The sequence below is a fragment of the Streptomyces sp. NPDC017993 genome (assembly GCF_044328065.1).
Taxonomy (GTDB): Bacteria; Actinomycetota; Actinomycetes; order Streptomycetales; family Streptomycetaceae; genus Streptomyces.
Genome location: NZ_JBIRGO010000011.1, coordinates 56176 through 168993 on the forward strand (window position 1 = coordinate 56176; position 112818 = coordinate 168993).

Genomic DNA, 112818 nt, shown 5'->3' on the forward strand with positions numbered 1-112818 from the left:
GTCGGCGCGGGCGGTGCCGGAGCCGACGATGACGGCGTCCGCGGCGGCCCGGAGGCGGTGCACATCGGCGCGTGAGGCGGGCGAGGAGATCCAGCGGCTGGTGCCGTCGGCGGCGGCGATGCGTCCGTCCAGAGTGGCGGCGTACTTCCACAGCACGAAGGGGCGGCCGCGCAGGACCGACGTCAGCCATGCCTCGTTGCCGGCGGCGGCTTCGTCGGCGAGCAGCCCGCCCTCGACGTCGATCCCCGCCTCGGCCACGGTGACGGCGCCGCCGGTGGCGGCCGGGTAGGGGTCGGAGACGGCGTAGACGACGCGGGCGACACCGGCTTCGATGAGCGCCTGGGCGCAGGGGCCGGTGCGGCCGGTGTGGTTGCAGGGTTCCAGGGTGACCACCGCGGTGCCGCCCCTGGCCCGTTCGCCCGCCGCGCGCAGCGCGTGGATCTCGGCATGCGGCCCGCCGGCGCGCCGGTGCCAGCCCTCGCCCGCCGTCCGGCCTTCGGAGTCCAGCACCACACAGCCGACCACGGGATTGGGGCTGGTGTGCCCGAGTCCGCGGGCGGCGAGCTCGATGGCCCGGCGCATCGCCGCGGTCTCGACGGGGGCTGGGGTGGCCACCGGGTCCTCCTGCCTCTCAGGGCATGGACTCCGGGGCTGTCTGGAACGACAGAAGCGGAAACAAGGCTACGGAAACACCGCGAGCCGGAAGTGCCGGCAGTCCGGGAGATGAAACCGGACGCGCCGCCGACGGCGGTGTACCGAAAGCTTGCCCGCCGCGCACTGCCTCCCATCCGGACTTTCACCGTCGGTGCAGGAATTTCACCTGCTCAACCGGCCGCTGGCTGCGGACGGGTCGCGGACTGTTACCGCCGGTTCGGAATTACACCGACCCCGGAGTGCGCTTGCTGCTTTCATGTCAGTACGGCTTCAGTCTGCCACGTCGGGCCGTCGCCCATGCGGGCGAGGCTTTGTGGGGTGCCTCACAGGGCCGCGTGGGGGCCGGGTGTCACAGCCGGTGGGCGTGTTTCGTCGCAGTCGGGGGAAACACTCGCCCCGACTCCCACTTCAAGGACGGATGCGCGATGGCGACAATTCTGGTGACCGGTGGCACGGGGACGCTCGGACGGGTCCTGGTCGGCCGACTGCTCGACGACGGCCACGACGTCCGGTCGCTGAGCCGGCGGCCGCACACCTTCACGGAGCGGCCCCGGCTGCGGGCGTGCGCGGTCGACCTGCGGGACGGCACCGGGCTGGACGACGCGGTGGCGGGCGTGGACGCGATCGTGCACTGCGCGACCTCCCCTGCCGGTGGCGACACCGAGGCGGCCGGCCGGCTCGTGGCCGCGGCGAAGGCGGCCGGCGTCCCCCATCTGGTCTACATCTCCATCGTCGGCGTGGACCGCATCCCGTTGGGCTACTACCGCGCCAAGCTCGCGGTGGAGCGGACCATCGAGGACTCCGGCCTGGGCTGGACGGTGCTGCGCACGACGCAGTTCCACAATCTGGTGCTCGGGCTGGTGAAGTCCGGCGCCCGCTCCCCGGTACTGCCGGTCCTCGCCGGGGTGCGGCTGCAGCCCGTCGACGTGCGGGAGGTCGCGGACCGGCTGGCGGAGCTGGCGGCCGGCGAGCCGGCCGGGCGGGTGCCCGACATGGGCGGGCCGGAGGTGCTGGACTTCAAGGAGCTCGCACAGGCCACCTTGGAGGCGGGCGGACGGCGCCGGCTGCTGATGCCGGTGTGGCTGCCGGGTTCGACGTTCGCGGCGGTGCGCCGGGGCGAGAACCTCACGCCGGAGCACGCCGACGGGCGCCGCACCTACGCCGAGTTCCTGGCCGAGCGGGCGGGTACCGGGTCGGCACGGTGACGTGCGGCCGAGCGGCGCCGCCGCGGCTCGACGGCCGCCCCGGCGCGGCACGGCGGCCGGCTCAGCCCGCGGGCGCGAACAGCTCCGCCTGAGCGGCGTCCCGCGCGGCGAGCACCGCGCCGCGGAGCACCGCCCGCCCGCCGACCGTCCCCGCGCGTACGTCGGTGCGCAGTGGGGACAGCCGGGCCAGATGCCCGTCGACGCGCCCGGCGAGCGCATCGCCGCCGCCGCGGCCGATCTCGCCGCCGAGGACGACGCACCCGGGATCGAGCACGGCGCACACGGCGGCCACTCCGAGGGCGATCCGTGCGGCCAGCGCGTCGAGGAACGCGGCGCCCGCGTCACTCTCGGCGGCGGCCCGTACGAGGTGCTCGGCGGGCGGGGCGTCGTCGGCGCCGGGGCGGTCGGGCGCGGCGCCGGCCGCGCCCGGGAAGCCGTGTTCCGCCGCCAGCGCGCAGATCGCGGCGGAGCCGGCAAGGGAGTGGAAGCCTCCGTCGCAGCCGTCGGCGGAGGGCAGGGCCGCGGTGCCGGGGACCGGCAGGAAGCCGATCTCGCCGGTGCCGCCGGAGGCGCCGCGCCGCAGCTTTCCTTCCAGAACGACCGCGGCGCCGGTGCCGTGCCCGAGCCAGAGCAGCACAAAGGTGTCGCGGTCCCGCGCGGCGCCGTCCCGCTGTTCGGCGATGGCGGCGAGGTTGACCTCGTTCTCCAGCAGCACCGGCACAGCCGTGCGCTCACGCAGGGCGGTGACCAGCGTGGCGTGCCAGGACGGGATCCAGCCGGTGTCCCCGAACCGTCCGGTGGCGGGGTCGACGAGGCCGGGAGCGCCGACGGCGACGGTGTGCGGGGTACCGGCGCCGGCCGCGTCCAGCGCCGTGTGCACAGCGGCCAGGGACCTCTCGACGGCCTCCTCGGGGGCGTCGTCCGGGCGGATCGGGACAGTGCGTTCGGCGCGCACCCGGCCGAGGAGATCGGCGACCGCGACGGTGGCGCTGTGGGTGCGCAGGTCCAGGCCGACGAGGTGGGCCCGGTCGGCGACGATGCCGTAGAGCCGGGCGTTGGGTCCGCGCCGCCGGGCGCCGCTCTCGCCGACGACGCTGACCAGGCCGGCTTCCTGGAGGCGGTCGACGAGGTCCGCGACCGTCGGGCGGGACAGGCCGGTCATCGTCTTGAGCTGATTCGCCGTCAAAGGCCCTTCGGACTGAAGGAGTTGAAGCGCGAGCCGGTCGTTGATCAGCCGGGCGGTGCTCGGTGAGGCGGTGCGGCCTGCGGTCGCCGCGCGGGGTGCGTGCATGGCGGGATCCTTGCATCCCCTGCGGCAATAGTCGTATTAACAGGCAGGGTTCCTGATAATTTAGCGCCCATGGTCGGTACCGATAGCTCCGCCAGCCCCTCCCCACAGCCCTCCCGCTTCTCCCGGGACGAGCTGCGCCGCGCGCGCTGGGCCGTCGCCGCGGTGTTCTGCATCCATGGCGCGGTGACCGGCAATTTCGCCACCCGCATCCCCTGGATCCAGGAGCACACCGGCATCAGCCCCGGGCAGCTGGGCCTGGCCCTCGCCTTTCCCGCGATCGGCGCCTCGCTGGCGATGCCGCTGGCCGGGCGGATCAGCCACCGCTTCGGCGCCCGCACCGCGCTGCGCGGTCTGCTCGCCCTCTGGACCCTCGCCCTGATCCTGCCGGCCCTCTCCCCCGGTCTGTACGTGCTCTGCCCGATACTGCTGCTCTACGGCGCGACCGCGGGCATGTCGGACGTCGCGATGAACGCGCTGGGGGTGGAGACCGAGAACCGGCTCGAACGGCCCATCATGTCGGGCCTGCACGGCATGTGGAGCGTGGGCGCGCTCCTCGGCTCGGCGGCGGGCACGGTCGCCGCGCACGCCGGTACCGACGCAAGACTCCATCTGGCCGGCGCCGCCCTGGTGTTGACCGCCCTGGGCGCCCTCGCCTGCCAGGGGGTGCTGGATCTGCGCAGCACCCCCGAGGAGCATCCGCCGCCGCGCTTCGCACTGCCACCGCGGTCGGCGCTCATCATCGGGGCGGTCGGGTTCTGCGCGGTCTTCGCGGAGGGCGCCAGCCTCGACTGGTCGGCGGTCTATCTGCGCGACGCGCTGGGCACCGACGCGGGCCTCGCGGCGGCGTCGACCACGGCCTTCGCCTGCACCATGGCGGCTGCCCGGCTCGTCGGCGACAGGGTGGTGGCCCGCTTCGGGGCGGTGCGCACCGTCCGGGCCGGCGGAGTGCTCGCGACGGCCGGCGGACTGCTGATCGTGGCGGCGCGGCATCCCGCGATGGCGATGGGCGGTTTCGCCCTGGTGGGCCTCGGCATCGCGGTGGTCGTCCCGCTCGCGTTCGCGGCCGCCGGTCGCAGCGGGCCCGCGCCCAGCCAGGCCATCGCGGGCGTCGCCACGATCACCTACGCCTCCGGGCTGATCGCGCCATCGGCGATCGGCGGGATCGCCCAGGCGACATCGTTGACCGCGTCGTTCGCGCTGGTCACCCTGCTCGCCTTCGGGCTGGTCGTGGGCGCGGGGGTGCTGCGGGTGCCGGGACGCGAGACACGCCGGCATCTGGCGGCGCCGGCGAGCGACGCGAAGCGGCCCTGACCGGCACGGCCCGGCAACCCACCGCCGCACGAGACCGCCTACGGGGACGCCGTACCGTTCCGGCCGGCGTCCCGTGCGCGGCGCCTCAGGCCGCGTCGGCCTCGGCGATCGCCGCCGCGTCGGCCTCCGGACGCAGCAGGTCGGCGGCGATGGCGCGGGCGCGGTCGGACCACGGCGTGGGACGCAGGGCCTGCGGGTCGACGCGGACCAGCACCCGGTGGCCGCGGGCGTAGGTCTCGCCGCCGTCGACGGAGCAGAGCCGGAAGCCGTACGTCAGGCCGGTGCGGCCGAGGCGCTCGACCCACAGGTGCGCGGCGTAGCGGCCGGGCCTGGTGACCGGCCGCTCGTAGGAGACGTGCATCTCCTTGATGACGTTGCACATGTCACCGGCGGCCTCCCAGTCGCCGTCGAAGCCGAAGCCCTGAGCGTGCCAGTACTCGGCCCAGGCGCGCTCGACCATCAGCGGGTAGCGGGAGTTGTGGAGCATGCCGAGCGCGTCGAGGTCGTCGAAGTGAACGGTGACGGGGACCAGCTGCCCGAACGGGACGGGCGTGGTGGCCTGCAGGGATTCGACGCTCACGGGTGGTGCTCCTGAAGTGCTTGGTGCAGTTGCTGCTGCTGGTACGGAGAAATACTGGGGTTACGGATGCTGCCATCGTAAGCGGACGCTTAGAATGCTTTGCCCGTCGGGCGGAGTGACCTAGGACATGCCGGAGGGTCGATCACCCCGCACGACGAGCCCCTCGCGCCGCGCGGGGAACCGCCCGTTTGCGGTTCCCCGCGCGTGACCGCGACCGGCGCGGCAGCTGCGTACAGCTGGACACCTGCGTGCGGGCCGGGACGACCAATTGCCCCAACTGCCCCTCCTGGCATCAGCCTTGCCTCGCGAACCAGCCGTGGCGCGTCGAGCCGTGGTGCGCCGATCCCGTCCGTCACGCCGCGGCGGCGTCCTTGACAGCGTGCGAGACCCGCGCCCGCAGCTCGGCGAACTCACCGGAGTTCCGCAGCTCCTCGGCGTCGACGTCACCGCGCGGCAGGGTGATCGGCAGGTCGAGGGCAACGGTCCCGGGGCGCTTGGTCAGCACCACGATGCGGGAACCGAGGAAGACCGCCTCGTCGGCCGAGTGGGTCACGAACACCGTGGTCCGCCCGCTCTGCGCGGTCACCCGGCGCACGTCCTCCTGGAGCCGTTCGCGGGTCAGGGCGTCCAGCGCCGCGAACGGCTCGTCCAGCAGGAACAGCGGGTTCTCGGCGGCGAGGGCGCGGGCGATGGCGACGCGCTGCTGCTGTCCGCCGGAGATCTCCCAGGTACGTCGCTTCCCGGCGTCTTCCAGACCGACCCGCCGCAGCAGCTCGGCACGGCGCTGCGGCCGCCGGTCGCGGTCGACCCCCGCATAGCGCAGGGCCAGATCGACGTTGCCCTGGACGGTGCGCCACGGGAACAGCCGTGGCTGCTGGAACACCACGCCCGCCGCCTCGCCCGGCCGCGGCTCGGTGCCGGAGACCTGCACCGAGCCGTGAGTGGGCTGCTCGAATCCGGCGATCAGCCGCAGCAGCGTGCTCTTGCCGCAGCCGGAGGCGCCCACGAGCACCAGGAACTCGCCCGGGGAGACGTTCAGGTCGATCGGTCCCACCGCGGTGACCTCTTCGCTGCCCCGCCCGTACCGGTGGGTGACGTGGTCGAGCCGGACGGAACCGGGACGCGCGAGGTCGGCTCCGGTAGGAACCGCCTGACCGGGGCTCTTACTTGAGGGCATCGGGCAGTCCCTTCAGGTACAGCGCCTTGCGGACGGTCGCCTCGGACGGCGCGGCGCCGATCTGCTTCTGGTCGGCGAGGAACTGCCCGGTATCGGTGAGGTAGGAAGCCAGTTCGCCCGGCTTGCCGGCGCTGCCCAGCCAGTCCGGGGAGGTGACCTGCTCGGGCGTGAGGAACACCCCTTGCGAGAGCTGCGCCTTGGCGTCCTTGGCGCTGATACCGAGTTCGGCCGCGATGGTCCTGGCCGAGCCCTCGGGGTCGGACTTGAGTGTGCGCAGCGCCTGCGCCTCCACCTTGCGCCAGGTGTCGATCGCCCCGGGGTCCCTGGCGATCAGCTCGTCCGACACCACGGCCAGGTCCAGGGTCGGGTGCCCGGCGGCGCCGATCTCCTTGCTGCTGGTCAGCTGGGAGCCCGACTCCCGCAGCTCGTCCAGGGTCGGCAGCCAGACGTAGGCGGCGTCTATGTCCTTGCGCTGCCAGGCGGCCAGGATCGCCTGCGGCTGCAGGTCGATGAGCTTGACGTCGGACGCCTTCAAGCCGGCCTTCTCCAGCGCGGTCAGAAGGCTGTAGTGCGAAGTGGAGGCGAAGGGGGTCGCGACGGTCTTGCCCTTGAGGCCGGCGACATCGGCGACGCCGATGCCCTTGCGGACCACGAGGGCCTCGTTCTCGCCGGCGACGTCGAGCACGAACGCGACCTTGTACGGGATCGGCGAGGACCCGGCCAGCCCGCGGGCGAACGGGCTGGAGCCGAGGGCGGCGATGTCGAGGGACTTGCCGAGGAACGCTTGGTTGACACTGGCACCCGAGTCGAACTTGGTCCAGGTGATCGTGTAGTCCGGCAGTGCCTTCTCCAGAAGCTTCCGGTTCTTCACGAGCAGGTCGCCGCTGGGAAAGGCGAAGTAGCCGATACGCAGCTGCTTCGCACCGCCGGACGACTCAACTCCGCTTGCCGAGCAGGCGGTGAGGGCCGCCGAGGCCGCCGCTGCCAGGGCGCCTGTGAGCACCGCGCGGCGAGTCGGCCGGTGCGCTGTGGGGCCGGAGGAAACTCTGGTCACCGAACGAGTCATGTGTGGTCATTTCTGTGCGAGAGGCTGTACGGGGACGGGAGGCGAGGGTGTGCTTCAGGGGCGCGGCGTGGGGCCTAGGCGCGGCCGCGCCAGGGCACGACAGCGCGTTCCAGCCGCAGGAGGAGGCCGTCGATGATGAGGCCGGAGACTCCGATGGCGATGATGCCGACGAGCACCACCGGGGTGTTGTTGTAGTTGGCGGCGTCCTTGACCATGCCGCCGATACCGGGCAGCCCGTTGACCAACTCGGCGGCCACGAGGGAGGAGTAGGCCACCCCCACGGCCAGACGGATGCCGGTGAACGTCTCCGGCAGTGCCGACGGGACGACGACATCCTTGAGGACGTCCCACCGTGACCCGCCGAGGGCGCGGGCCGCCTCCAGGAGGCTCTGCGGTACGGCCGTGACGGCCGTGGTGATCGATACCGCGACCGGTGGGAAGGCGGCCACGGCCAGCAGCGTGACCTTCGGCTCCTCGTTGATGCCCAACCAGACGATGAGGAGCGAGAAATACGCCAGCGGCGGCAGGGTCCGCAGGAAAGTGATCCAGGGCTCGAACAGCGAGCGCACCCAGCCGACGGTGCCCATGATCAGGCCGAAGAGCACCCCGAGGGCGACGCCGACGCCGGCCCCGAGCGCGATGCGCTGAAGGCTGATGCCCAGGTGTTCGATGAGGTAGGTGCCGTTGTAGCCGCGCACGCCGTCGTGTGTCGTGGAGACGTCGATGAACGCGTCCCACACCTTGGCCGGCGGCGGAACCAGTGTCTCGCTCCATGTCCCGCCGGCCGCGAGCAGTTGCCAGAGAACGAGGAACAGCAGAAGCGAGCCGAACGGCAACAGGAACCGCCGGACCGACGCCCGGCTGCCGCGCGTGCGTGGGGGACGCCGAGCCGGCGGTTCGGTGGGTGAGGTGTCGGGGACGGCTTCCGACACGGTTGATGCGGTGGACAAGGGGTCGCCTCCGTAGGGCGCCGGGACATGGGCAGCTGACGTGCTCAGCCGACGTGATCAGCCCGCGTGGGCAGGAAACAGGGGCCGAGAACGGCGGGAGCTGGGAGAGAGCAGCGAAGGCGAGAGCTGCGAACGCAATCCGCGACGGGGTGCGGGGAGCCTCGCCGGGTGGTGCCACCGACGAGAGCGGGGCACCTCAAGGACGCGAGGTCAGCGACAACACGCAGCCGGGCGACGGCACAGGTCGATGACCAGGCGTCGTACCAGGGGCTCGTGGGTCATGAGGCCCATTTCTACAACAGCCGCAGTGCTTCGCCCAACCGCTGTCCATTGTCTGGAACAGGAGAGGCGGGCTGTCCGGACCAGGAGAGGCGGCCTCTCCTGATCCGGGCAGCCCGCCGTGGGCCTGACGCACGCCGGTAGGCGCGACCGGCCTGACAGAGCGGCCTCAGACGCAAGGCGCCCGCGGCTGGACAGCGAAATCCCCGTGCCAGTCGGACTGACACGGGGATGATCTCGGGGGCGGGGTTATCGAATACGCCCCATTTCGGGCTGTGCCGGCCTCAGTCGGGCTTCCCCGCAGCGTCGTCGTAGCCGGCGGTTCCGCCGTCCAGGAGCGGGCCCTGTGGTTGGCCGGACGCCCGTGAGAGCCAGCGCAGGCCGTGGTAGCCCGTGAGCACGATGAGCGTGCCGAGAGCGATGCCGTTCAACTCGAAATTGTCCGTGAACTCCAACGAGACCCCGCCGATGGCGACGATGATGCCCGCTGCCGCGGGGATGAGGTTCAGCGGCACGGTGAAGTCCACCTTGTTCCGCACCCAGATCTGCGCGCCGAGCAGACCGATCATGCCGTACAGGATGACGGTGATGCCGCCCAGCACACCGCCGGGGATGGCGGCGACGACCGCGCCGAACTTCGGACACAGTCCGAAGAGCAACGCGAAGCCGGCGGCCGCCCAGTAGGCCGCGGTGGAGTAGACGCGGGTCGCGGCCATCACGCCGATGTTCTCGGCGTAGGTCGTGGTGGCCGGGCCGCCGACCGCGGTGGAGAGCACCGTGGCCGTGCCGTCGGCGAGGACGGCCGTTCCCATCGTGTCGTCCAGGGAGTCACCGGTCATCTCCCCCACTGCCTTGACGTGTCCGGCGTTCTCCGCGACCAGCGCGACCAGGACGGGCAGGGCGACCAGCACCGCTGAGGCCGAGAAGTTCGGAGCGTGGAATTCAGGCGCGCCGATCCAGTCGGCTTTCGCGACTCCGGAGAAGTCGATGCGCCAGTGGTCCGTGAGCTTGCCCGAGCCGTCGACCGAATGGATCTGCCCCGCGGTCCGGTCGAGGACCCAGGACAGCACGTAGCCGAAGACCAGACCCAGGAAGATCGCGATACGTGACCAGAATCCCCGCAGGACGACGAGCGCGAGGCCGGTGAAGAACATCGTGGCGAGGGCCGTCCACTGGTCCTGCGGCCAGTACGTGTGAGCCGTCACCGGCGCCAGGTTGAAGCCGATGAGCATGACGACCGCGCCGGTCACCATGGGCGGAAGCACCGCGTGGATGATCCGGGGCCCGAGGACTTGGATGGCGATACCGCAGCCGACCAGGCAGGCGCCCACCACGAGCATCGAGCCCGTCAGGGTGCCAGCGTCTCCCCCTTGCCCGGCGATCACCGCGGACACACCGACGAAGGAGAGTGAGGAGCCCAGGTAGCTGGGGACCCGCCCACGCGTCATCACCAGGAAGAGCACGGTCGCCACGCCGGACGCCATCAAGGCGAGGTTGGGGTCCAGGCCCATGAGCACCGGCGCCACGAAACACGCGCCGATCATCGAGACCACGTGCTGAGCGCCGAGCCCGATCGTCCGGCCCCACGTGAGGCGCTCGCCCGGTCTGACCACCTCGCCCGGCTCCAGGTGTTTGCCGTCCCCGTGCAGCTTCCACCCGAAGCTCGCCATGATCACGCTCCATCTCTGCGACGCCCTGCACGTCACAGAGCCGAGTGAGTACTAGTCGAACGCTTCCACCCGGGCAAACCGAAGCCACTCCCATGGCTGCGTCACGACGGGCGGACCAGTGGCCGCCCGCACGAAGGTTCCCATATGTGTCCAAGATCGCCGACACCCGGGATCGGGGGCTCCCCGGCCCGGCCATCACGGAGCCGGGACCGGCATCGGGCACGGGCCCGTACGAGGGCTCAGCGCCGGACGAGAGCTGATCGCCCGACGAGGGCTGAGCCCTCGTACGGCGGAGGAGCGAGCGGCGTACGACGCCCACGCCCCTCCCCCGCCCGGCCGGCGTCTTCAGCCCAGCTTCTTGACCGCCTGGTAATACGTCCAGGCCAGCCCCGTGCAGGAGGCTTTCTTCGCGCCTGAATAGCGCGAGCAGACCCGCTTCAAATCCTCGTACAGAGCGCTGTCCAGACGCGGTTTATTAGCGTCGAAGGTCCCGGCGTCCTTGTAGTTGCGGTAGCCGAAGTCATGTCGCGCGCAGGAGATCTGGAAGGGGAAGCCGAGTGGATTGTCCGGCGACTTCGAGCAGTAGTCGGTGGTCCAGTCGAAGCGGTACGCGGCCCACCCGGCCTGGTTTCCGCGGGCTGCCACCCACTTGGTGTAGCTGCTCGCGCTCGTCTGCGTCCAGCCCGACAGCACCTGGGGCTTGTCGGCGGGGGCGGCCTGCGACGGGGCGGCTGCCACCAGCACGGCGGTGGCACTCAGAAGGGGAACGGAGAGGGCGGCGGCGAGTCTTCTGGCCATGCGTCAACCTCCGGAATGCGGCACCGCGTTGTTCGCGGCGGATCCAGGAATGCCGAATTGATGCGCTTTTCAAAGGCCGTTGCCGCTTGTGGCGGCTCGTGCGAAAGTCACAAGAGGTGCGCCGTTATTACCCCGTTCCGGTCATCGCCACACAGCTCGCCCCGATATTCGCCCGCCGAGTGTCACGCTGAGCGGATGACGACGACTCAGCGGAGCGGCGGACCCGGCCGGCAGGAGACGCCCCCGGTGCCCGACGGTGCGGGGCCCGCGACGACCGCGGGCGTGGGGCAGGTGCTCGCGCGGATGCGTGCCCTGGACGCGGCGCTGCCCGCGCAGGACGGACTGGCCGTCTTCAACCGGATCTATCTGGCCGTCACCGAGGAAGTCGCGCATCGCATCGACCAGGGCGAATTCCAGGACCCGGTGGCCGCGGGTGAGCTGGACCTCCGGTTTGCGCGGCGCTACTTCGGCGCGGTGGACGCCGACACCGCCGGGCTGCGGCCACCGGCCTGCTGGCGGCCGCTCTTCCAGCTGCGACACCACCCGGGTGTGCGCCCCCTGCAGTTCGCGCTGGCCGGCATCAACGCGCACATCGGGCACGATCTGGCGCTCGCGGTGGTCGACACCTGCCGGACCCTGGACTGCGAACCGGGCTTCCTGGAAGGGGACTTCGACCGCATCGGGGCCGTACTGACGGGCCTGGAGGAACGGATCAGGGAGAGCCTGATGCCCGGCCCCGACGTGCTGGACATCGCCGATCCGCTGACCCATCTCGCCGGCTCCTGGAGCCTGGAGATGGCAAGGGACGGGGCCTGGGCCGCGGCCCGGATGCTGTGGGGCGCCCGCCGGCTGCCCGAGGTGGCCGAGGAGTTCACCGACCGGCTGGACGCGAGTGTCGGCCTGGTCGGCCGGTGCCTGCTGACCCCGCTGAGCTGACCGCTGAACCGACCGCGTTGTACCGGCCATGAGACGACCGGCGCCGCGGGGCGCCGCCAGGTCCGGTACGCCACGGAACGGCCCCACCGCCGCGCACGGCAAAGGCGGCGGACCGTTCCTCGGCCCGCCGCCTGCTCACCCGTACCGGAGTCCGGTCCGTTCTTCTGAACCGGAGTCCGGTCAGTCCTCCGGGAGTTCGACCGGCGCGATCTCGTCGTAGAGGTCTCCGGGACCCGGGTTGGTGGCGTCGGTGCCACCGCCGAAGTGGTGCATCACGCCCCACACCGCGTTGAGCGCGGTCTGCACGGCGCCCTCGGCCCAGCCGGCCGTCCAGGAGATGTCGTCGCCGGCGAGGAAGATCCCGCGCTTGTCCGCGGGCAGCAGGTCCTGCATGAAGTGGGTGAAGAGCCGCCGCTGGTAGCGGTAGTGGCCCGGCAGGTTGGCCTTGAACGCGCCCATGAAGTAGGGCTCGTTCTCCCAGGACACGGTGACCGGGTTGCCGATGATGTGCGAGCGGATGTCGACCTTCGGGTAGATCTCCGACAGCGACTTGAGCATGACCTCCATCCGCTCGTTGGCGTCCAGCGGCAGCCACTTCAGGCTGTCGTCGCACCACGTGTAGGACAGGCAGATGACGGCGGGCCGGTCCGGCCCGTCATCGAGGAGGTACGTGCCGCGGGTCATCCGGTCGGTGAGCGTCATGCTCATCACGTCCCGGCCGGTCTCCTCGTCGGTGTCCAGCCAGAACGGCCGGTCGACGGGCACGAACAGCTTGGAGGACTCCATGTAATGGGTGCGCTCCATCGCCGTCCAGTGGTCGATGGGGAAGAGCGCGTCATCGCAGGCGATCTTCGACAGCAGCATCCACGACTGCGCGGTGAAGACGGCCGCCTCGTACGTGCGGATGTCCCCGTCGGCGTCCGTCACGGTGACGCGGTTGCCCGCGGTCCGGTTCAGCCGGGTCACCGCGGGGCGCGGCGCGCCGTCGTGCAGCGAGGAGAGCGACGTGCCCTGCGCCCAGTGCACGATCTTCTCCGGCTCCCGCTCCCACAGGCGCAGCGGCAGCTGCTGGCTGCCACCGACGATGCCCCGGTGGTGGTCGTCGGCCTCGGTGTAGACGACCCGCAGGATCTCCAGGATGGAGTTGGGGAAGTCGGTGTCCCAGCCGCCGGTGCCGAAGCCGACCTGGCCGAAGATCTCCCGGTGCCGGAAGGACTTGAAGGCGGTCGATTCGCAGAGGTAGCCGTAGAAGGTCTGGTTGTCGAGCTTCTCGACCAGCCGGGACCAGATCTCGCGGATGCGCGGGACATCACGCTCGCGCAGCGCCTGGTTCATGTCGGAGAAGTCCGCGCCCTCCTCCAGGCAGGCGTTCCATGCCTCCATGACCTGGTGGTAGACCTCGGGGAGGTCGTCCACGGTCCGTGCATAGTGCGACTCGCCCTTGAGGTCGACGACGGTGGAGGGGGTCTCCGGCGCCAGCGGGTTGGGGAACGGCTTGGTGTGCAGGCCCACCAGGTCGATGTAGTGCTGGAGCGCGGTGGACGACGGCGGGAAGCGCATCGCGCCCATCTCGGCCGTCAGGGACGGGTCGCAGCCGTCGAAGCCGACGGTGCGCAGCCGGCCGCCTATCCGGTCCGCCTCGTAGACGACGGGCTTGAGGCCCATCTTCATCAGCTCGTAGGCGGTGATGATGCCGGAGAGACCGCCGCCGATGACCGCGACCTCCTTGCCGTGCTCGACCGCGGGGACCTGGCCGAGGCCCGCCGGGTGCGCGAGGAAGTCGTCGTAGGCGTACGGGAAGTCCGGGCCGAACATGGTGATCGGCGGCTGGGCATCCGCGTGGGGGGTGGCGGCGGTGGGCACCGTGGACGTCATCGGGTACGGACTCCTTGCGAACGGGCGGTCGGCGGGCAGCAGTCGTCGGACTGCGCCGGGGTGGGCGGGCGCGCCGGGGGCGGGCGCGGCGGAGCGGGGGCGAGCAGGCTCGATGGGGGCGGCCGGTTCACTCCGGGACGGGTGCGGCGGGTCGGGTCACGTCAGCGGGCCGTACAGCTCCGGACGCCGGTCGTGCAGATACGGGTTGGTCTCCCGCGATTCCTTCAGGAAAGCGGCGTCGACATCGGCCTGCACCAGCTGCTCGGTGCGGCCGGCGCGGGTGCGCACGATCCCGTCGGGACCCGCCAGGCAGCTGAGCCCCACGAACTCGAACTCGCCTTCCGCGCCGACCCGGTTGACGTACGCGACGTACATCTGGTTCTCGAAGGCGCGCACCGGGATGACGGACTCGGCGACGAACTGGAAGGGGTGCATCTGGGCCGTGGGCACCAGCAGCAGATCGGTGCCGGCCAGCGCGTGCGCCCGGACGTTCTCCGGGAACTCCACGTCGTAGCAGATCATGACGCCCACCCGGACGCCGTCCAGCTCGGCCTGGACCACGGGATGGTCGCCGGGAGTGAACCACTCGCGCTCGAAGCAGCCGAACAGGTGCGTCTTGCGGTAGTTCGCGAGCCGGGCGCCGTCCGGGCCGATGAGCTGCGCGGAGTTGTAGACCGGCGCGCCCTCGTCCGGGACGGCACGCTCCGGGTAGCCGTAGAGCACCGCGATGCCGTGCTCGGCGGCGATCTCGCCGATGGCCCGGGCGCCGGCGCCGTCGGCCGGCTCGGCGAGGCGCCGGACGCCGTCGCCGATGGCGTATCCGGTGAGGAACAGCTCGGGGCAGGCGAGCAGCCCGGCGCCGGCGGCCGCGGCCTCACGCGCCGCGTCGCGCAGCACGCCCAGGTTGTACGCGATGTCGCCGGGCCGTCCCGAACTCTGGAGCAGGGCGGTACGGAGCGACGACATGGGACCCCTCGGCTGGACGGTTCGGGTGGGAACGCATTGACGGTACGGGCCCACGGTGACCCGGGACAAGGCGCCACCGTTGCGCGCCGGTGGAGCATTCGTTGCGCGTTGAAGCGGCTCGGCGGCGATTCGTTGCGCGCGGCGTTGTCGCAGGTCGGGCGGGGGTGCCGGCCTCGGACCGGCGGACGGGAGGGCGCATGCTCAGGGTGGTCCCGGGTGGTGAGCGGTGGTTCCGCGCGGGCGGCTGACGGATCCGCCACGGGGCGGGGCGCAAGTCCCAGGGACACCCCCCGCCGGAGCGCCTCCGGCAGCGGGTGACAGCGGCGACAGCGGACCGTTGGCACTTGACGGCCTTGACCTGAAGTTCACTTGAGGTAGCAGGATCGCCGCCATGGACACTTCCACCGCAGCGATGCGGCACCAGCTCCAGTACCTCACCGACCGCGCCGAGATCGACGACCTGTTGGGCCGCTACGTCCGGTCCTTCGACGAGGGGACCTTCGACGAGCAGTGGGCCCGCGCCTTCCACACCGAGGACGTCACCGCCGACCTGCCCATCGGCACCGTCCACGGCCGCGACGAGCTGCTGGCACATGTCAGTGGTGCGATGGACCTCTTCGACCGGACCGTGCACCTGGGCACCAACGCCACCATCGAGATCGACGGCGACCGCGCCACCGCACGTGGCGCCCAACTGAGCACTCATATCCTGGCGGACGGCTCCGAGGGCCTGTTCATCTCCGCCGGCCTCGCCGACACCGAACTGCTGAGAACCGCCGAGGGCTGGCGGATCCATGCCTCGGCGCTGCGCGTCGTATGGACCCAGGGCACCCCGCCCCGGCTTCCGCAGGACCGGATCGCGCGGCCGGACGACCTCGACGCTCCCGGGCCGGAATGAGCAGCGCGGGCCAGGCGGGCCTTTGCGGACACGCCCTAGCGCGGTGCCCCGGACCCGAACCGCCGCAGCAGCGGCGAGAGCACCAGCACGGACTTCGTCCGCTCCACGAACGGCTCGCCCGCGATCCGCTCCAGGACCCGCTCGAAGTGCCGCATGTCGGCGGCGAAGACCTGGACGATGGCGTCCGCCTCACCGGTGACGGTGGAGGCGGACGCCACTTCCGGGTAGCGCGACAGGCCGCGGTGGATCGCCTCGGGCGAGGTGTTGCGACTGCAGTAGAGCTCGATGAAGCCCTCGGTCTCCCAGCCGAGCGCGGCCGGATCGACCCGCACCGTGAAGCCGGTGATGGCCCCGTCCGCCCGCAGCCGGTCCACCCGGCGTTTGACGGCCGGCGCGGACAGGCCGACCTCTTGGCCGATGTCGGCGTAGCTGCGCCGGGCGTCCTCGGCGAGGGCGTGGACGATGCGTTCGTCGAGATCGTTCAGTCGCACTGCGGGTGGATCACTTCTCTGCCGTGGCCAATCGGGACCGGCGCATGCCGTATCCGAAGTAGACCACAAGGCCCACGGCCATCCAGACGCCGAAGACCACCCAGGTCACGGTGTCCAGGCTGCCCATCATGTAGACGCACAGCACGAAGCCGATCACCGGGAACAGCGGGGAGAGCGGCGTACGGAAGGACCGCGGCATGTCCGGCCGGGTGCGGCGCAGCACGATCACCGCGACGTTGACCAGGCCGAAGGCGAAGAGGGTGCCGATGCTGGTGGCGTCGGCCAGCTGGCCCAACGGCACCGCCGCGGCGAGCACACCGCAGAACAGCGAGACGATCACGGTGTTGGCGCGCGGCGCGCCGCTCTTGGGGTGCACCTTGGAGAACACCTTCGGCACCAGGCCGTCCCGGGACATCGCGAAGAGGATCCGGGTCTGGCCGTACAGCACGGTCAGCACGACACTCGCGATGGCGACGACCGCGCCCACGGCCAGCAGCACCGCCCAGATGTTCTGCCCGGTGACCTCCTTCATGATCCCGGCGAGCGCCGCCTCCGAGCCCTCGAACTGCTTCCAGGGCAGCGCGCCCACGGCGATGGCCGCGACCAGGCAGTACAGCGCGGTGACGATCACCAGCGAGAGCATGATCGCGCGCGGCAGATCGCGCTGCGGGTTCTTGGCCTCCTCGCCGGCCGTGGAGGCCGCGTCGAAACCGATGTAGGAGAAGAAGAGGGTGGCACCGGCGGCGCTGACGCCCGCCATGCCCATCGGCATGAAGTCGGCGTAGTTGCCGGACTTCACTCCCTGCACCGCGACGCCGCAGAACAGCAGCAGCGCGAGGATCTTGACGGCGACCATGATGGTGTTGGCGCGGGCGCTCTCCTTGGCACCGCCCAGCAGGAAGACCATCGCGAGCACCACGACGAGCAGGGCCGGCAGATTGAAGATGCCGCCGTCGCCCGGAGGGGCGGAGAGCGCGTCGGGAATGGTGAATCCCAGGGTCCCGTCGAGCAGTTCGTTGAGGTACTGGCCCCAGCCGACGGCGACCGCCGCGACCGAGACGCCGTACTCCAGGATCAGACACCAGCCGCAGACCCAGGCGACCAGCTCACCGAGCGTGGCGTAGGCGTAGGAATAGGACGATCCCGAGACCGGGATGCTGCCGGCCAGCTCCGCGTAGGACAGGGCGGAGAACAGGGCGGTGATGCCGGCGATGACGAACGAGATGATGACGGCGGGCCCGGCGTCCGGGACCGCCTCGCCGAGGACCACGAAAATGCCGGTGCCGAGGGTGGCACCGATGCTGATCATGGTCAGCTGCCACATGCCCATCGAGCGGCGGAGCGTTCCGCCCTCGCCTTGACCCCCTTCGGCGACCAGCCGCTCGACCGGCTTGCGTCGCATCAGCCGGGTACCGAGACCTCCGGAGGAGGGCGGCCGCGAGTTGCGGTCCCCTCCGGGTGGGGCTGCGCCGTGCTCCAACACTGGGGTGGCTCCTTCATCGCTGCCGGTCAGATGACGGCGACCGACGGCGGGTGCATGCGCGGGCAGGGCAGAACAGCCCGCTGCAGGAGACCGCCGAGCAGGCGGTCACCGCCACTCCACGTACAGCGCTTGACCTTACGGGCCGCCCCTGACCTGCCGTAATGCAGGTTCCTTGCGCAACCGCGGCCGATCGTTGCGCACCAGCGCGGGCGACGGTGGTTCATTGCGCCCGCCGGCCGCTCACCAAGGGTACGAACTCCCGGACACCGTCGGGAACCGGCCACGGCTGCGACGACCGTGGCGCCCCTGAACGGCGGCCGGCCCCGCACCATGATCGGTGCGGGGCCGGCGAACGCGCGCGGGGGACGGTCCGTCCACGGGGCCGACAGCGGCCCCGGGCGGGTCAGCTCCAGCTGTCGTGCAGCGGCTTGCCCTCGGCGTAACCGGCGGCGCTCTGCACACCGATCACGGCCTTCTCGGCGAACTCCTCCAGGGAGCCCGCTCCGGCGTAGGTGCAGGAGCTGCGGACTCCCGCGATGATCGTGTCGATCAGGTCCTCGACACCGGGCCGGGACTGGTCGACGAACATCCGCGAGGTGGAGATGCCCTCCTCGAAGAGCCCCTTACGCGCCCGGTCGTAGGCCGACTCCTCGCTCGTACGGTTGCGCACCGCACGCGCGGAGGCCATGCCGAAGCTCTCCTTGTACGGACGGCCTTCGGCGGTGTGCTGGAGGTCGCCGGGCGATTCGAGCGTGCCGGCGAACCACGAGCCGATCATCACGTTGGACGCGCCGGCGGCCAGCGCCATCGCGACATCGCGCGGGTGGCGTACGCCGCCGTCCGCCCAGACGTGCTTGCCCAACTTCTTGGCCTCGGCCGCGCACTCCCGCACCGCGGAGAACTGCGGGCGGCCGACGCCGGTCATCATGCGGGTGGTGCACATCGCGCCGGGGCCCACCCCGACCTTGATGATGTCCGCGCCGGCCTCGATGAGGTCGCGCACGCCCTCGGCTGCGACGATGTTGCCCGCCACGATCGGGACCTGCGGGTCCAGCGACCGGACGGCCTTCACCGCGCTGATCATGGACTCCTGGTGGCCGTGCGCGGTGTCCACGACGAGCGTGTCCACGCCCGCGTCCAGCAGCGCCTTGGCCTTGCCCGCCACATCGCCGTTGATGCCCACGGCGGCCGCGATGCGCAGCTTGCCGTCGGCGTCGGTGGCCGGGGTGTAGAGGGTGGCGCGGAGGGCGCCCTTGCGGGTCAGGATGCCGACGAGCATGCCGTCCTTGTCGACCGCGGGGGCGAGCTTGCGGTTCGCGGCGTCCAGACGGTTGAAGGCGTCCCGCGGGTCGATGTCCGCGTCCAGCACCAGCAGGTCCTTGGACATGACCTCGGAGACCTGGGTGAAGCGGTCCACGCCGGCCAGGTCGTGCTCGGTGACGACGCCGACGGGCCGGCCGCCCTCGACGACGATGCCCGCGCCGTGCGCCCGCTTGTGGAGCAGCGACAGGGCGTCGGCGACGGTCGCGATCGGCGACAGCACGATCGGCGTGTCCAGGACGAGGTGACGGCGCTTGACCCACGTCACGACCTCGGTGACGACGTCGATCGGGATGTCCTGCGGGATGACGACGAGGCCACCACGGCGGGCGACGGTCTCGGCCATCCGGCGGCCGGCGATCGCGGTCATGTTGGCGACCACCAGCGGAATGGTCGTGCCGGACCCATCGGGGGAGGAGAGATCCACGCCCTGGCGGGATCCCACCGCGGAGCGGTTGGGCACCATGAACACGTCGTCGTACGTCAGGTCGTAGGGCACCGAAGAACTCTCTTCGAGGGCGCCGTTCTTCGGATTCAGGAATCGCATACCGCCAGGATACGGGCCCTGACCAGCACTCATGCGATTGTCCGATGACTCGGTGAGCCGTGTGTGTGATCTGCCAAACAGCCGTCACCCTGCGGCACGAAGGCCCGTACGCCCCTCACCCAGGGGCATCGCCGCGCCCCGCTCCCGGCCTACCGGGAGGCCACCACGACCCGCCTCCCCCTCCGCCGAAGGCCTCGCTACGCGCCCTGCCGCGCCCGCCCCCGGGCCATGATCACGGCCAGTGCGGTGTCCGTGCCGCGCCAGAACCCGACCGCGTCCGCCAGCACGCCCTCCACCACGCTCCAGTCCTCCGGGGCCGCGGCCGCGTATCCCTGCCAGCCCGTCATCACCAGGAGCCTGCCTCGGTCCGCGGGGCACCACGACAGGTCGGTGAGGCAGTCCGCGAGCGCGTCCCAGTTGCGCCCGAACCAGTCCGGGAGCCGCAGCGACCGGGCGCAGCACTCCATGAAGCCGTCCTTGTCCAGGACCCCTTCGAGATCGAGCCTCGCGCCGCTCCAGCCTGCCTCCCGCGCCGCGCACAGCGCGTCCGAGACTGCGCGGTCCGGGGGCCAGGGCAGCACCCCCGCGGGCGTACTGCCGTCAAGCACCGCCGCGAGCGGCCGGGGCACAGAACCCGTCATCGGAGCACCGCCTTGAAGGTCCGGTAGTGGTCATCGGTGTAGTAGGTCTCGTGGCTCTCCCCCGTGATGAGGCGGCGGGCACCACGGTCCCGCGAACCCGGGGTGGGAACGGTGTACTCGTGGTAATGACCGCGCGGCTGACGGGGCAGCAGCCGCTCGTGGTTGCCGAAGACGGCGCCGTCCTTCGCGTACGGGTAGGGCCCGCCGGCATCGATGCGCCGCAGCGTGTCCCGCGCCTGGGCCGGGAGCCGGTCCGCCGGCTCGACGGGCATGCCCTTCGCCCAGGCCGGTACATCGGGCGTACGGGAACCGCCATACGAACCCGTACCGACGGCACCGGTGGCGGACGGCGACGATCCGAGTGAACTCCCGTTGCTGCCATCGCTCGTGGTGCAGCCGGTGAGCGCCAGGAGCAGCCCGGCGAGCAGCGCGCCGAGAACGGCGACGGCACGGCGCGGGGTGGAACGGATCACCATGGCGCCGATGCTGTCACAGCGGCGCCCGAGCCGCCCGCCGGTGCGCACGCCGCGCAACCGAGGTCCCGGACCCGAGGGGCATCGCTGCCGGGCGGCAGGAAACGGATCGGCCGGCGGCGGGCCGCACGCCCGCTGCCGGCCGATCCCCATCGAGCCGACGGGCCTTCACGCCCCGTCAGGGTCCGTCCGGTCGAGGGCGGGACGCGGGCCCGGCCCGGTCTCCAGGAGCAGGTGGTCGGCGGCGGCCGTGTCCGTCACCAGGCTCGTGACCAGCCCGGAGCGCAGCACCGCGCCGATCGCCGCGGCCTTGCGGGCTCCGCCGGCGATCGCGACGACCTCGGGGATGCGGCGCAGCCGGTCCGCCTCGACGGTGATGCAGCGCTCGCCGAGGTCCCGGCCGATACGCCGGCCGTCGGCGTCGAAGAGATGCGCGGACATCTCGGCGGCGGCGCCGAGCGAGGCGTAGTGCTCCCGCTCCTGCTCCGACAGCATGTCGTAGACGGTCGAGACGCCCGGCTCCCAGGAGCCGATGGAGACGCAGGCGACGGTGACCTTGTCGAAGTACTCGAACGCGCGGGCGATCCCGGTCTGGCCGCGCAGCGCGGCGGCGGTCGCCGAGTCGGGCAGCAGCATGGGCGCGTAGATCGGGTGCGCCTCGCCGCCGGAGACGTCGGCGGCCCGGCGGACCGCTTCGACCGACCCGCGGTCGGCGGTGCCCGCGTCATAGACGCCGGTCAGCTGCACGACGGTGCAGGGCGGAAGCCGGTGCAGCGCGGCCGCCATGTGAATGGTCGACCGGCCCCAGGCCAGGCCCAGCACATCCCCCTCGGCGACCAGCTCGCCCAGGAGGTCGGCCGCCACCTCGCCGAGGTTCTCCGGGTCGGCGGCGTCCTCGGACGCGTCCGCGGGAGACTCGACGACGACCGCGTGCCGCAGGCCGTAGCGGGCTCGCAGGGCATCGGAGCGTTCGGCGTCCAGTTCGGAGGGCACGCGGATCTCGATGCGTACGAGATCCCGCTCCAGGGCCGTCTCCAGCACGCGGGCGACCTTGAACCGGCTGACGCCGAACTCCTCCGCGATCTGGATCTTGGACTTGCCCTCAAGATAGAAACGGCGGGCCATGGCCGCGGCCTGCACCAGCTCGGCAGGGCCCATTCCGGACTGTGGGCGGCTGGCTACCACGAAATTCTCCCCTTTGGCGCATCTGATCGAGTCTTTGCTCATCCTTTCAGAAACCCGTGGTCGGCGGGGACCAAGGACGCCCCGGCAGGTGTGAACGCTCGGTGGCGTGCCGAGGACGACCAAGGGCACGGCCACCGAAACCGGCCGGACACCCGCCCGCCGATGCCGTCACGGGGCCGGACGGACCGGGTCCGTCCGAAAAGGAGAGCCGCCCGTTCCACAACGGGCGAAGTACGGAAATCGGGCGCCCGTCATCGGCCAGGGCCGGCGACGGGCGGCACGACTTCCCGGCGGGACGAGCGTCAGTGCGCGCAGCCCCAGCCGGCCGCCGTGGCCTTGTCCGCCTTGTCCCGCAGCTCCCGGACCGCCTTCGCGGGGTCCTCCGCGCCGTACACGGCGGAGCCCGCGACGAAGACGTCCGCGCCGGCCTCCGCGCACCGCTCGATGGTGGCGGCCGAGACCCCGCCGTCCACCTGCAGCCACAGCTCCAGGCCGTGCCGGGAGATCAGTTCACGGGTGCGACGGATCTTCGGCAGCATGATGTCCAGGAACGCCTGGCCGCCGAACCCGGGCTCCACCGTCATGATCAGCAGCATGTCGAGTTCGGGGAGCAGATCCTCGTACGGCTCGATCGGCGTGGCCGGCTTGAGCGCCATGGAGGCCCGCGCACCCTGCGCCCGGATCTCCCGCGCGAGACGCACCGGCGCCGCCGCCGCCTCGACGTGGAAGGTGACCGACCCGGCGCCCGCCTCGATGTACTGAGGCGCCCAGCGGTCCGGGTCCTCGATCATCAGGTGCAGGTCGAGAGGCGTGTCCGTCGCCTTGCTCAGGGACTCGACGACCGGAACACCGAGCGTGAGGTTCGGGACGAAGTGGTTGTCCATCACGTCGACATGGAGCCAGTCGGCGCCCTCGACGGCCTTCGCCTCCTCGGCGAGGCGGGAGAAGTCCGCGGACAGGATGCTGGGGTTGATCAAGGCCATGTCCCCAGTATGGCGTGACCCCCATCGCCCGAGGGACCCGGGCGGCGTGACCCTCGGACGTCCTTGGCCAATCGTGCGGCCGGACCCGGTTTGTCGCACTCCTCGCCCGATCCCGACCCGCCCGACACTCGGAGGGCAGTCCTAACGGACATATCACCATATTTCGTATTAGCCTCTCATCACTGCATGCAGTGGATCTCTTGCAGATCGCATCCGCTCAATTGATGGAGGACTAATGCGCAACCTTCGCAAGGCTGCCGTCGTGGCCGCCGCCCTTGCCAGCGTCAGTTTTCTCGGCGCCGGCACCGCCTCCGCCCAGCCCGCGCACGGCGGCTGGTGCAAGTCGCACGACCTGAATGTCGATGTCCTCGGCGAGATCGGGATTGCCAACGGCCTTGCGGGCAACCTGCTCAACGGCGAGGGTGACCCCGGGGGCCAGGACACCCACCAGGGCTCGATCATGGGCTGCGGCGGCGGCCACGGTCACTGAGTGCCGGCAGTCGCGTAGGTGACGAAATGGGCCCCGGCGTCCGCCCCACAGGGCGGGCGCCGGGGCCCATTTGTCGACTCATCAACTTCGTCGGCTCATCGGCCGCACCACATGTGCAGTCGGAGGAAGACCCGGCCGTCCGGGCACTTCCCCGAACGCCCGCGACGGACCTGCCTCAGGCCATCCGCCGCAACAGCGCCAGATACATCGCGTCCGTGCCGTGCAGATGCGGCCAGAGCTGCACGTCCGGTCCGTCACCGAGGGCCGGCACATCCGCCATCAGCGGCCGCGCGTCGACCCACTCGACCTCCACGGCCGGACCGCCGCGCCCCTTGATGACGTCCTCCACCACGGCCCGCGTCTCGGCCGGGTGCGGCGAGCACGTCGCGTAGCCGACGACGCCGCCGACCCGCACCGCCGCCAGCGCCTGCCGCAGCAGCTCACGCTGGAGCGGCGCGAAGCCGTCCAGGTCCTCGGGGCGGCGGCGCCAACGCGCCTCCGGCCTGCGGCGTAGCGCGCCAAGGCCGGTGCACGGCACATCCACCAGCACCCGGTCGAAGGCACCGGGCTGCCAGGACGGACGGGTGCCGTCGGCGGCGATGACCTGATACGGACCGGGGTTGCCTTCGAGGGCCTTGGCCACCAGGCGGGCACGGTGCGGCTGCTTCTCGGAGGCCAGCAGCACGGCACCGCGCTGCGCGGCGAGCGCGGCCAGCAGCGCGGCCTTGCCACCGGGGCCCGCGCAGCCGTCCAGCCACGCCCGGTCGCGGCCCTCGACGGGCGCGTTCGCCAGGGCGATCGCGACGAGCTGACTGCCCTCGTCCTGCACGCCGGCACGCCCCTCGCGGACCGCGTCCAGCGCTCCCGGCTCGCCGCCCTCGGCGAGCCGCACCGCGTACGGGGACCACCGCCCGGGCAGCGCGCTGTCCTCGCCGACGGTGTCCAGCAGCTCCTCGGCGGTCGCACGGCCCGGTCGCGCCACCAGGGTCACCTCGGGGCGTTCGTTGTCCGCCTCCAGCAGGTCCTCGATGCCGGCACGCCCCCCGCCCAGGGCATCCCACAGGGCGGAGACGATCCAGCGGGGGTGCGCGTGCACGATGCCGAGGTGGTCCTCGGGGTCCGCGTCGTAATCGGGGGCGACCCGCTCCAGCCAGCCGTCCAGGTCGTGCGCCGCGATCTTGCGCAGTACGGCGTTGACGAACTTCGCCCGCCCGTCACCGAGCACCACCCGCGCCAGCTCGACGCTCGCGCTGACGGCGGCATGCGTCGGGATGCGGGTGCCGAGAAGCTGGTGCGCACCGAGCGTCAGCACGTCCAGCACCGGCGGGTCGACCTCGCGCAGCGGCCGGTCCACGCACTGCGCGATGATCGCGTCGTACGTCCCCTGCCGGCGCAGCGTTCCGTAGACCAGCTCCGTGGCCAGCGCCGCGTCCCGATTGTCGAAGTCGCTGTTCTCCCGCGCCTTGCGCAGCAGGGGCGGGAGCACGAGGTTCGCGTACGCGTCCCGCTCGTCGACGGCCCGCAGCGCCTCGAACGCGAGGATCCTGACCGGGTCCTTCTGCGGGCGGCGATAGGGCTTGCTGGGGCGACGACGCGGCTGCTCAGTCACAGAAAAGGTGCTCCGGATACGAGAGAAGAGGTCCGTCCCAGCCTACGCGGGGGCCCGCGAGGGCACGCGCGGGGACGGCGGCACGAAACGGTGGACGCAGGGGGACGAAGGAGGTCGAGGGGCGTGAGGGGGTGGCCTACGGCTCCACCGCGAGCCGTGGGCGGCAGGCGCGTACCACCCCGGCGCGCTCCGCGACCGACCCGGACGCCGTGGTGTCCGGCCGAGCACGCATGCACGGAGCGGCGACGGCGTCGGGAGCGGTAGCGGGTGCGCGCCACCGCCGTGCCCGGACCCGGTCCCCCTGCGGCTCGCCCCGCCACCCCGCCTTGTCAGCCGCCCAGGCGCTCCCCGGTTTCGATCCGGACCCCGCGCGCCCAATCGGCGCCCTTCATCGGCTTCTTGCCCTGCGGCTGGACCCAGAGGAGTTCGACGGCGTGGCTCCCCGTACCGACGTACACCGCCCTCTTCGTCACGGCGAGTTCACCGGGCGCCAGGGCCAACTCCGAGTGCTGCGCGGCCGATGTGGCCGTCATCAGCTTCAGGCGCTCGCCCCGGAAGACCGTCCACGCGCCGGGCGCGGGAGCGCACCCACGGATCACCCGGTCGACGCGCAGGGCCGGCGCCGTCCAGTCCACCTTGGCGTCCTCCACCTCGATCTTCGGTGCGAGCGAGATGCCCTCGGCCGGCTGCGGCACGGAGCGCAGGGTGCCGTCCTCGATGCCGTCCATCGTCGCTGCCAGCAGCCCGGAGCCGGCGAACGCCAGACGGGTCAGGAGGTCTCCGCTGGTGTCCGTGGGCCGGACGTCCTCGGTCAACACACCATAAACGGGGCCCGAGTCCAGCCCCTCCTCGATCTGGAACGTCGAGGCGCCGGTCACCTCGTCACCGGCCAGCACCGCGTGCTGGACGGGCGCCGCGCCGCGCCACGCGGGGAGCAGCGAGAAGTGCAGGTTGACCCACCCCTTCGCGGGAATGTCGAGCGCGGCCTTCGGCAGCAGCGCTCCGTAGGCGACCACCGGACAGCAGTCCGGCGCGATCTCCCGCAGCCTGGCAAGGAAGTCCTCGTCCCGCGGCTTGGTGGGCTTGAGCACCTCGATGCCCGCCTCCTCCGCGCGCTCGGCGACGGGGCTGGCGACGAGCCGCCGCCCACGGCCCGCGGGCGCGTCCGGCCTGGTCACAACGGCCACGACGTCGTGCCTGTCCGAAGCGAGCAGGGCATCGAGGGCGGGTACGGCGACCTCGGGGGTGCCGGCGAAGACGAGCCTCATGGGTGGCGCACTACCTCTCACACGCAACGGAACGACACAACAGTCTAGGCGGCGCGGCCCCGGCCGCGAGTCGGTGACTCCCACCCTCACTCAAGGGGGCGTGCGGTCCTGCCCGCGCCCCGCGCGGAAGCTCGTACGCCCCCATACCGTGACCAGAGCCGCTGCTGTCGCGTTGGTCAAACAGCATTGACCTAGATCGGGGCGCTTGTACGGCCCGATCGCTATCACCCTTCCTTTCCACGCCGGTTCGAGAGGCTTGCTCATGGCCGACCACGCAACCCACGACGCCCAGGCGCGCGCCAGCCTGCATCTCCTGGTGCGGGACATCGAGCGGGTCCGCCGGCAGGTGGACGCGCTGCGCACGCTGACCGCTCAGCTCGGCAACGTCTACCGGCCACGGCGGACAGGTCCCTCCGCGGGATTCGTCGTGTACGGACGCGCGCCCGCACCGACGGTGCGCCTGGCCCAGGAGCTGCGGGACAGCGTCGAGACACTCGTCACCGCGGCGGTCGACTTCGACCGTTCGCTGGGCTTCTCGTGGGACGCGGTGGGTTCTGCGCTCGGCGTCACCAAGCAGGCGGTGCACCGCCGCTACGGCGCCCGCCGCGCCGCCGCCCAACCCGCCGTCGACGGCGGCGAGTCGGCCGTCCGTTCGCCCGAGGCACCCGCGCCCCGCGCCGTGACCGTGGCCGCGAGCCTGCCCGGTGCGCCGTCCGTCCCCACCGCCCGTTCCCTGCCCGCCCAGGCATCCGCATCCACCAGGGAAGATGCCCGTTCGGGTGCCTTTCCCGGCCCCCGTAACGGCTGACGCCGACACCGACGCCGGGAGCAAAGCTCCCCGACGCTCGCCAACGCCCCGGGACCGCCCGCCGACACCGGTCCCGGGGCGGCGCCATATCCGCAAGGGGTTCGGGGTTCTGACGCGCCGGCTCCCTCTACGGGTGACGTCGACGCCTTCCCCCGTACGGGACATGGAAGGTGACGTCTTCCAACTCCCGGGCGACGGTGGTCAGTCCGTCCCCGTAGGGGCCGTCGCCCGAGTCCCGACCCCACCCCGCGCGGCACCACCGCCCTCGTGCCGCGGGGCGCCCGACCTGCGCGGGTTCCCCGTTTCGCCTACCGTCTCCCGCTCCCCGGCCATCCCGCCCGGCCCCTCAGCCCAGCCACGACGCAGCGGCCCGAAGCCCGGCCCTTAGCTGGAGCGCGGCCCGGAGCTGGAGTCGGCAGTGGGGAACTCGGCAGCTCGGTCGGCGTCCGGCCGCGCGGCCGACGCCGGCCTCAGCCGAGGTCCGGCGGGTCGATCCGTACCCGTACCGGCTCGCCCTCGCGTTTCACCAGCCGCGCCGCGCGGGCGGCCTTGAGTGCCGCGGCGAGCGCGGCGCCCTGGCCCGGCCGGACGCGTACGAGAGCGCGCTCCCACTCCTCCCCCGGCGGCGGGTCGCCCGGCCGACGGGGACGGCCCGGGTCGGGAACCGGCAGCGGTACCGGACCCAACACCTCGGCCCCCTGCGGGAGTTCCGTCGCCTTCAGCAGCTCGACGACATCGTCGCTGCGGCCCGCCACCGAGGCCATCCTCGACACCGGCGGAAAACCCAGCTCGGCCCGCTCCGCCAGCTCACGCACCGCGTGCCCGACCGGATCCCAGCGCACCAGGGCCTGGACGGGGCGCAGCGTCGCCTCCGCGATGACGGCGACCGTGCCACCGTCGGCGTGGCCGCGGACCAGCGCCGCGGCGCCCAGCCAGCGGCGCAGCGCCTCCTCCCCCGCCCGGAGGTCCGGCCGCCCGAGCAGTGCCCAGCCGTCCAGCAGCAGTGCCGCGGCATACCCGCCGCCCTCAGCCACCGGCTCCGCACCCGGGGTGCTCACCACCAGCGCGGGGACACCGGGTACGGACGTCAGCACGTGATCGCGGCCGGAGGTACGCACCGGGACGGCAGGGAAGGCCCGGCCCAGCTCCTCCGCCGTCCGCCGCGCGCCCACGATCTGGGCCCGCAGCCGGGCGCCACCGCACTCCGAGCAATGCCAGTCCGGCTCCGGGCGCCCGCACCAGGCGCAGGCCAGCTCGCCGGCGCTCTGCGACTCCAGGGGCCCGGCGCAGGCCCGACAGCGGGCCGGGGCGCGGCACCGTTCGCACGCCAACCGCGGGGCGTACCCGCGGCGCGGGACCTGAACGAGCACCGGTCCGCGCTTCAGTCCCTCCCGCACCACCTGCCAGGCCATCGTCGGCAGCCGGGCGGCCCGGGCTGCGGCGTCCCGCGCCTCGTCGGCATCGCCGACCGTACGCACCATCGGGGCCGCGGCCCGCACCTGCTCCCGGTCGGCGGTCAAGGGACGCGCCCAACTCGTCTCGACCAGCTGGGCCGCCTCGACCGTACAGCTCAGCCCACCGAGCAGGAATCCGGCGCGTTCGGTGACCGACCGCTGAATCAGCACCTCGCGGGCGTGCGGCTGCGGGGCGTGCGGGTCGCTGTGGCTGGCGTCGCCGTCGTCCCACAGGGCGACCAGGCCCAGGTCGGCCACCGGCGCGAACATCGCGGCGCGAGTCCCGATCACGGCGCGCACGGAGCCACGGCTGACCGCCAGCCACCGGCGGTAGCGCTCCTCGGGGCCGGAATCCGCGGTGAGCAGCACATGCCTGCCCTCCCCGATCAGCTCGCCGAGCGCCGCGTCGACCCGCGCCGCGGCCCGCCCGTCGGGCACCACGACCAGCGCGCCGCGCCCCGAGGCCAAGGCCGCGGCCACCGCCCGCGCCAGCTCCTGCGGCCAGGTCGGGCCGGGCAGCGCCGTCCACACCGCGCGCGGCGCGTCCCCGCGCGCCAGCGCCGTCAGAAAGCCGGGACCCGCCGCATACCGATCCCAACTGCCGGGATCCGGTGGCGCGTTGGGAGGAGGCGGGGCGGGTGACGGCTTGGCTTCCGCGCGCGCCCGACGAGGCGGCACCGCCAGCTGGACCACATCGGCGAGGGTGCCGGCATACCGGTCGGCCACGGCGCGGCACAGCGCCAGCAGCTCGGGCGAGAGCACCCGCTCGGTCGACAGCACCTGCGCGAGGGGGGCGAGCACCCCGCGGTAGTCGCTCTCCGCGGCCCGCTCCACGATGAACCCGCTGACCAGCTTGCCGCCCTCGCGGCGGCCGCCCTTCTCCCCCGCCCCGAACCGCACCCGCACCCGCACCCCGGGCTGGGCCTCGGCGTCCATGGCTGCGGGCACCGCGTAGTCGAAATAACGGTCGAGGTGCACCAGCCCCTTGTCCACCAGCACCCGCGCCACCGGCAGCCCGGCGGCCAGCTCCGCGCCTCGCCAGGTCCGCGGCTTCGCCCGCTCCGCCTTGGTCTCACGCACGGTCTCCCGGATGAGGGCCAGTTGCTCGCCCCCACCCGACTCCGCCCCCGCCTCCGGTCGCCCGTTCTCCCTGCTCACAGCATCAGTCCTACCAGACGCCTATGACAACGCCCGATAACGTTCCACGGCCCCGACGACCGCCACACATCACCGCGCGGACCCCGGCGACGCGAGGACCCTCGTCTTCCACGACACGGGCAGCCTCACCGCGATGCGGTTGTGGCTCCGTCAAGAGCCCGCCGGACGGCCCTCAGACCTCTGGCGGGGGGAGGGCTCGCCCTGCATGGCCCACAGCATCGCCCCCCGGGCGGTCGCAACTCCTCGCGCGCGGTGAAGCCGAAGTGCTCGTAGTAGGGGAGGTTGGATGGTTTGGGGGACTCCAGATGGACGGACAGGCCCGCCGTGTCTGCCGTGCCGGCGCCGAGCGGATCAGGGCGGCTCCCTGCCCCTGGCCGTGGGCCGCCGGACCGGCGCCGATCAACGCCAGGTGCCAGTGAGGTTCCCGCGGTGCGTGCTGGGCCGCTGCCTCGATGGGATCGCAGAACGGCAGGGCCCGGTCCCCGAGGATGGGGGGCGCAGGCGCCAGGCCAGGGCGCGGCTGACCGGACGAGCGTCGTCGACCGTTGCCTTCTTCGGGGTGCCCGTTATCGACATACGGACATTCTGCCCCTGATGATCTCCGGCCAGCGGCGGGCAGTCCGCTCGCCGGGGGCAAAGGAGTGGCCCGACAAGGGAGTCACCTGAATCGTCGGACAGCCCCTGGCCCGCAGCACGCAGGGAGCGGCGCCGTACGCCCCCGCACACCGGGAGTGCGGAGGCTCGTGCCCGCCGCCGACCGGCCACACCGCAAGCCGGGCACCCCCGGCGGCAAAAAACCCACGGCCCCGGACCGACTGGTCCGGGGCCGTGGGGTGTGCCGTGCGGCAGGGCGTGGGCCTAGAGGCCGGCGGCCTTCTGCAGCGCTTCGACGCGGTCGGTGCGCTCCCAGGTGAAGTCCTCCAGCTCACGGCCGAAGTGGCCGTAGGCGGCGGTCTGGGAGTAGATCGGGCGGAGCAGGTCGAGGTCACGGATGATCGCGGCCGGGCGAAGGTCGAAGACCTCGCCGATGGCCTGCTCGATCTTGTCCGTGTCGACCGTGGCGGTGCCGAAGGTCTCGACGAACAGGCCGACGGGCTCCGCCTTGCCGATCGCGTATGCCACCTGGACCTCGCAACGGGAGGCCAGGCCGGCCGCGACGACGTTCTTGGCGACCCAGCGCATGGCGTAGGCGGCCGAGCGGTCGACCTTGGACGGGTCCTTGCCGGAGAAAGCGCCGCCACCGTGACGGGCCATGCCGCCGTAGGTGTCGATGATGATCTTGCGGCCGGTCAGACCGGCGTCGCCCATCGGGCCACCGATCTCGAAGCGGCCGGTCGGGTTCACCAGCAGACGGTAGCCGTCGGTGTCCAGCTTGATGCCGTCCTCGACGAGCTGGTTGAGCACGTGCTCGACGACGAACTCGCGGATGTCCGGAGCGAGCAGCGAGTCCAGGTCGATGTCCGAGGCGTGCTGCGAGGAGACCACGACGGTGTCCAGCCGCACGGCCTTGTGACCGTCGTACTCGATGGTGACCTGGGTCTTGCCGTCGGGGCGCAGGTAGGGGATGGTCCCGTTCTTGCGCACCTCGGACAGGCGCGTGGACAGGCGGTGCGCGAGGTTGATCGGGAGCGGCATCAGCTCCGGGGTCTCGTCGCAGGCGTACCCGAACATCAGGCCCTGGTCGCCGGCGCCCTGCTTGTCCAGCTCGTCCTCGTCACCCTCGACCCGCTTCTCGTACGCGGTGTCGACGCCCTGGGCGATGTCCGGGGACTGCGAGCCGATGGAGACCGAGACACCACAGGAAGCGCCGTCGAAGCCCTTCTTGGACGAGTCGTAGCCGATGTCGAGGATCTTGTTGCGGACAAGATTCGGGATATCGGCGTACGCCTTCGTCGTCACCTCGCCGGCCACATGCACCAGGCCGGTGGTGATCAACGTCTCCACGGCGACCCGGGATGCCGGGTCCTCCTTCAGGAGTGCGTCGAGAATCGTGTCGCTGATCTGGTCAGCGATCTTGTCGGGGTGGCCCTCGGTGACGGACTCCGAGGTGAACAGGCGGCGGGACACATCGCTCCCTGGGGTTGCAGCGGCTGCTGGCTGATCATTGGCGGAGGGGCCGAGAGCTGCGCTCGGCCCGATCCACGTTCAGTTTATCGGTCGTAGGTGACGTTGGGGCACGCAGTCTCGATTTATGGACGCCCGTGACCTGGGACACCATGCCTCACCGTAGGACGATCACCTTGAGGGAAGGCCGGGTCAAGGGGGCGCACCGGTAGTCGTTCGGTGAACACGGCGTAACGGGGGACTCAGGGACAGGGCTCGGCGAGTCGCGCCGTCACCAGGTCCCATACGGTTTCGGCCAGCGCTTCCTTGGGCCCGTACGGCACCGGGGTCTCGCTCCCGTCGGCGGCCAGGACGACCGCCTCGTTCTCCGCCGAGCCGAAAGCCTTGTGCTCGCCGACCTCGTTGACGACCAGCAGGTCACAGCCCTTGCGGGCGAGCTTGGCACGTCCGTTGTCAAGAACATTGTCGGTCTCGGCCGCGAATCCGACCACGAGCTGGCCCGGTCGGGCGCGATCGGCGGAGATCTCGGCGAGGATGTCCGGATTACGGACCAGGGTGACCGGATCCGGCTCCTGCCCGTCCCTCTTCTTGATCTTGCCGGTGGCATAGACGGCCGGCCGGAAATCGGCGACCGCGGCCGCCATGACCACCGCGTCGGCGTCCGCCGCAGCCTTCAGCACGGCCTCCCGGAGCTGGACGGCCGTACCGATGCGTACGACGTCGACCCCGGCGGGATCCGGCAGCTCGGTGTTGCCCGCGACGAGCGTGACCCGGGCGCCGCGGGCCGCCGCGATCCCGGCGAGGGCGTAGCCCTGCTTGCCCGAGGAGCGGTTGCCCAGGTAGCGCACCGGGTCCAGCGGCTCGCGGGTGCCGCCGGCGCTGATCACGACATGGCGGCCGGCCAGGTCCTGCGTCAGCGCCCGCGCGCCCCGGGCCAGCACCCGGCGGCAGAGCTCGAAGATCTCGACCGGGTCGGGGAAGCGGCCCTTGCCGGTGTCCACGCCGGTCAGCCGGCCGACCGCGGGCTCGATCACGACGGCACCGCGACGGCGCAGGGTGGCGACGTTCTCCTGGGTGGCGGGGTGCTCCCACATCTCGGTGTGCATCGCCGGGGCGAAGACCACCGGACAGCGCGCGGTGAGCAACGTGTTCGTCAGCAGGTCGTCGGCGAGTCCGTGGGCGGCCTTGGCCAGCAGGTCCGCGGTGGCGGGGGCCACGACGACGAGGTCGGCCGCCTGGCCGATACGGACGTGCGGGACCTCGTGGACGGATTCCCAGACCTCGGTGGAGGCCGGATGGCCGGACAGCGCCGACCAGGTGGCCTCACCGACGAAATGCAGCGACGCGGCGGTCGGCACCACCCGCACGTCGTGGCCGGACTCGGTGAGCCGCCTCAGCAGCTCGCACGCCTTGTACGCGGCGATCCCGCCGCTGACCCCCAGGACGACCTTGGGCTTGTCCCGCTCCCGCATGTCCATCGCTTCGCTGCTCCCCGAGCTAGGTCCGTCCGTACGGGCCGGGTCCGTCCGTACGGTGACATACCAAGGGCCCGGCAGATGCTCCCCCAGCTGGACGCTGGCAGGTGCCCCCACCGGGCCCTTGGTGTGCACATGGTGCTGCTTACTGAGCCGGGCCCTCGATGGCCTCGGAGGTCAGCAGACCCGCGTTGATCTCGCGAAGCGCGATCGACAGGGGCTTCTCGTGGACGTGCGTGTCGACGAGGGGGCCGACGTACTCGAGCAGGCCCTCGCCGAGCTGCGAGTAGTACGCGTTGATCTGACGCGCGCGCTTGGCGGCGTAGATCACGAGGCTGTACTTCGAGTCGGTGGCCTCGAGAAGCTCATCAATTGGCGGGTTGATGATGCCCTCGGGTGCGGTCATGGAAGAGGACACTCTCTACCTTCCGAAGGGGGATGAAGCGGGTGTAACGCAAAAATCTTGGGCGGTCTGGAGGTCCGCGGGGTCAGCCGCTGTTCTTCTGGTCCCCAGGTCGACGCAGCATCAAGGCTAGCAGCTCACGGCTGACGTCCTCGACGGAGGTGTTGACAAGGGTCACATCGAACTCCTTCTCCGCGGCCAGCTCGATCCTCGCGGCCGCCAGGCGGCGCTCGATGACCTCGGGGGCCTCGGTGCCCCGCCCGGTGAGCCGGCGGACCAGCTCCTCCCAGCTCGGCGGGGCCAGGAAGACCAGCTCCGCCTCCGGCATGGACTCGCGGACCTGGCGGGCGCCCTGCAAATCGATCTCCAGCAGGACCGGCTCCCCGGACTCCAGGTGGTCCAGGACCGCCTTTCGCGGGGTGCCGTAGCGGTTGCCCGCGAACTCCGCCCACTCCAGCAGCTCGCCGTTGGCGACGAGCTTGTCGAATTCTTCGTCGTCGACGAAGAAATAGTGGATGCCGTGCCGTTCCCCGGGGCGCGGCTTACGGGTGGTGGCCGAAACCGAGAGCCAGACCTCGGGGTGGACTTTGCGCAGATGAGCGACGACCGTGCTCTTGCCGACCCCCGAGGGGCCGGAGAGCACGGTCAGTCGCGGACGAGCGTCCGGGGGCGCGGGGGTCGTCCCCCGGGATGTTGCAGCCATGGGGCGATTATTCCAGCTTCCCGGTGGTACCGGGAAACTCAGGAAGCAGGGCTGCCGAACTCGCGCTCCAGCGACGCGATCTGGTTGGAGCCAAGACCCCGTACGCGGCGGCTCTCGGAGATCCCGAGCCGCTCCATGATCTGCTTGGCGCGGACCTTGCCGACGCCGGGCAGGGACTCCAGCAGGGCGGAGACCTTCATCTTGCCGATGACGTCGTTCTCCTGCCCCTGCTTGATGACCTCATGGAGGGATGCACCGGAGTGCTTGAGCCGATTCTTGACCTCGGCGCGCTCCCGGCGAGCCGCGGCGGCCTTCTCGAGCGCGGCTGCGCGCTGTTCAGGGGTAAGGGGCGGAAGAGCCACGCCTACGTCACCTCGGATGTCGAACTGTCGGATACGGACCGGTGTGGAACCTAGTCGCCCCGCACCTGCGGAGCAACGAGCAACGCGCTTACGTGCGGTGCTCTCGACGGAGACTAGCGGCCGACGGCGCCAGAGTCAGCGAGAACAGACGAAAAGTCCTGGTCAGACTCTGCTGACCAGGACAATTCGGGATCAAACTCACGCCTGGAGGGCCGCCGACTGCACTTCATCGGCGAACTGCGCCGCGGCCGCGCGCAGTGCGGCGATGTCCGGACCGTGCCGCAGCACCCCTCGGCTGACGCTCGGCACGACGTTGCGTACCGCACTTCCGAAGACCCCGGGGAGGTCGGCGGGGGTGGCGCCCTGCGCACCGATACCGGGCGCGAGGAGCGGTCCGTTGATCGCCAGGTCGAACGACGAGAGATCGCCGAGCGTGGCACCGACCACCGCGCCGAAGGAGCCCAGCGGCTCGGCACCGGCGTTCTCGGCCGCGAGGTGGCCGAGCATCGTGGCGGCGACGGAGGTGCCGTCGGCCCGTACGGCCCGCTGGACCTCCTGGCCCTCCTCGTTGGAGGTGAGGGCGAGCGTGAACAGACCGCAGCCGTGCTCGCGGGCGAGATCCACGGCGGGGCGCAGCGACCCGTAGCCGAGGTAGGGGCTGACCGTGACGGCGTCCGAGAACAGCGGGGAGGCCGGGTCGAGGTAGGTGGCGGCGTAGGCGGCCATCGTGGAGCCGATGTCGCCGCGCTTGGCGTCCATGACGACCAGCGCGCCGCGCTCCCGCGCCTCCTCGACCGCGGTCTCCAGGACGGCGACACCGCGGGAGCCGAAGCGTTCGAAGAAGGCGGACTGCGGCTTGAGGACGGCGACGCGGTCGGCCAGCGCCTCGACGACGGTACGGGCGAACCGCGCCAGGCCCGCCACGTCGTCGTTCAGGCCCCAGTCGGCCAGCAGCGAGGCATGCGGGTCGATGCCGACGCAGAGCGGGCCACGCTCGTCCATGGCACGGCGCAGACGGGCCCCGAAGGCCGGCGGGGACTGCCGCTGCCCTGAGGGCGCCGTCGAGGGGCTGTGGTCGGGCGAGGGGCCGGCCGTCATGCGGTCACCTTCTTGTGCTCGGCGCCGACGGCGTCGGCGAGGGTGGCGTACGGGCTGTTGCGCAGCCGGGCGGCCAGGCCCTTGTGCAGGGCGCGGCACCAGAAGGGGCCCTCGTAGATGAAGGCGCTGTAGCCCTGGACCAGGGTGGCACCGGCCAGGATGCGCTGCCAGGCGTCCTCGGCGGTTTCGATGCCGCCGACCCCGATGAGGGTGATCCGGTCGCCCACACGGGCGTACAGGCGGCGCAGCACCTCCAGGGAGCGCTCCTTGACGGGTGCGCCGGACAGGCCGCCGGTCTCGGCCACCAGGGCCGGGTCGGAGGTCAGGCCGAGACCGTCGCGGGCGATGGTGGTGTTGGTGGCGATGATGCCGTCCAGGCCGAGTTCGACGGCGAGGTCGGCGACGGCGTCGACGTCCGCGTCGGCGAGGTCCGGGGCGATCTTGACCAGCAGCGGGACCCGGCGGTCGGTGACCGTACGGTCGGCGGCCTCGCGGACGGCGGTCAGCAGCGGGCGCAGGTGGTCGACGGCCTGGAGGTTGCGCAGGCCCGGGGTGTTCGGGGAGGAGACGTTGACGACCAGATAGTCGGCGTGGGCGGCGAGCCGCTCGGTGGAGGTGACGTAGTCGCCGACCGCCTCCTCCTCCGGAACGATCTTGGTCTTGCCGATGTTGACCCCGACGGCGGCCTTGAAGACCGGGTTGCGGGCGGCCAGGCGGGCCGCCACGGCCGCGGAGCCCTCGTTGTTGAAGCCCATGCGGTTGATGAGCGCGCGGTCCGGCACCAGCCGGAACAGGCGCTTCTTGGGGTTGCCCGGCTGGGGCTGCGCGGTGACGGTGCCGATCTCGACGTGGTCGAAGCCGAGCATCGTCATGCCGTCGATGGCGACCGCGTTCTTGTCGAAGCCGGCGGCCAGGCCGAACGGGCCGTGCATCCGCAGGCCCAGCGCCTCGGTGCGCAGCTCCTTGTACCGGGGCGCGAGGGCGGCCGCGACGAAGGTGCGCAGGACCGGGATCCGGGCGGCGCGGCGGATCCAGGCGAAGGCCTGGTGGTGGGCCTGCTCGGCGTCCATCCGCTGGAAGAAGAGCTTGAAGAACAGGTGATACATGGCGTGCCTTCCACGCGAGTGAGCGGGCGCGAGTGAGCGCGGGACGGGTCGGTCCCGGAACGGGCCCCGGAAACCGGCCAAGGGGGGCGGGGGCCCATGAAGAGGGGGACACCGTTTCGGTGTCCCCCTCGTGCGCCTTACTCCTCGCGGGCGGCGGTGAGATGTTGCGCGTGTTCCTGGAGGGAACGCACGCCCACATCGCCGCGGGACACGGCCTCGATGCCCTGTACGGCGGCGGCGAGCGCCTGGACCGTGGTCAGGCAGGGGATGCCGCGGGCCACCGAGGCGGTACGGATGTCGTAGCCGTCGAGCCGGCCGCCGGTGCCGTAGGGGGTGTTGACGATCAGGTCGACCTGGCCGTCGTGGATCAGCTGGACGATGGTCTTCTCGCCGTTCGGGCCCTCGCCCTCGGACTGCTTGCGCACCACGGTGGTGTTGATGCCGTTGCGGCGCAGCACCTCGGCGGTGCCGGAGGTGGCGAGCAGCTCGAAGCCGTGCGCGACCAGCTCACGGGCCGGGAAGATCATCGAACGCTTGTCGCGGTTGGCGACGGAGACGAAGGCGCGGCCCTTGGTGGGCAGCGCTCCGTAGGCGCCGGCCTGGGACTTGGCGTAGGCGGTGCCGAAGACCGAGTCGATGCCCATGACCTCGCCGGTGGAGCGCATCTCCGGGCCGAGGATGGTGTCCACGCCGCGTCCGGACGCGTCGCGGAACCGCGACCAGGGCATGACGGCTTCCTTGACGGAGATCGGCGCGTCCAGCGGCAGGGTGCCGCCGTCGCCGGTCGCCGGGAGCATGCCCTCGGCGCGCAGTTCGGCCACGGTGGCGCCCAGCGAGATCCGCGCGGCGGCCTTGGCCAGCGGCACCGCGGTGGCCTTCGAGGTGAAGGGGACGGTGCGCGAGGCCCGCGGGTTGGCTTCGAGGACGTAGAGGATGTCCCCGGCCATCGCGAACTGGATGTTGATCAGGCCGCGGACGCCGACGCCCTTGGCGATGGCCTCCGTGGAGGCGCGCAGCCGCTTGATGTCGAAGCCGCCGAGGGTGATGGGGGGCAGCGCGCAGGCGGAGTCGCCGGAGTGGATGCCGGCTTCCTCGATGTGCTCCATGACGCCGCCGAGGTAGAGCTCGGTGCCGTCGTAGAGGGCGTCGACGTCGATCTCGATGGCGTCGTCGAGGAACCGGTCGATGAGGACCGGGTGCTGGTCGATCAGGCCGGCGTGGCGGGTGAGGTACTCGCCCAGCGACGGCTCGTCGTAGACGATCTCCATGCCGCGGCCGCCCAGCACGTAGGAGGGCCGGACCATGACCGGGAACCCGATCTCGGCGGCGATCTTCTTGGCCTGCTCGAAGGAGAAGGCGGTGCCGTACTTGGGAGCGGGCAGACCGGCGTCGGTCAGCACCCGGCCGAACGCGCCGCGCTCCTCGGCGAGGTCGATGGCCTCGGGCGAGGTGCCGACGATCGGCACGCCGTTGTCCTTGAGCGCCTGCGCCAGGCCCAGCGGGGTCTGGCCGCCGAGCTGGACGATGACACCGGCGACCGGGCCCGCCTGGGTCTCGGCGTGCACGATCTCCAGGACGTCCTCCAGGGTGAGCGGCTCGAAGTAGAGCCGGTCGGAGGTGTCGTAGTCGGTGGAGACGGTCTCGGGGTTGCAGTTGACCATCACGGTCTCGTAGCCGGCGTCGCTCAGCGCGAACGAGGCGTGGACGCAGGAGTAGTCGAACTCGATGCCCTGGCCGATCCGGTTCGGGCCGGAGCCGAGGATGATCACGGCCGGCTTCTCGCGCGGCGCGACCTCGCTCTCCTCGTCGTAGGAGGAGTAGAAGTACGGCGTCCTGGCCGCGAACTCGGCGGCGCAGGTGTCGACGGTCTTGTAGACCGGTCGGACGCCGAGCGCGTGCCGGACCTCGCGGACGACGTCCTCACGCAGGCCGCGGATGGCACCGATCTGGGCGTCGGAGAAGCCATGCCGCTTTGCTTCCGCAAGGATCTCCGGGTGGAGCTTCTCGGCGTCCGCGATCTCGTCCGCGATCTCCTTGACCAGGAAGAGCTGGTCGACGAACCACGGGTCGATCTTCGTGTTGTCGAAGATCTCCTGCGGGGTGGCGCCGGCCCGGATCGCCTGCATCACCGTGTTGATCCGGCCATCGGTCGGAACCTGGGCGGTGCGCAGCAGTTCGGCCTTGTCGCCGGGGTCGCCCACGAAGGCGAACTGGCTGCCCTTCTTCTCCAGGGAGCGCAGCGCCTTGTTGAGCGCCTCGGTGAAGTTACGGCCGATGGCCATGGCCTCGCCGACCGACTTCATGGTCGTGGTGAGGGTGGCGTCGGCGGCCGGGAACTTCTCGAACGCGAACCGGGGAACCTTGACGACGACGTAGTCGAGGGTCGGCTCGAAGGACGCCGGGGTCTTCTCGGTGATGTCGTTCGGGATCTCGTCGAGCGTGTAGCCCACCGCGAGCCGGGCCGCGATCTTGGCGATCGGGAAGCCGGTCGCCTTGGAGGCGAGCGCGGAGGACCGGGAGACGCGCGGGTTCATCTCGATGACGATGATCCGGCCGTCGTCGGGGTTGACGGCGAACTGGATGTTGCAGCCGCCGGTGTCGACGCCGACCTCGCGGATGATCGCGATGCCGACGTCCCGCAGCGTCTGGTACTCACGGTCGGTCAGCGTCATCGCCGGGGCGACGGTGATCGAGTCACCGGTGTGCACGCCCATCGGGTCGAAGTTCTCGATGGAGCAGACGACCACGACGTTGTCGTGCTTGTCGCGCATCAGCTCCAGCTCGTACTCCTTCCAGCCGAGAATGGACTCCTCCAGGAGCACCTCGGTGGTCGGGGAGAGCGTCAGGCCCTGGCCGGCGATGCGGCGCAGCTCCTCCTCGTCGTGCGCGAAGCCGGAGCCCGCGCCGCCCATCGTGAAGGAGGGGCGGACGACGACGGGGTAGCCGCCGAGCGTGTCGACGCCGGCGAGGACGTCGTCCATCGAGTGGCAGATGACCGAGCGGGCGGACTCGCCGTGGCCGATCTTGGCGTTGACGGCCTCGACGACGCCCTTGAAGAGGTCGCGGTCCTCGCCCTTGTTGATCGCCTCGACGTTGGCGCCGATGAGCTCGACACCGTACTTCTCCAGCACACCCTGCTCGTGCATGGAGATCGCGGTGTTCAGCGCGGTCTGGCCGCCCAGGGTCGGCAGCAGCGCGTCGGGGCGCTCCTTGGCGATGATCTTCTCGACGAACTCGGGGGTGATCGGCTCGACGTAGGTGGCGTCGGCGATCTCCGGGTCGGTCATGATCGTGGCGGGGTTGGAGTTGACCAGAATGACCCGCAGGCCCTCGGACTTCAGAACCCGGCAGGCCTGGGTCCCGGAGTAGTCGAACTCCGCGGCCTGGCCGATGACGATCGGGCCGGAGCCGATGACCAGGACGGACTGGATATCGGTGCGCTTAGGCACGCTGGCCCTCCATGAGAGAGACGAAGCGGTCGAACAGGTAGGCCGCGTCGTGCGGCCCGGCTGCGGCTTCGGGGTGGTACTGGACGCTGAAAGCCGGCTGGTCGAGGAGGTGCAGACCCTCCACCACGTCGTCGTTGAGGCAGACGTGGGAGACCTCGGCGCGGCCGAAGGGGGTTTCGGAGACCGTGTCGAGCGGGGCGTCGACGGCGAACCCGTGGTTGTGCGCGGTGACCTCGACCTTGCCGGTCGTACGGTCCTGCACCGGCTGGTTGATGCCGCGGTGGCCGTACTTGAGCTTGAAGGTGCCGAAGCCCAGGGCGCGGCCCAGGATCTGGTTGCCGAAGCAGATGCCGAACAACGGCGTCTTACGCTCCAGCACGCCCTGCATCACGGACACCGGGTGGTCGGCGGTGGCGGGGTCGCCGGGGCCGTTGGAGAAGAACACGCCGTCTGGCTCGACCGCGTAGACGTCCTCGACGGTGGCGGTGGCGGGCAGGACGTGCACCTCGATGCCGCGCTCCGCCATGCGGTGCGGGGTCATGCCCTTGATGCCGAGGTCGATCGCCGCGACCGTGAACTTCTTCGTGCCGATGGCCGGCACGACGTAGGACTCCTTGGTGGCGACCTGGGCGGAGAGGTCCGCGCCCTGCATCTCGGGGGCCTGGCGCACCTTGGCCAGCATGGTGCCCGCGTCGGGCAGCGCGTCGCCGGAGAAGATGCCGACCCGCATCGCGCCGCTCTCGCGCAGGTGGCGGGTCAGCGCCCGGGTGTCGACTCCGCTGATGCCGACGACGCCCTGGGCGACCAGCTCGTCGTCCAGGGTGCGGACCGAGCGCCAGTTGGAGGGGATACGGGCGGGGTCGCGCACGACGTAGCCCGAGACCCAGATCTTGCCGGACTCGTTGTCCTCGTCGTTCACGCCGGTGTTGCCGATGTGCGGGGCGGTCATGACGACGACCTGGCGGTGGTACGACGGGTCGGTCAGGGTCTCCTGGTATCCGGTCATGCCGGTGGAGAACACCGCCTCGCCGAAGGTCTCCCCCACGGCCCCGTAGGCACGGCCGCGGAAGCTGCGGCCGTCCTCCAGGACGAGTACGGCGGGAACCTTCGCAGTTCCCCTGGTGGAGGTCGTCATCGTGCGCCTTCCGTTTCGGTGTGCTCGGTGGTGCTCGGTGTGGTGAGGGCCGCGACCCACGCCGGGTGCTCGGCGGCCCGGTCGGAGCGGAAACCGGAGTCGATCTCCTTGTTCCCGTGCTCCCAGGTGACGATCAGCAGGCCGCCCTCGGGCAGGACCTTGCCGGCGATGCCCTTGTCGAGCCGGGCGCCGCGCAGGGCGGCGGCCGGCACGAAGAAGTCCTGCGCACCCGGTCGTACGACGTGCAGGCCCTGGTCGGTCAGGGTCAGTTCGACGCGGCTACGGGTGCCCAGGCCGTGCGCGACGATGCGGTCGAGCCACTGGCCTGCGGTGGTGGAGCCGTGGTAGCGGCCGTGCAGCGTCAGCTGCGGCTCGCCGGCCTCGGCGGGTGCGGCAGGCAGCTCGGGCACATCGCCCTGGAGCGTGCCGCGCCACTTCCAGCCCTCCCGCATCAGCCAGTAGACCAGTGCGATGAAGAGCAGCAGGCCGACGACCCAGCCGATCCGCGCGGCCCAGTCGGTGACCTCCGCGGACTTCTGCGCGGCGGCCAGGGGGATCAATGGAGGAGTCACGCCAGCTTCCCGTCGACGACCGTTGCCCGGCCCCGCAGGAAGGTGTGGGTGACGCGTCCCGGCAGCTCACGGCCCTCGTAGGGGGTGTTGCGGCTGCGGGAGGCGAAGCCTGCGGGGTCCACCACTCCACGGTAAGCGGAATCGTGCAGCGTGAGGTTGGCGGGCTCACCAGCCGAGACGGGACGGCCGTGGCCCTCGAGGCGGCCGATGTGGGCGGGCCGGAAGGACATCCGGTCCGCGACGCCGGCCCAGTCCAGCAGCCCGCTGTCGACCATCGTGTGCTGGACGACGGACAGCGCGGTCTCCAGGCCGACCATGCCCATGGCCGCGGCGCCCCACTCGCAGTCCTTGTCCTCGTGCGGGTGCGGGGCGTGGTCGGTGGCGACGCAGTCGATCGTGCCGTCGGCGAGCGCCTCGCGCAGCGCGAGGACATCAGCCTCGGTGCGCAGCGGCGGGTTCACCTTGTAGACGGGGTTGTAGGAGCGGACCAGCTCGTCGGTGAGGAGGAGGTGGTGCGGGGTGACCTCGGCGGTGACGTTCCAGCCCTTGGACTTGGCCCAGCGGACCAGCTCGACGGAACCGGCGGTGGAGAGGTGGCAGATGTGCACCCGGGAGCCGACGTGCGCGGCGAGCAGCACATCGCGGGCGATGATCGACTCCTCGGCGACCGCCGGCCAGCCGCCCAGGCCCAGCTCCGCGGAGACGATGCCCTCATTCATCTGCGCGCCTTCGGTGAGCCGCGGCTCCTGGGCGTGCTGGGCGACGACCCCGTCGAAGGCCTTCACGTACTCCAGGGCGCGGCGCATGATCACCGCGTCGTCCACGCACTTGCCGTCGTCGGAGAAGACCCGGACACCGGCCGCGGAGTCGTGCATCGCGCCCAGTTCGGCGAGCTTCTTGCCCTCCAGACCGACGGTCACCGCGCCGATCGGCTGGACGTCGCAGTAGCCGGACTCCTTGCCCAGCCGCCAAACCTGCTCGACGACGCCGGCGGTGTCGGCGACGGGGAAGGTGTTGGCCATGGCGTGTACGGCGGTGAAGCCGCCGACGGCCGCGGCCTTGGTGCCCGTCAGCACCGTCTCGGAGTCCTCACGGCCCGGCTCGCGCAGGTGGGTGTGCAGGTCGACGAGGCCCGGCAGCAGGATCTGGCCGGCGGCCTCGATCACCCGGGCGCCCTCGGCGCTCAGCCCCGTGCCCACCTCGGCGATGGTCTCGCCGTCGATCAGCACGTCCTGCGGCTCGCCACCGAGGACCTTGGCCCCGCGAATAAGGATCTTGCTCATGGTTACTTGCTCTCCTCGGTGCGCGTGCTGGTGCCGGTGCCGGCGGTGATGGCGGGCTCGTTGCCGCCCAGGAGCAGATAGAGGACCGCCATACGGATGCTGACACCGTTGGTGACCTGTTCGACGGCGGTGCAGCGCGGCGAGTCGGCGACCTCGGCGGTGATCTCCATGCCGCGGTTCATCGGGCCGGGGTGCATCACGATCGCGCCCTGCGGCATCCGCGCCATCCGGTCGCCGTCGAGGCCGTAGCGCCGTGCGTACTCACGCTCGGTGGGGAAGAAGGCGGCGTTCATCCGCTCGCGCTGGACGCGCAGCATCATCACCGCGTCCGACTCGGCGACCACGGAGTCCAGGTCGTACGAGACGTGGCACGGCCACTTCTCCACGCCGATGGGCACCAGGGTCGGCGGCGCGACGAGGGTGACCTCGGCGCCGAGCGTGGTCAGCAGGTGGACGTTGGAGCGCGCGACCCGGCTGTGCAGGATGTCGCCGACGATGGTGATGCGGCGCCCGGCGAGGTCCTTGCCCAGTCCCGCGTCGGCGCCGACCAGGCGGCGGCGCATCGTGAACGCGTCCAGCAGCGCCTGGGTGGGGTGTTCATGGGTGCCGTCACCGGCGTTGACCACCGATCCGCCGATCCAGCCGGAGGTGGCCAGGCGGTGCGGGGCGCCGGAGTCGTGGTGCCGGATGACGACGGCGTCCGCGCCCATCGCCTCCAGCGTCAGGGCGGTGTCCTTGAGCGACTCGCCCTTGGAGACCGAGGAACCCTTCGCGGAGAAGTTGATGACGTCCGCCGAGAGCCGCTTGGCGGCGGCCTCGAAGGAGATGCGGGTGCGGGTCGAGTCCTCGAAGAAGAGGTTGACGACGGTGCGGCCGCGGAGGGTGGGGAGCTTCTTGATCGGCCGGTCCGCGACGCGAGCCATCTCCTCGGCGGTGTCGAGGATCAAAACGGCGTCGTCGCGGGTGAGGTCGGCGGCCGAGATGAGGTGACGCTTCATCCGGGTACTCCGTGAGTGAGGGAGGTGTGCGGGAATGTCCGTCGAGCAGGCGTGAGCGCGGCCCCGGGATCACCGGGTCCGCACGCGGTGCGCTATCGCTCGCCGGCCGGGGTGGTCCGCTCGGCTTCCGCGGACCCGTCCGAGGAGCCGGGGCGGGGCGAGCGCACGCCGAGCAGCACGGCGTCCCGGCCGTCCTCCTCGGTGAGCTGGACCTTGACCGTCTCCCGCAGCGACGTGGGGAGGTTCTTGCCTACGTAGTCGGCGCGGATGGGCAGTTCGCGGTGTCCGCGGTCGACGAGGACCGCGAGCTGCACGGCGCGCGGCCGTCCGATGTCGCCCAGGGCGTCCAGCGCGGCGCGGATCGTGCGGCCGGAGAAGAGGACGTCGTCGACGAGCAGCACGAGGCGGCCTTCGATGCCGTCGGCGGGGATTTCCGTGCGGCCGATCGTGCGGGCCGGGCCCAGGCGCAGGTCGTCGCGGTACATCGTGATGTCGAGCGAGCCGACCGGGATGGTGCGCCCGGTGATCTCCTGGAGCTTGGCGGCCAGCCGCCGGGCGAGGAAGACCCCGCGGGTGGGAATGCCCAGCAGCACCACATCGTCCGCGCCCTTGGCGCGCTCGACGATTTCGTGGGCGATGCGGGTGAGCATCCGCGCGATGTCCGGGCCTTCGAGCACCGGGCGCGCGGGGAGCTGATCTCCTGCGTCAGAACTGCTTGCGTCCATACGAAACGGACCCCCTTCTCCGCCTCACGGGACGGACCTTAAAGGACGTCAAAATTACGCAGCCCAGGTTACCAGGGGTCGCTCCGGCACCCGGGGGCACCCCCTACGGTCGAAGGTCTGGCCCATTCGGCTTGACGAAGCCAAATTACGCTGCGTAACCTCACAGTGAGTTACCGGCCACGCGGCGGAGCCGCATATCGATACAGCCGTCTGGGGAGCTTTATGTCCAGCGAATACGCCAAACAGCTCGGGGCAAAGCTCCGCGCCATCCGCACCCAGCAGGGCCTCTCTCTCCACGGTGTCGAGGAGAAGTCCCAGGGTCGCTGGAAGGCCGTGGTGGTGGGCTCCTACGAGCGCGGCGACCGTGCAGTGACCGTGCAGCGCCTCGCCGAGCTGGCGGACTTCTACGGCGTACCGGTGCAGGAGCTCCTGCCGGGTACGACGCCCGGTGGGGCGGCCGAGCCGCCGCCGAAGCTGGTGCTCGATCTGGAGCGCCTCGCCCATGTCCCGCAGGAGAAGGCCGGGCCGCTGCAGCGCTACGCCGCGACGATCCAGAGCCAGCGCGGTGACTACAACGGCAAGGTTCTCTCGATCCGCCAGGACGACCTGCGCACCCTCGCCGTCATCTACGACCAGTCGCCCTCGGTGCTGACCGAGCAGCTGATCAGCTGGGGCGTGCTGGACGCCGATGCGCGCCGCGCCGTGGCGCACGACGACATCTGACGCCTGACCGTCACCTGCAGAAACGTACCGCCGCCCCGGGCCACCGGGGTGGCGGTTGTTTTTTGTCCGGTACGCCCGTGACGTGTGAGGCGCGTGGGGCGGAGAACGTGCCCAGGAGGCTCTCTGCGGGCATGCGACGGGCCCGGAGCATCCTGCGTCGCTCCGGGCCCGTTCACGCTCTCTGCCGTCCGCCTACTGCGTTTCGCGCCGCAGGCCCGGCTTCAGCTCCTTGATACGGCCCAGCAGGCCGTTGACGAAGGCCGGGGAGTCGTCCGTGGAGAACTCCTTGGCGAGCTGCACCGCTTCGTCGATCGCCACCGCGTCCGGGGTGTCGTCCACCCAGATCAGCTCATAGGCGCCGAGCCGCAGGATGCTGCGGTCCACGACCGGCATCCGGTCCAGCGCCCAGTCGACGGAGTAGGTGGAGATCAGGTCGTCAATGCGATCGGTGTGGTCCGCGTACCCCTCGATCAACTGCAGGGTGTACTCGTTCACCGGCGGCTGCCGGGGGTCGGTCCGGGCGTGCCGCATCCAGTCCGCGAGCACGGACTGCACGTCGGCGCCGCGCTGATCGGCCTCGAAGAGGATCTGGAAGGCGCGCTTACGGGCCTTGTTGCGGGCAGCCACGGTTAGCTGTTCACCCGGCCGAGGTAGTCGCCCGTACGGGTGTCGACCTTGATCTTTTCACCGGTGGTGATGAAGAGCGGCACCTGGATGTCGTAGTCCGTCTCCAGGGTGGCGGGCTTGGAGCCGCCGGTGGAGCGGTCACCCTGGACGCCCGGGTCGGTGTGCTTGATGACCAGCTCGACCGCGGCGGGCAGCTCGACGTAGAGGACCTCGCCCTCGTGCTGCGCCACGACGGCCTCGAAGCCTTCGAGGAGGAAGTTCGCGGCGTCGCCGACAGCCTTGCGGTCGACGTGCAGCTGGTCGTACGTGTCCATGTCCATGAAGACGAAGTAGTCGCCGTCCATGTACGAGAACTGCATCCCGCGCTTGTCGACAGTGGCCGTCTCGACCTTCACACCGGCGTTGAAGGTCTTGTCCACCACCTTGCCGGAGAGCACGTTCTTCAGCTTGGTGCGGACGAAGGCCGGGCCCTTGCCGGGCTTGACGTGCTGGAACTCGACGACGGACCAGAGCTGGCCCCCTTCGAGCTTGAGCACCAGGCCGTTCTTGAGGTCGTTCGTGGAAGCCACGGTTGCGGAATCTCCTGGACTGCAGGTGGTGGGTACCTAGAAGCCGCCGCGGTGAACCCTGTGGCTCACAGTGCGAGCAGCTCCTTGGTCGTGATCGTGAGTAGCTCGGGCCCGCCGTCCGCCTCGGGACGGACGACGAGTGTGTCGTCGATCCGGACACCTCCGCGGCCGGGGAGGTGAACCCCCGGTTCGACGGTGACCGGCACGCAAGCGTCCAGTTTACCCATGGCGGCAGGCGACAACTGAGGGTCCTCGTCGATTTCGAGCCCCACGCCGTGGCCGGTCCACGGCCCGATGCCCTCACCGTACCCCGCCGCGTCCAGCACATGACGCGTCACGCGGTCCACCTCGCGGCACTCCACACCGGGCGCGAGAGCCTCTCGGCCGGCCCGCTGGGCTGCGAAAACGAGATCGTAGAGCTCGATCTGCCAGTCCGCCGGGGTGGTGCCGATGACGAAGGTCCGGCCGATCTCGCAGCGATAGCCACGGTAGTTGGCGCCCAGGTCGACGGTCAGGAAGTCCCCCTCCTCCACCCTGCGGTCGGTGGGCAGGTGCCCGGGACGTCCCGAATTCTGGCCGGTGGCGACCGACGTGGGGAAGGCCGGGCCGTCCGCCCCGTGGTCCACCAGCCGGCGCTCCAACTCCAGGGCGAGATGCCGCTCGGTCCGCCCGACGAGAATCGATTCGAGGAGTTCGCCGAGGGCCTGGTCGGTGATCTCGGCGGCGATCCGCAGACAGGCGATCTCCTCGTCGTCCTTCACCAGCCGCTGCGCCTCGACCGCACAGGCCAGGTCCGCGAGCCGCATCCGCGGGGCGACCTGGGAGAGCGCCCGGTGACGGGTGACGGTGAGATGGTGCTCCTCCACCGCCAGGGTGTCCGCACCGGCTTTGGCGGCCAGATCGGCGCAGGCCACGACGGGATCACCACCGCGGGTGGGCAGCACGGTCACCCGTACGTCCTCGGCGGGCCGGCCCTCGGAAGAGTCACCGCTCAGCGGCGTTCCGCAGAGCAGGAGGTCCTCTTGGGGGCCCAGGAGCAGCGCCGCGCCGGGCGGCGCGCAGCCGGTGAGGTAGCGGACGTTGGCGGGGCGCGAGATCAGGGCGGCGGTACTTCCGGTTGCGGCGCAGCGGTCGCGCAGCCGCGTGCGTCGGACCGCGTACAACTCGGACATATCACGAGCCTACGACCGGTCTCCGCGGACGGCCGGTCGAGCGCAGCCGCCCGGGGGACGCGGGTTCCGGCTACCAGTTGGGCGGGCTGGCGATGCTCCGGGCGACGACGTCGTCGAGCACCCGCACGGTCGTCTGGACGTCGTGCGCGGAGTTGTCGATGATCGGCAGCCCGGAGCCGTACCAACCGGCCATCCGGCCGTGGATCCGCGCCACCTCTTCGTCGGAGAGCCTGCGGTTGCCGCTGCGCCGGGCGTTGCGCTCCAGGACGATCTCCAGTCCGGGCAGCAGCACGACCGGCAGCAGGCCGGGGCCCACATGGCGCTTCCAGCCACCGAGTCCGACGACGGGCCGGTCGGGGAAGACGGCGTCGTCGAGGATGCAGGAGATTCCGTTGGCGAGGAAGTTACGGGCGGCGAAGCCGCAGGTGCGGCGGGCGAGGCGGTACTGCGCCTCGGAGTGGTCGTTCCAGCCGGTCTGCGGGTCGGCGAAGCCGGAGCGGACCCATTCGCGCACGTCGTCGAGGCTGATGTGCGCCGTCGGCACCCGCCGGGTGTCGGCCCAGTGGCGGGCGACGCTGGTCTTGCCCGCGCCCGCCGGCCCGATGAGCAGCACCGCCAGCGCGGCGTTCGCGACGTCCGGAGCGGCGGTGTCGGTCGGCGGACTGGGCAGCGGTACGGGGGCACCCGGCGGCAGCTGGATGTGGCCGGTGATGTCCGTGCTGTGCGGGGTGGGCGGCGCCTGATGCGGCGCGGAGCCGTTCCAGCCCTGCCCGGAGGTGCCGGGGGCGGGCGGGGTCGACGCGGGCGGCGCCGGCGGCGCGGCGGGAGCCGGCTGCGGCGAGGGGGACGGGGGCGGGCCGGGCGGTACGTGGCCGCCCGGCTGGGGGTTCCAGTTCATGCTGATGCCTTGTCCCGGATGGCCCGGTCCCTGCCGGTGGGGCGGTGGCAGCGGAGCCCCCACTGCGTACTGCATCCGGTGGCTCTCCGTCTCGTGCGGTCGACGTGGTGCGGTGCTCCCCCGGCTCACGCCGGGTGGGGTGCCCCCGGGCGCCGGGCCGGGCCGCCCGGCGTGCCGTGCGGTAACCGACCGGCCCTCGGGGGCTGTTGTGCCCGGCAGCCGTCGGCACGGGCGGTATTACTGCGAACGGTACTCTGCCACCCCGGGCGCTCGCGGTGTGAACGGCCGGGGATGGCCGGGAGTGCCCGAGTGCGGGATCAGCCGTTCAATTCCTCGGCCAGCGCGCGCAGCGCGAGGCGGTAGGAGCCGATACCGAAGCCGGCGACCGTACCGCTGGCGACCGCAGCGATGACCGAATTGTGGCGGAATTCCTCGCGGGCGTACGGGTTGGAGATGTGCACCTCGATGAGCGGCGCGGTCCGCTGGGCGGCCGCATCGCGCATGCCGTACGAATAGTGCGTGAAGGCACCGGGGTTGATGACGACCGGAATCGATCCGTCCGCGGCTTCGTGCAGCCAGCGGATCATCTCGCCCTCGTCGTTGGTCTCGCGGACCTCCGCCTCGAACCCCAACTCCTTGCCGAGCGTGGTGCACTGCTCGACCAGACCGGCGTACGAGGTGGCGCCGTACACATCGGGCTCACGCGAGCCCAGCCGGCCCAGGTTGGGGCCGTTCAACACCAGGACGCGGCGGCTCACGCGGCTCACGCGGCGATCTCGGCGTGTGCGGCCAGCAGCATCGCCGGGTCCGGGCCCTCCAGCACGGTCGGCTTGGCGAGGCCGTCCAGCACGATGAAGCGCAGCCGGTCACCGCGGGTCTTCTTGTCGACCTTCATGGTCTCCAGCAGCTTGGGCCACTGGTCGCCGCGGTAGGTCAGCGGCAGACCGACGGATTCCAGGACGGTGCGGTGCCGGTCGGCGGTGGCGTCGTCGAGGCGGCCGGCGATCCGGCCGAGTTCGGCGGCGAAGACCATGCCGACGGAGACGGCCGCGCCGTGCCGCCAGTTGTAGCGCTCGTTCTTCTCGATGGCGTGCGCCAGCGTGTGGCCGTAGTTGAGGATCTCGCGCAGACCGGACTCCTTGAGGTCCGCGGAGACCACCTCGGCCTTGACCCGGATCGCCCGCTCGATCAGCTCGGCGGTGTGCACGCCGTCCGGACGCTTGGCGGCCTCGGGGTCCGACTCGATCAGGTCCAGGATCGCCGGGTCGGCGATGAAGCCGGCCTTGATGACCTCGGCCAGGCCGGAGACGTAGTCGTGCACCGGCAGCGAGTCGAGGGCGGCCAGGTCGCAGAGCACACCGGCCGGCGGGTGGAAGGCGCCGACGAGGTTCTTGCCCTCGGCGGTGTTGATGCCGGTCTTGCCGCCGACCGCCGCGTCGACCATGCCCAGGACCGTGGTGGGGACGGCGATCCAGCGCACCCCGCGCAGCCAGGTGGCGGCCACGAAGCCCGCCAGGTCGGTGGTGGCGCCGCCACCCACGCCGACGATCACATCACTGCGGGTGAAACCGGTCTGCCCCAGCGCCTTCCAGCAGTACGCCGCGACCTCGACGGTCTTGGACTCCTCGGCGTTCGGCAACTGGATGGCGATCGCCTCGTAGCCCTGGGAGGCGAGGTCCTCGCGCAGCGCCTCGCCCGTGGCGGCCAGCGCCTCCGGGTGCAGCACCGCGACCCGCTGGGCGCTGTCCCCGATCAGGCTCGGCAGTTCACCGAGCAGCTGCCGCCCGACGAGCACCTCGTAGGGGTCGGTACCGGCGGTACCGCCCACCTGGATACGGGTGGCCTGCTCCGTCATGCCTGTTCCTCCCTGTCGGCGGCCCGCCGGGCGTCTCCCGTGGCCTGCCCTGGCTCCAAAGCGTCCATGATCGCGTCGACGACCGCCTCGGGGGTGCGGTCCCCGGTGGCGATCACGGCGCGCGAGACCTCGGTGTACAGCGGGCGGCGGTGCTCCATGAGCTCGCGCCACCGTTTGCGCGGGTTGACGGCGAGCAGCGGGCGCGGCGCGTCCAGGCCGACCCGCTTGATGGCGTCGGCGAGTTGGACGTCCAGGAAGACGACCGGGAGGCCTGCCAGCAACTTGCGGGTGTCCGCGTCGAGGATCGCGCCGCCGCCGAGCGCGAGCACGCCGGTGTGGCTCTCCAGGGCGGCGCGTACGGCTTCCCGCTCCAGGTCGCGGAAGTGCGGCTCGCCCTCGTCGATGAAGATCTCCGGGATCGGCCGGCCTTCCGCGGCGACGATATCGGCGTCGGTGTCCCGGTAGGCGACGCCGAGCCGCTCGGCCAGCAGCGCGCCCACCGTGGACTTACCCGCGCCGGGCGGGCCGATCAGTACGGCGACCGGGGTCGTCACTTGATCGCCAGGTTGTCGAGGAAGCTGCGGACGTTGCGGCGGGTCTCCGGCACGCTGTCGCCGCCGAACTTCTCCACCACCGCGTCGGCCAGCACCAGCGCGACCATCGCCTCGGCCACGATCCCGGCGGCCGGCACCGCGCAGACATCCGACCGCTGGTGGTGCGCCTTGGTCGCCTCGCCGGTGCTCACGTCGATGGTGGCCAGCGCTCGCGGCACGGTCGCGATCGGCTTCATCGCCGCACGCACCCGCAGCAGTTCACCCGTCGTCAGCCCGCCCTCGGTGCCACCGGAGCGGCCGGAGGTGCGCTTGATGCCGTCGTTTGTCGACACGATCTCGTCGTGCGCCTTCGAGCCCGGCACCCGCGCCAGGTCGAAGCCGTCACCGACCTCGACGCCCTTGATGGCCTGGATGCCCATGAGGGCGGCGGCCAGCCGGGCGTCCAACCGGCGATCCCAGTGGACGTGCGAGCCCAGGCCAACGGGCACGCCGTAGGCCAGCACCTCGACGACGCCGCCCAGGGTGTCGCCGTCCTTGTGGGCCTGGTCGATCTCCGCGACCATCGCCTTGCTCGCGTCCGCGTCCAGGCAGCGCACCGGGTCGGCGTCCAGCTTCTCGACGTCGGAGGGCTCGGGGACGACGCCGTACGGCGCCTTCGCCGCGGCCAGCTCCACCACATGCGAGACGATCTCGATGCCGGCGGTCTCCTTGAGGAAGGAGCGGGCGACGGCGCCCAGCGCCACCCGCGCCGCGGTCTCACGGGCGGAGGCGCGCTCCAGGATCGGACGCGCCTCGTCGAAGCCGTACTTCTGCATACCGGCGAGGTCGGCGTGGCCGGGACGGGGGCGGGTCAGCGGCGCGTTACGCGCCAGCGCGGCCAGCTCCTCCGCGTCGACCGGGTCGGCCGCCATGACCTGTTCCCACTTGGGCCACTCGGTGTTGCCGACCATGACGGCGACCGGCGAGCCCAGCGACAGGCCGTGCCGGACCCCGCCCAGGAACGTGATCTCGTCCTGCTCGAACTTCATCCGGGCACCGCGGCCATAGCCCAGCCTGCGCCTGGCCAACGCGTCCGCCACCAACTCCGTGGTGATCGGGACGCCGGCCGGAAGGCCCTCCAGCGTCGCCACCAGTGCGGGGCCGTGCGACTCCCCCGCCGTCAGCCAGCGCAACCTGCTCAACGGTGCTCCTCATGTACTGCTCATGCGCGTACGGTCTCCCCCTGATCCTCCCACGTCGCACGCGGTGGGCGGCGTGCAGTCCAGGGTGCGGACCTCGCACGGACGGGAGGAAGCGCCGGACGGGGCGGCCGGCCGACGGGTCAGCGCGCCGCGAGCGCGGCCTCGCCGGCCTTGCGCATCGCGGCCAGCGGCGCCGGAGTCCGCCCGGTCATCAGCTCCACCTGAAGCACCGCCTGGTGCACCAGGAGGTCGAGTCCGCCGACCACCGCGCCGCCGTGCGCGGCCCACGCGGTCGCCAGCGTCGTCGGCCAGGGCTCGTACAGGACGTCGAAGAGGGTGCCCGGGACATGCGGGACGTCGGCGGCGAGCGCGTCGGTGCTGCCGGCCGGGGTGGTGGCGATGACCAGCGGCTCCCGGAACGCCTCCGCGGCGTCCTCCCACGGTGCGGTGCGCACCGCGACCCCCAGCCGCTCGCCCCAGCCCCGCATCTCCGCCGCGCGCGCCTCGCTGCGGACGTACGCGGTCACCTCGCCGGTGCAGATCCGCGAGAGCGCGGCGAGCGCCGAGGAGGCGGTGGCTCCCGCTCCCAGGATCGCCGCCCGTTCGACCCGCTCCACGCCGCGCTCGCCCAGCGCGGCGATCATGCCCGGGATGTCGGTGTTGTCGCCGACGGTACGGCCCTCGGCGGTCCGTACGACGGTGTTCACCGCCTCCACGGAGGCCGCGGTGTCGCTGATCTCGTCGAGCAGCGGGATCACGGCGCGCTTGAGCGGCATGGTCAGCGAGAGACCCGCCCAGCCTGCGTCCAGCCGCTCCATGAAGGCGGGCAGCCCCGCCTCGTCGACCTCGTGCCGGCCGTACTCCCAGTCGGTCAGCCCGAGTTCGTCATAGGCGGCGCGGTGCAACACCGGGGAGAGGGAGTGAGCGATGGGCGATCCGAGGACCGCGGCTCTGCGTGGGGCGCTCATTCGCTGGCCTTCTCGCGTTCCTGTTCATAGAGACGGCGGTTGCGCTCGTGCTCTTCGTTCGTCTCGGCGAACAGTGTCTTTTCCGGATTGATCGAGACGAAGTAGTACCAGTTGCCGCGGGCCGGGTTGATGGCCGACTTCAGCGCCTCCTCGCCCGGGTTTCCGATCGGGCCGGGCGGCAGTCCCTTGAACTTATAGGTGTTGTACGGGTCGTTGAAATTCCGCAGATCGTCGACGGACCCGGTATCCAGCGTGCTTTGGGACCGTGCGTAATTGACCGTCGAATCGAAGTCGAGCAGACCGTAGGTCTCCGTGTTGTCCGGCTTCAGACGGTTATAGACGACGGTCGCGACCTTCACGAAGTCGTGCTTGTACTTACCCTCGGCCTGCGTGAGGCTGGCGACCGTGAGCAGCTGCATCGGCGAGTCGAGCTTGAGCTTTCGCGCATTCGACTCCAGGTCGTACTTCTCGTAGACCTGATTGGCCCGCGCGACCATCTGCTTCAGGACCGCGGCCGGCTTCGTGTCCTCACCCACGCTGTAGGTCGAGGGGTAGAGGAATCCCTCCAGCGGATCCTTGATCTTGGAGGAGTCGGAGGCCCACGCGGGCAGCCCCAGATTCTTGACCTGGCTCTTGGCGACATTCTTCGTGGTGCCGGTCTTGAGCTTGAGCTTTTTGTCGATGAGTTCGTAGACCGATCCCGAGCGCAGCCCCTCACGGATCGTGAGGCCGTTACGGCTCTTGGGGTCCAGCATCAGCTCGATGGCCGCGGCTGCCGACATCCCCTTGCGCAGGGAGTACGCGCCGCCCTGCAGACTGTTCGCCTTTTTGTTCTCGCCGGCCGCCTCGTTGAACGCGTCGGCGCTCTTGATCACGCCTTCGCGCTTGAGGATCAGACCCATGTCGGAGACGTACGAACCGTCCGGGATGTCCACCTGCACGGCGCCGGAGCCCTCACCCTCGAAGTCCGGGGCGGAGCCGAAGTGGCTCATGAAGAAGTCGTAGCCGAAATAGCCGACAGTTCCGGCGGCGGCGGCGAAAACGCCCGCGATGACCAGGCAAGCCATGCCGCTGCGGCGTTTGTTCTTCTTGCCGCGGCGCTCGCGGGTGGCCCGGCGCTCCTCGCGGCGACCGGCCGGACGGTCGTCGTCCTCGTCGGCGTCGCCCGCGAAGAACGAGTGCTCCGGCTCCGGTTCGCGCTCACGCGGCTCCGGTTCGGCGCGCCAGTCGTCACCGGCGGGGTCGGCGTAGTGCGGTTCGGGCTGCTGGTGCTGCTGGAACTGCTGATGCTGCGGGGGCGCCTGCTGACGCAGATGCTGGGGCTGCGGCGGCGGGTACGCGTCCTGGGTGCCGTAGTAGTCGGGGCTCGCCCCGCTGTACGGATCGACGGGTGGCTGCTGACCGTAGGGGTCGTACGGGTCGTACGGCACCTGACCGGTCTGCGAACCGTCCCAGCCCCCGTTGTACTGCTGTTGGGGATAGGGGTCGGGCTGCTGCCCGCCCCACTGAGGCTGCTGCGCCTGGCTTCCGTAGGACCCCTGCTCTCCGTAGAGCGGGTCCTCTGGATGCCACGGTTCGGAGCCGTAGCCCCGGCCATACTCGGTCATCGATCCCCTAGAGCCGAGAGGCGGTGCGCTCCTGACGGGCAGCGCGCCTGCTGTAACGATCCGCCTCTTCTTGCACGCGCGGCTGTTCGAACGGCCGCCGCATCGCGCGGAACGTTACCGTACCGCGATCAGATGACCACTTCGACGCTCTCGCCCGGAGGCTGCCCCGAGGTGCGTTCGGTCTCCAGCGCGCTCTGCAGGATGACCACGGCGGCGGCCTGATCGACCACCGAGCGGCCCTTCTTGCTCCTGACCCCTGAGGCCCGCAGGCCCTGGGTCGCGGTGACCGTCGACATGCGCTCGTCCACCAGCCGGACCCCTACGGGGGCGATGTGCTTGGCCATCTCCTGGGCGAACGCGCGCACCTTGGCCGCGGCCGGCCCCTCTCCCCCGTTGAGGGAGCGGGGCAGGCCGACCACGACTTCGAGCGGCTCGTACTCGTCGACGATCGCCTTGAGACGGCGGTGAGCTGCCGGGACGTCACGCCCCGGCACCGTCTCGACGGGGGTGGCGAGGACCCCGTCGGGGTCGCACGAGGCGACCCCGATGCGGGCGTCCCCGACATCCACGGCGATGCGTCTGCCACGTCGCATGGAACTCACGTGGATCAGGCCGCCTCGGCGACGAGGCGCTCGACGGCCTCGATGGCCTCCGGCACCGCGGCGGCGTTCTGCCCGCCGCCCTGGGCGACGTCCGGCTTGCCGCCGCCGCCTCCGCCGAGCGTCTTGGCGGCCGTACGGACCAGCTCGCCGGCCTTGATGCCGCGCTCGCGGGCGGCCTCGTTGGTGGCGATGACCGTCACCGGGCGGCCGTTCGCGACCGTGAAGAGGGCCACGACAGCGGCACGGTCACCGGGGATCCGGCCCCGCACGTCGAGCACCAGCTTGCGCAGGTCGTCGGCGGAGGTGCCGTCGGGCACCTGGCCGGCGGCCAGCGCCACGCCCCGGACGTCCTTGGCGCCCTCGGCCAGCCCGGCGGCGGCCTGCAGCACCTTCTCGGCGCGGAACTTCTCGATCTCCTTCTCGGCGTCCTTCAGCTTGGCGAGGACACCGGAGATCTTCTCGGGCAGCTCGTCGGGGCGGCCCTTGACCAGCTCGGTGAGCTGCGAGACGACGGTGTGCTCACGGGCCAGGAACTTGTAGGCGTCCACGCCCACCAGCGCCTCGACCCGGCGGACGCCGGAGCCGATGGAGGACTCGCCGAGCAGCTTCACCAGACCCAGCTGGGCGGTGTTGTGGACGTGTGTGCCGCCGCACAGTTCCTTGGAGAAGTCGCCGATGGTGACCACGCGGACGCGGTCGCCGTACTTCTCGCCGAACTCGGCGATGGCGCCCTGCTTCTTGGCGTCCTGCATGCTCATGACCTCGGCATGCACATCGAGCTCGCGGGAGAGCACCTCGTTGATCTTCTGCTCGACGTCCGTGAGGACCCCGCCGGGCACCGCGGCCGGCGAGCCGAAGTCGAAGCGGAAGCGGCCCGGGGAGTTCTCCGAACCGGCCTGGGCGGCCGTCGGCCCGAGGGCGTCGCGCAGCGCCTGGTGGGTGAGGTGGGTGGCGCTGTGGGCGCGGGCGATGGCGCGCCGGCGGGTGATGTCGATAGCGGCGTACGCGGCCGAGCCGAGCACCACCTCACCGACCTGGACGACGCCCTTGTGGACCGTGACCCCGGGCACCGGCTGCTGGACGTCGCGGATCTCGACGACGGCGCCGGAGTCCAGCTTGATCCGGCCGGTGTCGGCGAGCTGGCCGCCGCCCTCGGCGTAGAAGGGGGTGCGGTCCAGGACGACCTCGACCTCGTCGCCCTCGTGGGCGGCGGGCGCCGGGGCGCCGTTGACCAGGAGGCCGACGATGGTGGATTCACCCTCGGTGGCGTTGTAGCCGGTGAACTCCGTGGCGCCGGACTTGTCGGCGACCTCGCGGTAGGCGGACAGGTCGGCGTGGCCGCTCTTCTTGGCCTGGGCGTCGGCCTTGGCGCGCTCCCGCTGCTCCTTCATCAGGCGGCGGAAGCCGTTCTCGTCCACCGAAAGGCCCTGCTCGGCGGCCATTTCGAGGGTGAGGTCGATCGGGAAGCCCCAGGTGTCGTGGAGCAGGAACGCCTTGTCGCCGGCCAGGACCGTGCCGCCGGAGGACTTGGTCTCGGTGACGGCGGTGTCGAGGATGTTGGTGCCGGCCTTCAGCGTCTTGACGAAGGCGGCCTCCTCGGCGAGGGCGACCGTCTCGATGCGGCGGCGGTCCTCCAGCAGCTCCGGGTACTGCCGGCCCATCGTCTGGATGACGACGTCCAGCAGCTCGCCGACGACCAGGCCGCCGGCGCCGAGCAGGCGCATGTTGCGGATGGCGCGGCGCATGATGCGGCGCAGGACGTAACCGCGACCCTCGTTGCCGGGGGTCACGCCGTCACCGATGAGCATCGTGGACGTGCGGATGTGGTCGGCGACGACGCGCAGCGAGACGTCACTGTCGTGGGCGGTGCCGTAGCCGACGCCGGTCAGCTCGGTGGCCTTGTCGATGACGACGCGCAGGGTGTCCGTCTCGTACATGTTCGGGACGTCCTGGAGGATCATCGCCAGGCGCTCGAGGCCGAGGCCGGTGTCGATGTTCTTCTGCGGCAGCTCACCGAGGATCTCGAAGTCCTCCTTGCCGGTGCCGGCGCCGCGCTCGTACTGCATGAAGACCAGGTTCCAGATCTCCACATACCGCTCGTCGTTGACGGCCGGGCCGCCCTCGACGCCGAAGTCCGGGCCGCGGTCGTAGTTGATCTCGGAGCACGGGCCGCAGGGGCCGGGGACGCCCATGGACCAGTAGTTCTCCGACTTGCCCAGGCGCTGGATGCGCTCCTTGGGCACCCCGATGACCTCGTGCCAGATGCGCTCGGCCTCGTCGTCCTCCAGGTAGACGGTGATCCAGAGCTTCTCCGGGTCCAGGCCGTAGCCGCCGTCGGCCTGCGAGCCGGTCAGCAGCTCCCAGGCGTACTTGATGGCGCCTTCCTTGAAGTACTCACCGAAGGAGAAGTTGCCGCACATCTGGAAGAACGTGCCGTGCCGGGTGGTCTTGCCGACCTCTTCGATGTCCGGGGTGCGCACGCACTTCTGGACACTGGTGGCCCGCGGGCCGGGCGGCTTGGCCTCACCGAGGAAGTAGGGCTTGAAGGGGACCATGCCCGCGTTCACGAGCAGCAGCGTCGGGTCGTCCGCGATGAGCGACGCCGACGGCACGACGGTGTGCCCGCGCTCCTCGAAGAAGCGCAGCCAGCGGCGGCGGATTTCAGCCGACTCCATCAGTGGTCCTCATTTCCAGTCGGTCCGGTGAGCCCGGTCGGTCCGGTTGTTCTCGTGGTTCGGTACTGCGTTTCGAGCACCGCGCGCGAGCGCGGTCCGGGCAGCTCGCGCGCCTCACCCGTCTCACCGAGACCGAGGGCGTCGTGCAGCTGTTCTTCACGGTCCGCCATTCCCGTGCGTACGTCCAATGCAAATTGGCGCAGCCGGTGGCCGGTCTCGACGGCCTTGTCCGCGGCCTGCGCCGCGAGGCTGTCGGGCTGCAGCTTGCGCAGCTTGCGGTGGACCTTGTTGGTGGCCCAGACGCCGGCGGCGGCGCCGGTGGTGAACCAGAATGCGCGGCGGAACATCGCTGTGATCAGTCCTTGGAGCGACGGTTGCGGCGCCCGCCGCGGCGGGCGCCGGGCAGGGTACGGCCGACGACGGTGCGCTTCGGCTCGGGTTCGCCCTTCTTGCCGATCGCGCGGCGTACGCCGTAGCCGAACGCGGCGACCTTGACCAGCGGTCCGCCGAAGGCGGAGGAGACGGTCGAGGAGAGCGCGGAGGCGTTGGCGGTGACTTCTTGGACGTCGGCGGCGATGGCGTCGACCCGGGCGAGCTGGCTGTGCGCGGAGCGGACGGTCGCGGACGCGTCGGCGAGGAGTGGGACGGCCTGGTCGGATACCTCGGCCACCATCTTGGTGGTCGCCTTGAGCGTCTGCGCGAGCCTCACCAGCACAAGGGCGAGGAACGACACGAGGATCGCCCAGAAGACGGCCACGAGGATCCCGGCCACCTCTCCACCGGACACGTTGGCACCACTCTCCGACTGGTTTGGTCTGGGCTCGGCCCGCTCGACTGTCCCGCTCGAACGGCAACCTTGACCTTATCGCGCCGTGACTGTCCGTCCGCACCCCGTTCCCCGCGCCCCGGAGTGGAATCGGAAGGAGTGATTGTACGGTCCGCACACCTCCGAGTACGCTCCGTGTCCCATGCGACGCTTCACGCGCCCCGAACGCTCTTCCCACCCCGCTCCGGCCCTTGCGCGGACACCGGGAAATCTGCCCGCGGAACTCAATCGCTTCGTCGGCCGGGACGACGAACTGGCCGTACTGACGCAGCGGCTGGATGCCGCCCGGCTCGTGACCCTGACCGGCCTCGGCGGTATCGGCAAGACGCGGCTCGCCACCCACGGGGCCGCGATCTTGCAGGATCGCTTCTGCGACGGGGCGTGGCTGGTCGAGCTGTCCGCGGTACGCGACCCCGGGGTGCTGGAGCACGCCTTCGTGGAGGCGCTGGCGGTGGCCGACCACTCCGGACGGCCACCGCGTACCGCACTGCTCGACCATCTCGCGGACCGCGAACTGCTGCTCGTCGTCGACGGATACGAGCACCTGGTGGACGGGTGCGCAGAGCTGATCGCCGCCCTCCTGCGCCGCGCACCGCACCTGCGGGTGCTCGCCGCGGGCCGGCGCCCGCTGGGTGTCGCGGGTGAAGAGAACCTGCCCGTCCGGCCGATGAGCGGCGCCGACGCGGTCGGCCTCTTCGCGGACCGCGCCGCCTGCGTCGTGGCCGGCTTCGCCGTCAGTCCGTCCAACGAGGCCGCCGTCAAAGAACTCTGCCGCCGTCTCGACCGCATTCCGCTCGCGCTCGAACTGGCCGCGGGGCGGTTGGGCGCCCTCTCCGTGGACCAGGTGCGGCACCGCCTCGACGACCGGTTCCGGCTGCTGACCGGCACCACCCGCGGCGGACCGCCACGCCACCAGGCGCTGCGGACGGCGATCGGCTGGAGCCATGAGCTGTGCACGGCCGAGGAGCGGCTGCTGTGGGCGCGGCTCTCCGTCTTCGCCGGGCAGTTCGACCTGGAGGCGGCCGAGTACATCTGCTCAGGCCCGGAGCTGCCGGCCGAGGAACTCCTCGACGTTCTCGGCGAGTTGGTAGCCCAGTCGGTGCTGGTGCGCGAGGAGGCCCCGGCCGGGGTGCGCTACCGGATGCTGGACACCGTACGGGCGTACGGCGCGGGCTGGCTGGAGGCGACGGCCGACGCCGACCGGATGCGGCGCCGGCACCGCGACTGGTACCTGGGGCTCGCCACCTGGTGCGAACTGGACTGGTTCAGCCCCCGGCAGACCCAGATCGCCGCCCGGATCGAGGCGGAGCTGCCCAATCTGCGGGTGGCCCTGGAGCAGAGCCTGGAGAGCGAACTCGACGCGCACCTCGGCCAGTACCTCGCGGGCACCCTGTGGTTCTACTGGGTGGGCTGCGGCCGCCTCTCGGAGGGCCGGCACTGGCTGGAGCGGGCTCTGGAGCTGGACAGCTGCCACGACGAGGCACGGCTGAAGGCGTTGTGGGTGCTCGGTTACGTCGCGGTCCTCCAAGGAGACACGGTGGGCGCGATGGGGGCGCTCCAGGAGTGCCGGGAGGAGGCCGAGCGCACCGGCAACGCCACGGCGGCCGCGTACGCACTGCACCGCACCGGCTGCCTGGCGCTGGTCTGCGACGACATGCCGCGCGCCGAGACGCTGCTGCGCGACGCGCTAGGTCGCTACCGGGAGATTGGTGAACTCAACAGCAATGTGCTGATGGGGCAGGTCGAGCTGGCGATGGCGGTGGCCTTCCAGGGCGAGCTGGAGGGCGCGGTACGGCTGTGCGAGGACGTCCAGCAGGTGTGCGACGACCACGGCGAGCGCTGGACGCTGGCGTACGCGCAGTTCGTCCTGGCCTACGCGGCGTGGACCCGTGGGGAGGGCGGACGGGCGCGGGCGCTGCTGGAGGAGTGCCTGACCATCGATCACACCTTCCACGACCTGCTGGGGTCCGTGCTGGCGATCGAGCTGCTGGCGCTGGTGACGCTCGGCGAGGGGGATGCGGAGGAGGCCGCGGTGCTGCAGGGCGCCGCGGGCCGGATCTGGCCGTCGGTGGGGCTGCCCCTGTTCGGCTCGCGCTACTACAACCAGCCGCACGCACTGTGCGAGGAGCAGGCGCGGGCCCGGCTGGGCGCGGAGCGCTACGCGGACTGCCTGGACGTGGGCGGCCGGCTCGACCTCGATGCGACGGTGGCCAGGATCCTGGGCCGCTCCCGAGGCGTGCCGGGGCAGCGCCGCCCGGTGCGCATCACGGCTCCTGTCACGAACGAACCCGCCGCCTCCCCCTCCGCGAGCGGTGGGGAGACGGCGGGCTGAGTGCCGTTCGCCGGAGCGACTACGCCTGATTTATCGGGCGTAGTACTCGACGACGAGCTGCTCGTCGCAGATCACCGGGATCTCCTTGCGGTTCGGGTCCCGGTCGAGACGGAACGCCAGAGCCGGCAGGTTGACCTCGAGGTAGCGCGGGGTCTCACCGTCGGTGTCGTAGCCACCCTCGCGGGCGACCTGGAAGGGGTGCTTCTCGCGGCTGCGCTCGCGGACCATCACGACGTCGCCGGGGCGGACGCGGAAGGACGGCTTGTCGACCTTGCGGTCGTTGACCGCGATGTGGCCGTGGACCACCATCTGGCGGGCCTGGTAAATCGTGCGGGCGATACCCGACCGCAGGACGAGCGCGTCCAGACGGCGCTCAAGCTCGATGATCAGCGCTTCGCCTGTCTTGAGGTCGACCTTCCGAGCGCGGTCGTAGGCACGCGCCATCTGGCGCTCGCTGATGTCGTACTGAGCACGCAGACGCTGCTTCTCGAGCAGACGGACCTTGTAGTCACTGTTCTGCTTGCGGCCACGGCCGTGCTCGCCGGGCGGGTAGGGACGGGCCTCGAAGTACTTGACGGCCTTCGGCGTCAGGGCGATGCCGAGAGCGCGCGACTTCTTGACCTTGGGACGCGACTGGTTCACGTGGAACGGACCTCCGTGTAAGTTAGGTGAGGCTTACCTTACCGCGAGGAGAACGCATGTTTCGACCTGGGATCCCCCTGCCCAGTGCCCAAAGCACCGAGGCGGGTCAGCCGCGTCCCGTGGAAGACGCCCAGCAGCCCACTGCCGCCGAGCGCGTACGAACCCTCGTCGAGTCCAATGGTATGGCGTCTTTGAGCATCCCTGGAGTCGAGGACCTCGATGAGAGTGGTCTTTCGGCTCCGGTCTGCCGCACCGTGACACCCGACGGAGACCTGCTATTGCTGGTCCCTGGCGACTGTGCGGCGGCACGGGCGGCTGCGTACGCGCAGGACGACGACCTTACCGCAGTGATGGAGATCACGGATGTCGCGCCGGTTTCGGTGCCGCATCGCATCCGTGGACGGGCGTGGGTGGCGGGCTGGCTGACGCCCGTACGCAACGAGCAGCGCGCCGAGGCGGCGATGCTCCTCGCCGAGCGGCATCCCGTCGGCGAGCTGCTCGGCATCGGGGAGGCGCTTGCGCCCCAGCCTGCGCCCGGGCTGCCGGCACGGAGCGCCTGGATGATGCTCCGCCTGGAGGTCGGCGAGGGCGCGGTGGACGATCTGTGGGGCGCCGAGTCCGTCGAGCCGGACGAGTTCGCCGCCGCGGTTCCCGACCCGCTGGTGGCCCACGAGGCGGAGCTGCTGCAGCATCTGCACGCGGCGCACGACGACCAGGTGCGGGGGCTGTGCGCACTGCTGGGCGACAGGTCGCAGCTCTGCGGAGTACGGGACCGGGCCGTCCCGGTGGCGCTGGACCGGTTCGGGCTGCGCGTGCGCTTCACCGACACCGACCACCGGTCCTTCGATGCCCGGTTCGACTTTCCGGAGCCGGTCCGGGATGTCGCGGAACTCCGCCGCGCGATGCACACGCTCTTCGAGGCCGCCGCGGAATGACCCGGAGGAGCGACACGACGGCCGCCGGGGCTGACGCACCGGCTTGACCGCGACGGGCCGCGGCAGCGGCCCCCGCGGTCGTCAGTCGCCGGTCTCGCCGCGCAGCCGGGCGCGGACCCGGTCGGCGACATCGGCGTAGCGCGCCTCGGCGCCGTGCCGGGTGGGGCTGTAGTAGCGCTTGCCGTGCACCTCGTCCGGCGCGTACTGCTGCGCTGCGATGCCGCCCGGCAGGTCGTGCGGGTACTGATAGCCCTTACCGTGGCCCAGCTTCTCCGCGCCCTTGTAGTGGCCGTCGCGCAGATGCGGCGGCACCGCGCCGGCCTGGCCCGCGCGGACGTCGGCCAGCGCGGCGTCGATCGCGGTGTAGGCGGCGTTCGACTTGGGGGCCAGGGCGAGGGCGATGGTGGCCTGGCTGAGGGTGATCCGGGCCTCCGGGAAGCCGATCATCGCCACGGCCTGGGCGGCGGCGACCGCGGTCTGCAGAGCCGACGGATCGGCCAGACCGATGTCCTCGCTCGCCGAGATCATCAGCCGGCGGGCGATGAACCGCGGGTCCTCCCCCGCCTCGATCATGCGGGCGAGGTAGTGCAGCGCGGCATCGACATCGGAGCCGCGAATGGACTTGATCAGGGCGCTGGCGACGTCGTAGTGCTGGTCGCCGCTGCGGTCGTACTTCACCGCCGCGCGGTCGACGGTCTCCTCCAGCGTCTGGAGGGTGATCTCCTTCTCCCCCTTGGACAGCGCCGATCCGGCGCCGGCCTCCAGGGCCGTCAACGCCCGCCGGGCGTCGCCGCCGGCGATACGCAGCAGATGCGCCTCGGTGTCCTCGGGGAGGGTGACCGCCCCCGCGAGCCCGCGGGCGTCGGTCAGGGCGCGGTGCAGCAGGCCGCGCAGATCGTCGTCCGTGAGCGGTTCGAGGGTCAGCAGCAGCGAGCGGGACAGCAGCGGGGAGATCACCGAGAAGTACGGATTCTCTGTGGTCGCGGCGATCAGGGTGACCCAGCGGTTCTCGACCGCCGGGAGCAGGGAGTCCTGCTGGGCCTTGCTGAAGCGGTGGATCTCGTCGAGGAAGAGGACGGTGTCCTTGCCGAATCCGCCCGAGGCGCGCCGGGCACCGTCGATGACCGCCCGGACCTCCTTGACGCCCGCGGTGATCGCGGAGAGCTCCACGAAGCGCTTGTTCGTCGCCTGACTGACGACATACGCGAGGGTCGTCTTGCCGATGCCCGGCGGTCCCCACAAGAAGACGGAGGACGGCCCCGCGGGCCCCCCGCTGCCCTCCCCCACCAGACGGCGCAGGGGCGAGCCCGGCTTGAGCAGATGCTGCTGTCCCACGACCTCGTCGAGGGTGCGCGGACGCATCCGCACGGCGAGGGGAGACCCCGCGGGGTCCTTCTCTTGACGGTCTTCGGCAGCGGCGGTGAACAGGTCGGGCTCCACGCTCACGAGCCTATGTCACGCCACTGACAACGCCGCCGGCCACGGTCCTGACCGGCGGCCGGAACTCAGATCAGGGTGCTCCAGTACGTCCACCACTTGGTGAGGATCAGCAGCGCGATCACGCCGTACCAGAGCACCGGCACGACCCAGTGGAACTCCAGCACGTTCCTGCGCAGGCCCTCGGGGCACGGGATGATGCGGTGCTTGATGTTGTGCACGGTGGTGTACCAGAACATCAGGATGGTGACGCACCAGGTCAGCGTGCACCACAGGCACAGCGAGTTGATGTCGTACAGCGACTGGGACATCAGCCACATGCAGAAGACCGTGCCGAGCAGCGTGCCGATGTTCAGGCCGATCCAGAACCAGCGGCGGTAGCGGGCGCCCGCCACCAGGCCCATGCCGATCGCGACGACCGCGCCGAACGCGACCAGCCCGGCGACCGGGTTCTGGAAGCCGAAGACCTCCGCCTGCCAGCTCTTCATGACGTTGCCGCAGGAGATGATCGGGTTGAGGCTGCAGGCCGGCTTGAAGTTCGGGTCCTTCAGCAGCTCGATCTTGTCGAGCGTGATGACCCAGGAGGCCAGGACACCCAGCGCGCCGGTGATCACCAAGAGCCAGGCAAGACCGCGACCCGACCCAATGGTGCCCGCGCCGCTCGCGCGGTCGTCTTCGGTGGACACGTCGTCGTCAATCGCTGTCGTCGTCATATCGCCGTTCCGTCGATCCCTTGGGAGATGAGGGTGAGCTAGCGGAGCCGCGGGGCCGCGGCCGTCCTTCATTCTGCCTCAACTCCGCTACGGGCCACCGTTCGATGAACATAAAGACGAGCCGCCGCGGGGCGCTCGGAACGCCGCGAGTGCCGGTTTCCGGCCTGGGACCGCGGCCCTCCGGCCCGGGTGGGCCGGCGGCCGAATCATGCGGCGGGATGAACGCCCGGGCCCCGCCTTGACGCGGGAAGCCCCCCCTCGCGCCCCCATCGCGACGAGGGGCCCGGACGGTGCTGTCACCGTCCGGGCCCCTCGCAGGCTTGCTGCCGTGCGCTGCCTCAGCCCAGGATGCGCCGGACCTCGTCGACGACGGCGTCCAGCGCGACCGGGGTCTGCTCGCCGCTCTCCAGGTCCTTGATCTGGACGAGGCCCTCGGCCAGATCCCGCTCGCCCGCCACCAGCGCCAGCCGCGCGCCGGAGCGGTTGGCCGACTTCATGGCGTTCTTCAGGCCCTTGCCGCCGTAGGCGAAGTCGGTGGCGACGCCGGCCCGGCGCAGCGCGGTGACCGCGGCGAACAGCACCCGGCGGGCCTCCTCGCCGAGCGGCACGGCGTAGACGGCGGTGGCGGCGGGGATGTCCAGCGTGATGCCCTCCGCCTCCAGGGCGAGCACCGTGCGGTCCACGCCGAGCGCCCAACCGACGGACGGCAGCGCGGGGCCGCCGATCATCTCGGACAGGCCGTCGTAGCGGCCGCCGCCGCCGACCGCGGACTGCGAGCCCAGGCCGTCGTGGACGAATTCGAAGGTGGTGCGGGTGTAGTAGTCGAGGCCCCGGACCAGCTTCTCGTCGTCCTCGAACGCCACTCCCGCCTCGGTCAGCAGATCGCGCACCTGCTCGTGGTAGGTCTTGCACGCCTCGCACAGGTAGTCACGCAGGGCCGGGGCCCCGACCAGCTGCTTCTGTACGGCGTCGCGCTTGTCGTCCAGGACCCGCAGCGGGTTGATGTCGATCCGGCGGCGGGTCTCCTCGTCCAGCTCCAGTCCCCGCAGGAAATCCTGCAGGGCGGCGCGGTAGACGGGGCGGCACTCCGCGTCACCGAGCGAGTTCAGCAGGATGCGGAACTCACGCAGCCCGAGCGAGCGGTACGCCTGGTCGGCCAGGATGATCAACTCGGCGTCCAGCGCCGGGTCCTCCGTGCCGATCGCCTCCGCACCGACCTGCGAGAAGTGGCGGTAGCGGCCCTTCTGCGGGCGCTCGTAGCGGTAGTAGGAACCGGAGTACCAGAGCTTGACGGGGAGGTTGCCGCCCTTGTGGAGGTTGGCCTCCAGCGCCGCGCGCAGCACGGACGCGGTGCCTTCGGGGCGCAGCGCGAGCTGGTCGCCGCCCTTGGTCTCGAAGGCGTACATCTCCTTGGTCACGATGTCGGTGGACTCACCGACACCGCGGGCGAACAGCTCGACGTTCTCGAAACCGGGCGTCTCGATGTAGCCGTACCCGGAGTTCCGCAGCGGCGAGGAGATCGCCTCGCGCACCGCGAGATAGGTCGCCGAATTCGGGGGGAGCAGGTCGTACGTGCCCTTGGGGGCCTGAAAGGTGCTCACGGAAGGTCTCGTCACATTCCTCGTCGCGGAGCGGCGGTGAAGCCGTCTCCGAAGCCGGCGGCCACTTCCCGGAGATAGGGGTTGGCGGCGCGCTCTCGGCCGATGGTGGTCTGGGGGCCGTGGCCGGACAGGACGACGGTCGAGTTCTCCAGCGGCAGGCACACACGCGCCAGCGACTGCAGGATCTCGGCGTGGTCGCCGCCCGGCAGATCGGTACGTCCGATGGAGCCGGCGAACAGCAGGTCGCCCGAGAAGAAGACCGGCGGGATGTCGGCCTGCTCGGGCATCCTGAACGTCACCGACCCCTTGGTATGGCCCGGCGCGTGCGCGACGGAGAACTCCATGCCGGCCAGCTCCAGCGCGCCGCCGTCGGTCAGCTCCTTGACGTCGTCCGGCTCCCCCACGGTGAGTTCGCCCATGAGCTGCTGACCGATGGAGCGGCCGAGGGCCTTCTCCGGGTCGCTCATCATGTAGCGGTCCTCGGGGTGGATCCAGGCGGGGACGTCGTGCGCGCCGCACACCGGGACGACCGAGGCGACGTGGTCGATGTGGCCGTGGGTGAGGATGACCGCGACGGGCTTGAGCCGATGCTTCGCGACGGCGTCCTCGACTCCTTGGGCGGCCTGGTGGCCCGGGTCGATGATGACGCACTCCTCGCCGGCGGCGGGGGCGACCAAATAGCAGTTGGTCCCCCAGGCCCCGGCGGGGAACCCGGCAATCAGCACGTTCGTCCTTAAAGGTCGGCGGAGGGCGGCCCGCGGGGCCGCTCCCGGAACATCTCGGCAGCTCCAGAGCCTACCGGCGGGACTCCCGGCGGGGCGAACCCGTATACGGTACGGCCACGGCAGACAAGAGCGGCGCAACGCTCACGACAAGGAGACGACCGGTGGTCAACAGCGATCAGCGGCGGCGGAAGCTCGCCCGGGAGAAGTTCGAGCGCCAGCAGCAACGGCGGTCCGCGGCCCGTCGGAAGACCAGACGCCGCAACGTGATCATGGCGTCCGCCCTGGCCGTGGTCCTCGCCGCCGGGGCCGCCGCCTACGCCTCGGCGGGACTGGCGGGCGGCGCGGACGAGGACGACCGGGCCGCGGCCGCTCCCACGAAGGCGCCGGACCCCTGCGGCAAGCCCGCGAAGGGCTCCCCGTCCAAGGAGACGTGGAAGAAGGAGCCGACGATGACGGTCGACACCTCGGCCTCGTACGCCGTGAAGCTGGGCACGACCTGCGGCCCGATCGAGCTGAAGCTGGACGCCCGCAAGGCGCCGCACACCGTGAACTCCTTCGCCTTCCTCGCCGGCCGGGGCTACTTCGACCACAGCAAGTGCCATCGCCTGGTGGATGACGGCATCCACGTCCTGCAGTGCGGCGACCCGACCGGCACCGGCCAGGGCACCCCCGGCTACACCATCCCCGACGAGAACCTCAAGGACCCGCGGATCAAGGGCAACGTCTATCCGGCGGGCACCGTCGCGATGGCCAACCGCTACGACGGCAAGAGCGACAAGACCCGCGACTCCGGCGGCAGCCAGTTCTTCCTCGTCTACCAGGACAGTCAGCTGCCGCCCAACTACACACCGTTCGGAACCATCACCGGCGGTATGGACGTCCTGCGGAAGATCGCCAAGGCCGGTTCATCGGCGGATACGGCAACGAACAACACCGCGCCCAACGCCACCGTCGTCATCAACCGGGCGACCGTCACGAAATCCTGACGGCTGCCCGGCCGACCGGGGCCGGGCGCCGTCGCCCCCGTGTGCGAACCGCGGAATTTTGGTCGTGCTGGATGCGGACAGCCGACCGCCATTCGCCTAGATTGGCGTTGTGTAGGGTGCCTGCTCCGACGGCTGCCACCCTCACCGCAAGACAGCCCGTCGGACCGGCCAGGGCGAGGCTCTGCCGGACAGAAACTGTGGACGATGCCGGGGGGCCGCACGCCCTCGTCGGCATCATGTGGAGGAGGCGCTGTGAGCAGCGACCCATGGGGCCGCGTCGATGAGACGGGGACCGTGTACGTGCGTACCGCCGACGGCGAGCAGGTTGTCGGATCGTGGCAGGCGGGATCTCCCGAGGAGGCCCTCGCCTACTTCGAGCGCAAGTACGAGGGCCTGGTCGTCGAAATCGGCCTCCTCGAGCGACGGGTCAAGACCACCGACCTGTCGGCGAAGGACGCCACGACCGCGATCGACCATCTGCGCCAGCAGGTCGACGAGCACCACGCGGTGGGTGATCTGGAAGCGCTGAGGAAGCGGCTGGACAAGCTCGTGTCCACGGTCGAGGCGCGGCGCGAGGAGCGCAAGGCGCAGAAGGCCAAGCAGAGCGACGAGGCCCGCCAGGCCAAGGAGAAGCTGGTCACCGAGGCCGAGGAGCTGGCCGCCAGCGAGCAGTGGCGGGTGGCGGGTGAGCGGCTCCGTGCGCTGGTCGACACCTGGAAGGGCCTGCCGCGTCTGGACCGCAAGGCGGACGACGAGCTCTGGCACCGCTTCTCGCACGCCCGCTCGGCCTTCTCCAAGCGTCGCAAGGCGCACTTCGCTTCGCTGGACGCGCAGCGCGAGGACGCCCGTAAGGCCAAGGAGAAGCTGGTCGGCGAGGCCGAGGCGCTGTCGAAGTCGACGGACTGGGGGGCGACGGCCGCCCGCTACCGCGAGCTGATGACGGACTGGAAGGCGGCCGGCCGCGCCCAGCGCGAGCACGAGGACGACCTGTGGAACCGCTTCCGCGGCGCCCAGGACATCTTCTTCCAGGCGCGCAGCGAGGTCTTCGCGGAGCGCGACGCCGAACAGCAGGAGAATCTGACCCGCAAGGAGGAGCTGGTCACCGAGGCCGAGAAGCTCCTTCCGGTCTCCGACCTGAAGGCGGCACGGGCCGCGTTCCGCTCGATCAACGAGCGGTGGGAGTCCATCGGCCATGTGCCGCGGGACGCCCGCCCGAAGATCGAGGGCCGGATGCACGCCGTCGAGCGCGCCATCCAGGAGTCCGAGGAGACCGAGTGGCGGCGGACGAACCCCGAGGCGCGGGCGCGCGCCGCGGGGCTGACGGGCCAGCTCCAGGACGCTGTCGACAAGCTGGAGAAGCAGATCGACACGGCTCGGGCGCAGGGCAACAACGCCAAGGCGGACAAGCTCGGCCGTGAGCTGGAGGGCCGCAAGGCACTGCTGGACCAGGCGCTGAAGGGCCTGGAGGAGTTCGGCGGCTGACCACCGAACACGGCGGAGGGCCCCGGTAGGCGATGCCTGCCGGGGCCCTCGTCATGTCGTGGCCGGCGACCGCCGCACGCGGGCGGCGGTCGCGCGCCGTCAGGGCCTGCGCGCCGAGGTCACGCGGTAGACGTCGTAGACGCCCTCCACGCCGCGTACGGCCTTCAGCACATGCCCCAGGTGCTTGGGATCGCCCATCTCGAAGGTGAAGCGAGAGGTGGCGACCCGGTCACGAGAGGTCTGCACGGCCGCGGAGAGGATGTTGACGTGCTGGTCGGACAGCACCCGGGTGACGTCCGACAGCAGCCGGGAGCGGTCCAGCGCCTCGACCTGGATGGCGACCAGGAAGACGGAGGACTGGGTGGGTGCCCACTCGACCTCCAGGATCCGCTCGGGCTGCTTGGACAGCGAGTCGACGTTGACGCAGTCCGCGCGGTGCACCGAGACGCCGCTGCCGCGGGTGACGAAGCCGATGATGGGATCGCCGGGGACGGGCGTACAGCAGCGGGCGAGCTTGACCCACACATCGTCGACGCCCTTGACCACGACGCCCGGGTCGGCGCTGGAGCGCCGCTTCGAGCGTGGGCGGATCGGCGTCGACTCGGCGATGTCCTCGGAGGCCTCGTCCTGGCCGCCGAGCGCCTGCACCAGCTTCTGCACGACGCTCTGCGCGGTGACATGGCCCTCGCCGATGGCGGCGTACAGCGAGGAGATGTCGGGGTAGCGCATCTCGTGCGCGAGGGTGACCAGGGAATCTCCGGTCAGGATCCGCTGGATCGGCAGGTTCTGCTTGCGCATGGCCCGCGCGATGGCGTCCTTGCCCTGCTCGATGGCCTCGTCCCGGCGTTCCTTGGAGAACCAGGCGCGGATCTTGTTGCGGGCGCGCGGGGACTTGACGAAGCCCAGCCAGTCGCGGGACGGCCCGGCGCCGGGCGCCTTGGAGGTGAAGACCTCCACCAGGTCGCCGTTGTCCAGGGTCGATTCGAGCGGCACGAGCCGCCCGTTGACCCGCGCTCCTATCGTGCGGTGGCCGACCTCGGTGTGCACCGCGTAGGCGAAGTCCACCGGGGTGGCGCCCGCCGGCAGCGCTATGACGTCGCCCTTCGGCGTGAAGACGAAGACCTCGTTGCGGGAGAGGTCGAAGCGCAGCGATTCGAGGAACTCGCCCGGGTCCTCGGTCTCCTTCTGCCAGTCCAGCAACTGCCGCAGCCAGGCCATGTCGTTGACGGTGTCCTGGCCGGCGCCCTTGCCCTTGGGGATGTCCGTACGCACCTTGGAGGCGCCGGCGACGGCCTCCTGCTTGTACTTCCAGTGGGCGGCGATGCCGTACTCGGCGCGGCGGTGCATGTCGAACGTGCGGATCTGCAGCTCGACGGGCTTGCCGTTGGGCCCGATGACCGTCGTGTGGAGCGACTGGTACATGTTGAACTTGGGCATCGCGATGTAGTCCTTGAACCGCCCCGGTACCGGGTTCCACCGGGCGTGGACGGTGCCGAGCGCCGCGTAGCAGTCGCGGACGGTGTCGACGAGGACGCGGATGCCCACCAGGTCGTAGATCTCGGCGAAGTCGCGGCCGCGGACGATCATCTTCTGGTAGACGCTGTAGTAATGCTTCGGCCGGCCGGTGACGGTGGCCTTGATGCGGGCGGCGCGCAGATCCGCCTGGACCTCGTCGGTCACTATCGCCAGGTACTCATCACGCTTGGGCGCGCGCTCGGCGACCAGCCGCACGATCTCGTCGTACATCTTGGGGTAGAGGATCGCGAAGGCGAGGTCCTCCAGCTCCCACTTGATGGTGTTCATGCCCAGGCGGTGGGCGAGCGGAGCGTAGATCTCCAGCGTCTCGCGGGCCTTCTTCTCCTGCTTCTCCCGCTTGAGGTAGCGCATGGTGCGCATGTTGTGCAGCCGGTCGGCGAGCTTGATGACCAGGACGCGCGGGTCCTTGGCCATCGCGACGACCATCTTGCGGACGGTCTCGGCCTGCGCGGCCTCACCGAACTTGACCCGGTCGAGCTTGGTGACACCGTCGACGAGCAGCGCGACCTGGTCGCCGAAGTCACGGCGCAGGGTGTCCAGGCCGTACTCGGTGTCCTCGACGGTGTCGTGCAGCAGGCCCGCCATCAAGGTGGCCGGGTCCATGCCCAGTTCGGCGAGGATCGTGGTCACCGCGAGCGGGTGGGTGATGTACGGGTCGCCGCTCTTGCGCTTCTGGCCGCGGTGCCAGCGCTCGGCCACCTGGTAGGCCCGCTCGATCTGGCGCAGCGTCGCCGCCTCGATCTTGGGGTCGTTGCCGCGCACGATCCGCAGCAGCGGTTCCAGGACCGGGTTGTACGGGCTGGAGCGCTGGACGCCGAGCCGGGCCAGGCGGGCGCGGACGCGGTTGGGCGATCCGGAGCGGCCGGCCGGGGCGGGCGGCAGCGGCTTGGGCGCCGGGGCCGGTGTCGCGGACGGGCCTGCCTTGGCGGGCGGACCGGACTTGGCGGCCTTGGGCGCCGGGGCCGCGGAGCCCGCCGGGTCGGCTGCGGAAGCGCCCTGGGCGGGGCCGTCCCCGGGAGCCGGGGACGTGGGTGCAGGCCGGTCGGCCGAGGGCCGGGGCGCGGCGGTTTCGTCGGACGCGCTCTGCCGCTCGGGCTTCGGCGTGTCCGAGGCAGCCGCGTCCTGGGGCTTCGGCTCGTCCGGACGCGCGGCGGGGGATCCCCCCGGACGCGATCCGGGGGAGAGCGGCTGGGCCTCGTCTGGCAAGAGCACTCCTCAAGCGGTTCCGGACCACAAGACCACGAACGGGTCGGGGTGCCATGGTATCGACCCCGGGGCCGCGGCTCTCCCGCGGCCATGGCTCCGTACATGACACAGCACCAGGGGCGCCCGAATTCTTCCGGGGCCCCTGGTGCCGAGGTGAGGTGGGAGGTCGGCTCAGACGGTGATCAGAGCCTCCAGAGGAGCGCCCTTCAGGCCCGGCTCCAGCCGCTGCCTTCCGGCCAGGAAGCCCAGCTCCAGCAGTACCGCGACGCCGGCGACATCGGCGCCCGCGCGGCGGATGAGCTGCACCGAGGCGTCGGCGGTGCCGCCGGTGGCGAGCACGTCGTCTATCACCAGCACCCGGTCGCCCGGGGCCAGCGCGTCGGCGTGGATCTCGATCTCGGCGGTGCCGTACTCCAGCGCGTACGCCTGCCCGAGCGTCGCCCCGGGCAGCTTGCCGGCCTTACGGACGGGCACGAAGCCGATTCCGGCACGGACCGCGACGGGCGCGGCGAGGATGAACCCGCGGGCCTCGAGGCCCACGACCTTGTCGGCACGGTACTCCCGGCACAGGTCCACGAACGCGTCGGTCAGCGCGCCGAAGGCGGCCGCGTCGGCCAGCAGCGGGGTGATGTCCTTGAACATCACGCCCGGCTGCGGGTAGTCCGGGACATCCGAGATCCGGCTGAGCAGCAGCTCGCGCAGCTCCGTGGGGGCGCTCATCGGCGCTTGCCCGACGGACGGCCGCGTCCGCGGTTACGGGAGGCGGGCTGGGAGCGCGGTCCGACGACCGCGGTGTCGTCGTCGGATCCGGCCGCCCCGACGGGATCCGCGTCCTGCGGCTCCTCCGGGCCCGCGCCCTTGGCCGCGGCCGCGGCACGCTTGGCCCGCACCCGCTTGACCAGCGCCTTCATCTGCGGCTCGCGCTCCTTGAAGTCGGCGACCAGCGGGGTGGCGATGAAGATCGAGGAGTACGCACCGGCGGCGAGACCGACGAACAGCGCCAGCGAGATGTCGTTGAGCATGCCCGCGCCGAGCACTCCGCCACCGACGAAGAGCAGACCGGCGACCGGCAGCAGCGCCACGACGGTGGTGTTGATGGAGCGCACCAGGGTGCCGTTGATGCTGCGGTTGGCGATCTCGCTGTAGGTGAAGCGGGTCTGCTTGGTGATGTCCTTGGAGGCTTCCTTGAGGCTGTCGAAGACGACGACCGTGTCGTACAAGGAGTAACCGAGGATCGTCAGCAGACCGATGACCGTGCCAGGGGTGACCTCGAAGCCGACCAGGGCGTAGATGCCGACCGTGATGGTGAGGTCGTGGATCAGCGCGATCAGGGCGGCGAGTGCCATGCGCCATTCGAAGGCGATGGCGAGGTAGATCACCACGAGGATCATGAAGATCCCCAGGCCCAGCCAGGCCTTGTTGGCGATCTGCTCACCCCAACTCGGGCCGACCAGCTGGGTGTTGACGTCCTTGACCGGGACGTTCAGGTCCTTGGCGAGCTCTTCCTGGACCGGGACCGCCTGCTTGGTGTCCAGGCCGCTGATCTGGATGCGCAGCGAGCCTCCGCCGAGCTTCTGCACCACGGCCTGGCGGCCGCCGGCCGCCGACTCGGCCTTGTGCTGTGCCTCCGAGGCGGACACGGAGGTCTCCGGGGTGGTGAAGACCGCACCACCGGAGAACTCGATGCCCATGTTCAGGCCGCGCACCGCCAGGCCGACGATGGCCGTGATGGTGATGAGGATCGAGATGCCGTACCAGATCTTCCGCTTGCCGATGAAGTCGTAGCCGACCTCGCCGCGGTAGAGCCGGGCGCCGATGTTTCCGAGCTTGGACATCTCACGCCTCCTTCGTCTCGATGGGGGCGGTACCTCGGCGGCGTCGCAGCGGCGGCTTGGCACCCAGGCGCTTGGGATCCAGGCCGGACCACGGGTGGCCGTCGGCGAAGAACTTCCGCCGGGCCAGCAGCGTCATCAGCGGCTTGGTGAAGAAGAAGACCACGACGACGTCGAGGACGGTGGTCAGGCCGAGCGTGAACGCGAAGCCCTGCACCTTGCCGACGGTGACGATGAACAGCACCGCGGCGGCCAGGAACGACACGAAGTCGGAAACCATGATCGTGCGGCGGGCCCGTGGCCAGCCGCGCTCGACGGCCGGACGGAGCGTGCGACCCTCGCGGATCTCGTCCCGGATGCGTTCGAAGTAGACGATGAAGGAGTCGGCGGTGATACCGATGGCGACGATGGCGCCACAGACCGCCGGCAGGTTCAGCGCGAATCCGATGGCCGGGCCGAGCAAGGTCATGATCGTGTACGTCAGGACCGCCGAGACCCCGAGGCTCGCCAGCGCGACGAGCGCCAGGCCCCGGTAGTAGGCGACCAGGTAGATGATGACCAGGGCCAGGCCGATGGCGCCTGCGATCAGACCGGCGTGCAGCTGCTCGCCGCCGAGGGCCGCGGTGACCGTGGTCTCGTCGTCGATCTTGAACGACAGCGGCAGCGCGCCGTAGGACAGCATGTTGCCGAGGTCCTCGGCGGACTGCTGGGTGAAGCCACCGGAGATGGTGGCGTTACCGCCGTTGAGCTGCTGGCTGACGCGCGGGTCGGAGACCACCGCGCCGTCCAGGACGATCGCGAACTGGTTCTGCGGCTGCGTCTTGGTGGCGAGCTTGCCGGTGATGTCCGCGAACTTCTTGCCTCCGTCGGAGGTGAAGTCCATCTGGACGATCCAGCCCTGACCCTGCTGGCTGTCGAAGATGGCCTTGGCGTCCTTGACGTCGGTGCCCTCGACGGCGATCGGACCGAGCGCGTACTTCTGCGTACCGTCGTCCTTGCAGGCGGCGATCGTGTCCGTCGGCTTGGCGTTGGCGGCCTGCTGACCGGCCGCGGCGCGATTGGCCTTGGTGGAGCAGTCCAGCGCGGCGAGCTGCTTCTGCACCGCCGGCGGGAGGTCCGCGGCGCCACCGGTGGGCGGCACCGGGGGCAGGGAGGGCTTGGGCGAACCGGAGGGGGTCGGCGTCGCGGACGGAGCCTTCTTCAGGGAGTCCGTGACGGCCCTGCCCTGCGTCGTGGCGCTCGCGCCGGGCTTCGGGGAGGAACCGGCGCTCTGCTGGCCGGCGCCCTTGGCGCCCGGGTCGGCCTTGCCCTTGCCGTCCTCGCCCTTGCCGTTCTTGCCGCCCGGGGAGGGGCTGGCCGAGGGGTCAGGGGTCTTGGCGCCGGCAGTGGTGGTCAGCACCGGCCGGAATCCGAGCTGGGCGGTGGTACCGACCTGCTGGCGGGCCTGCTTCGCGTCCGTCCCCTTGGGGATGTTCACGATGATGTGGTTGCTGCCCTGCGTCTGGACCTCGGACTCGGTCACACCGAGACCGTTGACCCGCCGCTCCATGATGCCGGCGGCGGTGTTCATGTTGGTCTCGTTGATCGCGTTGGGCTTGCCCGGCTGATTCTGGGCCGCCAGCGTGAAACTGGTGCCTCCGGCCAGGTCGATGCCCAGTCGGGGCGTCAGCGTGCCGGAGTAGAACATGCCTCCGACCAGAGCGACCATCGCGATCAGGATCAGGACCAGGGTGCGCCCCGGATGACCCTGGCTCGCGGGCGCCCTGCGGCCCTTCTTCGGTGCTGCCACCTTCTCGTATCTCCCTGTCCAACCACTCGGCTTCGGGTGTCTGCCGAGCGGCCACGAAGTGTTGTGGGGACGTGCCCCCGCCGGAGCCTAGACCGTCCCGGAACCGCGGTGCACCGCTCATGGGTGCTCCGCGGTTCCGTCCGGGCGGGACTACTTCGCGTCGGCGCCGCCGGCCTTCTTGTCGTCCTTGGCGGTCTCCGCGTCGCTCTTGGCGTCGGAGTCGGCCTTGGCGGCGTCCTCGGCGGCGGGCTCATCGGCGTCCGCGGCGGCCGGCTCGGCCGGGGCGTCGCCCTTCCCCAGGTCGATCTTGTCGGCCTTGTCGCCCGTCTCGGGGGCGTCGGCGGCGGTGGCGCCGGTCAGCGACGAGGCGTCGTCCGGGACGACCGACTCGTCGTGCGCGACCGGGTCGGCGCCGTCGAGAATGCGGTTGTACTCCTCGTCCTGGAGAACCGCGCCGATGGCGTTCTTGGCGTAAATGGCGTGCACGCTGGGAGCAACCTCAAGGAGGACGGTCTCCTCGTGGATTTCCTTGACGGTGGCGTACATGCCCCCGATCGTCCGAACGCCCGTACCGGGCTGCATTTCATTGCGCATCTGGGCGGCCGCCTGCTGCTTCTTCTTCGCAGAGCGGGTCATCAGGAACATTGCCCCGATGAGGACGATGAAGGGGAGGAGAGTCACGATACTCACGGGACGGAAATCCTTCGCACGACCGCTGATGCGCGGTCTGATATACGGGGGTGGGAATGCCGGTCCATTCGGACGGCATCGGCGGAGTCTAAGCGAGTCCCCACCGGTGGAACAACGCCCAGCATCGCACCGCAGTTCCTGACCGTGCGAGTCTCCGCGCCGTCAGCCTCCGAACAGGCCCTGCTGACCGGTTCCTCCCGATTGCTGCTGCGGCGGGACGAGCCCCAGGTGTGCCCAGGCGGCGGGGGTCGCGATCCGGCCACGGGGAGTACGGGCGAGCAGGCCCTCGCGCACCAGGAACGGCTCGGCGACCTCCTCGACCGTCTCACGCTCCTCCCCTACCGCGACCGCCAGCGTCGACAGCCCCACCGGGCCGCCGCCGAAGAGCTTGAGCAGGGCCGTCAGCACGGCACGGTCCAGGCGGTCCAGGCCGCGCTCGTCGACCTCGTAGACGCCCAGGGCCTGCGAGGCGATCTCGCGGGTGATCACGCCGTCGGCCTTTACCTGGGCGTAGTCGCGGACGCGGCGCAGCAGGCGGTTGGCGATACGCGGCGTGCCACGGGAGCGGCCGGCGATCTCGGCGGCACCGTCGGCCTCTATGTGGACGTCCAGCAGGCCGGCCGAGCGGTGGATGACCCGCTCCAGCTCGACGGGGGCGTAGAACTCCATGTGGCCGGTGAAGCCGAAACGGTCCCGCAGCGGGGGCGGCAGCAGGCCGGCCCGGGTGGTGGCGCCGACCAGGGTGAAGGGCGGGAGTTCCAGCGGGATGGCGGTGGCACCCGGGCCCTTGCCGACGATCACGTCGACGCGGAAGTCCTCCATCGCCATGTAAAGCATTTCCTCGGCCGGCCGGGACATCCGGTGGATCTCGTCGAGGAAGAGGACCTCGCCCTCCTGGAGGGAGGAGAGGATCGCGGCGAGATCTCCGGCGTGCTGGATGGCGGGGCCGGAGGTGATGCGGATCGGGGCGCCCATCTCGGCCGCGATGATCATGGACAGGGTGGTCTTGCCGAGCCCCGGGGCCCCGGACAGCAGGACGTGGTCGGCGGTGGCGCCCCGCGCGCGGGCCGCCCGCAGCACCAGGTCGAGCTGTTCGCGCACCCGCTCCTGGCCCACGAATTCTTCGAGGTCCTTGGGCCGCAGGGCGGCCTCGACAGCGGTGTCCTCGCCGTCGGCGTCCGCCCCGACCAGCCGGTCGGCCGCGCCGGTGGCGGCGTCGGTGGCGATGTCGTCGGCGGCGGACGGTGCGGTGTCGTCCCAGTTCACTACGGATTGCCTCGCGGGGTCGGGGCGGCCGGGCCGCCTGCATGGTCATGCGGTCGAGGGCCCGGAGTCGCGGCGGCGCCGGTCCGGCCGCGGCGGACCGCCGGGCCCCGGGAGGCGCGGCTCACCGCGCCCGGTTCAAGGTCTGCAGAGCGGCCCTGAGGAGCTGCGGCACCTGCGGCTGCCCGCCGTCGGCGACCGCCGCGTCGGCCTGCGGTGCGACCGCGGCGACGGCTTCGTCAGCCTCGCGGGTGGCGTAGCCGAGGCCGATCAGCGCGGCGTGCAGCTGGTCGCGCCAGCCGGCCGTGGCGGCGCTGCCGACGCCGGCGCGGGCGGTGCCCACCGGCGCGCCGAGGCGGTCCTTCAGCTCCAGGAGCAGCTTCTGCGCGCCCTTCTTGCCGATGCCGGGCACGGCGGTGAGCGTCTTCTCGTCGCCGGTGGAGACGGCCAGGCGCAGCGTGTCGGGGGAGTGCACGGCCAGCATGGCCTGAGCGAGCCGGGGGCCGACGCCGCTGGCGGTCTGCAGCAGCTCGAAGGTCTGCCGTTCGTCGTCGTCGGCGAAGCCGTAGAGGGTGAGGGAGTCCTCCCGTACGACGAGGGAGGTGGCGAGCTTGGTCTGCTGGCCGATGCGCAGCCCGGACAGGGTGTTCGGGGTGCACTGGACGGCCATGCCGACACCGCCGACCTCGACGACGGCGGTGTCCGGTGCGAGGGCCGCGACCGGGCCAGAGACGAAGGCGATCATCGGGTGCCCTTCTGGGGTGCCCCCCGGCGCGGGCCGGGGGACGGGAGGGAAGCGGGGGCGGCGCGACGGGCCGCGGCATGCGCCTGCTGGAGGCGATTGACCGCGGGGGCGCGCCAGATGTGGCAGATGGCAAGGGCCAGGGCGTCGGCGGCGTCGGCCGGCTTGGGGGGTGCGTCGAGCCGCAACAGCCGGGTGACCATCGCGCCGACCTGTTCCTTGCCGGCCCGGCCGGAGCCGGTCACGGCGGCCTTGACCTCGCTGGGGGTGTGCAGCGCGACGGGCAGTCCGCGGCGGGCGGCGCACAGCATGGCGACCGCGCTGGCCTGGGCGGTGCCCATGACCGTACGGACGTTGTGCTGGCTGAACACCCGCTCCACGGCGACGAATTCGGGCCGGTGTTCGTCGAGCCACGCGTCGATGCCGCGCTCGATCAGGACGAGGCGGTGCGCGATGTCGGCGTCCGCCGGGGTGCGTACGACACCGACGGCGACCATGCTCAGCGGGCGGCCCGCGACGCCGTCCACCACGCCGACTCCGCAGCGCGTCAGCCCCGGGTCCACGCCAAGAACCTTCATCGGGCCCCTCCCCTCCGGCTCGACCATGTGTTCCTGCAGGCTATCGGCTGCCACTGACAATGCGACGGGCCGGCGGGGTGTGTCCCGCCGGCCCGTCGCACCGCGCAACGATCAACAACCGAAAAGCGAAAACCGAAGACCGAAAAAACGAGGAATCACCGCGGCCGGCGGCCAACTCCGCGTGTGCGGCGCCGGTTCGGCCGGGCGGAGCCGTCAGACGTCAGGCGTCGACCTTGGCCATGACGTCGTCGGAGACATCGAAGTTGGCGAAGACGTTCTGCACGTCGTCGCTGTCCTCCAGGGCGTCGATCAGCTTGAAGATCTTGCGCGCGCCTTCTTCTTCGAGCTCGACCTGCATGGTCGGGACGAAGTTGGCGTCGGCCGAGTCGTAGTCGATGCCCGCCTCCTGGAGCGCGGTGCGCACCGCGACCAGGTCGGTTGCCTCGCTGAGCACCTCGAAGCTGTCACCGAGGTCGTTGACCTCTTCGGCGCCCGCGTCCAGGACCGCGCCGAGCACGTCGTCCTCGGTCAGTTCGCCCTTGGGGACGATCACGACGCCCTTGCGGTTGAAGAGGTAGGACACCGAGCCCGGGTCGGCCATCGAGCCGCCGTTGCGGGTCATCGCGACGCGGACGTCGGAGGCCGCACGGTTGCGGTTGTCGGTGAGGCACTCGATGAGCACCGCGACACCGTTGGGGCCGTAGCCCTCGTACATGATGGTTTCGTAGTCGGCGCCGCCGGCCTCAAGACCCGCACCGCGCTTGAGCGCGCTGTCGATGTTCTTGTTGGGCACCGAGCTCTTCTTGGCCTTCTGGATGGCGTCGAAGAGCGTCGGATTGCCGTCCACGTCGGCGCCGCCGGTGCGGGCCGCGACCTCGATGTTCTTGATCAGCTTCGCGAAGAGCTTGCCGCGCTTGGCATCGATCACGGCCTTCTTGTGCTTCGTCGTAGCCCATTTAGAGTGGCCGGACATCCGCCTGTCTCCTTCGCGTAACCAATTGAGAAACGAACGCCTGCGATCCTACCGGGACGGCGCCGGGTGCCGTACGCACCGCCCGTCGCCGTCACGGCCCCGGGATCAGCGCTCAGCGCGCCTCACCATATCGACGAAGAACGCGTGAACGCGGTGGTCGCCGGTGAGTTCCGGGTGGAAAGAGGTGGCAAGGACGTTACCTTGCCGGACGGCAACGGTGTGCCCGCCGTACGTCGCGAGGACCTCCGCGGACGCGCCGACCGACTCGACCCACGGCGCCCGGATGAAGACGCCGTCGACCGGCCCGCCGGGGATTCCGGCCATGTCCACGGCCGCCTCGAAGGACTCGTTCTGCCGCCCGAAGGCGTTACGGCGCACGATCATGTCGACGCCGCCGAGCGTCTCCTGGTCCTCGCGGCCGTCCAGCAGCTTGTCCGCGACCATGATCATGCCGGCGCAGGTGCCGTAGACCGGCTTACCGGCGCGGACGAACGCCCGCAGCGGCTCCAGCATGCCGAAGACGACCGCCAGCTTGGACATGGTGGTGGACTCGCCGCCCGGGATGACCAGGCCGTCGAGCTCGTCCAGCTCCTCGGCGCGGCGCACCGGCCGCGCCAGGGCGTCCGACTCGGCGAGCGCCGTGAGGTGCTCGCGGACGTCGCCCTGGAGGGCCAGCACTCCGATGGTGGGGGTGGTCATGGACGTCCTTACCAGCCGCGGTTGGCGTAGCGCTCGGACTCGGGGAGGGTGTCGCAGTTGATGCCGACCATGGCCTCGCCCAGGTCGCGGGAGGCGTCCGCGATGACCTTCGGGTCGTCGTAGAAGGTGGTGGCCTTCACGATCGCGGCGGCGCGCTTGGCCGGGTCACCGGACTTGAAGATGCCGGAGCCCACGAACACGCCCTCGGCACCGAGCTGGCGCATCAGGGCCGCGTCGGCCGGGGTCGCCACGCCGCCCGCGGAGAACAGCACGACCGGCAGCTTGCCGAGCTCGGCGACCTCCTTGACCAGCTCGTACGGCGCGCGCAGCTCCTTGGCGGCGGCGAACAGCTCGTTGTTGTCGTAGCCGCGCAGCCGGGCGATCTCACCCTTGATCTGGCGCATGTGGCGGACCGCCTCGACGACGTTGCCGGTGCCGGCCTCGCCCTTCGAGCGGATCATGGCCGCGCCCTCGGCGATCCGGCGCAGTGCCTCGCCCAGGTTGGTGGCACCACAGACGAAGGGGGTGGTGTAGGCCCACTTGTCGGAGTGGTTGACCTCGTCGGCCGGGGTGAGGACCTCGGACTCGTCGATGTAGTCCACGCCGAGCGACTGCAGGACCTGGGCCTCGACGATGTGGCCGATGCGGGACTTGGCCATGACCGGGATGGACACGGCGTTGATGATGCCGTCGATCATGTCCGGGTCGGACATGCGGGCCACGCCGCCGTCCTTGCGGATGTCGGCCGGGACCCGCTCCAGGGCCATGACGGCGACGGCGCCGGCGTCCTCGGCGATCTTCGCCTCTTCCGGCGTGACGACGTCCATGATCACGCCGCCCTTGAGCTGCTCGGCCATACCGCGCTTGACGCGCGCGGTTCCGGTCTCGGGGTGCTGGGGCGTGGTAGGCGTGCTGGACACGGTGGACCTCACTCAGTGCGGGTGGTTTTACGTTGCCGCCCACACAACCCTTTGCGAGTGGCCTGCGAAAAGGGCCAATTAGAGGTCAGTGGCTCGTTAGGGCCGGCGACGCGGTCGTAAAGGCCACTCTCAGTTTCCGCCCGAGCGGTCGTCGAGCACCGCGGGCGGCTCGTCGTCCGTCTCGAAGGCCAGCGGGAACGGCGCGTGGCCCGCCAGCCGCAGATAGCGCACCACCCGGTGCCGGCGTACGGCGCGGGCGGCCCGTACGGCGTCGTTGTGGAAGCGGCGGGCCATCGGCACGCGGCGGACCGCCGCGGTCAGCTCGGCGACGGTCCCCTCGCCGCCCGGGGCCTCCCGTACGGCCTCCAGCTGGGCCTCCTCGGCGAAGATGGCCCGCAGCGCCTGGCTCAGTTCGCTCTCGGCGACCTCGCGGTGATCCTCCTCGGCCTGCCGGGCCTCGTGCGCCGCCTGGTAGAGCACGATCGACGCGGCGGGGTCGAGCACACCCGAGGTGCCCACCTCCTGGGCGACCGAGGCCCGCCGGAGCAGTTGGGCGTCGAGGGCCGCCCTGGCCGCGTCGATCCGTGCGTGCAGGCGGTCGAGGCGTCCGGCCGTCCAGCTCAGGTAGACGCCGATGAGGACGACCGCGGCCGCGATCCAGATGAAGGTGGTCACGCCGGGTCACAGTACCGGCCGCCGCGGCGCCGGCCGCACCGGTCGGCGCTCACTCCTTGGCCAGGCCCCAGCGGGCCCGCAGCCCCACCCGCTCGTCGGTGGCCACCGAGGCGGCGCCGTCGGTCACCGTCTCGTACACCGCGAGGATGTCGGCGCCGACCGTGGACCAGTCGAAGCGGCGGACGTGCTTGCTGCCGCGTGCGCGCAGCTCGGCCAGCCGCTCGGGGTCGGCGAGCAGGCGTACGGCGGCGGCCGCGAGGGCCGCCGCGTCCTCGTTGGCGAAGAGCTCCCCCGCCTCGCCCTGGTCCAGGACCTGGGCGAACGCGTCGAGGTCGCTGGCCAGGACCGGGGCACCGGCCGACATGGCCTCGACGAGGATGATGCCGAAGGACTCGCCGCCGGTGTTGGGCGCGACGTACAGATCGACGCTGCGCAGCAGCCGGGCCTTGTCCTCGTCGGTGACCATGCCGAGGAACTCCACCCGGGAGCGCATCTCGGGGGGCAGCGCGGCGACCGCCTCCTCCTCGTCGCCGCGGCCGGCCACCAGCAGCCGGGCGTCCGGCACTTCGGCGAGGATCGCGGGCAGCGCCTTCATCAGGACCGGCAGGCCCTTGCGCGGCTCGTCGATCCGGCCGATGAAGCCGATCGTGCCCCCGCGGCCCGTGCCGGGTCCCTCGCCCGTGTCCGTGCCGCCCGCCGGCGTGGACTGCCACTCGGCCTTCGGCTCGGCCCGCGCGAAGAAGTCGACGTCGACGCCGTTGGGGATGACCACCGCGTCGCCACCGAGGTGCTCGACGAGCGTGCGGCGGGCGTACTCGCTCACCGCGATCCGGGCGCTGATCTTCTCCAGGGCCGGCTGCAGGATCGGGTACGCGGCGATCATCGCCCGGGAGCGCGGGTTGGAGGTGTGGAAGGTCGCCACGATGGGGCCCTGGGCCGCCCAGCAGGAGAGCAGTCCCAGCGACGGCGAGGCCGGCTCGTGGATGTGGATGACGTCGAACGCGCCGTTCTGCAGCCAGCGGCGGACGCGGGCCGCGGAGAGGAACCCGAAGTTCAGCCGGGCGACCGAGCCGTTGTAGGGCACCGGGACGGCGCGGCCCGCGGAGACGACGTACGGCGGCAGCGGCTTGTCGTCGTCCGCGGGGGCCAGGACGGAGACGTCGTGGCCGAGCCGGATCAGGTGTTCGGCGAGGTCCCTGATGTGGAACTGGACGCCACCGGGGACGTCCCACGAATAGGGGCAGACGATGCCGATTTTCACGCCTTCTCCGTTTCCGAGGCGTCGCCGTGGGCGGCAGGAGGGGCGTCGGCCGGCGGGTCGGCCGCGTCGCCCGGGGCGCGGACGCCCGGGGCCGCGGCCCCGCCGTCGGCGCCGGTCTCCTCGCGCGGCTCCAGGTCGGCGAGCCAGAGGCGCTGGAGCATGTGCCAGTCCGCCGGGTGTTCGGCGATCCCCGAGGCGAAGGCATCGGCGAGGGCCTGGGTCATCGCGGCGGCCTTCTCCGTGCGGGTGCCGGTCTCCGGCACCTCGATCTCCGGGTGGACCCTGCCGCGCATGATCGGGGTCCGGTCGTACCAGAGCGTGACGGGCAGGAGCATCGCCCCGGTCTGCAGGGCGAGCATCGCGGGGCCCGCCGGCATCTTCGCCGCCTCGCCGAAGAACTTGACCTCCATGCCCGAGCTGGACAGGTCGCGGTCGGCGACCAGGCAGACCAGGCCACCGGCCCGCAGCCGCCGCGCCAGGGTGCCGAAGGCGGCCCCGCCGGTGTGCGGCAGCACCTCCATGCCCAGGCTCTCGCGGTAGGCGACGAAGCGGTCGTAGAGGGTTTCCGGCTTGAGGCGTTCCGCGACGGTGGTGAAGGGGACGCCGAGCTTGGTGGTGACCCAGACGCCCGCGAGGTCGTAGTTGCCCATGTGGGGCAGCGCGAGGACGACGCCCCGGCCGCTCTTGAGCCCCTCCTCCAGGTGGTGCACGTCCTGGGGAGTGAAACCGGCCTTTATGCGCTCCTCGCTCCAGGCCGGCAGCCGGAAGGACTCCATCCAGTAGCGCAGATAGGCGCGCATCCCGGCCCGGGACAGGTCCCTGAGACGTTCGGGCGACGCGTCCGGGACCACGCGGGCGAGGTTCGACTCCAGTCGGCGGACCCCCTTGCCGCGGCGCTTCCAGGCCAGGTCGGCGAGCTGTCGGCCGAGCCGTACGGCGACGCCTTCCGGCAGCTTCTTGACCGTGCTCCAGCCGAGGCCGTAGAGCCCGTCGGTCAGCTTGTCGGTGTCGAGCCGCAACAGCCCGGTCCGCGCCGCGCGGCCGGGTCCCCGGCCGCCTTCCGTTCCTTCTTCACGGCTCATGCGCCGCTCCCCCCTTGGGCGATTCCGTCGGCCTCGGCCGATTCGCGGCGCACCGTCACCACGCGCTGGGCGAGGGTGACCGCGCTGCCGACGCCGACGATCCACAAGGCGATCGGCAGCAGGATGTCGATGCCGGGCACGCCGAACGCGTGCAACCCGGACAGACCGCACGCGACCAGCGTGATGACCAGCCGCTCGGCCCGCTCCACCAGGCCGTTGACGTTCACCGGCAGCCCGATGGCCTCCCCGCGCGCCTTGGTGTACGAGACCACCTGGCCGCTGGCGAGGCAGAAGATCGCCATCGCGCAGAGCATCAGGCTGTCGCCGCGCCCGGCGTACCAGAGGGCGAGTCCGCCGAAGACGGCGGAGTCGGCGACCCGGTCGAGGGTGGAGTCGAGGAAGGCACCCCAGCGGCTGGAGCGGCCCAGTTGCCGGGCCATGTTGCCGTCGACCAGGTCGGAGAAGACGAACAGGGTGATGACGATCGTGCCCCAGAAGAACTCGCCCAGCGGGTAGAAGACCAGGGCGCCGGCCACCACGCCGCCGGTTCCCACCAGGGTGACCGCGTCCGGGCTGACCCCGAGGCGGATGAGCAGGGCGGCGAACGGCGTGAGAACACGCGTGAAGAACGCACGCGCGTACTTGTTCAGCATGGCCTTCCCGGAGGGTCGATGCGGGCCGGGCGGTCAAAAAGGGGCCACCGGCTGGCCCATCGTAGCCAGGCGGTCCCCGGCAGCCGTCAATGCGTCACGGCGTGGGGCGCAAGCCACGGCTCGCGGGTCCCGGCCCGCGCCCCCAGGTGCGCCTGTGAGCCTGTCGGCCCGGCTCCCGGGCCGGTTCGTCACAAGATCACCGCTCAGCGTCCCGGCCGCCCCCGTGCGCCACGTATGGACGCATCATGACCCGGGTGGAAAGCTCGAATCACCGCAAAGTGTCGACCTGGAGGCGAGACACATGAGCGAGAAGTCGAGTACACGCCCGGGAGCCGCCGGAAGGGCATCGACGGCCGACCGGCCCACCGCCCTGCGGAACGTGGTGCTGGTCGGCCACAGCGGTTCGGGAAAAACCACCTTGGTCGAGGCGCTCGCGCTGGCGTCCGGCGCCGTCAATCGGGCGGGCAGGGTCGAGGACGGCGGCTGTCTGTCCGACTACGACGAGATCGAGCACCGCCAGCAGCGCTCCATTCAGCTCTCCCTGGTCCCGGTCGACTGGGGCGACGTCAAGATCAATCTCCTGGACACCCCGGGGTACGCCGATTTCGTCGGGGAATTGAGGGCCGGTCTGCGCGCAGCGGACGCGGCCCTTTTCATCGTCTCGGCGGCTGACGGGGTGGCGGGCGCCACCCGTGCCGTCTGGGACGAGTGTGCGGCGGTCGGAATGCCGCGGGCCCTGGTCATCACGCACCTGGAAGCGTCCCGCTCCGACTTCGACGAGATGACCGAGCTGTGTCGTGGCACCTTCGGCGGCGAGGACCCCGACGCGGTGCTCCCCCTGTACCTCCCGCTGTACGGCACACCGGGCGCCGACGGCCACGCCCCCGTGCACGGCCTGATCGGCCTGCTCTCCCAGCGTGTCTTCGACTACTCCTCCGGTGAGCGCACCGAGCGCGCCCCCACGGCGGAGGAGCTGCCGCTGATCGAGCAGGCGCGCAACCGGCTGATCGAAGGGATCATCGCCGAGAGCGAGGACGAGTCCCTCATGGACCGCTATCTCGGCGGTGAGGAAATCGACGTCAAGACGCTCATCGGGGACCTGGAGACGGCCGTCGCGCGCGGCACGTTCCACCCGGTGCTCGCGGCCGCTCCGGCCGCCGACGGGTCCCGGCAGGGGCTCGGCACCATCGAGCTGATGGAGCTGATCACCGGCGGCTTCCCGACCCCGGCGGCGCACGAGGCACCCCCCGTCACCGGCATCGACGGGACCGCCCGCCCGCCGCTGACCTGCGATCCCGCCGGCCCGCTCGCGGCGGAGGTGGTCAAGACCTCCTCCGACCCCTATGTCGGCCGGCTGTCCCTCGTCCGCGTCTTCTCCGGCACCCTGCGCCCGGACGAGACGGTGCACGTCTCGGGCCACGGCCTGCAGGACCGTGGCCACGAGGACCATGACGTCGACGAGCGGGTCGGCGCGCTGTCCGCGCCCTTCGGCAAGCAGCAGCGCGCCCTGTCCCAGGCGATCGCCGGCGATCTGGCGTGCGTGGCGAAGCTGTCCCGCGCCGAGACCGGCGACACCCTCTCCGACAAGGACGCTCCGCTGCTGATGGCGCCCTGGACCATGCCGGACCCGCTGCTGCCCGTCGCCATCCAGGCACACAGCAAGGCCGACGAGGACAAGCTCTCGCACGGCCTTGCCCGGCTGGTGGCGGAGGATCCGACGATGCGGCTGGAGCACCACCAGGACACCCACCAGGTGGTGCTGTGGTGCATGGGTGAGGCGCATGTCGACGTGGCGCTGGAGCGCCTGCGGGCCCGCTACGGCGTGCAGGTGGACACCGTCACGCACCAGGTGTCGCTGCGGGAGACCTTCGGCGGCGCCGCCGCGGGGCGCGGCCGCCATGTGAAGCAGTCCGGCGGCCACGGACAGTTCGCGATCTGCGAGATCGAGGTCGAGCCGCTGCCGGGCGGCTCCGGCATCGAGTTCGTCGACAAGGTGGTGGGCGGCGCGGTCCCCCGGCAGTTCATCCCGTCCGTGGAGAAGGGCATACGCGCCCAGGCCGCGCGCGGGGTCGCCGCCGGGCACCCCCTCGTCGACATCCGCGTCACCCTGCTCGACGGCAAGGCCCACTCGGTCGACTCCTCCGACGCCGCGTTCCAGACCGCGGGCGCCCTGGCGCTGCGGGAGGCGGCGGCCGAGGCCCGGATCGATCTCCTCGAACCGGTGGCCGAGGTGACCGTACTGATTCCGGACGACTTCGTCGGCACGGTGATGAGCGATCTGTCGGGGCGCCGGGGGCGGGTGGTGGGCACCGAGCAGTCGGGGGCCGGCCGCACCCTCGTACGCGCGGAGGTGCCCGAGCTGGAGATCGGCCGGTACGCCGTCGATCTGCGCTCCCTCTCGCACGGCACGGGGCGTTTCCAGCGCGTCTACCTGCGGCACGAGCCGATGCCGCAGCAGCTCGCCGGGAAGCTGCGGGAACAAGCCGAAAACGGCGCATAGTTAACGGCTGCTCAACCGCTGCCCGGCTCAACTCCCTTGGGCCGGGCGGCGGCTGTACGCTGAGAGCCTGCCGGCTGGGCGCGGGGCGGGGAGAGGTCATGAGGTCACAGGCCCAGCAGGTGTGCCGCGAGCGGTAGTCGGGAAAGAGCCGCATCATCGGATGCGTGCGGTGATGGGGGCGGTAGTGGCAGACGGCTTTGACTTCAGTCCCGGGGCACAGGTGCCGCTTCTGGGAGGCGCCGGCCAGACGGCGGCCACCCAGGCGCTGGCCTCGGCCGCCTATCGGGACAGTCCGCTCACCGACATCTCCAAAGCCGACTCCGAGTCCGGCAAGTCGGAGATCAAGAAGCCGAAGCTGTCGCTGTTCGCACCCAATCTCGGCGAGGCGTACGCCCGCGCCGTGCAGGTGCGCATGCTCGGCGGCGGCCGCAAGGCGCTCATCCAGTCCTTCGGCACCGAGCCGCAGACCGTCGTCGAGCACTGCCTGTCCGCCACCCGCGTCCGCAAGCAGCGGGACGCCAAGCTGACGCTGCTGATGGTGCTGTTCGGCCTGCTCTTCCTGCCGGGTGTGCTGTTGTGGCTGGGTGGCTTCCAGCTCAAGAAGATGCTCTCCAAGGACAAGGGAGGCGTCTCGCTGCTGGGCACCGTGCTGCTGCTGGTGCTCGGCGGCACCGCGGTGTTCTTCATGATCAAGCTGCCGCTCACCGGCTTCTGGGCGCTGTACGCCCGCGTCATGCTGATCGCCCCGGTGATCGGCTGGTGGTGGGCCAAGCAGATCTGCGAGAAGACCGCCGTGATGATGCGGGACGCCTGGCAGAGCCTGCTCGACGGTGGCGGCGTGGCCGCGAAGATCCCCGAGGCGGTGCCGCAGGACCCGAACGAGATCGCCGCCGAGACCCTACGGCAGAACCTCGCCAAGGTCTCCGCCGAGCAGCGCAGCAACGTCGTCTTCTACGCCGGCCCCAAGGGGATACTCGGCATGGGCACGCGCTGGGGCAGCTGGCAGCTGGCCGAGGAGCTGCGGCCGGCGCAGGAAGGCAGCGAGATCCACCCCTTCCGCAGCTGGGACGTCATCCGTGTGATCCACGACCGGCTCCGCCTGCTGGAGCGCAGCCCGCTGCACACCGGCGGCTTCCAGCAGCCGCCGTCGGTGCGCCACTGGATCGTCTCCCCGGTCGGCGAGAAGGCCGCGGCCGTCGCCCATCCGGAGGGCACGGAGGTGGAAGCCTTCCAGGTCCGCGGGCACGAGATAGAGCGCATCTGCAACGAGCAGCAGTTCGGCAGCGGCAACCGTCACTACCTGGGCGTGCAGTTCGTGCTCTGGGACGGCCAACTGGTGATCACACTGATGATCACCGTCACGGTGCTGCACGAAACGCTGCGCATCGAGGTCACCGGCCACGCCCTGGGGCCGGTGAACGCCCTCTTCACCACCAAGCCGGAACCCAAGACCAAGGATGTCGCCAAGGTCGTACGGTTCTGGGAGACCAAGACGCAGACTCTTCCGCTGATCGAGCCGGGCGAGGTCGTCCGCCTCGCCGCCCGGGCCCCCCTGACCTGGTTCCCGCCGGTCCTGGACTTCCTCGGCGGCAAGCTCGTCCTTCCCGAGCCCTTCGGCCTCCGGCACGTCTGGGCGGACAAGCCCTGGCGCCACCGCTTCATGGCCGACGACGCGCTGCGCGCGGCCACCCCGGTGCTGCGCACGGTCCACGCCGCCGCCATGAGCGTCCTCAAGGAGAACGGCGTGGACACCGAGCGCTTCGACAACCGTTCCCTGGTGCTGAGCGGCATGATCCAGGGAGTCGAGCCGTCGAAGGCGGACGAATACAACGCCTGAGCGACCTAGCGGAAGATCCCGGTGTGTCCGAGGGAGTAGCGGCCCGGCTGCGGATAGACGGCCAGACCGTGCGGCCCCTCGCCCACCGGGATCTTCGCCAGCGTCTTCCCGGTCCGGGTGTCGAGGGCGTAGACCTCGGAGTTGTAGCGGCCGGACAGCCACAGCACCTTGCCGTCCGCGGAGACCCCGCCCATGTCGGGGCTGCCGCCGCCGGGGATCCGCCATTTGTCGACGAGGCCGCCGTTCTTGAAGTCGAGGAGCGAGATGGTGCCCTCGCCCCGGTTGGAGATGTACATGTGCTTGGAGTCGCGGCTGACGTAGAGGCCGTGGGCCCCCTTGCCGGTGGGCATCAGCTTGGGCTTTTCGAAGGTGTCACCGTTGAGGACCCACATGCCGTCGGCCATCATGTCGGCGATGTACCAGGTCTTGCCGTCCGGTGAGATCTTCACGTCCTGCGGCATGGCGCCCTCGAACGGCAGCTTCTGCTGGCCGATGACCTTCATCTTCGCGGTGTCGACCTTGAGCAGTTCGCCGGAGAACTCACAGGAGACGACGAAGTACCTGCCGTCGGGCGAGAAGTCGGCGTGGTTGACGCCCGCGCAGCTGACCGGCACCGTCTTGCGCACCTCCATGGTGTGCGGGTCACGGAAGACCAGCTGCCTGTCCATCGAGGCCATCACGACCGCGTACTTCCCGTCGGGCGTGAAGTACAGGTTGTAGGGGTCATGGACGTCGACCTTCTTGCCAGCCTTGCCGTTGGCCGGGTTGATCGGGGTGAGGTCGTGTCCCCGGTTGTTGTTGACCCAGAGCGTCTTCATGTCCCACGACGGCACGACGTGCTGGGGCTGCACGCCCACCGGGATCGTCTCGATGACCTTGTACGTCTTCGGGTCGATGACGCTCACCGTGTCGGACCCGGTGTTGGGTACGTACACCCGTGAGGGGAAGTCCTTGACGGCCGGCGCCAGCTTGTTGGGGCGGTCCGCCGCGTACAGGTCCTTCTCGTCCAGCAGCGGCGGCATCCCGGGCAGGCCCGGCTTGACGGCCTTGGCCGGTGCCGGTTTCGGCGGGTGCGGGCTGTTCTCGGTGGCCTTGATCTCGCTGCCGCCGCCGCAGCCGGCCGCCACCAACGCGCAGGCCACGGCGAGCAGTGCGGCCCGGCGGCCGGGGCGGGACGTCCTGCGGTTCTGGGTACGGGTCCGGTCAGCCATCACGTCACTAGCTCCGTTGTCGTCACCGCGCGCAGACCGCGTCGGCGGAGGCCGTCGAGGATCGGGGGCAGCGCGGCCACCGTGCCGGCGTGCCCGAGGTGGAGGCTCACGACCGAGCCCGGCTGGACCCCGTCCACCACCGTGCGCCGGACAGCCGGCGCCCCGGGGTCGTTCGCGTCGAGGGAGTCCAGGTCGTAGGAGAGGATGTGCGGGTAGCCGGCCTTACCGGCCAGCCGGGTCACCAAAGCGGTGGACCGCTGGGTCTGCGAGGGGCGGAACCAGCTGCCGATGCTTCCGGTGAGCCGCCGCAGCCGGTCGGCGCACTGGCTGATCTCGGCGTACGCCGCGTCGGCCGGCAGCGCGCAGATATTGCGGTGGTGCATCGTGTGGTTGCCCAGCTCATGGCCGCCGTCGAGGATCCGGCGGGCCATCGCGGGATGCGCGTCGAGCCAGTCGCCGATGGCGAGCACGGTGACCCGGGCCCCGGCCCGCTCCGCCTCGCCCAGCAGGGCGGTCGCCAGCGCCGGGTCGCCCCGGCCGTGGAAGGTCAGCGCGACCGCGTGCCCGTCGCGCGGGCCGTGCTCGATCTCCACGGGCAGGCCGGGCACCCGGGTCGGCGGGCGGGCGGCGTGCGCCGGGGCGGGCGATGCGGCGCCCGGGCTGGATGCCGGCGGGCCGGCCCCCTCGGAGTGCGGCGGGTCGGTGACCCGTACCGCCGAGGCGCCTGTGCCGGCCCGGGCGCAGCCCGACGCGAGCGCGCCGACGGCCGCGGCCGAGGCGGCCGCGCGCAGCACGGAGCGGCGATCTAGGGAAGTCACCACACCATTAGAGGGGCAGCTATTCCAAATTAGGGCGATATGCCTGATTCGTCCGGGTGCGTGTCGCTTTGCGCACCCGGACGGGAGGCGGTCTACGCGGGCCAGGCGTCCGCGAGCATCGCCCGTGTGTCGGCGAGGAGTTGAGGCAGCACCTTGGTGTGGCCGACCACCGGCATGAAGTTGGTGTCGCCACCCCAGCGCGGTACGACGTGCTGGTGGAGGTGGGCCGCGATCCCGGCGCCGGCGACGGTGCCCTGGTTCATCCCGATGTTGAAGCCGTGTGCCCCGGAGGCCGTACGCAGCGCGGACATCGCCTGCTTCGTCAGCTCGGCGAGCTCCGCGGTCTCCGGGCCGGTCAGCTCGGTGTAGTCGGCGACGTGCCGGAAAGGCACGACCATGAGGTGCCCGCCGTTGTACGGGTACAGATTCAGCACCGCGTAGACCTGCTCGCCGCGCGCGACCACGAGGCCGTCCTCGTCCGACTTCGCGGGAATCGAACAGAACGGGCAGCCGTCGCCGGCCCCCGGGCCGGTCGGCTTGTTCTCCCCCTGGATGTAGGCCATCCGGTGGGGCGTCCACAGGCGCTGGAAGGCGTCCTGTGTCCCGACTCCGATCTGCTGCTCCGGCTCGCTTGTCATACGGGCCAGCATATGACTTCGCCTGTTCGAGGCGTGTCGTTGGGGCGGACGTCGCAGCCCGCGGCACGATGCTGGGCGGGTGGACAACGAAGAGCGGCTCCGCAAGTGGGAACAGCGGGCCGAGCCCTACCTTTTCCTCGCCTCGCTCCTCTTCCTCACCTCCTACGCGGTGCGTGTCCTGATGCCGCACCTCTCCCCCGGCTGGCACGACCTGTGGGAGATCGTCACCGTCGTGAGCTGGGGCGTCTTCGTCGCGGAATATCTCGCGCGGCTGATCTTCAGCGACAACCGGCGGCACTTCGTGCGCACCCGCTGGCTGGACCTGATCGTGACCGTACTGCCGCTGCTGCGCCCGCTACGCATGGTTGACCTGCACGAACGTCTCCAGCGGCGCAGGAGGCGGCCGCGGCTCCCCCTGGAGGCGCGGGTGATGACGTACTCCGGGCTCTCCGCACTGCTGCTGGGCTTCGCCGCCAGCCTGGCCGTACTGCACGACGAGCGCGACGCCCCCGGAGCGAACATCCGGACCTTCGGCGACTCCGTGTGGTGGGCCTGCTCCGCGCTGACGACGACCGGCTACGGCGACTCCACGCCCGTCACCCTGCGGGGGCGGGTGATCGCCACCGGGCTGATGTGCGTGGGAGTCGCCCTGGTCGGGGCGGTGGTGGGCTCGTTCTCCTCCTGGCTGATGCGCCGCTTCCGGCAGGAGGGCGAAAGCTGACCGGGCCCCGGCGAGCGGGGTGCGCTCGCCGGGGCCCGGCCCGGTGCTGGGAGAACCGCCGTCACACCTGGGCGCGGCGCTCCACGACGTCCAGGAGCTCGGCGATCGCCTCGTCGAGCGGAATGCCGTTCTTCTGCGAACCGTCGCGGTAACGGAAGGAGACCGCGTTGTTGGCGAGGTCCTCGTCACCGGCGATGACCATGAACGGCACCTTGCTCTTCTGCGCGTTCCTGATCTTCTTCTGCATCCGGTCCGAGGAGGCGTCCACCTCGACCCGCAGGCCCTTGGCCTTCGCCGCGGCGGCGAAGTCCTGGAGGTACGACACATGCGCGTCGCCGATCGGGATGCCGACCGCCTGGACGGGCGCGAGCCACGCCGGGAACGCGCCCGCGTAGTGCTCCAGCAGCACCGCGAAGAACCGCTCGATGGAGCCGAACAGCGCGCGGTGGATCATGACGGGCTGCTGCTTGGAGCCGTCCGCCGCGGTGTATTCCAGGCCGAACCGCTTCGGCTGCTGGAAGTCGACCTGGATCGTCGACATCTGCCAGGACCGGCCGATCGCGTCCTTGGCCTGCACCGAGATCTTCGGTCCGTAGTAGGCGGCGCCGCCCGGGTCCGGGACGAGCGGGAGGCCCTGCTTCTCGGCCGCCTGGCGCAGCGCGTCGGTGGCCTCCTCCCACTCGGCTTCCTCACCGATGAACTTCGGGGAGTCGTCACGGGTGGACAGCTCCAGCTCGAAGTCGGTCAGGCCGTAGTCGCGCAGCAGGTCCAGGACGAAGGTGAGCAGGGAGTCCAGCTCACTCGCCATCTGCTCCTTGGTGCAGTAGATGTGCGAGTCGTCCTGTGTGAAGCCACGGGCACGGGTCAGACCGTGCACGACGCCGGACTTCTCATAGCGGTAGACCGTGCCGAACTCGAAGAGCCGCAGCGGCAGTTCGCGGTAGGAGCGGCCGCGCGCCTTGAAGATGAGGTTGTGCATGGGGCAGTTCATCGCCTTGAGGCGGTAGTTCTGCCCGTCGAACTCCAGCGGCGGGAACATCGCCTCCCCGTAGTTCGGCAGGTGCCCCGAGGTGACGAAGAGCTCTTCCTTCGAGATGTGCGGGGTGTTGACGAACTCGTAGTCCGCGTCCTCGTGCCGCCTGCGCGAGTAGGTCTCCATCTCCCGGCGGACGATGCCGCCCTTGGGGTGGAAGACCGCGAGACCGGAGCCCAGCTCCTCCGGGATGGAGAACAGGTCCAGCTCGGAGCCGAGCTTGCGGTGGTCGCGCTTCTCGGCCTCGGCCAGGAACTCGACATACGCCTTCAGCTCGTCCTTGGTCGGCCAGGCGGTGCCGTAGATGCGCTGGAGCTGCTTGTTCTTCTCGCTGCCCCGCCAGTACGCCGCGGCCGAGCGCATGAGCTTGAAGGCCGGGATGTTCCGGGTGGTGGGAAGGTGCGGACCGCGGCAGAGGTCCTTCCAGCACAGCTCGCCGGTCTTGGCGTCGAGGTTGTCGTAGATGGTCAGCTCGCCGGCGCCGACCTCGGCGGACGCGCCCTCGGCGGCCTCGGCGGCCGAGCCCTTGAGGCCGATGAGCTCCAGCTTGTACGGCTCGTCGGCGAGCTCCTCGCGGGCGTCGTCGTCGGTGGTGACCCGGCGCGCGAACTTCTGCCCGCGCTTCTGGATCTCCTGCATCTTCTTCTCGATGCGCTTGAGGTCGTCCGGGTGGAAGGGCTTCTCGACGTCGAAGTCGTAGTAGAAGCCGTCCTTGATGGGCGGCCCGATGCCGAGCTTCGCGTCCGGGAACAGCTCCTGCACGGCCTGGGCCATCACATGCGCGGTGGAGTGCCGCAGGATGTTCAGGCCGTCCTCGGAGGTGATCTCGACGGGCTCGACCACCTCGCCGTCGGTGATCTCGTAGGCGAGGTCCTTCAGCTCCCCGGCCACCCGAGCGGCGACGACACTGCGCTCACCCTGGAAGAGCTCGGCGGCCGTAGTCCCCGTGGTCACCACGCGTTCTTCCCGCTCGGAATCGCGTTGGACGGTCACACGGACGTCTGACACCGGTCTCTCCAAACTCATGTCTCTTGCACGTCAGCGATTGCTGCGCAGCCGAATCGTACCGAGCCACCCGACCCCACCGCGAAACGGTTTGCCCAGGGCCCCGTTCAGTCGCCGGACAGCGGCCCGCCGCACGCCTCCTCGAAGAAGTCCAGATTCTCCTGGAGCGACTTCATCAGCCGGTCCCGCTGGGCGTCGTCGACCTGGACGGGCGTGACCTCGCAGCCGCCGGTGAGGCGCCGGAAACCGCCCCGGCTCTCCAGCCGCCCGGTCACCCGGACCGGCAGCCCCACCAGGTGTGCGTGCGCGGCGATCCGGTAGTCCTCCTCTCCCAGGGCGACCCGCACCTGCACCACATCCGCCCCGGCGAGCACCCGCAGCCGCACCGTTCCCGGCCCGCCCGGCCGCTCCCTGCGCAGCCGGACGACCGCGCCGGTCAGCCGCACCGGCAACGACGGCTCACCGCGCACATAGCGCCGGGCGGCCTGCTGGAGGGCCGGCAGGTCGCCGGGGGAGAACTCCACCGGCTCGGGGCGGGCCGCGCCGCCGGCCGGGGCGCCGGCAGCGGGCGACCACTCCACCGTGATCCGCACCCCCTCGGCGTCCCGTACCAGCGCGATCAGCGCCTGGGCCAGCTCGTAGCAGACGCCCAGCTCCACCGCCGCGTCGAAAGCCTCCATGCCGCCGGTGGCCCGCTGGTAGTCGGTCGCGTCACGCGCCGCGTGCAACGCCCGCTGCAATCCGGAGACGGCCGTACGCCCGGCCCGCACGGGGACGAACGCGGTCATCCGACGCCCGGCCGACGCCGGTCCCACCAGCACCGCGGCCATGAACTTCTCGGCCTGCCTTTTGTGCCGTGCCCCGTAGAAGCCGGCCCGGGAGCAGGTGCCCAGGGCCCCGGCGATCAGCGTCGAGCGCGCGGCGCCGCGCAGCTGCTCCTGAGCGAGCCACGCCGCGGCCCCCGCGCCGTCGTCCGGGATCTCGCGCTCCCATCGCACCTCGTCGCTGGGCACGGCCAGCCCCACCAGCACCTCCCCGGCGGAGGGCACCGCGCTCTGCGCGAGGGCCGCCAGCGCCTCGGCCAGCAGCTCCGCGCTGTCGGGGAAGCGGCGATCGTGGGGCACCAGCAGGCTGGTGCCGCCCCCTCCGCCTGGCGGCGTCCACCGGGCGTAGTGCCCGGCGGCCCCGCCCCTGCGGCGCCAGCCGTGCCGGGCCAGCAGCGCGCTGAGCACGGCAGGGTCGAGCTGCGCGGGGTCCAGCAGCCTCGCGTCGTATTCATCGGTCGGCCGGTACATCAGGGTCTCCCTCCCGCCCCGACCCGCGTCATGATGTCGCAGAGCGCACGGTCGTCGAAGATCCGCGTGGTCGGGATCCGCACGGTGGTCCTGCGTCGGCCGGTCACCGGGTGGCCGGCCAGGTTGGTCCAGTAGCAGCAGTGCCGCAGTTCGAGGTGGTCGTGGCCGGCCCGCAGCCAGTCCTCCTGAGCCCGCGGCACCAGCATCACCACCAGGATCTTGTGGACCGCCACGGGCGTACGGGCCAGCTTCACCAAGTGATCGTTGTCGAGCGTGAAGGCGAACGTGGGCCCCGGCGGGCGCGGAGCCGTCTGGTAGGTGCACTTGAGCTGCACCTTGATGGTGACCTCGTCGTCGATGGTGTGGCCGGCCGCGCCATGGCTGACGTGCCAGTCGATTCCGTTGTCCGGGAAGGGCTGCGACAGCGAGCACCCTGAGGCGGCGGCGATCGCGTGCAGATAGCCCACCTGGAGAGTCTCCATGCAGGCCGTGGTGGCGAGTCCGCCGCGCCGCGGGGTGATCCGCTGAGGCAGCAGCCCGCCCGGTTCGGGCTGCGCGAGCGTCATCGCTCCAATACCTTCCGGGCTGTGCCGATCGAAACATGTGGATGACGGGGAGACAGCCGCCCGCGCGGGAAAGGAGATCCAGCGTGCCCTCGGCTGCGCCCGGTGACGCCCCAGGGCGCCACCGCCGGACCGCGCGGATCGCGTCGGCCCGTCCCTGTGGTTTTCTCCGCGTCAAGTGCTTCGCAAACAAAGGCGGTTCGACCACCCGGCCACTCGGGTATCACCAGCTCGGGTGACGTACACCGTCACCCGCCGCACGAGCGCGAGGAGTTGGGATGATGCCGTGCTGGTATGACGGTCCGCTTGCTTCCTTCGACACCGAGACGACGGGTATCGACGTCGAGCGGGACCGGGTCGTCTCCGCGGCCCTGGTGGTCCAGGAGACCCCCCGCTCCGCGCCGCGGATCACCCGCTGGCTGATCAATCCGGGCGTGGAGATACCGGAGGCCGCGACGGCGATACACGGCCTGACCGGTGACCACCTCGCCCTGCACGGCCGGTGGCCGGCACCGGCGTTGGAGGAGATCGCCCGGGCCCTGGCCGCCCAGTCGGTGGCCGGCCGGCCGCTCGTCGTGATGAACGCCCCGTTCGACCTCACCCTGCTGGACCGCGAGTTGAAACGGCACCGCGCCACACCCTTCGACGCCTACCTCGGCGGCCGCTCACTCTGCGTCCTGGACCCGCGGGTCCTCGACAAGCACCTCGACCGCTACCGCAAAGGCCGCCGTACCCTGACCGACCTGTGCGCGCACTACGAGGTCGAGCTGACCGGCGCCCACGAGGCGGCGGCCGACGCCCTCGCCGCGCTGCGCGTCGTCCGGGAACTGGGGCACCGTTTCGCCGACCGCCTGGAAGGGCTGCAACCCCGCGAGCTGCACACCCGGCAAGCGGTCTGGTACGCCGCGCAGGCCCGCGGGCTGCAGGCGTGGTTCGACCGCAGCGGCACCCCCGAGGCGGTCGATCCCCATTGGCCGCTGCGTCCCGAACTCCCCGCCGCTGCCTGAAAGCGCCTCAGAAATTCCGGCATTCACCGGCGACGGTTTCCACGGTGTCCGCCGGAAAACGGTTCCATGGCAGATCTCCGGCCGATCTCAACGAAAAGAACCGGGCCACCATTTGGCGGCCCGGTTCTTGATCCCGGTGGGCGATACTGGGTTCGAACCAGTGACCTCTTCGGTGTGAACGAAGCGCTCTCCCACTGAGCTAATCGCCCGGGTGTCGGCGGGGTTTCCCCGCGAACGACCTGAACAATACAGGTCGCGGCGGGCTTTCATCAAATTCCTGTGCCGCATCGGTCCGGGCGGCCCCGCCGGACCTCCCGGCGGCCGTCACCCACGCGCCAGCCAGCTCGCCAACCCGCGCCGGCCGGCCCGCATCATCAAGGCGTGATTGAGGCGGAACAGCGGCCGCCCCAGGGGCGCGAGCCTCCTGAGGAGCGGCTTGCAGACCTCGACCTCCTGCTCGTAGACCGCCCGCGTCCCGCCCTTGCCGGGCCTTATCGTCCAGCGTGCCCAGCCCGCCAGGTCCCCGCGCATCGCGATCTTCAGCACGCCTGTCCCGGGGTCCCTCACGTCCTCACTCGCGACGATCGTCAGGTCGTACGGAATCAGTGACCGGATACGGACTTCCGCGCTGTGCTCGTCGATCGATGTCACCTCGCGCACCTGCGGCCACCACCGGGGATACGCCTCGACACGTTCGAGCACGGCGTAGACGACGCCGGGCGGGGCATCGAGCAGCCATACGCTGCGGAAGGAGTGGCGATGCAGGCGGCCTGACCAGTCGGACATGATCCCAGTGTGCGCGACAGCGATGAGCGCGCGCTCAACAACCACGACGGCCCGGAGACTTGATGTCTCCGAGCCGTCGGCCGGGTGGGCGATACTGGGTTCGAACCAGTGACCTCTTCGGTGTGAACGAAGCGCTCTCCCACTGAGCTAATCGCCCGGCGCATCGCCAACATTACCCCACGTGGGCAGGGGCCCCCGACCATTTGTGGATCACTCGGAGACGTTCCACGGCATCGCGAAACCGAACTTCCACACATACACCGCGAGCGCCACCGCGATGATCACCAGGCCGATGGTGGTCAGAATGATGTTGCGCCGCCGCACCTTCGGGTCGAGCGCTTTCTGCGCCGCCTCGGTGACCTTCACCTTCGTCCAGCGCAGCACCAACTGGGCCCAGACGAATTCCGTCGCCCAGATCGCCATACCGCCGAAGATCACCAGCCAGCCGGGGCCCGGCAGCGGCAGCATGATCACTCCGGCCACCACGACCGCGAGGCCGACCACGAAGACTCCGACCTGCCAGCTCAGGTGCAGCGGCCGGGAGCTCTTGATGAAGCGCGGCGCCCGCGATCCGAGCGGGCGCTCACTCGTCGCGGAGCTCCCCTCGTCGGCTTCCGGCCCCCCGTTACTCTGCGTATTCATAAGGCCAACTTACCGGACGAGATCCGTCCACCGGAATTACCGCCGAGGACGATCCTGCAATCCGCCGTAAGAGGTACCTGAAGCCACCCAAAACCGTCAGAGGGGTTTACAACGGCACCGTAGGTGGCATGTCGATTTCGCCGACGTGCGAATCCCCGAGCGCACACTGAGCGAAAGGCCCTGGCGCTTATGAACACCACGGTCAGCTGCGAGCTGCACCTGCGCCTCGTTGTGTCGAGCGAGTCCTCACTGCCTGTACCCGCGGGCCTGCGGTATGACACGGCCGATCCCTACGCCGTGCATGCCACCTTCCACACCGGAGCCGAGGAGACCGTCGAGTGGGTTTTCGCCCGCGACCTCCTCGCCGAGGGCCTGCACCGGCCCACGGGCACCGGAGACGTCCGCGTATGGCCGTCCCGGAGCCACGGTCAGGGCGTGGTCTGCATCGCCCTGAGCTCCCCGGAAGGCGAAGCCCTTCTCGAGGCGCCCGCACGGGCCCTCGAATCGTTCCTCAAGAGGACCGACGCCGCCGTGCCACCCGGTACGGAACACCGGCACTTCGATCTCGACACGGAGCTCTCCCACATCCTCGCGGAGAGCTGAGACGCACCACAGCCATCCACCGCACCCAACCGCTCACGACTTGCGACCGTCCGACTCGGGGCGACGGCGCAGGACCGACAAGTTCATACGGCACACTTCGGCGCCGCCGCCGCGGACCCACCGCGGAGGCGGCGCCGAGGCTTGTTCGAAGCGCTAGAGTCGGCGACCATTCGGCAACGAACACCGGGGTCGGCACCCGTCGGGCCCCATCCGGCCAGGGAGCGAACCGTGATGATCACCCATGACACCCGGTGCGCGCTCGACGCGGTCGTCGATCTGCTCAACACCGCCCCGGAGGGCGAAGCGCCCGGGGCTCCGGACAGCCTCACCGACCTCGCCGCTCTCCAGGAGTTCGTGCAGCGCAACGACGTCAGCGACGTGGGCGCCCTCGGCGAGGGCGATCTGGCGGCGGTGCGGGACGTCCGCGCACGGTTCGCCCAGGTCTTCGCGGCGGACGACGACCGGACCGCGGCCGAGCTGCTGAACTTCCTGGTCGCCTCGGCCGGCACCACGCCGCGGCTGACCGATCACGACAACTACGACTGGCATGTCCACTACTTCGCGCCGGGCGCCTCGGTCGCCGAGCACCTGGGAGCGGACGGCGGGATGGCGCTGGCGTTCCTCGTGGTCGCCGGGGAGCGCGAGCGGCTGCGGCACTGCGAGGCGCCGGACTGCCGGCATGCCTTCGTCGACCTCTCGCGCAACCGCTCCCGGCGCTACTGCGACAGCCGCACCTGCGGCAACCGGCTGCACGTCGCCGCCTACCGGGCCCGGCGGCGGGAGGCCGCGGGCTGAGCGGCCTCCCGTCCACCCGGCAGCGGGCAGGCGGCCTCACAGGACGTACAGGTCGTGTACGGCGCCGAGAAGGAGCAGAAAGCCGATAACGCCGAGGAAAAGCATCAGCGGCGGCTGGGACAGCGCGAAAAGACAGCCGCGCGGTTCGGGGGCCGGGGCGTCGTCCCGGGCCAGGGCGCACTCATCGTTCATCTCGCGCGCATCATGGCGCAGATGATCGTCCCGAGGCGCCCAATAAGCCCCTCAGCAGCGGTAGTTCATCAGATCCCGTGCTTTTTCAGGATCGCTTCGATGTCCGAGAAGTCATCCTTGGGCGCAGCGCCCTTGCCCCGCTCCTGCGGCTTCGCGGCCGGCGATGCGACTTCGCGGCCGGCCCCCAGGGACGGTGCCGAGGCGGCCGGCGCCACGGCATCGGGCCGGGAAGCCTGCGCCGCCTTGCGCTCCTTGCGGCTGCCGAGGCCGCCCCTGCGGCGCTCCACGGCCCTGGCGAGCAGGAACAGCACGGCCGAGATCGCGAGGACGCCGAAGCCCGCCCAGACCGTCGGCTTGAAGACGAGGTCGGTGACCCAGTCGATGACGCCGGTCATCACCAGACCGATGGGGATGAGGGAGAAGGCGGCGATGCGGGTCGCGGTCAGGAACCGCTTGCGGTACGCGGTCAGCGCGGCGATGCCCAGGCCCGCCGCCGACACCGCGGCACACACGGTCGAGGTCAGCATCCGGTCCTCCTGCCGATGGATGAGCGAGCGGGCAATCCGCTCCTGCCATCCATCCTGCCCTCTCCGGTGCTCCGGCGACCACGTTCCGGCCCGCCCTCAGGGACATTTCCGGGTTCACTCCTCCCCCGGTCCCGTTTCGGGAGGCGGACCCCGGGCTGGAAGACTGGCCTCATGAACGATGCCACCAGCTCCGACCCCGCCCGCCCCGCCCGCCCCGTCCTGGACGTGTGGTGCGAGCTGCAGTGCCCGGACTGCCATGCCGCCCTGGAGGACCTGCGTGCGGTGCGCGAGCGCTACGGCGACCGGCTGGAGATCCGGCTGCGGCACTTCCCGCTGGAGAAGCACAAGCACGCCTACGTCGCCGCCCAGGCCGCCGAGGAAGCCATCGAGCAGGGCCAGGGGTGGCCGTTCATCGAGGCGGTGCTGGCCCGCACCGGCGAGCTCGGCAGCCGCGGCGAGAGGCTGCTGCTGGAGGTGGCCGCGGAGCTGGGAATCGACGCGGAGGAGATGGACACCGCGCTGATCGACGGCCGGCATCTGCTGATCGTCGACGCCGACCAGGCCGAGGGCAAGGCGATCGGCGTGAGCGGCACCCCGACGTATGTGATCGACGGCGAGCGGCTGGACGGCGGCAAGAGTCAGGAGGGGCTGCGCGCCCGGATCGAGGAGATCGCCGACCGGCTGCTACCCGAGCAGAGCTGACGCCGGGCTCCCTGTTGGAGCGTGCGCGGACCTATGGGAGGGCCACCGGCCCTCCCGCTCACAGCAGCGGCTTCCACAGCAGGTAGGCGGTGGGCCCGTAGCCCAGTGAGTCGTACAGGCCCCGTGCCGGGGCGTTGTCGGCGTAGACGTTGAGGCCCAGGGACGTGCGGCCGGCGGAGAGACTCTCGCGCTCGGCGACCAGCATCAGGGTGCGCCCGTGGCCCCGGCCCCGGTGGGCGGCGGCGACCTGCACATCGACGACGTAGCCGCCGGGCTGCTCCGCCATCCGCAGGGCGACCCAGAGGGTGCCGACCCGCACTCCGTCATGGGTGAGGACGCGCAACGCCTGGTCGGGCGTCCCCACGCCGTCCGGCAGAAGCGCGCGGTGCCCGGCCGCGGACGTCTCGCCGGCGCGCTCGGGAGCCATGCCCTGGCCGATCTGCGTGCGGACGTGCAGGGCGAGCGCCGCGTCCCGCCAAGCCGGGTACTCCTCTTCGCTCAGCGGACGGGCAACGCTGCCCACCGGGAGGGAGGGCGGCTCGATGAGGGGCTTGGCCAGGGTGCGGCTGCGTTCGGTGTAGCCGAGGGCGGTGGCGAGCCGCATGGCGGCCCCGGTCTCCGCCGGGACGGTCAGTTCGATCTGCCGGCAGCCCCAGCCGCGCAGCACCTCCTCGGCGGCGAGCGCGGCGACCGTGGCCCGGCCGCGCCGCCGGTCGGGGGCTTCGATCCGAAGGGCCTCGATCCGGCCCGCCGTGGGGCCGAACCGAGGGTCCGTACTCAGCCGGATACCGCCCGCCCGGCGGCTGTTGACGCAGACGTCGTAGACACGGGCACGGCCCCCGTCGTCACGTCGTTCTTCCGGTCCCGCGGGCCGCAGCGTTGTGGTCACGGAGTCTTTCTACCCGCCGCCCCGCCCCCGGGCACGTCCTCACCGAGGATCGAAGTTCGCCGCCGCGTGCTCGTCGAAGATCCGCATGGCCTCGGCCGTCACCGGGCCGGGCGCGTCGGCCAGTTGGCGCCCGTCGATCCGGGTCACCGCCTGGACGTCGCGCAGCGTGGAGGTCAGGAAGATCTCCTCGGCCCGCTCCAGTACGTCCAGGGGCAGATCGGTCTCCTTGGCGCCCGCCCAGGAGACCGTCAGGGCCCGGGTGATGCCCGCCAGGCAGCCGGAGGCCAGCGGCGGGGTGTGCAGTTCACCGTCGAGGACGACGAAGACGTTGGAGCCGGTGCCTTCGCAGAGCGCGCCGACGGTGTTGGCGAACAGCGCCTCGGAAGCGTCCTGTTCGCGGGCGCGGGCGAGCGCGACGACGTTCTCCCCGTAGGAGGTCGACTTCAGCCCGGCGAGCGCACCGCGCTCGTTGCGCGTCCAGGGCACCGTGACGGCCGCCGTGGTGTCGGGCCGGCGGTGGGTCCCGGACAGCGCGATCACCAGCGTCGTGCCCAGGTCGCCGCGGTCCGAGCCGAGCGGTGAGACACCGCCGGTGTAGGTGATCCGCAGCCGTCCGAGCGCCATCGGGTTGGCTTCCAGGACGGCCGCACAGCCGCGCCGCACCTCGTCGAGGTCGGGATCGGGCAGTCCGAGCCCCCGGGCGGAGGTCGTCAGACGCTCCAGATGGCGGGTGAGGGCGAAGGCACGCCCCTCCTCGGCCTTGAGGGTCTCGAAGACTCCGTCGCCGACCGTCAGGCCGTGGTCGAAGACCGAGACACGGGCGCCGTCGGCGTCCCTCAGTCCTCCGTCGAGCCAGATCTTCATCGTCGCTCTCCTCCACTCGCGGCGTGCAGTCCCGACGCTACCGCCAGCAGCCTGCTCGCCTTCAACTCGGTCTCCGCCCACTCGCGGTCGGGATCGGAGTCCCAGATGATGCCCGCCCCCGCGCCGAAGCGGAGCACCGGACCCGCGGGAGCGGCGCGGTCGATCCAGAACGTACGGATCCCGACGGCCAGCTCGCCGGTGCGGCGGTCGGCGTCGACCCAGCCGATGCCGCCGCAGTACGGGCCCCGGGGCACGGTCTCCAGCTCGTCGATGATGCGCAGGGCGCTGGACTTGGGGGCGCCGGTGACGGACCCGGGCGGAAAGGTGGCGCCGAGCAGGTCCGCCCAGGCCGTCTTCTCGTGCGCCTCGGCCAGCTCGCCGCGCACGGTGGACACGAGGTGGACGAGGCCGGGGTGGGGCTCGACCGCGCAGAGTGCCGGGACGGTCACCGTGCCGCTCGCGCAGACCCGGCCAAGATCGTTGCGGACGAGGTCCACGATCATCACGTTCTCCGCCCGGTCCTTCTCGGAAAGGTCATCGGCGGTCCTGCCGGTGCCCTTGATGGGGCCGGACTCGACGCTGCGGCCGGCCCGGCGCAGATACAGCTCGGGGGAGGCGGTGGCCACCTCCACGCCATGGGCGGGCAGCCGGACCGTGCCGGCGTACGGGGCGGGGTTGCCGAGGGCGAGTACCGCGGAGAGCGCGTCCACGTCGGCGCGGGCGGGGTCGGGCAACGGCGCGGTCAGCACGCGGCAGAGGTTCACCTGATAGACCTCGCCGGCCGCTATGTAGTCACGGATCCGCCGTACGCCCTCTGTATAGGCGCCTCGGTCCAGGGAGCTGCGCCAATCGGCGGGCGACGGTCCGCTCCAGCCGCCGGGCGCGGGGGCGTCCGCGGCGGTGGCGGGGCGGACGTCCGCGAAGCGCGCGCAGACCACCGCACCCTCGAAGTCGGCGATCACCGCCCACCAGCCGGTGGAGTCCAGGGCCGCGGGATCGCTGGTGACATCGCGCAGGTCGGTGGCTATCAGACCCCCGAAGCGCGCCATGGGAGGGAAGTCGTGCACGTCAGTGAGTCTATGGCGGCCGGCCGACCGCCGCCTCGGCCGAGCGAGCAGCGCAGCACGCTGCACAAACGCGTTTTTGTACTGGCCCCGGAATCCGCTAGAGTTCAACACGTCGCCGGGACGCGCAAGCGCACCGGAGGCCGCGTAGCTCCCGGACGTAGTCTGGGAGCGACATCTGCGGACGTAGCTCAGTTGGTAGAGCACCACCTTGCCAAGGTGGATGTCGCGAGTTCGAGTCTCGTCGTCCGCTCGATGTGGGGGATCTTTTCCCGAACCCCCTCACTCCTGGTGGAGTGGCCGAGAGGCGAGGCAACGGCCTGCAAAGCCGTCTACACGGGTTCAAATCCCGTCTCCACCTCCAAGGACGATTAGCTCAGCGGGAGAGCGCTTCCCTGACACGGAAGAGGTCACTGGTTCAATCCCAGTATCGTCCACTGGATCCCCGATCATGCTTGACCGGGTGTCCGTCCCGCGCGATTAGCTCAGCGGGAGAGCGCTTCCCTGACACGGAAGAGGTCACTGGTTCAATCCCAGTATCGCGCACGCAGCACATGCAGCATCTGCGGAGATCATCGAGATCCGCGGTCCCGAGGACGATTAGCTCAGCGGGAGAGCGCTTCCCTGACACGGAAGAGGTCACTGGTTCAATCCCAGTATCGTCCACACAGCAGCCGAGGGCCGGAGCATTCGCTCCGGCCCTCGGTCGTTGTCAGGACGAGAAGAGCATTCGCCCGAAGCTGCGGTGACCATGGTGGCCGTGGTGGCCGTGGTGGCCCTGGTGCGGGGCGCCCCAGGCGGGAGCCGCCGGGTACGCCTGCGGGGCGGCGGGCGGCGGGGGCGGGGCCTGCTGGGACCACTGCGACTCCAGGCGGGTCAGCGACTCCAGCTCCCCGTAGTCCAGGAAGATCCCCCGGCAGCCTGCGCACTGCTCGATCTGAACGCCATTGCGGTTGTACGTGTGCATCGGTGCATGGCACTTGGGGCACTGCATCGTCGGCTCAACTCCTGTCATTCATTGCTGCTCACTGCGGCGTCGCCGGAACGGCCTCCCGGCGACGAGGTGTTCACCCTACGTTGCGCGCGGCGGGAGCCAACTGCCGCGGCAAAGAGGTCATACGGGCGCAGGCGTCGACGACCGCCGTCTCGATCTCGTCGAGAGGGCGGGACTCCCCCGCGGCCTTGGCCACGGCGAGGGCGGCGGTCTGCACGGTCAGCGCGCGGGCGGGTATCTCCAGGTCGGGCCAAGGATCTCCGTCGGGACGCACGGCGCGGCCGCCGGCCGCACGGTAGGCGGCGAGGAAGCGCGCCCAGATGTCCGGGGCGAGCAGGCCGGTGGCGAACCAGGCGGCGGGGCGGGCCAGGTCCCAGGCGGGGTCGCCCAGACCCAGGTCGTCGATGTCTATGAGCAACCACCGGCCGCCGGTGGCCGGGTGCCGTACGAGCTGGCCGAGGTGGAGGTCTCCATGGCACAGGAGGGCCGGCTGCGGCCCCGGCGCGGCATCGCGTGTCCAGGGCGGCAGCAGGGCCCACGCGGCCTCGATGGACCTGGCCGCCTCGGCGAGGGAGCCGGGCGCGGGCAGGGACGCCCGGGGCGCGGGGATCGTGCCCCGGAGCGGGGCGAGGGCGGTGCGCATACGGGCCAGGGCGCGGGCGGCCTTGGCCGGGCCGCGCATCGGGGGCACCGGGCCGGGCAGTTGGGCCGGGTCGACGGCGTGCAGACGCGCCAGCAGGCGGGCGGCTTCCTCCCAGGGCGCGGCGTCGGGGTCGTCGGGCGGGACCGGGGTGCCGTACGGCCAGCGGGTCAGTGCCCGGCCCTCCTCGGTGAGGGTGAGGAAGCCGTCGGGGGCGGTGAGCGGGAGCGGCGGCAGCAGGACGCCGTGCAGCGAGGGGTGGGCGGCGATACGGAGGCGGGTGGCGAGGGCCGTGGTGTCGCTGTCGGGGGCGTGGGCCTTGGCGACCGTGTGGCCGGTGCGGACGACCGTGCCGTCGGGGCGGTCGGCGAGCACCGTCGGGGCCGGCCCGCTTCCCGGGGCGGCCCCGGTTTGCGTCGCGGCGGCGGCCGACAGGGCGGCCAACCGGTCGAGCAGTGTGCTGGTCATCCGTCCCCCGGGGGCTGCGAGCCGTACGGACCGTGCGCGGCCCGGCCTGGGATCGTACGCGCGGTCCCGGCGGACGGGTCCCACAGGTGGCCCGCCGATGCTCGATGGCCGGGCATCTCCCCAGATGCCCGGCCGTCGTGCCGTCCGCCCTACCCCCGTCCCCACGGGGTTTTTCTGCCGGAAGTCCCCGTCCCGGGCCGCTCTCCCGGGACCGGGGCGCCTGTCAGCGCCCCAGCATTCCGGCCACGGACGACGCCTGTGTCAGGACGGCTTCCCAGCCGCCGAAGACGACGGACAGGACGATCGCCAGCGGCATCACCATGGCGACCGCGACGAGAGGATGGCGCGTGCCGGAGGGCTGTCGGCCGCCGAGCGCCGAGGCGACTCGCCGCCCGTGCGCTCGAAGGGCCGTCCGCCCTGTGGTGTCCGCCATCGTCCTGCTCCTGTCGTGTCTGGGGCGGCGGGCGTCTGACCTCGGGGGACGAGTGCTGTCGCCCGCCGCTTGAACACCACACTAGGCAGCCGTGGGGCTCGGGTCGTCATGCCGTCGTATCGATTGACGGGCCTCCAGGAGGATGACGGGAGGGGGTTGCGCGTACTCCCCAGGGTGGAGAGCCGGGACGGCGACCCTGAGGGCATCCCCGAGGGGAGCGGGCCGCGCCGTCGGCGATACCGGCCGCACGGAGGCTGAACGCTGCTGCGGAGAGCGGGAATCGGGCCGTGTGCGCCACCATCGTGGCCCCGTCCCGGCGGGACAGTACCCCCTTGGGTGACGTCCCTCACTCGGCCACTCCCCCGGACCGCCGTTCCGAGGCCGCTGCAGAGCATGCGCGTCACCCCGCCGCCAGGGGCGCGGGGACACGTCGGCATCTTCCCGGGCGCCGGTGAAACCTACCCTTCGGTACGTCAATCTCCTTTCAGGAGCGGAGCATTGAGCACTCATGTCGGAAACGGGCGCGTACGGCCGCCGTTTGCGACCCGCCGGGTGGGAATCCCTCCCACGCGGCGGCAATCCGGTGGCCGACGCATGCGCGGCCTATCAGCACAGCGAGCCGTCAATCCGTAAGCTGTGCCACGTCAGACGGTTGGCAGCGGAGTGGGGCCTCCCCACCGCAGGTAGGGGACGGACATGGCGATGATGCGGCTCCGACGCGAGGACCCGCGTGTCGTCGGGACGTTCCGGCTCCACCGCCGGCTCGGCGCGGGTGGGATGGGCGTGGTCTATCTCGGATCGGACAAGCGCGGGCAGCGGGTGGCGCTGAAGGTGATCCGCCCGGACCTGGCGGAGGATCAGGAGTTCCGCTCCCGGTTCGCGCGCGAGGTCTCGGCGGCCCGGCGTATCCGCGGCGGCTGTACGGCCCGACTGGTGGCGGCCGATCTCGACGCGGACCGGCCCTGGTTCGCCACGCAGTACGTCCCCGGCCCGTCCCTCCACGACAAGGTCAACGAGGAAGGGCCGCTGTCCCCGGCGCAGGTCGCCTCGATCGGCGCCGCGCTCTCCGAGGGACTGCTCGCCGTCCACGACGCGGGCGTGGTGCACCGCGACCTGAAGCCGTCCAACATCCTGCTGTCCCCCAAGGGGCCACGGATCATCGACTTCGGTATCGCGTGGGCGACCGGCGCCAGCACCCTGACCCACGTCGGCACGGCCGTCGGCTCGCCGGGGTTCCTCGCGCCGGAACAGGTACGCGGTGCCGCGGTGACGCCCGCGACGGACATCTTCGCGCTGGGGGCCACGCTCGCCTACACCTGCACCGCCGACTCGCCCTTCGGCCAGGGCAGTTCCGAGGTCATGCTCTACCGCGTGGTGCACGAGGAGGCGCAACTGGCCGGGGTGCCGGACGCGCTGGCACCGCTGCTCGCCTCCTGTCTGGCCAAGGACCCGGCGGACCGCCCGAGCACCCTGTCGCTGTCGCTGCGGCTGAAGGAGATCGCCGCCCGTGAGGCGCACGGCCTGTCGAGCGGCCCCCTGGAAGGCGAGCCGGCCGGCGGGGCGGGCGGCTGGAGCCATGGGGAGCGCCGGACGGCGGACCGGCCGACGGGGCAGCGTGCCGAGGAGTACGCGCGTCAGCGCACCGAGCGGCGGGCGACGGGCACCTCCACACCGCGGCCGCAGGCGAGCCGGCCCCCGTCGCCGCGGGAGGGCACTCCCCGGCCCGCCGGACCGGCGTCCGGTGCCGGGTCCCGGCCACGGCCCGGCGGACGGCGCTCGGGGCGCGTTCCGGCGGCGCGGCCCGGTCGCAGCGGGTCGCGCTCCGCGGTGCGTACGACATCGGGAGGGCGCCGGCCCGGTCCGGACCGCAAGCTGCTGCGGCAGCGGATCATCGTGTTCGTGACGGTGACCCTGCTGGTGGCGCTCGGTATCGCGGCGGCGCAGGGCTGCCAGGGCCCGGCGCGCGGGATGGGCAGGGAGCGGCCGGGGCCGGTCACCCGTGCCGAGACCGGTCACGCACCGGGCGCCGACGAGGAGACCGGCCGCTCCGTGGCGGCGCGGCAGAGCAGTTGACCGGACGGGGCCGCTCTCGCGGTCCCGTGTCCGGTCGCGGCTCCGGGCCGGCCGGTCAGGACTCCGGGCGGCCCGTCGCGACGGCGTAGAAGGCGACCGCGGCGGCCGCGCCGACGTTGAGCGAGTCCACGCCGTGCGCCATCGGGATACGGACCCATTCGTCGGCGGCCCGCAGGGCTCCGGTGGTCAGGCCGCCGCCCTCCGCGCCGAGCATCAGGGCGGCGCGCTCCAGTGTGTGCGGGGCGGCCTCGTCGATCGAGGTCGCCTGCTCAGCCGGGGTCAGCGCCAACAGCTTGAAGCCCGCCTCCCGTACCACCGCCAGATCCCGGGGCCAGCTCTCCAGGCGGGCGTACGGCACGGAGAACACCGCGCCCATGGAGACCTTCACCGAGCGGCGGTAGAGCGGGTCGGCGCAGTCCGGGGAGAGCAGGACAGCGTCCATGCCGAGGGCCGCGGCGCTGCGGAAGATCGCCCCGATGTTGGTGTGGTCGTTGACCGCTTCCATCACGACGATCCGGCGGGCCGTGCCGAGCAGCTCCGTGGCCTCCGGCAGTGTCTTGCGCTGCATGGACGCCAGGGCGCCGCGGTGGACGTGGTAGCCCGTCACCCGCTCGGCGAGGTCCGGGCTGACGGCGTAGACCGGTGCCGGGACCTCGTCGATGACATCGCGCATGACATCGACCCACTTGGCCGAGAGCAGCATGGACCGCATCCGGTAGCCGGCGTGCTTCGCGCGGCGGATGACCTTCTCGCCCTCGGCGATGAAGAGCCCTTCCGCGGGCTCGCGCCGACGCCGCAGCTCGACGTCGGTGAGACCGGTGTAGTCGCTCAGGCGGGGGTCGTCCGGGTCATCGACGGTGATGATTTCTGCCACGGGAAGATAGTGCCTTGTCGGTGTCGAGGTTCCCATGCCGCATACGGCATCGGCTGTTTACGGGAACGTGCGGCTACTCGGGGGACGGCGCGGTGATGCCGACGACGTCCCCGACCACGATGACCGCCGGGGGACGGACGCCTTCGGCCCGTACGGTCTCGCCGAGCGTCGCCAGGGTCGCATCGACCCTGCGCTGCGCGGCGGTGGTGCCCTCCTGCACGACGGCGGCCGGGGTTTCGGCGGGGCGGCCGTGCTCGATGAGCTTGGCGGCGATGGCACCGCTGTTCTCCACGCCCATCAGGACGACGAGGGTGCCCCGCAGCTTCGCGAGCGCGGGCCAGTCGACCAGAGAGCGCTCGTCGTCGGGGGCCACATGGCCGCTGACGACGGTGAACTCGTGGGCCACCCCGCGGTGGGTGACGGGGATGCCCGCGGCGCCGGGGACGGAGATGGTGCTGGAGATGCCGGGGACGACCGTGCAGGAGATGCCGGCCTCGGCCAGTGCCTGGGCCTCTTCCATACCGCGGCCGAAGACGAACGGGTCGCCGCCCTTGAGGCGGACCACGGCCTTACCCGCCTTGGCGTGCTCGATCAGGGCGTTGTTGATCGCCTCCTGCGGCATGAAACGGCCGTAGGGGATCTTCGCGGCGTCGATGACCTCGACGTGCGGCGGGAGTTCGGCCAGCAGATCGCGGGGGCCGAGCCGGTCGGCGATGACGACGTCCGCCTCGGCGAGCAGGCGTCGGCCGCGCACGGTGATCAGGTCGGGGTCGCCGGGGCCGCCGCCCACCAGGGCCACGCCCTTGGCGCGGCTGCGGTGGTGCGGGGCGGCCAGCGTGCCGTCGCGCAGCCCCTCGACGATGGCGTCGCGAACACCGGCGGAACGGCGCGGGTCGCGGCCGGTGAGCACCGCGACCGTGACGCCCTCGCTGTGGCCGGTGGCCGGGGTCCAGGCGGTGGCGGCTTCCGCGTCGTCGGCACGGACGCACCACACCCGGCGGTCCTCGGCCTCCTGGGAGGCCGCCGCGTTGGCGGCGGGGTCGTCGGTGGAGATCAGCGCGTACCACGCCTCGGCGAGGTCACCGGCCTGGTAGCGGCGATGCTCCCAGCGGATCTCACCGGTGTCGGCCATCGCCTCGACGGAGGGCGTGGCCGAGGGCGAGATCAGCAGAACCTCGGCGCCCGCGGCGACCAGCGAGGGGAGCCGGCGCTGGGCGACCTGGCCGGCGCCGAGGACGACCACGCGACGGCCGGACAGCCGCAGTCCGACGGGGTAGGCAGCGTGTTCGGCGACGTGCTCAGCCATGGTGGTACGGCTCCTTGTGCGGGTGATGCGAGTGCGGCGACTGGCTCAGCCACTGCGGCTCTGGAGCGGCTGGAGGGGTCGTACGGCCCCGGGGCGGTACGTGAGGAGTGACGGCCCCGGCCCACAGCCTATGGGGCTGCGGGCCGGGGGTCATGCGCGGGCGGGCCGCAGGTCAGCCCTTTTCCGTCACTCCGGCGGAGTCGAAGGTGGCGACCTCGTGCATGGCGCGGGCTGCGCTCTGCACGACGGGGAGGGCGAGCAGCGCGCCGGTGCCCTCGCCGAGGCGCAGATCGAGGTCGACCAGCGGGCGCAGGCCGAGCTTGGTCAGGGCCGCGACGTGGCCGGGCTCCGCGCTGCGGTGACCGGCGATGCAGGCGGCGAGCGCCTCGG

The 112818-nt window shown here is 71.2% G+C and carries 105 protein-coding genes, 7 tRNA genes, 1 pseudogene and 1 riboswitch (2 of these 114 cut by a window edge); of the genes and pseudogenes, 24 read left to right on the top strand and 89 right to left on the bottom strand.

Annotation, left to right across the window (positions count from 1 at the left end; translation table 11 throughout):
* Positions 1-582, bottom strand: partial view of a bifunctional diaminohydroxyphosphoribosylaminopyrimidine deaminase/5-amino-6-(5-phosphoribosylamino)uracil reductase RibD gene (gene ribD, locus ACH4FH_RS21210; RefSeq protein ID WP_398557623.1) — the 5' portion only. The gene continues 513 nt to the left of window position 1, outside the view; the window shows 582 of its 1095 coding nt (coding positions 1-582); its start codon is at positions 580-582; its stop codon lies off the left edge, out of view.
* Positions 583-770: 188 nt separating this feature from the next.
* A riboswitch (FMN riboswitch) is annotated at positions 771-901 on the bottom strand.
* A gap of 178 nt (positions 902-1079) precedes the next feature.
* Here ribD and ACH4FH_RS21215 point away from each other — a divergent pair.
* Positions 1080-1859 (top strand): SDR family oxidoreductase, encoded by a 780-nt coding sequence (locus tag ACH4FH_RS21215; protein ID WP_398557429.1) that lies wholly within the window; start codon positions 1080-1082, stop codon positions 1857-1859.
* A gap of 61 nt (positions 1860-1920) precedes the next feature.
* Here the strand turns inward: ACH4FH_RS21215 and ACH4FH_RS21220 are convergent, their stop codons facing one another.
* Positions 1921-3150: an ROK family transcriptional regulator gene (locus tag ACH4FH_RS21220; protein WP_398557430.1), complete on the bottom strand. Its 1230-nt coding sequence runs from the start codon at positions 3148-3150 to the stop codon at positions 1921-1923.
* A 69-nt stretch (positions 3151-3219) separates the two neighbouring features.
* Between ACH4FH_RS21220 and ACH4FH_RS21225 the strand changes: the two genes are divergently transcribed.
* Positions 3220-4461 (top strand): MFS transporter, encoded by a 1242-nt coding sequence (locus ACH4FH_RS21225; RefSeq protein WP_398557431.1) that lies wholly within the window; start codon positions 3220-3222, stop codon positions 4459-4461.
* A gap of 85 nt (positions 4462-4546) precedes the next feature.
* Here the strand turns inward: ACH4FH_RS21225 and ACH4FH_RS21230 are convergent, their stop codons facing one another.
* The 6 genes from ACH4FH_RS21230 to ACH4FH_RS21255 form a co-directional block, all read right to left on the bottom strand.
* Complete coding sequence (locus ACH4FH_RS21230; protein ID WP_398557432.1) at positions 4547-5041, bottom strand: acyl-CoA thioesterase; 495 nt, start codon at positions 5039-5041, stop codon at positions 4547-4549.
* Positions 5042-5393: 352 nt separating this feature from the next.
* On the bottom strand, positions 5394-6218 hold the full coding sequence (locus ACH4FH_RS21235; RefSeq protein WP_398557433.1) for an ABC transporter ATP-binding protein: 825 nt from the start codon (positions 6216-6218) through the stop codon (positions 5394-5396).
* Positions 6205-7284 carry an ABC transporter substrate-binding protein gene (locus ACH4FH_RS21240; RefSeq protein WP_398557434.1) on the bottom strand — a complete coding sequence of 360 codons (1080 nt, stop codon included), beginning with the start codon at positions 7282-7284 and terminating at the stop codon, positions 6205-6207. The genes ACH4FH_RS21235 and ACH4FH_RS21240 overlap by 14 nt, the downstream gene beginning before the upstream one ends.
* Positions 7285-7358: 74 nt before the next feature.
* On the bottom strand, positions 7359-8234 hold the full coding sequence (locus ACH4FH_RS21245; protein ID WP_398557435.1) for an ABC transporter permease: 876 nt from the start codon (positions 8232-8234) through the stop codon (positions 7359-7361).
* Between the two features lie 563 nt (positions 8235-8797).
* Positions 8798-10183 carry a uracil-xanthine permease family protein gene (locus ACH4FH_RS21250; RefSeq protein WP_398557436.1) on the bottom strand — a complete coding sequence of 462 codons (1386 nt, stop codon included), beginning with the start codon at positions 10181-10183 and terminating at the stop codon, positions 8798-8800.
* A gap of 345 nt (positions 10184-10528) precedes the next feature.
* Positions 10529-10981, bottom strand: a complete 453-nt coding sequence (locus tag ACH4FH_RS21255; RefSeq protein WP_398557437.1) for a phospholipase — start codon at positions 10979-10981, stop codon at positions 10529-10531.
* A 195-nt stretch (positions 10982-11176) separates the two neighbouring features.
* Here ACH4FH_RS21255 and ACH4FH_RS21260 point away from each other — a divergent pair, with 195 nt between their 5' ends.
* Entirely contained in the window at positions 11177-11917 is a 741-nt protein-coding gene (locus ACH4FH_RS21260) for a DUF5995 family protein (RefSeq protein WP_398557438.1), read from the top strand.
* Positions 11918-12097: 180 nt separating this feature from the next.
* Here ACH4FH_RS21260 and ACH4FH_RS21265 read toward each other — a convergent pair whose 3' ends face one another.
* Together ACH4FH_RS21265 and ACH4FH_RS21270 are read right to left on the bottom strand one after the other, a co-directional pair.
* Positions 12098-13792, bottom strand: coding sequence for a flavin monoamine oxidase family protein (locus ACH4FH_RS21265; RefSeq protein WP_398557439.1), 1695 nt, complete (start codon positions 13790-13792; stop codon positions 12098-12100).
* A 156-nt stretch (positions 13793-13948) separates the two neighbouring features.
* On the bottom strand, positions 13949-14758 hold the full coding sequence (locus tag ACH4FH_RS21270) for a carbon-nitrogen hydrolase family protein (RefSeq protein WP_398557440.1): 810 nt from the start codon (positions 14756-14758) through the stop codon (positions 13949-13951).
* A 391-nt stretch (positions 14759-15149) separates the two neighbouring features.
* Here ACH4FH_RS21270 and ACH4FH_RS21275 point away from each other — a divergent pair, with 391 nt between their 5' ends.
* The gene (locus ACH4FH_RS21275) at positions 15150-15656 is read left to right on the top strand and encodes a nuclear transport factor 2 family protein (protein ID WP_398557441.1); all 507 of its coding nucleotides are present in this window, start codon (positions 15150-15152) and stop codon (positions 15654-15656) included.
* A 35-nt stretch (positions 15657-15691) separates the two neighbouring features.
* On the opposite strand, the gene ACH4FH_RS21280 is transcribed toward ACH4FH_RS21275, so the two are convergent.
* The 7 genes from ACH4FH_RS21280 to rpe all read right to left on the bottom strand — a co-directional run bounded on the left by ACH4FH_RS21280 (position 15692) and on the right by rpe (position 22779).
* A complete protein-coding gene (locus ACH4FH_RS21280) occupies positions 15692-16147 on the bottom strand; it encodes an Lrp/AsnC family transcriptional regulator (protein ID WP_393894181.1) in 456 nt (151 codons plus the stop codon).
* 10 nt (positions 16148-16157) lie between these two features.
* Positions 16158-17630: an amino acid permease gene (locus ACH4FH_RS21285; protein ID WP_398557442.1), complete on the bottom strand. Its 1473-nt coding sequence runs from the start codon at positions 17628-17630 to the stop codon at positions 16158-16160.
* Positions 17631-18033: 403 nt separating this feature from the next.
* Positions 18034-19497 (bottom strand): GuaB1 family IMP dehydrogenase-related protein, encoded by a 1464-nt coding sequence (locus ACH4FH_RS21290; protein WP_398557443.1) that lies wholly within the window; start codon positions 19495-19497, stop codon positions 18034-18036.
* Between the two features lie 197 nt (positions 19498-19694).
* Positions 19695-20138 carry a barstar family protein gene (locus tag ACH4FH_RS21295; RefSeq protein WP_398557444.1) on the bottom strand — a complete coding sequence of 148 codons (444 nt, stop codon included), beginning with the start codon at positions 20136-20138 and terminating at the stop codon, positions 19695-19697.
* Complete coding sequence (locus ACH4FH_RS21300; protein ID WP_398557445.1) at positions 20135-20614, bottom strand: ribonuclease domain-containing protein; 480 nt, start codon at positions 20612-20614, stop codon at positions 20135-20137. The genes ACH4FH_RS21295 and ACH4FH_RS21300 overlap by 4 nt, the downstream gene beginning before the upstream one ends.
* A 165-nt stretch (positions 20615-20779) precedes the next feature.
* Positions 20780-21769: a sugar-binding transcriptional regulator gene (locus tag ACH4FH_RS21305; RefSeq protein ID WP_398557624.1), complete on the bottom strand. Its 990-nt coding sequence runs from the start codon at positions 21767-21769 to the stop codon at positions 20780-20782.
* A 329-nt stretch (positions 21770-22098) separates the two neighbouring features.
* Positions 22099-22779 carry a ribulose-phosphate 3-epimerase gene (gene rpe / locus ACH4FH_RS21310; RefSeq protein WP_398557446.1) on the bottom strand — a complete coding sequence of 227 codons (681 nt, stop codon included), beginning with the start codon at positions 22777-22779 and terminating at the stop codon, positions 22099-22101.
* 235 nt (positions 22780-23014) lie between these two features.
* Here rpe and ACH4FH_RS21315 point away from each other — a divergent pair, with 235 nt between their 5' ends.
* A complete protein-coding gene (locus ACH4FH_RS21315) occupies positions 23015-23269 on the top strand; it encodes a hypothetical protein (RefSeq protein ID WP_398557447.1) in 255 nt (84 codons plus the stop codon).
* 175 nt (positions 23270-23444) lie between these two features.
* On the opposite strand, the gene ACH4FH_RS21320 is transcribed toward ACH4FH_RS21315, so the two are convergent.
* Both ACH4FH_RS21320 and fmt read right to left on the bottom strand, forming a co-directional pair.
* The gene (locus ACH4FH_RS21320) at positions 23445-24878 is read right to left on the bottom strand and encodes an RsmB/NOP family class I SAM-dependent RNA methyltransferase (protein WP_398557448.1); all 1434 of its coding nucleotides are present in this window, start codon (positions 24876-24878) and stop codon (positions 23445-23447) included.
* Between the two features lie 329 nt (positions 24879-25207).
* Positions 25208-26146, bottom strand: a complete 939-nt coding sequence (fmt, locus tag ACH4FH_RS21325; RefSeq protein ID WP_398557449.1) for a methionyl-tRNA formyltransferase — start codon at positions 26144-26146, stop codon at positions 25208-25210.
* A 262-nt stretch (positions 26147-26408) separates the two neighbouring features.
* On the opposite strand from fmt, the gene ACH4FH_RS21330 reads away from it, so the two are divergent.
* Positions 26409-26954 (top strand): hypothetical protein, encoded by a 546-nt coding sequence (locus ACH4FH_RS21330; RefSeq protein ID WP_398557450.1) that lies wholly within the window; start codon positions 26409-26411, stop codon positions 26952-26954.
* A gap of 470 nt (positions 26955-27424) precedes the next feature.
* Here the strand turns inward: ACH4FH_RS21330 and ACH4FH_RS21335 are convergent, their stop codons facing one another.
* The 15 genes and pseudogenes from ACH4FH_RS21335 to pyrR all read right to left on the bottom strand — a co-directional run bounded on the left by ACH4FH_RS21335 (position 27425) and on the right by pyrR (position 44939).
* Entirely contained in the window at positions 27425-29566 is a 2142-nt protein-coding gene (locus tag ACH4FH_RS21335; protein ID WP_398557451.1) for a primosomal protein N', read from the bottom strand.
* A 150-nt stretch (positions 29567-29716) separates the two neighbouring features.
* Positions 29717-30056 (bottom strand): annotated as a pseudogene (locus ACH4FH_RS21340) (GNAT family N-acetyltransferase); the annotation flags it as partial.
* Between the two features lie 368 nt (positions 30057-30424).
* Positions 30425-31633, bottom strand: a complete 1209-nt coding sequence (metK, locus tag ACH4FH_RS21345; RefSeq protein ID WP_398557452.1) for a methionine adenosyltransferase — start codon at positions 31631-31633, stop codon at positions 30425-30427.
* Between the two features lie 239 nt (positions 31634-31872).
* Positions 31873-33108, bottom strand: coding sequence for a bifunctional phosphopantothenoylcysteine decarboxylase/phosphopantothenate--cysteine ligase CoaBC (gene coaBC / locus ACH4FH_RS21350; RefSeq protein ID WP_398557625.1), 1236 nt, complete (start codon positions 33106-33108; stop codon positions 31873-31875).
* 142 nt (positions 33109-33250) lie between these two features.
* Positions 33251-33523, bottom strand: a complete 273-nt coding sequence (gene rpoZ / locus ACH4FH_RS21355) for a DNA-directed RNA polymerase subunit omega (RefSeq protein ID WP_017242218.1) — start codon at positions 33521-33523, stop codon at positions 33251-33253.
* A gap of 70 nt (positions 33524-33593) precedes the next feature.
* The gene (gene gmk / locus ACH4FH_RS21360) at positions 33594-34211 is read right to left on the bottom strand and encodes a guanylate kinase (RefSeq protein WP_398557453.1); all 618 of its coding nucleotides are present in this window, start codon (positions 34209-34211) and stop codon (positions 33594-33596) included.
* A gap of 38 nt (positions 34212-34249) precedes the next feature.
* Complete coding sequence (locus ACH4FH_RS21365) at positions 34250-34573, bottom strand: integration host factor (protein WP_043263484.1); 324 nt, start codon at positions 34571-34573, stop codon at positions 34250-34252.
* Between the two features lie 198 nt (positions 34574-34771).
* Complete coding sequence (pyrF, locus tag ACH4FH_RS21370; RefSeq protein ID WP_398557454.1) at positions 34772-35671, bottom strand: orotidine-5'-phosphate decarboxylase; 900 nt, start codon at positions 35669-35671, stop codon at positions 34772-34774.
* Entirely contained in the window at positions 35668-36777 is a 1110-nt protein-coding gene (locus ACH4FH_RS21375; RefSeq protein ID WP_398557455.1) for a quinone-dependent dihydroorotate dehydrogenase, read from the bottom strand. The genes pyrF and ACH4FH_RS21375 overlap by 4 nt, the downstream gene beginning before the upstream one ends.
* Positions 36778-36914: 137 nt before the next feature.
* A complete protein-coding gene (gene carB, locus ACH4FH_RS21380; RefSeq protein WP_398557456.1) occupies positions 36915-40226 on the bottom strand; it encodes a carbamoyl-phosphate synthase large subunit in 3312 nt (1103 codons plus the stop codon).
* Positions 40219-41361, bottom strand: coding sequence for a glutamine-hydrolyzing carbamoyl-phosphate synthase small subunit (gene carA, locus ACH4FH_RS21385; RefSeq protein WP_398557457.1), 1143 nt, complete (start codon positions 41359-41361; stop codon positions 40219-40221). The genes carB and carA overlap by 8 nt, the downstream gene beginning before the upstream one ends.
* Entirely contained in the window at positions 41358-41933 is a 576-nt protein-coding gene (locus tag ACH4FH_RS21390) for a hypothetical protein (protein WP_398557458.1), read from the bottom strand. Before ACH4FH_RS21390 ends, carA begins: the two co-directional genes overlap by 4 nt.
* Entirely contained in the window at positions 41930-43216 is a 1287-nt protein-coding gene (locus tag ACH4FH_RS21395) for a dihydroorotase (RefSeq protein WP_398557459.1), read from the bottom strand. The genes ACH4FH_RS21390 and ACH4FH_RS21395 overlap by 4 nt, the downstream gene beginning before the upstream one ends.
* A gap of 2 nt (positions 43217-43218) precedes the next feature.
* Positions 43219-44214: an aspartate carbamoyltransferase catalytic subunit gene (locus ACH4FH_RS21400; protein WP_398557460.1), complete on the bottom strand. Its 996-nt coding sequence runs from the start codon at positions 44212-44214 to the stop codon at positions 43219-43221.
* 92 nt (positions 44215-44306) lie between these two features.
* On the bottom strand, positions 44307-44939 hold the full coding sequence (gene pyrR, locus ACH4FH_RS21405) for a bifunctional pyr operon transcriptional regulator/uracil phosphoribosyltransferase PyrR (RefSeq protein WP_398557461.1): 633 nt from the start codon (positions 44937-44939) through the stop codon (positions 44307-44309).
* A 222-nt stretch (positions 44940-45161) separates the two neighbouring features.
* On the opposite strand from pyrR, the gene bldD reads away from it, so the two are divergent.
* Positions 45162-45662, top strand: coding sequence for a transcriptional regulator BldD (gene bldD / locus ACH4FH_RS21410; RefSeq protein ID WP_136743645.1), 501 nt, complete (start codon positions 45162-45164; stop codon positions 45660-45662).
* Between the two features lie 192 nt (positions 45663-45854).
* On the opposite strand, the gene nusB is transcribed toward bldD, so the two are convergent.
* From nusB to ACH4FH_RS21480, 14 genes are all read right to left on the bottom strand, one after another.
* Positions 45855-46289 carry a transcription antitermination factor NusB gene (gene nusB, locus ACH4FH_RS21415; protein ID WP_393894204.1) on the bottom strand — a complete coding sequence of 145 codons (435 nt, stop codon included), beginning with the start codon at positions 46287-46289 and terminating at the stop codon, positions 45855-45857.
* 2 nt (positions 46290-46291) lie between these two features.
* The gene (efp, locus tag ACH4FH_RS21420) at positions 46292-46858 is read right to left on the bottom strand and encodes an elongation factor P (protein WP_398557462.1); all 567 of its coding nucleotides are present in this window, start codon (positions 46856-46858) and stop codon (positions 46292-46294) included.
* A 65-nt stretch (positions 46859-46923) separates the two neighbouring features.
* A complete protein-coding gene (locus ACH4FH_RS21425) occupies positions 46924-48030 on the bottom strand; it encodes an aminopeptidase P family protein (protein ID WP_398557463.1) in 1107 nt (368 codons plus the stop codon).
* A gap of 70 nt (positions 48031-48100) precedes the next feature.
* Complete coding sequence (locus ACH4FH_RS21430) at positions 48101-49003, bottom strand: Pro-rich N-terminal domain-containing protein (RefSeq protein WP_398557464.1); 903 nt, start codon at positions 49001-49003, stop codon at positions 48101-48103.
* Between the two features lie 242 nt (positions 49004-49245).
* Positions 49246-49686, bottom strand: a complete 441-nt coding sequence (gene aroQ / locus ACH4FH_RS21435) for a type II 3-dehydroquinate dehydratase (RefSeq protein WP_398557626.1) — start codon at positions 49684-49686, stop codon at positions 49246-49248.
* A gap of 5 nt (positions 49687-49691) precedes the next feature.
* Entirely contained in the window at positions 49692-50783 is a 1092-nt protein-coding gene (aroB, locus tag ACH4FH_RS21440; RefSeq protein WP_398557465.1) for a 3-dehydroquinate synthase, read from the bottom strand.
* Positions 50780-51337, bottom strand: a complete 558-nt coding sequence (locus ACH4FH_RS21445) for a shikimate kinase (RefSeq protein ID WP_398557466.1) — start codon at positions 51335-51337, stop codon at positions 50780-50782. Before ACH4FH_RS21445 ends, aroB begins: the two co-directional genes overlap by 4 nt.
* Entirely contained in the window at positions 51334-52518 is a 1185-nt protein-coding gene (aroC, locus tag ACH4FH_RS21450) for a chorismate synthase (RefSeq protein WP_398557467.1), read from the bottom strand. Before aroC ends, ACH4FH_RS21445 begins: the two co-directional genes overlap by 4 nt.
* Positions 52519-52658: 140 nt before the next feature.
* Positions 52659-53486 (bottom strand): shikimate dehydrogenase, encoded by an 828-nt coding sequence (locus ACH4FH_RS21455; protein ID WP_398557468.1) that lies wholly within the window; start codon positions 53484-53486, stop codon positions 52659-52661.
* Positions 53483-55093: an endolytic transglycosylase MltG gene (mltG, locus tag ACH4FH_RS21460; protein ID WP_398557469.1), complete on the bottom strand. Its 1611-nt coding sequence runs from the start codon at positions 55091-55093 to the stop codon at positions 53483-53485. The genes ACH4FH_RS21455 and mltG overlap by 4 nt, the downstream gene beginning before the upstream one ends.
* Positions 55094-55221: 128 nt before the next feature.
* A complete protein-coding gene (gene ruvX / locus ACH4FH_RS21465) occupies positions 55222-55686 on the bottom strand; it encodes a Holliday junction resolvase RuvX (protein WP_398557470.1) in 465 nt (154 codons plus the stop codon).
* Positions 55687-55700: 14 nt separating this feature from the next.
* Complete coding sequence (alaS, locus tag ACH4FH_RS21470; protein WP_398557471.1) at positions 55701-58370, bottom strand: alanine--tRNA ligase; 2670 nt, start codon at positions 58368-58370, stop codon at positions 55701-55703.
* Positions 58370-58717 carry a DUF6167 family protein gene (locus ACH4FH_RS21475; RefSeq protein WP_393894214.1) on the bottom strand — a complete coding sequence of 116 codons (348 nt, stop codon included), beginning with the start codon at positions 58715-58717 and terminating at the stop codon, positions 58370-58372. The genes alaS and ACH4FH_RS21475 overlap by 1 nt, the downstream gene beginning before the upstream one ends.
* Positions 58718-58725: 8 nt before the next feature.
* Positions 58726-59157 carry a DUF948 domain-containing protein gene (locus ACH4FH_RS21480; protein ID WP_398557472.1) on the bottom strand — a complete coding sequence of 144 codons (432 nt, stop codon included), beginning with the start codon at positions 59155-59157 and terminating at the stop codon, positions 58726-58728.
* 181 nt (positions 59158-59338) lie between these two features.
* On the opposite strand from ACH4FH_RS21480, the gene ACH4FH_RS21485 reads away from it, so the two are divergent.
* Positions 59339-61528 (top strand): ATP-binding protein, encoded by a 2190-nt coding sequence (locus ACH4FH_RS21485; protein WP_398557473.1) that lies wholly within the window; start codon positions 59339-59341, stop codon positions 61526-61528.
* Between the two features lie 30 nt (positions 61529-61558).
* Here the strand turns inward: ACH4FH_RS21485 and rpsD are convergent, their stop codons facing one another.
* Positions 61559-62170, bottom strand: coding sequence for a 30S ribosomal protein S4 (gene rpsD, locus ACH4FH_RS21490; RefSeq protein ID WP_398557474.1), 612 nt, complete (start codon positions 62168-62170; stop codon positions 61559-61561).
* 182 nt (positions 62171-62352) lie between these two features.
* Here rpsD and ACH4FH_RS21495 point away from each other — a divergent pair, with 182 nt between their 5' ends.
* A complete protein-coding gene (locus ACH4FH_RS21495) occupies positions 62353-63105 on the top strand; it encodes a DUF2470 domain-containing protein (RefSeq protein ID WP_398557627.1) in 753 nt (250 codons plus the stop codon).
* Between the two features lie 81 nt (positions 63106-63186).
* Here the strand turns inward: ACH4FH_RS21495 and ACH4FH_RS21500 are convergent, their stop codons facing one another.
* From ACH4FH_RS21500 to ACH4FH_RS21515, 4 genes are all read right to left on the bottom strand, one after another.
* Positions 63187-64545, bottom strand: a complete 1359-nt coding sequence (locus ACH4FH_RS21500) for a replication-associated recombination protein A (RefSeq protein WP_398557628.1) — start codon at positions 64543-64545, stop codon at positions 63187-63189.
* A 65-nt stretch (positions 64546-64610) separates the two neighbouring features.
* Positions 64611-65255, bottom strand: a complete 645-nt coding sequence (locus tag ACH4FH_RS21505; protein ID WP_398557475.1) for a vitamin K epoxide reductase family protein — start codon at positions 65253-65255, stop codon at positions 64611-64613.
* Between the two features lie 338 nt (positions 65256-65593).
* On the bottom strand, positions 65594-66856 hold the full coding sequence (gene hisS / locus ACH4FH_RS21510) for a histidine--tRNA ligase (protein WP_398557476.1): 1263 nt from the start codon (positions 66854-66856) through the stop codon (positions 65594-65596).
* Between the two features lie 11 nt (positions 66857-66867).
* Entirely contained in the window at positions 66868-67581 is a 714-nt protein-coding gene (locus ACH4FH_RS21515; RefSeq protein ID WP_398557477.1) for an MBL fold metallo-hydrolase, read from the bottom strand.
* A 161-nt stretch (positions 67582-67742) separates the two neighbouring features.
* On the opposite strand from ACH4FH_RS21515, the gene ACH4FH_RS21520 reads away from it, so the two are divergent.
* Both ACH4FH_RS21520 and ACH4FH_RS21525 read left to right on the top strand, forming a co-directional pair.
* Positions 67743-68567, top strand: coding sequence for a peptidylprolyl isomerase (locus ACH4FH_RS21520; protein ID WP_398557478.1), 825 nt, complete (start codon positions 67743-67745; stop codon positions 68565-68567).
* Positions 68568-68819: 252 nt separating this feature from the next.
* Positions 68820-70049 carry a DUF349 domain-containing protein gene (locus ACH4FH_RS21525; RefSeq protein WP_398557479.1) on the top strand — a complete coding sequence of 410 codons (1230 nt, stop codon included), beginning with the start codon at positions 68820-68822 and terminating at the stop codon, positions 70047-70049.
* A 99-nt stretch (positions 70050-70148) separates the two neighbouring features.
* On the opposite strand, the gene ACH4FH_RS21530 is transcribed toward ACH4FH_RS21525, so the two are convergent.
* The 15 genes from ACH4FH_RS21530 to pgsA all read right to left on the bottom strand — a co-directional run bounded on the left by ACH4FH_RS21530 (position 70149) and on the right by pgsA (position 85948).
* Entirely contained in the window at positions 70149-72791 is a 2643-nt protein-coding gene (locus ACH4FH_RS21530; protein ID WP_398557480.1) for a RelA/SpoT family protein, read from the bottom strand.
* 171 nt (positions 72792-72962) lie between these two features.
* The gene (locus ACH4FH_RS21535) at positions 72963-73511 is read right to left on the bottom strand and encodes an adenine phosphoribosyltransferase (RefSeq protein ID WP_398557481.1); all 549 of its coding nucleotides are present in this window, start codon (positions 73509-73511) and stop codon (positions 72963-72965) included.
* On the bottom strand, positions 73508-74626 hold the full coding sequence (gene secF / locus ACH4FH_RS21540; RefSeq protein ID WP_398557482.1) for a protein translocase subunit SecF: 1119 nt from the start codon (positions 74624-74626) through the stop codon (positions 73508-73510). Before secF ends, ACH4FH_RS21535 begins: the two co-directional genes overlap by 4 nt.
* A gap of 1 nt (position 74627) precedes the next feature.
* Entirely contained in the window at positions 74628-76412 is a 1785-nt protein-coding gene (gene secD, locus ACH4FH_RS21545) for a protein translocase subunit SecD (protein WP_398557483.1), read from the bottom strand.
* 150 nt (positions 76413-76562) lie between these two features.
* Positions 76563-77102, bottom strand: a complete 540-nt coding sequence (gene yajC, locus ACH4FH_RS21550) for a preprotein translocase subunit YajC (protein ID WP_398557484.1) — start codon at positions 77100-77102, stop codon at positions 76563-76565.
* Positions 77103-77264: 162 nt separating this feature from the next.
* Complete coding sequence (ruvB, locus tag ACH4FH_RS21555; protein ID WP_398557485.1) at positions 77265-78368, bottom strand: Holliday junction branch migration DNA helicase RuvB; 1104 nt, start codon at positions 78366-78368, stop codon at positions 77265-77267.
* Positions 78369-78489: 121 nt separating this feature from the next.
* Positions 78490-79110, bottom strand: coding sequence for a Holliday junction branch migration protein RuvA (gene ruvA / locus ACH4FH_RS21560; RefSeq protein WP_398557486.1), 621 nt, complete (start codon positions 79108-79110; stop codon positions 78490-78492).
* Positions 79107-79685, bottom strand: a complete 579-nt coding sequence (gene ruvC, locus ACH4FH_RS21565; protein ID WP_398557487.1) for a crossover junction endodeoxyribonuclease RuvC — start codon at positions 79683-79685, stop codon at positions 79107-79109. Before ruvC ends, ruvA begins: the two co-directional genes overlap by 4 nt.
* Positions 79686-79905: 220 nt before the next feature.
* Entirely contained in the window at positions 79906-80658 is a 753-nt protein-coding gene (locus tag ACH4FH_RS21570) for a YebC/PmpR family DNA-binding transcriptional regulator (protein WP_398557488.1), read from the bottom strand.
* 105 nt (positions 80659-80763) lie between these two features.
* The gene (pdxT, locus tag ACH4FH_RS21575) at positions 80764-81357 is read right to left on the bottom strand and encodes a pyridoxal 5'-phosphate synthase glutaminase subunit PdxT (RefSeq protein WP_398557489.1); all 594 of its coding nucleotides are present in this window, start codon (positions 81355-81357) and stop codon (positions 80764-80766) included.
* An 8-nt stretch (positions 81358-81365) separates the two neighbouring features.
* The gene (pdxS, locus tag ACH4FH_RS21580) at positions 81366-82277 is read right to left on the bottom strand and encodes a pyridoxal 5'-phosphate synthase lyase subunit PdxS (RefSeq protein ID WP_398557490.1); all 912 of its coding nucleotides are present in this window, start codon (positions 82275-82277) and stop codon (positions 81366-81368) included.
* 129 nt (positions 82278-82406) lie between these two features.
* Positions 82407-82952 carry a hypothetical protein gene (locus tag ACH4FH_RS21585; RefSeq protein ID WP_398557491.1) on the bottom strand — a complete coding sequence of 182 codons (546 nt, stop codon included), beginning with the start codon at positions 82950-82952 and terminating at the stop codon, positions 82407-82409.
* 49 nt (positions 82953-83001) lie between these two features.
* Complete coding sequence (locus ACH4FH_RS21590; RefSeq protein WP_398557492.1) at positions 83002-84213, bottom strand: glycosyltransferase family 4 protein; 1212 nt, start codon at positions 84211-84213, stop codon at positions 83002-83004.
* Complete coding sequence (locus tag ACH4FH_RS21595; protein ID WP_398557493.1) at positions 84210-85295, bottom strand: phosphatidylinositol mannoside acyltransferase; 1086 nt, start codon at positions 85293-85295, stop codon at positions 84210-84212. Before ACH4FH_RS21595 ends, ACH4FH_RS21590 begins: the two co-directional genes overlap by 4 nt.
* Positions 85292-85948, bottom strand: coding sequence for a phosphatidylinositol phosphate synthase (pgsA, locus tag ACH4FH_RS21600; protein WP_398557494.1), 657 nt, complete (start codon positions 85946-85948; stop codon positions 85292-85294). The genes ACH4FH_RS21595 and pgsA overlap by 4 nt, the downstream gene beginning before the upstream one ends.
* Before the next feature lie 301 nt (positions 85949-86249).
* Between pgsA and ACH4FH_RS21605 the strand changes: the two genes are divergently transcribed.
* Positions 86250-88448 (top strand): elongation factor G-like protein EF-G2, encoded by a 2199-nt coding sequence (locus ACH4FH_RS21605; RefSeq protein WP_398557495.1) that lies wholly within the window; start codon positions 86250-86252, stop codon positions 88446-88448.
* Between the two features lie 160 nt (positions 88449-88608).
* Entirely contained in the window at positions 88609-90285 is a 1677-nt protein-coding gene (locus tag ACH4FH_RS21610) for a hypothetical protein (RefSeq protein WP_398557496.1), read from the top strand.
* A gap of 5 nt (positions 90286-90290) precedes the next feature.
* On the opposite strand, the gene ACH4FH_RS21615 is transcribed toward ACH4FH_RS21610, so the two are convergent.
* The 3 genes from ACH4FH_RS21615 to ACH4FH_RS21625 all read right to left on the bottom strand — a co-directional run bounded on the left by ACH4FH_RS21615 (position 90291) and on the right by ACH4FH_RS21625 (position 92964).
* Positions 90291-91496 carry a YncE family protein gene (locus ACH4FH_RS21615; RefSeq protein ID WP_398557497.1) on the bottom strand — a complete coding sequence of 402 codons (1206 nt, stop codon included), beginning with the start codon at positions 91494-91496 and terminating at the stop codon, positions 90291-90293.
* On the bottom strand, positions 91496-92290 hold the full coding sequence (locus ACH4FH_RS21620) for a polysaccharide deacetylase family protein (RefSeq protein WP_398557629.1): 795 nt from the start codon (positions 92288-92290) through the stop codon (positions 91496-91498). The genes ACH4FH_RS21615 and ACH4FH_RS21620 overlap by 1 nt, the downstream gene beginning before the upstream one ends.
* A gap of 116 nt (positions 92291-92406) precedes the next feature.
* Positions 92407-92964 carry an HIT family protein gene (locus ACH4FH_RS21625; protein WP_398557498.1) on the bottom strand — a complete coding sequence of 186 codons (558 nt, stop codon included), beginning with the start codon at positions 92962-92964 and terminating at the stop codon, positions 92407-92409.
* 67 nt (positions 92965-93031) lie between these two features.
* On the opposite strand from ACH4FH_RS21625, the gene ACH4FH_RS21630 reads away from it, so the two are divergent.
* Positions 93032-93673 carry a potassium channel family protein gene (locus ACH4FH_RS21630; protein ID WP_398557499.1) on the top strand — a complete coding sequence of 214 codons (642 nt, stop codon included), beginning with the start codon at positions 93032-93034 and terminating at the stop codon, positions 93671-93673.
* A 61-nt stretch (positions 93674-93734) separates the two neighbouring features.
* Here ACH4FH_RS21630 and thrS read toward each other — a convergent pair whose 3' ends face one another.
* The 3 genes from thrS to ACH4FH_RS21645 form a co-directional block, all read right to left on the bottom strand.
* Complete coding sequence (thrS, locus tag ACH4FH_RS21635; protein ID WP_398557500.1) at positions 93735-95714, bottom strand: threonine--tRNA ligase; 1980 nt, start codon at positions 95712-95714, stop codon at positions 93735-93737.
* Between the two features lie 104 nt (positions 95715-95818).
* The gene (locus ACH4FH_RS21640; protein WP_398557501.1) at positions 95819-97006 is read right to left on the bottom strand and encodes a hypothetical protein; all 1188 of its coding nucleotides are present in this window, start codon (positions 97004-97006) and stop codon (positions 95819-95821) included.
* Positions 97006-97572, bottom strand: a complete 567-nt coding sequence (locus ACH4FH_RS21645) for a DUF4365 domain-containing protein (RefSeq protein ID WP_398557502.1) — start codon at positions 97570-97572, stop codon at positions 97006-97008. Before ACH4FH_RS21645 ends, ACH4FH_RS21640 begins: the two co-directional genes overlap by 1 nt.
* A 278-nt stretch (positions 97573-97850) precedes the next feature.
* On the opposite strand from ACH4FH_RS21645, the gene ACH4FH_RS21650 reads away from it, so the two are divergent.
* Entirely contained in the window at positions 97851-98576 is a 726-nt protein-coding gene (locus ACH4FH_RS21650) for an exonuclease domain-containing protein (protein WP_398557503.1), read from the top strand.
* Between the two features lie 137 nt (positions 98577-98713).
* Here the strand turns inward: ACH4FH_RS21650 and ACH4FH_RS21655 are convergent.
* The 4 genes from ACH4FH_RS21655 to ACH4FH_RS21670 all read right to left on the bottom strand — a co-directional run bounded on the left by ACH4FH_RS21655 (position 98714) and on the right by ACH4FH_RS21670 (position 100004).
* Positions 98714-98785 (bottom strand) — tRNA-Val (locus ACH4FH_RS21655).
* Between the two features lie 115 nt (positions 98786-98900).
* Positions 98901-99362: an SRPBCC family protein gene (locus ACH4FH_RS21660; protein ID WP_398557504.1), complete on the bottom strand. Its 462-nt coding sequence runs from the start codon at positions 99360-99362 to the stop codon at positions 98901-98903.
* Between the two features lie 85 nt (positions 99363-99447).
* Positions 99448-99519 (bottom strand) — tRNA-Val (locus ACH4FH_RS21665).
* A 53-nt stretch (positions 99520-99572) separates the two neighbouring features.
* Entirely contained in the window at positions 99573-100004 is a 432-nt protein-coding gene (locus ACH4FH_RS21670; protein WP_398557505.1) for a TIGR02611 family protein, read from the bottom strand.
* Between the two features lie 189 nt (positions 100005-100193).
* Between ACH4FH_RS21670 and ACH4FH_RS21675 the strand changes: the two genes are divergently transcribed.
* Positions 100194-100607 carry an SsgA family sporulation/cell division regulator gene (locus ACH4FH_RS21675; RefSeq protein WP_003959770.1) on the top strand — a complete coding sequence of 138 codons (414 nt, stop codon included), beginning with the start codon at positions 100194-100196 and terminating at the stop codon, positions 100605-100607.
* Positions 100608-100835: 228 nt separating this feature from the next.
* Entirely contained in the window at positions 100836-101402 is a 567-nt protein-coding gene (locus ACH4FH_RS21680; RefSeq protein WP_398557506.1) for a CGNR zinc finger domain-containing protein, read from the top strand.
* Between the two features lie 36 nt (positions 101403-101438).
* Here ACH4FH_RS21680 and ACH4FH_RS21685 read toward each other — a convergent pair whose 3' ends face one another.
* Together ACH4FH_RS21685 and ACH4FH_RS21690 are read right to left on the bottom strand one after the other, a co-directional pair.
* Complete coding sequence (locus ACH4FH_RS21685) at positions 101439-101594, bottom strand: hypothetical protein (protein WP_393894253.1); 156 nt, start codon at positions 101592-101594, stop codon at positions 101439-101441.
* A gap of 68 nt (positions 101595-101662) precedes the next feature.
* Positions 101663-102121 (bottom strand): hypothetical protein, encoded by a 459-nt coding sequence (locus tag ACH4FH_RS21690; protein WP_398557507.1) that lies wholly within the window; start codon positions 102119-102121, stop codon positions 101663-101665.
* Positions 102122-102292: 171 nt separating this feature from the next.
* Here ACH4FH_RS21690 and ACH4FH_RS21695 point away from each other — a divergent pair, with 171 nt between their 5' ends.
* The gene (locus tag ACH4FH_RS21695; RefSeq protein ID WP_398557508.1) at positions 102293-102823 is read left to right on the top strand and encodes a DsbA family protein; all 531 of its coding nucleotides are present in this window, start codon (positions 102293-102295) and stop codon (positions 102821-102823) included.
* Positions 102824-102881: 58 nt separating this feature from the next.
* Here ACH4FH_RS21695 and ACH4FH_RS21700 read toward each other — a convergent pair whose 3' ends face one another.
* From ACH4FH_RS21700 to ACH4FH_RS21710, 3 genes are read right to left on the bottom strand one after another with little or no spacing between them, the layout of a single operon-like run.
* The gene (locus ACH4FH_RS21700; protein WP_398557509.1) at positions 102882-103712 is read right to left on the bottom strand and encodes a GNAT family N-acetyltransferase; all 831 of its coding nucleotides are present in this window, start codon (positions 103710-103712) and stop codon (positions 102882-102884) included.
* 39 nt (positions 103713-103751) lie between these two features.
* Positions 103752-104576: an aminotransferase class IV gene (locus ACH4FH_RS21705; RefSeq protein WP_398557510.1), complete on the bottom strand. Its 825-nt coding sequence runs from the start codon at positions 104574-104576 to the stop codon at positions 103752-103754.
* Positions 104573-105643 (bottom strand): chorismate-binding protein, encoded by a 1071-nt coding sequence (locus tag ACH4FH_RS21710; RefSeq protein ID WP_398557511.1) that lies wholly within the window; start codon positions 105641-105643, stop codon positions 104573-104575. The genes ACH4FH_RS21705 and ACH4FH_RS21710 overlap by 4 nt, the downstream gene beginning before the upstream one ends.
* Before the next feature lie 177 nt (positions 105644-105820).
* Between ACH4FH_RS21710 and ACH4FH_RS21715 the strand changes: the two genes are divergently transcribed.
* From ACH4FH_RS21715 to ACH4FH_RS21735, 5 genes are all read left to right on the top strand, one after another.
* A tRNA-Gly gene (locus ACH4FH_RS21715) sits at positions 105821-105893 on the top strand.
* A gap of 37 nt (positions 105894-105930) precedes the next feature.
* Positions 105931-106004, top strand: a tRNA-Cys gene (locus ACH4FH_RS21720).
* A 1-nt stretch (position 106005) separates the two neighbouring features.
* Positions 106006-106077 (top strand) — tRNA-Val (locus ACH4FH_RS21725).
* Between the two features lie 37 nt (positions 106078-106114).
* Positions 106115-106186: transfer RNA gene (locus tag ACH4FH_RS21730), tRNA-Val, on the top strand.
* A 48-nt stretch (positions 106187-106234) separates the two neighbouring features.
* A tRNA-Val gene (locus ACH4FH_RS21735) sits at positions 106235-106306 on the top strand.
* 46 nt (positions 106307-106352) lie between these two features.
* On the opposite strand, the gene ACH4FH_RS21740 is transcribed toward ACH4FH_RS21735, so the two are convergent.
* The 3 genes from ACH4FH_RS21740 to ACH4FH_RS21750 form a co-directional block, all read right to left on the bottom strand.
* Positions 106353-106634: a zf-TFIIB domain-containing protein gene (locus ACH4FH_RS21740; RefSeq protein ID WP_398557512.1), complete on the bottom strand. Its 282-nt coding sequence runs from the start codon at positions 106632-106634 to the stop codon at positions 106353-106355.
* Between the two features lie 73 nt (positions 106635-106707).
* Positions 106708-107742, bottom strand: a complete 1035-nt coding sequence (locus ACH4FH_RS21745; RefSeq protein ID WP_398557513.1) for a phosphotransferase family protein — start codon at positions 107740-107742, stop codon at positions 106708-106710.
* Between the two features lie 223 nt (positions 107743-107965).
* A complete protein-coding gene (locus tag ACH4FH_RS21750; RefSeq protein WP_398557514.1) occupies positions 107966-108175 on the bottom strand; it encodes a hypothetical protein in 210 nt (69 codons plus the stop codon).
* 696 nt (positions 108176-108871) lie between these two features.
* On the opposite strand from ACH4FH_RS21750, the gene ACH4FH_RS21755 reads away from it, so the two are divergent.
* Positions 108872-110248, top strand: a complete 1377-nt coding sequence (locus ACH4FH_RS21755) for a serine/threonine-protein kinase (RefSeq protein WP_398557515.1) — start codon at positions 108872-108874, stop codon at positions 110246-110248.
* A 55-nt stretch (positions 110249-110303) separates the two neighbouring features.
* Here the strand turns inward: ACH4FH_RS21755 and ACH4FH_RS21760 are convergent, their stop codons facing one another.
* The 3 genes from ACH4FH_RS21760 to cobT form a co-directional block, all read right to left on the bottom strand.
* Positions 110304-111122, bottom strand: coding sequence for a TrmH family RNA methyltransferase (locus ACH4FH_RS21760; protein WP_398557516.1), 819 nt, complete (start codon positions 111120-111122; stop codon positions 110304-110306).
* Between the two features lie 73 nt (positions 111123-111195).
* Positions 111196-112428, bottom strand: coding sequence for a uroporphyrinogen-III C-methyltransferase (gene cobA, locus ACH4FH_RS21765; RefSeq protein WP_398557517.1), 1233 nt, complete (start codon positions 112426-112428; stop codon positions 111196-111198).
* Positions 112429-112600: 172 nt separating this feature from the next.
* Positions 112601-112818, bottom strand: partial view of a nicotinate-nucleotide--dimethylbenzimidazole phosphoribosyltransferase gene (gene cobT, locus ACH4FH_RS21770; RefSeq protein WP_398557518.1) — the end only. It continues 4060 nt past the right edge of the window; 218 of the gene's 4278 nt are visible here — the last part of the coding sequence; its start codon lies beyond the right edge, outside the window; the stop codon is at positions 112601-112603.

Bases quoted from the DNA above. Each gene is read 5' to 3' on its own strand.
- ACH4FH_RS21215 (WP_398557429.1), top strand. From the start codon at position 1,080: ATGGCGACAATTCTGGTGACCGGTGGCACGGGGACGCTCGGACGGGTC.
- ACH4FH_RS21220 (WP_398557430.1), bottom strand. From the start codon at position 3,150: ATGCACGCACCCCGCGCGGCGACCGCAGGCCGCACCGCCTCACCGAGC.
- ACH4FH_RS21225 (WP_398557431.1), top strand. From the start codon at position 3,220: ATGGTCGGTACCGATAGCTCCGCCAGCCCCTCCCCACAGCCCTCCCGC.
- ACH4FH_RS21235 (WP_398557433.1), bottom strand. From the start codon at position 6,218: ATGCCCTCAAGTAAGAGCCCCGGTCAGGCGGTTCCTACCGGAGCCGAC.
- ACH4FH_RS21240 (WP_398557434.1), bottom strand. From the start codon at position 7,284: ATGACTCGTTCGGTGACCAGAGTTTCCTCCGGCCCCACAGCGCACCGG.
- ACH4FH_RS21250 (WP_398557436.1), bottom strand. From the start codon at position 10,183: ATGGCGAGCTTCGGGTGGAAGCTGCACGGGGACGGCAAACACCTGGAG.
- ACH4FH_RS21255 (WP_398557437.1), bottom strand. From the start codon at position 10,981: ATGGCCAGAAGACTCGCCGCCGCCCTCTCCGTTCCCCTTCTGAGTGCC.
- ACH4FH_RS21260 (WP_398557438.1), top strand. From the start codon at position 11,177: ATGACGACGACTCAGCGGAGCGGCGGACCCGGCCGGCAGGAGACGCCC.
- ACH4FH_RS21265 (WP_398557439.1), bottom strand. From the start codon at position 13,792: ATGACGTCCACGGTGCCCACCGCCGCCACCCCCCACGCGGATGCCCAG.
- ACH4FH_RS21270 (WP_398557440.1), bottom strand. From the start codon at position 14,758: ATGTCGTCGCTCCGTACCGCCCTGCTCCAGAGTTCGGGACGGCCCGGC.
- ACH4FH_RS21275 (WP_398557441.1), top strand. From the start codon at position 15,150: ATGGACACTTCCACCGCAGCGATGCGGCACCAGCTCCAGTACCTCACC.
- ACH4FH_RS21290 (WP_398557443.1), bottom strand. From the start codon at position 19,497: ATGCGATTCCTGAATCCGAAGAACGGCGCCCTCGAAGAGAGTTCTTCG.
- ACH4FH_RS21295 (WP_398557444.1), bottom strand. From the start codon at position 20,138: ATGACGGGTTCTGTGCCCCGGCCGCTCGCGGCGGTGCTTGACGGCAGT.
- ACH4FH_RS21300 (WP_398557445.1), bottom strand. From the start codon at position 20,614: ATGGTGATCCGTTCCACCCCGCGCCGTGCCGTCGCCGTTCTCGGCGCG.
- ACH4FH_RS21305 (WP_398557624.1), bottom strand. From the start codon at position 21,769: ATGGGCCCTGCCGAGCTGGTGCAGGCCGCGGCCATGGCCCGCCGTTTC.
- rpe (WP_398557446.1), bottom strand. From the start codon at position 22,779: ATGGCCTTGATCAACCCCAGCATCCTGTCCGCGGACTTCTCCCGCCTC.
- ACH4FH_RS21315 (WP_398557447.1), top strand. From the start codon at position 23,015: ATGCGCAACCTTCGCAAGGCTGCCGTCGTGGCCGCCGCCCTTGCCAGC.
- fmt (WP_398557449.1), bottom strand. From the start codon at position 26,146: ATGAGGCTCGTCTTCGCCGGCACCCCCGAGGTCGCCGTACCCGCCCTC.
- ACH4FH_RS21330 (WP_398557450.1), top strand. From the start codon at position 26,409: ATGGCCGACCACGCAACCCACGACGCCCAGGCGCGCGCCAGCCTGCAT.
- coaBC (WP_398557625.1), bottom strand. From the start codon at position 33,108: ATGGACATGCGGGAGCGGGACAAGCCCAAGGTCGTCCTGGGGGTCAGC.
- gmk (WP_398557453.1), bottom strand. From the start codon at position 34,211: ATGGCTGCAACATCCCGGGGGACGACCCCCGCGCCCCCGGACGCTCGT.
- pyrF (WP_398557454.1), bottom strand. From the start codon at position 35,671: ATGACGGCCGGCCCCTCGCCCGACCACAGCCCCTCGACGGCGCCCTCA.
- ACH4FH_RS21375 (WP_398557455.1), bottom strand. From the start codon at position 36,777: ATGTATCACCTGTTCTTCAAGCTCTTCTTCCAGCGGATGGACGCCGAG.
- carA (WP_398557457.1), bottom strand. From the start codon at position 41,361: ATGACGACCTCCACCAGGGGAACTGCGAAGGTTCCCGCCGTACTCGTC.
- ACH4FH_RS21395 (WP_398557459.1), bottom strand. From the start codon at position 43,216: ATGAGCAAGATCCTTATTCGCGGGGCCAAGGTCCTCGGTGGCGAGCCG.
- ACH4FH_RS21400 (WP_398557460.1), bottom strand. From the start codon at position 44,214: ATGAAGCGTCACCTCATCTCGGCCGCCGACCTCACCCGCGACGACGCC.
- pyrR (WP_398557461.1), bottom strand. From the start codon at position 44,939: ATGGACGCAAGCAGTTCTGACGCAGGAGATCAGCTCCCCGCGCGCCCG.
- bldD (WP_136743645.1), top strand. From the start codon at position 45,162: ATGTCCAGCGAATACGCCAAACAGCTCGGGGCAAAGCTCCGCGCCATC.
- ACH4FH_RS21425 (WP_398557463.1), bottom strand. From the start codon at position 48,030: ATGTCCGAGTTGTACGCGGTCCGACGCACGCGGCTGCGCGACCGCTGC.
- ACH4FH_RS21430 (WP_398557464.1), bottom strand. From the start codon at position 49,003: ATGCAGTACGCAGTGGGGGCTCCGCTGCCACCGCCCCACCGGCAGGGA.
- aroB (WP_398557465.1), bottom strand. From the start codon at position 50,783: ATGACGGAGCAGGCCACCCGTATCCAGGTGGGCGGTACCGCCGGTACC.
- ACH4FH_RS21455 (WP_398557468.1), bottom strand. From the start codon at position 53,486: ATGAGCGCCCCACGCAGAGCCGCGGTCCTCGGATCGCCCATCGCTCAC.
- mltG (WP_398557469.1), bottom strand. From the start codon at position 55,093: ATGACCGAGTATGGCCGGGGCTACGGCTCCGAACCGTGGCATCCAGAG.
- ruvX (WP_398557470.1), bottom strand. From the start codon at position 55,686: ATGCGACGTGGCAGACGCATCGCCGTGGATGTCGGGGACGCCCGCATC.
- alaS (WP_398557471.1), bottom strand. From the start codon at position 58,370: ATGGAGTCGGCTGAAATCCGCCGCCGCTGGCTGCGCTTCTTCGAGGAG.
- ACH4FH_RS21475 (WP_393894214.1), bottom strand. From the start codon at position 58,717: ATGTTCCGCCGCGCATTCTGGTTCACCACCGGCGCCGCCGCCGGCGTC.
- ACH4FH_RS21485 (WP_398557473.1), top strand. From the start codon at position 59,339: ATGCGACGCTTCACGCGCCCCGAACGCTCTTCCCACCCCGCTCCGGCC.
- ACH4FH_RS21495 (WP_398557627.1), top strand. From the start codon at position 62,353: ATGGCGTCTTTGAGCATCCCTGGAGTCGAGGACCTCGATGAGAGTGGT.
- ACH4FH_RS21505 (WP_398557475.1), bottom strand. From the start codon at position 65,255: ATGACGACGACAGCGATTGACGACGACGTGTCCACCGAAGACGACCGC.
- ACH4FH_RS21535 (WP_398557481.1), bottom strand. From the start codon at position 73,511: ATGAGCGCCCCCACGGAGCTGCGCGAGCTGCTGCTCAGCCGGATCTCG.
- secF (WP_398557482.1), bottom strand. From the start codon at position 74,626: ATGTCCAAGCTCGGAAACATCGGCGCCCGGCTCTACCGCGGCGAGGTC.
- ruvA (WP_398557486.1), bottom strand. From the start codon at position 79,110: ATGATCGCCTTCGTCTCTGGCCCGGTCGCGGCCCTCGCACCGGACACC.
- ruvC (WP_398557487.1), bottom strand. From the start codon at position 79,685: ATGAAGGTTCTTGGCGTGGACCCGGGGCTGACGCGCTGCGGAGTCGGC.
- ACH4FH_RS21570 (WP_398557488.1), bottom strand. From the start codon at position 80,658: ATGTCCGGCCACTCTAAATGGGCTACGACGAAGCACAAGAAGGCCGTG.
- pdxT (WP_398557489.1), bottom strand. From the start codon at position 81,357: ATGACCACCCCCACCATCGGAGTGCTGGCCCTCCAGGGCGACGTCCGC.
- ACH4FH_RS21595 (WP_398557493.1), bottom strand. From the start codon at position 85,295: ATGAGCCGTGAAGAAGGAACGGAAGGCGGCCGGGGACCCGGCCGCGCG.
- pgsA (WP_398557494.1), bottom strand. From the start codon at position 85,948: ATGCTGAACAAGTACGCGCGTGCGTTCTTCACGCGTGTTCTCACGCCG.
- ACH4FH_RS21605 (WP_398557495.1), top strand. From the start codon at position 86,250: ATGAGCGAGAAGTCGAGTACACGCCCGGGAGCCGCCGGAAGGGCATCG.
- ACH4FH_RS21610 (WP_398557496.1), top strand. From the start codon at position 88,609: ATGCGTGCGGTGATGGGGGCGGTAGTGGCAGACGGCTTTGACTTCAGT.
- ACH4FH_RS21615 (WP_398557497.1), bottom strand. From the start codon at position 91,496: ATGGCTGACCGGACCCGTACCCAGAACCGCAGGACGTCCCGCCCCGGC.
- ACH4FH_RS21625 (WP_398557498.1), bottom strand. From the start codon at position 92,964: ATGCTGGCCCGTATGACAAGCGAGCCGGAGCAGCAGATCGGAGTCGGG.
- ACH4FH_RS21640 (WP_398557501.1), bottom strand. From the start codon at position 97,006: ATGTACCGGCCGACCGATGAATACGACGCGAGGCTGCTGGACCCCGCG.
- ACH4FH_RS21645 (WP_398557502.1), bottom strand. From the start codon at position 97,572: ATGACGCTCGCGCAGCCCGAACCGGGCGGGCTGCTGCCTCAGCGGATC.
- ACH4FH_RS21650 (WP_398557503.1), top strand. From the start codon at position 97,851: ATGCCGTGCTGGTATGACGGTCCGCTTGCTTCCTTCGACACCGAGACG.
- ACH4FH_RS21660 (WP_398557504.1), bottom strand. From the start codon at position 99,362: ATGTCCGACTGGTCAGGCCGCCTGCATCGCCACTCCTTCCGCAGCGTA.
- ACH4FH_RS21670 (WP_398557505.1), bottom strand. From the start codon at position 100,004: ATGAATACGCAGAGTAACGGGGGGCCGGAAGCCGACGAGGGGAGCTCC.
- ACH4FH_RS21675 (WP_003959770.1), top strand. From the start codon at position 100,194: ATGAACACCACGGTCAGCTGCGAGCTGCACCTGCGCCTCGTTGTGTCG.
- ACH4FH_RS21685 (WP_393894253.1), bottom strand. From the start codon at position 101,594: ATGAACGATGAGTGCGCCCTGGCCCGGGACGACGCCCCGGCCCCCGAA.
- ACH4FH_RS21690 (WP_398557507.1), bottom strand. From the start codon at position 102,121: ATGCTGACCTCGACCGTGTGTGCCGCGGTGTCGGCGGCGGGCCTGGGC.
- ACH4FH_RS21695 (WP_398557508.1), top strand. From the start codon at position 102,293: ATGAACGATGCCACCAGCTCCGACCCCGCCCGCCCCGCCCGCCCCGTC.
- ACH4FH_RS21705 (WP_398557510.1), bottom strand. From the start codon at position 104,576: ATGAAGATCTGGCTCGACGGAGGACTGAGGGACGCCGACGGCGCCCGT.
- ACH4FH_RS21740 (WP_398557512.1), bottom strand. From the start codon at position 106,634: ATGCAGTGCCCCAAGTGCCATGCACCGATGCACACGTACAACCGCAAT.
- ACH4FH_RS21745 (WP_398557513.1), bottom strand. From the start codon at position 107,742: ATGACCAGCACACTGCTCGACCGGTTGGCCGCCCTGTCGGCCGCCGCC.
- ACH4FH_RS21750 (WP_398557514.1), bottom strand. From the start codon at position 108,175: ATGGCGGACACCACAGGGCGGACGGCCCTTCGAGCGCACGGGCGGCGA.
- ACH4FH_RS21755 (WP_398557515.1), top strand. From the start codon at position 108,872: ATGGCGATGATGCGGCTCCGACGCGAGGACCCGCGTGTCGTCGGGACG.
- cobA (WP_398557517.1), bottom strand. From the start codon at position 112,428: ATGGCTGAGCACGTCGCCGAACACGCTGCCTACCCCGTCGGACTGCGG.